The sequence below is a fragment of the Verrucomicrobiaceae bacterium genome (genome assembly GCA_016713035.1).
Classification (GTDB): domain Bacteria; phylum Verrucomicrobiota; class Verrucomicrobiia; order Verrucomicrobiales; family Verrucomicrobiaceae; genus Prosthecobacter.
This window is the reverse complement of sequence record JADJPW010000003.1, coordinates 288358-403700: the sequence shown is the minus strand read 5'-3', so window position 1 is coordinate 403700 and position 115343 is coordinate 288358. Positions and strand designations below refer to the sequence as shown.

The window sequence follows — 115343 nt, the reverse complement described above, 5'->3', positions numbered from 1 at the left end:
GAGCTGCGCAGCCGGATAAAGCGCTCCTCCATCTCTGCCTGTGGCCCAGCGGCAGTGATGAGCCTGCTCGCGCTGACTTTGTAGTCTTCGTATTTCCTTCTAGCCTCCTCCACCCGGTCAGAGCGCACGAGGTGTCCGACCTCATCGAAAAGGAACTCTACATACTCAGGCGAGTCGGCTCCATGCTTCTCCTTCAAACCAGCGAGCATGACCTGGAGTTCCTGCCACTCTTTTTCGGTGCTTTTTTTGAGATAGATGTCCGCATCCTCTTTATCCGCAGGTTGCGGCGCTGTGGCAGCAGTTGCCGTGGAGAAACAAAGGCCTCCAAAGACTAGGAGCAGAAGCGCGGAGATCCAAATCGGACGTGTCATAAGCTCTTTTTGTCTTCGACCGATGAATCATGCAAGGAGGAACGAAACACTGAATTTGAATAAGTAGCCATGTATAAAATTACATATGGGCACCTCTGGATAGGGGTTGTTTTTTTGAAGTCCGTTTTTGGGAGCGAAAAACGATTGTTCGACCTTCCTGTCTTGCTTTGCAGAGGGCTTGTTTCGCTTTGAGGCGCTAGGATTCGGCTGTTTGGAGGCTGTGCAGGTACTTTTTCTGGCTTTGATCACCCTTTACGGGTGCTTTAGCGAACCAAACAGGCATAGCGGTCCATGTTGTAGACCAGATTGCTGAGGTGGTTGTGCTGTGTGGCTCGTTTCAATCCGATGCTTCGACATAGATCGGCTCCCATTTGCGCCATCCGCGCGAAGATGTGCTCTACCCTCACACGCATCCGGCTGATCGTATGGTTGGCGCGCATTTCTTTCTCGCTCAACGGGTGGCCTCGCGTGGCTTTGCGCATCAGGAACTCCTGCGCGTTGATCTTGATGAGATGCGCCTCGTGCTCCTCGCTGTGATAGGCCGAGTCGGCGAGCACGGCCTGATCTTTGTCATCAAGCAGTCCTTCAAACACTTGGCTGTCGTGCACGCTGGCGGGCGTGGTGGTGGAGTTCAGGATGATCTTGGTTTTCAAGTCGGCCTTCACATGGTTCTTCCAGCCGTAGTGCGACTCGTTGTTCTTCTTCGTCCAGCGTGCTTCGCTGTCTTTCTGGCGGCCCACGGCGGGGTTCTCGTCGAACTCTTCAGGGCGTTCGCCCTGCTTGATGCGCTGGTTCGCCTCGCGGCTGTTGCGCTGGCGTGGGGCTTCCGTGAAGCTGGCGTCCACGATGCTGCCTTCTCGCGCGACGATGCCTTTGCTTTCGAGCATCTGGCCGAAGGTGTCGAAGAGTTTGCGACCGCCTTCGCGACCGTCCTCTTCGATGCGTTGCTTGAAGTCCCAGAGTGTTTTGGCGTCGGGGATGTCGTCGCCGATGCGCAGACCGAGGAAGGCTTTAAAACTGGTGCGGTCAAAGAATTGCTCCTCGGTGTCGTCGTCGCTGAGGCCGTGGAACTTCTGTAGCACAAGGACTTTGAACATCAGCACGGGGTCGAACGGGGGCTTGCCGCCCTTGGTCCAGTCGCGGGTGGCGTAGCCAGTGAGATCTTCGAGCAGCGGGCGGAAACTTTCCCAAGAGATAACGTCGCGCAGCTTGAGGATGCCGAGGGTTTTGGCGGCAACGGCCTGCTCATGTTCAATGGCGGAGAACAGTCCGCCGCCTCGTTCTGTCTTGCGGTAGCGCTTCATGGCCCCTTTTATGGCCTATGTTTGCTCTCAATCAATGAATTGCCTGGGGAAAGGAGGTTTCCAGAGGTGCCCTACACTAAGTCCGACACTGCTTACCGCCTCATTGTCGCAGGCAAGGTCCTCTCCGGCGCGGTGAGGATGAGCTGGTGGGGCGGCATTGACTTCGGCGGTTTCGAGGGTCTTTTCGGGGCTGCGGTAGGTGAGGGGCCAGGCGATGGATTTGCGGTTTTTCAACAACTTGTAGTCTCACCAGCCAAGAAAACTCTCGCGAATTAGCGCGAGTTGGTACGCTGCCTTTTGACGAACTAGGGCATCTTGCTCGCCGGAGCCCATTAGAGATTGGAGCATCATCCCCCGTTCGTACCAGGACAGACGTGTGGAGTTATTGCCGAGAGCCCCAATTGCCTCCAAACGTACTTCTGAAGGTGTTTCGGACGAGCGAGCCTGTTTGAGGAGCAGAGCGGTGATTGTATCATCAGGTTTGGCATGACGCCCAAGGGCTGAAACTGCTTCGGAACGGATAACGGAAGGCTCGCTCGGCGAATTGACGATTCTTATCAGCATACCCGATGCTTCCTGCGAACTCGGGTAGTTGCTGATGAATGTCCGAATGGCATCTCGTCTGGCTTGGGCAGAATCTTGGGGAGCAGCAGCGATCTTGAGCAAAGATTCGGCCACCCACGTCTCACTACGCCAGATTTGTGCAAGAATCCACATCGCCTTGCCGCGAACGGGCTCGTTTTCCTCCTCCTTGCCCGCAAGTTTAAGGAGGGTTTGCTTCAGCCATTCGTCACGGCATCCTGTTTGGTAAAGAGCCTCGATCGTGATCATGCGGAGCAGTCCCGGTTCGGCATCAGCGGTGCAGACTGAAGTGAAAAGCTTCGGAACCCAGGCTTCGTGCCAGATCTGGCCTATGCTCCACAAAGCCTCCCTTCGAATGGCGATGCTTTTTTCAAGCGGGCTGGCGAGAGGCATAAGCAGTTCTTTGACCCAAAGATTATTCTGGCGCTCCCAGACCAGCCCAGTGGATTGAAGAGCTGCCAAACGCACTTTTTCATCCTCCTCTCCTGATTGGATAATATGGATTAGCTTGGCTCTGAGTTCGGCGTCACCACGAACGAACTGGCCCAGCCCACGTGCAGCCTCGGCACGAATAGGAACTGGCTCCTGCTGATTTTGAGCCAGTAGAACATTCAAATCTTTCACTGTGGGGTCTCTGGTGAATTGCTGCGTTAGCAAACGCAGGGCATTTCGCCGCTGCACCCAATCGAGACGGGCATTGTTCACGAGTCTGGCCAAATGCTGGCGCAGCCAGTCGTCCTTTCCCTGGCGAGCCATGATTTCGAGCACTCTGAATTGCAGACCTGCATGCTTTTCGGGGTCTGCTGTGAACAAGGCGAGTTGTTCTCTCTGCGCCGGCTGTGTGTTCAGCTCCTTCGCGAGCAGCCAGAGTATGGACGAGGCCAGTCGTGATCCAGTCCGGTCCGAACTAATGATGCCAAAAAGCAATTCAGAAAACCATGCCTCACCTGCCCAGAATTTGGATAATTGGTAAATGGCAGATGATCTGACCTTGGAATGGTTTGTTTCGTTTTGCGCCAATGCTCTGAGCAGATCCCGCAGCTTTTCCTGGCTTTTCAGCAAGGCACCAAGTGCCGCAATGGCTGATGCTCGTACGCGCGGATGTTCCTTTTCACTCTTGGAAAGGGGTATGAACAAATCGTCGCTCCAGCGTTTATTCCCCCATTGTTGTTTCAAGGCAGCACGTTCCGGCCATGAGCCAAACAATTGTCTTCGCCGTAGAGTTTCAGGCCTATCTTGCATGTTTGGCGATGCCTCACGATCGCCTGCGGCTAACAAGGACGTCAGTTGGTCAAGCATGCATGATCTCATGTCTGGATGCACTGCTGAACTTTTAGCTTGCTCGCTCAACCAGCTTGTGTCCGCATCCGTTCCCTGCCAGAGCCTGAAAAGTGCCGCTATCGCACGGCAGCGAAGCTCGCTTTGGTTTCCTGAATCACGCTCGTGTGGTTGCCATGGCGACAGAGCCAGTTTTTTCAGCCGCTCCTCCAGGTTTTTAGCGAAGGTTGAATGCGCTTCCTTGTTGCGTGTGGCTTGAAAGCAGGATGCCGCGAAAAGAACGATCTCTTCCGGGAATGTGGCTTCCTGAATACTCAAGGTGGTGACCAGTAGTTCGTTAGCCTTATTGTTGGGCATCATACCAAATGCATCTGCGACCACAGTGCCCGTGTAAGGCCCCAGCCAGAACGGAGGCTGCCCGGCTGCCGCTGGCATCTGAATATGGCTGACAAAATCGTCAGCATTCATCTCAACGAGTTTTTTCTGAAGACCTGCCGCTTCACTATCAGAAAGAATGACAAAAGGCGGGGGCAGCGCAACACTTCCCCACGCAAGAGACATACCCAATAACAGCAACAATGAGAGCAAGCGCACCATATCCAGATTATACCAAGTTTCTCAGCATGGTGGCAAGTAATTGATACGCTCCATGGGAAGCTTATTTCTCTCCACTATCTCCGCACCGTCGCAGGCAGGGCTTTCTCCAGCGCGGCGAGGATGCGCTGGTGGGCGGCATCGACTTCGGCGGTTTCGAGGGTCTTTTCGGGGCTGCGGTAGGTGAGGGTCCAGGCGATGGATTTGCGATCCTTGGCGATCTTTTGGCCGGTGGGGTCGGTGAAGACGTCGAAGACTTCGCTGGCGATGAAGAGGGGCTCTTTCTGGCTGGCGAAGAAGGCGGCGACTTTGGCGTGCGGGAGGTCGGCCGGGACTTCCATGGCGACGTCGCGGGTCATGCCGGGGAAGCGCGGGAGTTCTTCAAACTTCGCGGGGCCGGTGCTGCCTTGGCGCAGGGCGCTGAGGAGCAGCTCGGCGACATAGACAGGATGACGGGCGCTGATGTCGCGGGCGCGGGAGGGATGCAGTTGGGCGATCCAGCCGAGGTTGCGATTGCCGGCGCGGAGTTCGCTGGTGAGCAGGAAGTTCGCGGGGGATTCTTTGACGGCTTTCGGCTCGATGCTGACGCGGCTGAGGCCGGGCAGGTTTTGAATGATGCCCATGAGCTCATGGATGTCGGCAGCCTGCGGGGTGCGGGCGTGCCAGCTCGATGGGCTGACGGGGCCGCTGATGAGGATGGCGAGGCGTTCTTCTTCGCGGCTGCCACCATTCGGGAGCTTCAGGAACACTCGGCCGAGTTCGAAGAAGCGCAGGCGGTCGGCGCCTTGGCGGATGTTCAGCGCGGCGGTGGCGATGAGGCCGGGGATGATGCTGGGGCGCAGCGTGGTGTGGTCTTCGCTGAGCGGATTTTTCACGGCGACGCCGGTGCCGCCGCCGAGGGTGTCGGCGAGTTGAGCGTCGGCGACGAGGCGCAGCGTTTGCGCTTCAAAGCAGCCGCGATTGACCAAGGCCTGACGGATGGTCATGGCGAAGTCGTAAGCGCGATCCGTGGCATCGCTGGGGACAGCGACGGCGGTCATTTTCGATGGAACGCGGTCGAGGCCGATGACGCGGGCGATTTCCTCGATGAGATCGACGGGGCGCTGGAGGTCGGCGCGGTAGCTGGGGACGGTCCAGCGGCCGTTTTCGAGCGTGAGGCCGAGTTTGGTCAGAATGGAGCGGATTTCGTCGCTGGAGAGATCGGGCGTGCCGAGGAGCTTGCGGGCGCGGTCATCGTCGAGCGTGATTTCGGAGGTCAAAACGGGTGTTTCGCCTGCGACGAGCAAAACATCCTCCGCGGTGCCTCCGGCGATTTCGAGGATGAGTTTGGTGGCGAGTTCGGAGGCACCTTGGACTTGTTGAGGGTCGATGCCGCGCTCGAAGCGGTAGCTGCTGTCGCTGCTGAGGCCGAGTCGGCGGGAGGTGCGGCGGATGTTGGAAGGCGTGAACCACGCGGCTTCGAGGAGCACGTTGGTGGTGGCTTCGGTGACGCCGGTTTCTTCACCGCCCATGACGCCGGCGATGGCGACGGCACGCTTTTGATCGGCGATGACGAGGTCGTCGGTTTGTAGCGTGTAGGTTTGCGAATCGAGGGCGAGGAATTTTTCACCGTCGGTGGCTTGGCGCACGACGATGGAGCCGCTGAGCTTGTCGAGGTCAAAGCAATGCAGCGACTGGCCCATCTCCATCATGACGTAGTTCGTGATGTCCACGATGCTGTTGATGGGACGTAGGCCGATGCTCTCGAGGCGACGGCGCAGCCATTCCGGGCTGGGGCCGACTTTGACGCCTTTGATGATTCGTGCGGTGTAAAGCGGGCAGGCGTCTTTGGCTTCGAGTTTGATGTCGGAGGCGGCTGCTTTCGTTTTTGTCGCGGTGTAATCGCGTTGGCCTTTGAGCGGGATGCCGGTGAGGGCGCAGAGGCTCGCGGGCGAGGCCGAGGTGGCTGAGGAGGTCGGGGCGGTTCGGCGTGATCTCGAGATCGAAGAGCACGTCGGCAGGATTGAGCTGGTTGAAGAGCGTGCCGATGGGCGAATCGGCGGCCATGATGAGCAAACCGGCGTGATCGTCGCCAAGGCCGAGTTCTTTGCCGCTGCACATCATGCCCAGGCTGGCCACATCGCGCAGTTTGCCTTCTTTGATGGTGAATCCGCCGGGCAAAACGGCTCCGGGGAGTGCGAGAGGAACTTTGTCGCCCGCTTTGAAGTTCTTCGCGCCGCAGACGATCTGACGAGCGGTGCCGCTGCCGTCGTTGACCTGGCAGACGCTGAGTTTGTCGGCATTTGGATGCTGCACAAAGGAGTCGATCTGCGCTACGACGACCTTGTCGGTGGTCACGCCGCGTTCTTCGATGCCTTCGACCTCAACACCGGCGAAGGTGAGCAGGTCAGAGAGCTGCGGAACGGTGTAGCTGCTGAGATCGAGATGAGTGCTGAGCCAGGAGAGGGAGACTTGCATGACGTGGAAAGAGGGCTGGTTTGGACAGGATTAACAGGATTTTCAGGATTATGCAGGATTAACGCGATGTGATTCGAGGACGAGGTGGCGAAAGGAAGTCATTGGGCTGGGTATTGAAGAGGTGACGTGCATTCAAAGGGCAGCGGAGAAATCCTGCATAATCCTGTAATCTTGTGAATCCTGTCAAAAAGAGCGTTCGAGTGTTCATGCCGTGCGTTTTTTGTAGAGGCGGTATTTGTGACGCCAATCGAGGCTTTTGGCTCCGAAATTGATGATGAGTCCGTCGTCGATGCCGGTGGCGGCTAGGTAGTTCACGGTTTGAGCATCAGGGGCTTTGGTGATGGCCTCGCAGGACTTGAGTTCGATAAGAAGCCGGATGTTTCCGACCGTGATGACCATGTCCGCCTCAAATTTGCCGACCAGTTTGGTTTTGTAGAAAACATTCAGCGGGATGTTTGACTCAAAGTGGATGCCTGCTGCTGCGAGTTCGATTTCAAGTGCTCGATGATAGACGGATTCCAGAAACCCGGCGCCAAGCTCGCGATGGATGTCCATCGACATGCCGATCACTTGATGGGTGAGTTCGTCGAGAGTCATGGGGGAGAGGATAGTGTTTGGACAGGATTAACAGGATTTTCAGGATTATGCAGGATTAACGCGGTGTTAATCGAAGGCGCGACGGGGAAAGAGGATCGTTTGTTGGCTGCGCAATCATGTCGGACTTTCAACGATCAAAAAGAAATCCTGTATAATCCTGCCATCCTGTTAATCCTGTCAAAAAGAGCCTCTTTATGCCGCAAACTGTCCAAGAAAGCGGACGTCGTTTTCGATGAGGTGACGGATGTCGGTGATGCTGTGAAGGATCATCGCGAGGCGGTCGAGGCCGAGGCCGAAGGCGAAGCCGGTGGTGGTCTCGGGATCGAAGAGATTGTCGCCGCGGCTCTTGTTCACGGCGGTGAAGACGGCGGGATCGACCATGCCGCAGCCGGCGATTTCGATCCAGCGGGCGTCTTTGCCCTTCGCTTCGAGTTTCACATCGATCTCGAAGCTCGGCTCGGTGAACGGGAAGAAGTGCGGGCGGAAGCGCACGGCGGTGTTGGGGCCGAAGATCTCGCGGAAGAAGGCTTCGAGCGTGCCTTTGAGGTCGGCGAGGCTCACGTCGTTGGAAACGTAGAGGCCTTCGAGTTGGTTGAAGACGCTCAGGTGCGTGGCGTCGATCTCATCGCGACGATAGGCGGCGCCGGGGGCGATGATGCGGATGGGGAGCGACTTCGCGGCTTCCATGGTGCGGATTTGCACGCTGGAGGTGTGCGTGCGGAGCAGGCGGCCATCGGGGAGGTAGAAGGTGTCTTTTTCATTCCGCGCCGGATGATCGGCAGGCGTGTTGAGAGCATCGAAACAGTGGAATTCGGTCTCGATCTCCGGTCCTTCGGCCAAAATGAAGCCGAGGCGACGCAGCGTGCGGATGGCGAGATCGCGGATCTGCGTGAGTGGGTGCAAAGCGCCGTTTCCAGTGCCTGGGCGACCGGGAAGCGTGATGTCGATGCCTTCGACTGCCTTTGCGTCCAGTGCGGCTTGGAGCGCGAGCTTCTTCGACTCGATACCGTCAGTGATGGCGGTGCGCACGTCGTTGAGTTTGGCACCGACTTCCTTCTTCTGATTGACGGGCACGTCTTTCATGCCCTGGCTGAGAGCGGTGACGCTGCCTTTTTTGCCGAGGAAGTTCACGCGCACGGCTTCGAGCGTGGTTTCATCCTGCGCGGCTTCGAGCGCGGCGAGGGCATCGGTTTTGAGGGAATCGAGTTGGGAAAGCATGGAACGGGGTGGTTTCCATGCCTGAACTCGGGCTCCTCTGCCAGTGGATTTATGGCTGCGTGACGCGGACGCGGCTGAATATCTTGTTCACTAAGGCGGGATCAGCGGGTTCTTCGATGAGGACGCGTTCCCAGCCGGGGGAAATGGGGGTCACTGTGGGCGTGGTAGTGATGGGCGACCAGATGTTCAGGTCATTGGATTTTTGCGGAAGATAGGTGATGCCGCCAGAGATGCGGCGGATGAATTCGATGCGGAAGACGGTACTAGCGCCGCTGCCAGTCCGTTCGACGGTGGGTAGTCCGCTCGTGCCTGTGGCGGGAGTGAGAATATGGAGGTCCACGGCAGTTGGATTGAGATCGAAGGCATATTTGAGGAGGTTAGAAATGCCATCGCCGAGGGGATTGGCGTTCGGTGCTCCGTTAACTGCACTTAGACCCGCACCGGTGGCCCAGGTTTGATAGGGGGCGCTTTCGACGACAAGGCCGATAAGGGGGAGATCGAAGGAGGATTCGTCTGCGTCGTTGCTGCCGAGGCTCAAGGTGCCGCTGAAGGTGCCTGCGCCGGCGGCATCGAGGCGGGTTTGGATGCTGTAACTGTCACTCGGGGCGAGTGTCGAGGCGGGCAGAGCGGTTTGCAGCGTGTAGCCTGCAGGCGGTGTGATGCTGGACAGCAGCAGATCGGCGGTGCCGGTATTTTGCACGGTGAAGCTGCGGGTGACGGGCGTGCTGGTCGTGGTGATGCCGAAGTCGATGGCGGTGCTTTGTCCGTCGGCGAGCTGTGGCGCGGCGGTGGTGGCACCGTCATGCACGACGATCTCGGGCGCGAGGGTATCCGGTGTGTAGCGGAGGAGGATGACCTGGCCGTCATTGCCGATGTAGCCCCAGCCACCGACGATGATGCTGCCATCGCTCTGGGTGGCGATGCCGTAGGCGTATTGATCGCGACCAGGGGCGGGATTGACGATGGAGACGCCGCTGGTGCCGAAGGTGGTGTCGAGCATGCCATTGGCGAGCAGGCGGATGGTGACGATGTCATTGTCGGTGCTGTTGCTGCGGTAGCCGGTGGCGAGGATGCGTCCGTCTGGCTGCAAGGCGAGGTCATAGATGACCTCTAAATAACTAGCGGAGGTCTGCACCATGGTTTTGCCGCTGGTGCCAAAGGTGGTGTCGAGCGAGCCGTTGGCGAGATAGCGGGCGATGGTGAGCTCGCCATCGGAGCCATTGGATGCCCAGCCGCCGAGGAGGATTTTGCCATCGGGGAGGAGCTGGATGGTGTAGGCGATGTCGTCGAGCGTGCTGAGGGAGCTGACGACCTTGCCGCCAGTGCCGAAGGTGGTGTCGAGCGTGCCGTTGCTGTTGTAGCGAGCGAGGGCGAAGTCATCGAGCGTGCCGGTGGAGGTCTGGCAGCCGAGGAGGATTTTGCCGTCTGGCTGGAGTGTCATGGACCAGCAGCGGTCGGTATCCACCCCGAAGGCCATGGTGACGATGCCTGTGGTGCCGAAGGTGGCGTCGAGCGTGCCGTTCGCGTTCAAGCGCACGAGGGCGATGTCGTCGTTGCTGCCGTTGTTCGTGTAACCGCCGACGAGGATTTTGCCGTCTGGCTGCAAGGCGATGGCACGGGCGATGTCCTCCCCACTACCGATGCCGAGGAAAAATTTGCCTCCGCTACCAAAGGTGCTGTCGAGCGTGCCGTCCGTATTCAAGCGAATGACGCTGATGTCGTTGTTTGTGGCTAATGAATAGCCTGCGAGGACTGTTTTGCCATCTGGCTGCACGGCGATGGCGTACGGTATGTCGGTGTTGGTGCCGACGGGGACGCGGGTGATGCCGTCCGGCGGCACGCTGGTATCAGCGGTGCCATCCGAGAGAAAGCGGGTGAGATGGAAGTCGCTGCTGGAGCCTGAATTGCTGTTTCCAGTGATGAATATGCGGTCGTCAGGCAACATGGCCATGGCGTAGCCAGCATCGAAGCTCACGGCGAAGTCATTGCTGAGGATTCCAGAGCCGCCGAAGGTGGTGTCGAGGGCTCCAGCGGCGGTGATGACGAGCAGGACTGCATCATCATCGCGTGAGGCGGCAGCGAACCCTGCAATGGCGATGCGCCCATCGGCGAGAGCTTTGATCGCACGTCCATAGTCGGAGCCAGTTCCGATGGGAAAGGTGGCCTTGCCATCGGAGTCGAGCGTGGTGTCCAATGCACCTGTCGTGGTGTGGCGTGCGAGGGCGATGTCGTAGTTCGTGCCGTTCCTGGTGATGCCGGTGGTGAGGATTTTGCCGTCGCTTTGAATATCCAAGCCGTAGGCCCAATCGGTGGAGGTGCCAAAGGTGGTGGTGACCTTGCCATCAGTATCGAAGCTGGTGTCGAGGCTGCCATCGCTGTTGTAGCGGGCGAGGGCGAAGTCGTCGCCCACACTGGGCATGTTGGCATAGCCTGCGGCGACGATTTTGCCGTCGTTCTGGAGTTGTATTTGTCGGATTGTGTCGGTGCTAGTGCCTATGGTTGTCGTGACCTTCCCGTCAGTGTCAAATGTGGTATCTAGTGAGCCATTGACGTTAAGACGAACAAGAGAGAAGTCATCGTTACTGCCGTTGTTGGACATCCCGGCCAGAATGATTTTCCCGTCTGTTTGAACGGTTGAGGAGTAACAAAAGTCCGTTGTGGAACTCACAGAGACGCTCAAGATGCCGTCAGAGTCAAAGGTCATATCGAGTTCTCCGGAAGACGTGAACCGCACGGCCACCATGTCGTAATTGAAGAGGGAACCCGACTGGAACAAGCCGTGTCCAGCAATGATGATCTTCCCATCTGCCTGGATAGAAGCTGTGTTGCAGGAGTCGAAGCTGGTGGTCGGGGCAACGATGACCTTGCCATCACCACTGAAACTGTTGTCCAACGCCCCGTTGGTCTGCAAGCGGACTGCAAACATGTCATCGTTTGTGCCATTGTTGGCGATGCCAGCGACGATGATTTTGCCATCCGGCTGCTCGAGCACGCTGTTGGCGGTGTCGCTATTGCCATTCACATCATAGATCACGGCTCCGCCGCTGCCAAAGGTGATGTCCGGTGTGCCATCGGTGTTCCAGCGGGTGACTAGCACATCGTAACTTATCCGTCCGCCAGTGTAGGTGCGGCCTGCGGCGATGATTTTGCCATCAGCCTGCTGGGCGACGCTGTAGTAGTGATCCTGGGCGGTGGCAATGCCGTGTGTCACCTGGCCTCCGGAGCCGAATCCGGTATCGAGCTGGCCTGGAGGCGGCAAAACGGCCTGCACACTGCCTGTGACGGGAATCTCGAAGGATGCCTCGTCGCTGTCATTGCTGGCGATGACGAGATTTCCGCTGAAAAGTCCTGCTGATGCCGCATCGAGGCGCAGTTGGAAAACAGCGCTGGAACTGCTGGCGATGCTTGTGGGTGCATTGAGCACCGTGAAGCCTGCTGGAGCCGTGATGGAGCTGATGGTGAGGCTGGAGAAGCCCGCATTGGAGATGGTGAAGCTGCGGATGACCGGGCTGCCGGTGAGTGTGGAGCGCAAATTCACTGGCGAGTTCTGCGCATCGGCCAAAGTGGCACCGTCGAGGCTCACCGCGATCTCTGGCGCATCCACGCTGCCGCGGACAGGGAAATCAAAGGTGGCCTCGTCTGCGTCATTGCTGGTGATGACGACGCTGCCGCTGAAAAAGCCGGTGCTGGAGGCATCCAGGCGGATTTGGAAGGTGGCGATGCCTCCCGCAGTCACGATGAACGGCACTCCGAGAACGCTGAAGCCAGCAGGAGCCGTGATGGAGTTGATCACGAGGTCTGCGCTGCCTGGATTGGTGAAGAGGAAGCCGCGTGTGACTGGCGATCCGGTTGGCACCGCTCCGAAGTCGAGTACAGCGGCTTGCCCGTCTGTCAGCGGCGTGGCTGGCAGGGTGATCTGGTCTGCGACGGTGATTTCTGGCACGAGGGAATCCGGCAGGAGGCGCAGCACGAGCATCTGGGTGTCGCTGCCTGGATTCACCGTGTAGCCGGTGATGACGATGGCACCGTCGTTTTGCACTGCGATAGCATAGCCATAGTCAGTGCCTGGGCCGTAGGGGATGACGAGCTTGCCATCGCCATCGAAGCTGCTGTCGAGCAGGCCGTTTTCGAGGAAGCGGAGCACGGCGATGTCGTAGTTGCTGCCGTTCCAGGTGCGGCCCGTGGCGACGATTTTGCCGTCTGGCTGGAGGGCGATGCCGTAGATCGTGTCCGTGCTGGCGAGGACAGGCACGATGGCCTTGCCGCCGGAGCCGAAAGAGGGGTCGTAGCTGCCATTGGGATTGAGGCGGACGATGGCGGCATCGACGTTGGCTTCACCAGCGGCGAGGATTTTGCCGTCGGGGAGCACTTGGAGCGCATACACATACTCGGAGTTGCTCGCTGGAGTCAAGGTGACGAGTCCGCCTGTGCCAAAGCTGGTGTCGAGCGTGCCATTCGCATTGTAGCGGGCGAGGCCAAAGTCGGTGCTCGTGTTGCCAGCGTTTCGCGTCTCGCCAGCGACGAGGATGCGCCCGCCTGAGTAGGCCGCGATGGCGTAGAGGCGATCTGTACCCACCGTGGCGGTGGTGGTGACTTTCCCTCCCGTGCCAAAGGTGCCATCGAGGCTGCCGTCTGCATTGTACCGGGCTAGGGCGTAGTCATCATTGCTGCCGTTGCTGGAATAGCCTGCCAGCACGATGCGTCCGTCGCCTTGCAGCAAAAGGGCGCGGCCCTGCTCGGTCCCGGTGCCGATGGTGGTGGTGGCGCTGCCATTGTTGCCAAAGCTGGTGTCCGGCGTGCCGTCCGCGTTCTGGCGCATGACCATGAAGTCGTCTGAGCTGCTGATGCTGGCATAGCCGCCGAAGACGATCTTACCATCCGGCTGCACGGCCACGCCATAGGCACGCTCCGCGCTGATGCCCACGCGGGTGAGGGTCTTCCCGGCGGTGCCGTAACTGGTGTCTAGCGTGCCGTCTGGGAGGAAACGGGCGGCGGTGACGTCGTCATTGTTCCCCTGATAGATGTAGCCAGCGGCGATGATTTTTTGATCCGGCTGGATCGCCATGGCGAAGCCGTAGTCGGCGCCTTGACCGAGATTGAGGAGAGCGACTCCAGACGAGCCAAAGGTGCTGCGGGTGCTGCCGTCTGCCTCCAGGCGGGTGACGGCCACGTCGGTGTCGTTGCCATTGGAGGCATAGCCTGCCAGCACGATGCTGCCATCGGCGTGCAGGGCCACGGCGCGGGCCACATCTATGTTGTTTCCCGCAGCGAGCGGCAGCACCCGCTTCCCGTCTGTGTCAAAGGAGGTGTCCAGCGCTCCGGTGGAAGTATAACGGGCGATGGCGAAGTCATCCGCCGTGCCGGTGGTGATGGAGTAGCCCGCTGCGACGATCTTGTCGTCACTCTGGAGCGCGATGCCGTAAATGCGATCCGTGCCCGTGCCGATAGGCGTGGTGACTTTGCCATCCGTGTCGAAGGTGGTGTCGAGGCTGCCATTTGCATTGTAGCGGGCGAGGGCGAAATCTGATCCCACCATGTAGCCGCCGACGAGGATTTTGCCGTCCGGTTGGATGAGCATGTCGTGGATGCGGTCCGTGCCCGTTCCGATGGTGGTGGTAACCTTGCCATCCGTGTCGAAGGTGGTGTCCAGGGTGCCGTCCGTGTTGTAGCGCACGAGGGCGAAGTCATCGTTCGTCATCGCGGTATAGCCAGCGAGGATGATCTTGCCGTCTCCCTGCAAGGCGGCGGTATAGGCGATCTCGGTGCCAGTGCCGATGGGGGTGATCACTTTCCCGCCCGTGCCAAAGGTGGTATCGAGCGTGCCGGCGCTGGTGTAACGGGCGAGTGCGAAGTCGATATTGCTGCCATTAAATGCCTGGCCGGCGAGGATGATTTTTCCGTCTCCCTGTACGAGTGCTTTCCAGCCATAGTCGTCGGATGCCCCGATCGAGGTGGTGACGATGCCATCGGTATCAAACGAGGAGTCGAGGCTGCCGTCCGCGAGATAGCGCACGAGGGCGAAATCGTAGTTGCTGCCGTTATAGGTGTAGCCCCCGGCGAGGATCTTGCCGTCTGGCTGGCGAGCGAGGCTGTAGATGCGGTCACTGCTCGTGCCCACGCGGGTGGTGACGATGCCCGCATTGCCGAAAGTGCGGTCCAGCGTGCCATCTACGTTCAGGCGGGCGAGGAAGAACTCGTAGTCCCCGCCCATGTAGGCACTGCCGCCGATGAGGGTCTTTCCATCGCTGAGGGCGAGAGTGGCATAGGCTTCATCATTAGCACCACCAAAGCCCGTGGGAGCGAAGCCATCCCCTCTGAAGGACGGGTCCGGCTGGCCGGAGGCGAGAGCTGTGGCTGTCACCACGCTCGCCACCGGCGCCTCGAAGCTGGCCTCGTCCGCGTCGTTGCTGGCGATGACCACGTTTCCGGCAAAACTGCCAGATGTTGCTGCGGTGAGGGTGACCTGGAAAACGGCGCTGGAGCTGGCGGGGATACTGGTGGGAGCATTTTGGACGGTGAAACCAGCGGGCGGAGTGATGGAGGTGATGCTCAGGGCTGCCAAACCCGTGTTTTCAATGACAAAACTCCGCGTCACGGGCGAACCCTGCGGCGTGGAGCGGAAGGAAACCGGCAAAGCCTGCCCGTCGGCCACACTTTGCCCATCGGCACTCAAAGCGATCTCCGGCACATCCACACCACCACGCACCGGAAACTCGAAACTGGCCTCATCCGCGTCGTTGCTGCTCAAGATCACGTTTCCGCTGAAAAAGCCCGCAGAGGCCGCAGTGAGCTGAATTTGGAAAGTGGCCTCTCCACCGGCGGAAACGAGCGAGGGCGCATTTTGCACGCTAAAACCCGCCGGAGCCGTGATGGAGGTCAAAACTAGGTCCGAGGTGCCGGGGTTCGAGATCGTGAAATCGTGTGTGATGGCCGATCCGGTGCCGGTGGAGCCGAAATCGACCGCGGTGGGCTGCCCGTCGGTCAAAACAGGTGCCAGCGAGGTGTCTCCGTCGAACAATGCGAGCTCCGGCTGGAGTGAGTCACCCACGAAACGCATCACAAGGAACTCGGGATTCGTGCCCTGGTAGGTGTAGCCGCCAACGACGATGCTGCCGTCACTTTGCAGCGCCACCGCATTGGCATAATCATCACCCGTGCCCGGTGCGGCGATGATTTTGCCGCCCGTGCCGAAGCTGGTGTCCCGCCTGCCATCCGCCGTGTAGCGCAGCACGGCGATGTCGTAGTTTGTGCCGTTGTAGGTGCGGCCCACTGCGATGATTTTGTCATCCGGCTGCACAGCGATGGCGTAGCAGGTGTCCGTGGCGGTGCCCACCGCCGTGATGGCGCGGCCGTTGACGCCGAAGGTGCTGTCGAGGCTGCCATTCGCATTCAGGCGAAGCAGGCCGAAGTCATTGCTGGCATCCCCGCCGAGGATGAGCTTGCCATTCCGCTGCTGCGTGATGCCGTAGGCCACATCCGTGCTGGTGCCCATGGTGAAGGTGGCCTTCCCGTCGGTGTCAAAGGTGGTGTCGAGGCTGCCATTGCTGTTGTAGCGGGCCACGGCGAAGTCCGTGCCAGAAACGACCGCCGAGCCAGCCACCACGATTTTGCCATCTGCTTGTCGTAGCGCAGAAAAAGCCTGATCCGTGCTGGTGTCGATGGCGCTCGTCACTTTGCCATCCGTGTCAAAGGTCGTATCGAGGCTGCCGTTGGTGTTGTAGCGCACGAGGGCGAAGTCATCATTCGTGCCATTGCTGCTGTAGCCTGCGGCGATGATTTTCCCATCCGGCTGCACGATGAGAGCACGGGCGATCTCCGAACCACTGCCGATGGTGGTGCTGACACGGCCATCCGTGTCGAAAGACGTGTCCAGCGTGCCATTGGTGTTCAAGCGTAGGAGCTGGAAGTCGTTGTTGGTGTTGGTGATGTAGCCACCCAGGATGATTTTGCCATCTGGCTGAGAGGCTGCCGCGTAGCTGCGCTCTGTTAAAACAGAACCCGTGAGCCACGCATTGCCCACCGTGCCAAAGGCAGTGCTTGCCGTGCCATCTGCCAGCCACTGGGCGGCAGAGAAATCATCCGACACGCCCGTGTAGGAGTATCCTGCGAGCGTGACCGTGCCATCGGGCTTCAAAGCCAGGCCAAAGCCAAAGTCGGCGGAACTGGCAAGCGGATTGAATACGACGGTGCCATCTTCAGCGAAAGAGGTGTCCGCCACCCCGCCTGCGTTCAGACGCGCGACCACCAGATCGTAACGCTGGTAGATGGTGTAGGAGTATCCCGCCAGCGTGGCGCTGCCGTCCGCATGCACGACCATGGCCTCGGACCAGTCGCTGTTGTTGTTGCTACTGGTGGCGGGTATCAGCGACATGCCGTTACCGGAGGGTCCGTAGGTAGTGTCCAGAGCGCCGTTTGCTTGGTAACAGACGATTGCGAAATCTATGCCGTTCGTGGAAGTGGCGTATCCATTGCCTCCAGCAAGCAGTTTTCCGTCCGGCAGCAGGGCGAGGCTCGTCGCTCCTCCGAAATTGCTGGTAGAGACAATGGTGGTCACTTTCCCATCCGTGTCGAAGCTGGTGTCCAGCGTGCCATCAGAATTATAGCGCACGAGGGTCATGCCGAGATTGAATGCACTGCCGGCGACGACGATCTTCCCGTCCGGCTGGATGACAACGGCCCTGCCTTGGTCTGTGCTGGTGCCGATGGCGGTGAGAAACTTGCCCGTGGCGGTGAAGGTGGTATCTAGCGCACCTGCGGAGGTGAGCCGTGCCATGGCGAAGTCGTCGTTCGTGCCATTATTGCCGTAACCGGCGAGGATGATTTTACCGTCTGCCTGGAGCGCCACGCCCTCGGCATACTCGCTTCCGGTGGCGACGGCCACGGTGGCCTTTCCATCGGTGTCAAAGCTCGTGTCGAGGGTGTAGTCTGTGTTGAAGCGCACGGCCGCGAAGTCGTAGTTCGTGCCGTTGTATGCAGCGCCGATGGCAAGGAGCTTCCCATCCGGCTGAAACATCATGTCACGGATATAGTCAGTGCTTGCGAGCACGGGAGTGACCAGGATGCCATCCCCGTCAAAGGTGGTGTCCAGGGTGCCGTCGCTGTTGTAGCGCACCAGAGCAAAATCCCCGCTGCCTTCGCCGCCGACGAGGAGCTTTCCGTCAGGCAGCACGAGAATTTTGTGAGCCTCGTCAGTTCCAGTGCCCACAGGAGTGATGACATGGCCTCCCGCTCCGAAACTGGAGTCGAGACTGCCATCGGTGTTGAATCTCACGACAATGAAGTCGTTGTTCGAGCCGTTGTAGGCTCTGCCCGCAGCCACCGTCTTGCCATCCGGCTGCACTGCTAACGCGTAGGCGTAGAGTGAACTTACTCCGAGACCCGCCGTCGCCCTGCCCGTGCCTGCGAACGTGGTATCCACCGCCCCTGGCTGCACCGCACCAGTGATGACGGTGCCGCGCACGGGGAAGTCAAAGCTGGCCTCGTCCGGGTCATCGCTGGCGATGACGACGCTGCCGTTGAAAATGCCCGCTGTCGCTGCATTCAGTCGGATTTGGAAGGTGGCTGCATTTCCTGCGGCCACACTGGCAGGGGCACCCAGCACCGTGTAGCCGGAGGGCGCGGTGATGGAGCTGATGCTGAGCACGTTCACACCGAGATTCGCGATGGTGAAGCTGCGGGTAACGCCGCTGCCCTGAGTGGTGGCCAGGTAGTCCACGATTTGGGACTGCCCGTCGGTGATGGGGCTACCATTGAGATCCAAGGCGATCTCCGGCTGGTCCACAGCGGCCTTTACCGGGAAATCAAAACTACTCTCATCCGCGTCATTGCTGGTGATGATCACGCTGCTCTCGATGACGCCTGGCAGATTCGCATCAAAGCGGACCTGGAAGGTGCTGCTGGCTCCGGCGGCCACGCTGGCGGGCGCACCGAGCACGGTGAAGCCCGCCGGGGCGGTGATGGAACTCACGGTAAGCCCCAGAGTGCCTGTATTGGCGATGGTGAAGCTGCGGGTGACGGGTGTGCCTGCCGCCGTGAAGCCGAAATCAACAACCTCCGCCTGCTCATCCGTGATCTGCGGCGCGGTGGTGCTCGCCCCGTCATGCACGACGATCTCCGGCCGGGGCGGGATGGTGTCGCCGAGCAAAACGATGTCGTCGAGGTTCCAGCCCGCGTAGGTGACGCTGCCGTCCGTGGGGCCGATCACCCAGCGCACAAAGACCGTGGGCTGGTCATCGGCTACGGCAGAGATGTCATATTCAAAGTAGGTCCAGGACGTGTCCGTGAAACTGCTCCCGCTGTGACTCCAGACGGTGGTCCAGCTCGTGCCGTCCTTGCTCACCTGCACGCTCGCTTGGTCGAAGCTGGAGGATTCCATGCCCAGCCAGCGCCAAAAGCCGAGGCTGATGTTTTCTTTACCTGTGCAGTTCAGCGCTGTCGTGGTGAGAGAGTAGGCAGGCATAGAGTCGGTGTAAGCGCCCGCCAGATTGTAACCATAAACATTCGTGCCGGTCTTCGCCGCCGCAGGATCGCCCCCGGTGCCGCCTGGAGTGCCAAAGGCCCACTGACCGGTGGTCGTCCAGCCTGGGTTCGTGTCCAAATTGAAGCTCAGGAAATTTCGCCCAGCGCTGAGCACAGCTCCCCGCGTGCTGATGGAGCCGCTGGTGGTGTTCGTGAAGGTGAGTGTAGCGTTGTGATTGCCACCCGGCAGGCTGTTGGCTGCACTAGTGATGCTAGCGGTCACGGCGATGCTTTCGCCCACATTCAGTGTGCCGCTGGCGGTGGAAAGACTAAGCCAAGTCTGGTTGGCGGTCGCCGTCCAGTTCAACGAGTTGCCGCCGAGATTCGAGAGCGTGTACTCCTTGCTCGCAGGCGTGAACGGACCACCTGCTGGACCTGTGGCGAGGAATGAATCCCCCGGCGAGACACCGAGCGAGTCGGTACTCTGGCCAGAGATGATCAGCGAGTAATTCTGCGCTCCGCCAGTGAGCGATCCCGCGTGATTGACCGTGACCGTGTAAAGACCTGTGGCGGGCGGCGTGGTCACGAGCACCTGCTCCACATTGTCCACCGTGTTCACACCCGTCGTGGCGTTGGCGGAGAGCTTCGCATTCGTCCAGTCGCCGACATACGGCATGACGAAAGGAAGGTGCGTACTGCCAGCGGGTCCAGCGACGCTCAAATTCAGATCATTGATGAGGTCTTTGGCCCGATCGTCGTGTGCATTGACCGGGGTTCCTGCCGGATCCGTCCAGCAAAGGGTCACGCGGATGGGGTCACTGCCATTCCAGGTGAAGGAGTAGGTGTCCGATGGCTCCGCCGTGGTCAAAGAAGCCTCGATCATGCCATTGTAGCCCGCGTTATCCGCCTGGCGCTTGATGTGATCGGCTGCCGCTTTCGTGTTCATGAGGCCCCAGCCGTAAAAGTAGTCCGGGCCGGGGTTTCCAATGTCATCCGCCGTGTGGATGATCAGCGCCTTCAGCGTGCTCGCACGCATGAACTGGCCTGGGAAGCGGTCGCCGTAGTAATCCACCAGTAGCATCGCCGAGCCCGCTGCATTCGGGCTTGACATGCTGGTGCCGCTCATGCTCACGGTGGCGGTGTCACTGGTATAACTGGCGGAAAGCAAGCTAGCTCCATTGGCCACCACATCCGGTTTGATGCGCCCGTCATCGGTCGGGCCGGTGGAGCTGAAGCTGGTAATCGTGCCCGCCGCAGTGCTGCGCACCCCACCGCTCACCGCATCATTCACCGCGCCGATGGACATGATGTTTTTGCAGGTCTTCGTGTAGTCTAGGTTGTCGTAGCCCAACTTATACACGCCATCGCCCGCCGGATGCTGCGCTGGATCGTAGGTGTAGCTAAGGCCTGTGACGCTGTGCGTCCAGGCAGCTCCCGTGGCTGGTGGGCCGTCGTTGCGCTGGTTTCCAGCGGAGTAGAAAGGCAGGTAGTACGGCAGGTTCACCAGCATCGCGTCCAAGGTCACGCTGCTGGAGTTGTAGCGGCCGAAGTAGGATTCGATGTCATCCGCCGCGTTCCCATTGTCAGAGAAAAGGCCGTCCCATACCCCATCATCCCAGCCGATGTCGTAGCCGTAGGAGTGGTTCGAGACATAAATCTTCCCCGGCTCTCCGCCGTAGGCCGCGCCTGCGGAGGTCATCTCCGATATCTCGCTGCCAGAGGAATAGGCGTCGATCAACAAACCAGGTGCCATGCCTTTGAGCGAGGGATTCACACCCAATGCCGCGAGCGTGCCTCCCACATGCGTCGCGTGGTCGGAGACAATCGTATAGCCGTCTCGCACGGTGACTTTTGTCGGTGAGCCAAACTCCTGATGGGTCACCCGCGGGATGCCCCCGGCCTCCCATAGTCCCATTTTCCACCCATTGCCGTCCACGTTGTAGGGCGCGGTGGAGCGTACCAAATTGGCCGCAGTGCTGATCGCGGCGTTCACATTTCCTGTCTCATGATAAAGCGGCCTATCACCATCGAAGCCCACCAGTGCAAAACGCCCGCCGCCTGGCTTGTCACCTTCGATGGGCAGCCCCAATTGCCGGGCTTTGGCGTATGCGGAGGCCAATTCCGCATCCTCGATTGCTTTGAGCTGCCTCACTAGCTCCTCACGCTGCCTCGGATCGCTCAAATCGCGTTTTTGGCTCAGTAGCGCCGCCTTCATTGCCTCGGGCGGCAGCGTGCTAAAGTTTGACGACGCCATGTTGGCAGCAGTGTTGGCTGGAGCAGGTGGTGGAGTGCTCACCTGGACGTTTGGGGCGTTTGAAATCACACTCGCTCCCGTCGGGCTTGAGGCCGCTGGTGTGCCGGATGCCTGAGAGACAGGTTTTGAAGGCTGCACGACGTAGCTCGCCACTGTTTCTCTGCCCCTTGATTTAGGTGTAGAGGCGGCGGTGCCATGATTTTCACCACCAAAGCGGCCTACCAACATCCAGGCGGCAAAGGTGACCAAACCTAAGGTGAACCAGAGGGCTCGTGAGCGGTGCATAGGGGGAAGTGGGTTAGGTGTTCATCGTATTGCAGCAGAAACCCACTTTTCGGGCAACCATTTTCGAGGGGGACAAAAAAAGACCGGAGCCTGATAGGCTCCGGTCCGGGGGGATCGAATCTTGGCTGAGGATCGCTTACGCTTTCGGGGCAGCGGCGGCCTTTTGTTCCAGTGCAGACTTGGCCTGCTGGACGAGGGCTTCGATGGCAGCGGCGTCCTTGATAGCGAGGTCGGAGAGGACTTTGCGATCGAGGGTGATGCCGGCGGCTTTGAGGCCCTCCATAAATCGGGAGTAGCTTAGGCCGAGGGGGCGGGTGGCTGCATTGATGCGCTGGACCCAGAGGTTGCGGAAGCTGCGCTTCTTGGCCTTGCGGTCGCGGGTGGCGTAGGTTTCGGCCTTGCGGACGGCGTCCTTGGCATAGCGGAAGTGCGTGCTGCGAAATCCGCGGAATCCTTTGGCTTTTGCCAGCACGCGCTTACGGCGCTTTCTGCTGGCGGGGGCGTTGGTGGCTCTTGGCATGTGTCGTTGTCTATGATCAGGCTGTTGTGTTTTGGGGTGCGATGGTCTGCCTCACCTGGTCGAAGATCCCACCGGGGCGGGATCAGGCATTCACATCGTGGTTTCGACTGCGAAACCGTGTGGTCGTCTTAGCGGTGAGAGAACGGCATGTTCGCTTTGATGGCTTTGACGTCCACTTCTGCCACGAGGGCTACTTTACCGAGATTGCGCTTCCGTTTACGGCTCTTGTTCTGCAGGATATGGCGCTTGCCTTGTTTGCGGCGAAGCACCTTACCCGTTGCAGTTATTTTGAACCGCTTGGAATAAGCTTTTCTCGTCTTGGCGATACCGGCGTTTTTGGACATAGGGGCGCGGATGCTAGATGAGAAGTCCGATGTGGCAAGGTGAATTGTGCGAATGATGCGAGTCGAGGCATTGGGGCCGATTTTTATCGCTGGGATTTTGCTGAAGTGGGTCGTTTTCGTTGGTTGGGGGAGCAAAGGGTAGAGTGTCTTCCATTTATCATAATTGAGAGTCAAAAAGAAGGTTTATCCGAAAATTTAAATTTACTTAACTATTCGGAATGGCTAAACAGGGGCGAATTTCGCGGATATTCCCATGATTACTTCTCCCGTCCAAGAAACCTCTCATCAGTCAACGTCTGTTCTCGCCAACTCGGCGCTGGAGCAGGCTTTGGAGCAGATCAAATCGGCCAATTTCTTCCTGCGCACCTCGCTGGATCAGATTCCAGAAGGCGTGATGATCGTGGATACGGCTGTGACGGACCCGAAAATCGGTCCGCAGATCATTTATAGCAATTCCCCTGCGATCATCCTTGCTCGTGCCAGTCATGAGACGGGGCTACGTGGCATGGGGCTGGCGGAGATCGCCGCGAGTGATGCGGATGCTGCTCGCGTGATGGCGACGCTGAATCTGGCGGTGGCCAATGCGGGCTGTGCGGAGTGTCAGGCTGCGGTGCAGTCTCTCGGTGGCAATACAGACGCGACGCTGTGCACTTGGCGGATTCGTGCGGTGTTTACAGATATGGGGCGGTTGCTGAAGTTCATCGTGATGCTTTCTCCGGTGCCTACCACGGCTTCTGCATCGGCGGTGCCTGCGGCAGCGACAGCATCTGCGGTGGATGATTTGGATGCTCAGTCTCTCTCCCTGCGGAAGGAGAATCTCGCGGCGCTGGCCCAGGGCATCACGCATGATGTGAATAATCTGCTCGGTCCGGCGATTGTGCGGCTTTCCGCGTTGTTGCCGCAGTTGGACGGTGGATCGCCGCTCGGGCAGGAGTTGCAGCTTATTTTTGCGGGTTTGAAGCGTGCCAAGCAGTTCACCAGCCAAGTCGTGACGGCGTGTAAGGCTCGTCCGCGCCAAAATGAGCCCACAGACATCGCGGCACTGGTGCAGGATACGGTGGAATTCGCAGGTGCGGGCTCGAATGTGCGTGTGCGGGTGAATGCAGAGGAGACGCTGCGCCCTGCGGTGGCAGATCCCGTCAAGCTCAGTCAGGTGCTGCAAAACCTCGTCATGAATGGCATCCAGGCGATGCCGCATGGTGGTTATATGGATGTGGATGCTCGGAATATCATCGTGCCTGCACAGGGGGATGGGCGTCTGCGTGGCGGCATGCATGTGGAGATCACGGTGCGTGATCGTGGCTGCGGCATCACGCCGGAGAATTTGCAGAAACTCTTCCGTGAATCCTTCACCACGAAAGCGGATGGCAACGGGATCGGCCTCACGACGTGCAAGCGCTTCATCGACGAGATGGGTGGCGACATCCGTGTGAATTCCACGCCGAATGTGGGCACGGAATTCTGTGTTATTTTACCGGCGGCGGCAGAGGGTGGTGAGAAGTCCTCCACCCCCACGAGCAATGCTCCGGTGCCGCTGAAACATGGCAAAGGCACCGTCCTCATCGTCGATGATGAAGATGACCTCCGCCGTGTGGCGCAGATGATCCTGAAGCGCTGCGGTTACGAGTGCGTGGAGTGTGACAACGGCCAGGATGCCGTGAAAATCTACCAGAGCCTCTTCCGCACCGGTACACCGCCCGATGTGGTGCTGATGGACCTCACTCTACGTGGCGGTATGAATGGCACCGAGACGGCGACTGAGATCCTCGCACTCGATCGCGATGCACGCATCGTGTGCACGAGCGGGAGCGTGACGGAGGATGTGCAGATGGTCTTCCTCGAGCGTGGCTTCGTGGGGGTGCTGCCAAAGCCGTATGAGGCAGGCGAGCTGACACAGACGGTGCACCGCGTGGCTACGGCGATGCGTCGGGCGTGAGTTTTTGAGGCTTACTTCTCCACGGGGAGTCCGGCTTTGCTCCAGCCTGCGAATCCACCATCGAGGTGGGTGACGTCCTTGAAGCCGAGTTGCTCAAAAGTCTCCAAAGACCGCGTGCTGCGACCTCCGGACTGACAATGCACCAGCACGGGCTTGGTTTTATCCAGCTTGCCGAGTTGAGCAGCGAAATCGTCTGCGAAGATGTCGATGTTTTTGGCTCCTTTGATGTGTCCTTCGCCGAATTCATCGGCGGTGCGCACATCGAGTACGGTGATTTTGCCATCGGAGATGAGTTTAGCGGCTTCCGCAGCTTGGACGTGCTTCACAGGCTCTGCAGCGAGTGCGAAAGCGGTGGCGAGCAGGAGGATGAGCGAGATGAGGTGTTTCATAGCGAGATTCTAAAAGGAAAATTCAGGTGGCGGCGGTGCTGGGGTAGCGCACCTCGACATGCATGATGGCGAGGCGCCTGTAAAGTCGCCGCGAAGCGATCAGCGGCCACCAGCAGTAGAGATAGATGTCCAGCGGCTTCCACATGGCCACCCAGCCGAGGATGGTGAGTCCCTCACGAGCCATCCATTGCCAGCCCCCTGTGGCGGCCGGTAGCATGGTCGCCATGAGCTGGCAGGTGATGAGGAAAGTGAGGCCGACGAGCAGCGCCGTCCGCCCCTCACGCAGGAGGCGCTTCAGGCTGTGGAGCGTCATGTCCGCACGGTAGTTGAAGTAATGAGCGAGCGATTCACTGACGAGCCGCTGTGGGTCTGGCGTGCTGCTGGGTGCCCTCGCTAGATGGATGATGAGTCGTAGCTCATGCTGACGTGGGTGCTCCTGTGCCCAGCTCACGATGAATTCCTCCGCGTCCTGATCGAGATCACGCTCGTGGAAAGGAGATGGGTCCATGGAGTTGAACAACTGGTTCAACTCCATGAGCCGCATTTCGATCAAACCGGCGCTGGAGGCACTGGCTGGCATCACATCAGGCTTTTGCGGCCTCGTAGCCACGGGCGACCTCTGCCCAGTTCACCACGTTCCACCATGCGGTGATGTAATCGGGGCGCTTGTTCTGGTATTTGAGGTAGTAGGCATGTTCCCACACATCCAGGCCCAGGATCGGGGTGCCGAGCATTTCGGGCTCGAAGATGCCTTTCATGAGCGGATTGTCCTGATTGGGCGTGGAGGTGACTTTGAGCTTGCCGTCCTTGCCGACGATGAGCCAGGCCCAGCCTGAGCCGAAGCGCTTTGCGCCAGCCTCTGCAAAGAGCTTCTTAAATGCGTCGATGCTGGTGAAGGTGCTCTGAATCGCCTCACCCAGCTTGCCCTCGGGGCCGTTCGGGCCGCTCCCGGCTGGTGCCATCCATTTCCAGAACCACGTGTGGTTCACATGGCCGCCGCCGTTGTTGCGGATGAGCATGCGCTGCGCCTCGGGCACGGCGGAGAGGTCCGAGATGAGCTTCACGGCATCCGTTTCGGTGCTGTTGGCCGCTTTGAGGGCATCACCGAGGTTTTTGACATAAGCCGCGTGGTGTTTGCCGTGATGGATGCCCATCGTGGCGGCGTCGATATGCGGTTCCAGCGCCTCTAGGGCATACGGCAGGGGCTCCTGCGTCAAGCCGATGCCGGCGGCCTGTGTAGCAGACGTGTGGAGCAGGGTGGAGGCGGCGGCGACGGTGGTCGTCGCGAGGAAGGAGCGGCGGTTTAGAGCATTCATAATGGTATGGGATGGAGGATTTGAGCGATGTGCAGGCATTAGAACGTCGCAGCGTGTGAATGCCATTCAGCGGAATCCAGTCACAGAAAGCCGTAACTTTGAACTTTGAACCGAAAGCGGGCGTGATACTCTCCGCCGCGCCTCAGCCCCTCCTCAATTCATGTCCGCCGTGACCCACAGCTCCGAATGGAATCCCAGCTCCCGTGCGGCTTATCGTGCCCGCGATGATTGGAGCCTGAAATGGTGGGCCATGTTCGCCATCATTCTCAGTGTGCTCTTTCACATGCTGTTGGTGGTGGGTTTTGATACCCTGGGCTTCGCGGCACTCGATAAGAATGCGCCACCGAAAATGCCCGAGCGCATCCGCATCAATGAAAACCTCCTGCGTGATCAAAAAGCCATCCAGGAGCTCCCAGAGACCGTCACACAGACCGGACCCGTCAGCACGCCGGATGTGAAGGCCTTCGAGCCCAAGCTCGATGTCAATGACATGATCCAGGACCTGCCCAAAGATCAGGAAATCGACCTCACACCCAGCGTGAAGGAGATCACCAACTTCATCCGCCGCAATGATCCCGGCGATGGTGCCCCTGGAGCCCAGCAGAGCTCCGAATTGGCCAAAATGCTCGCCGCGCCCGAATCCATGGCGGAGGCCACGGCAAACCTCGCGGCGGAAATGGCCAGCGTGCGCCGTGAGGTGCTCATGAAGCCCGTTTCGGAAAAACAGATGCTCCTCGATGCTGGAGCCCTGGAGCCCGGACTCGGTGGCGAGATCGACACCGGGCTGCTCGATGCCGTGAAGAGCCAGAGCACCGCCACCGCCGCCAATGCGCGAGTGAAAGGCTTCAGCAACCTCGATGACATCCTCAGTGGCAATGGCGGCCGCGTCGGTGGCAACATGGCCCCCATCCTCATGCCGACCGATTTGCTCTTTGAATACGGCAGCGATCAGCTCGCAGAGACGGCACGCCTCAGCCTCATGAAGCTAGGCATCCTCATCCAGAAGAATCCAGACTCCATCTTCATCATCGAAGGCCACACCGACAGCTTCGGGGGAGAGGACTACAATCTCCAACTCAGCATCCGCCGTGCAGAGGCCGTGGTGAGCTGGTTGCGCGAGTCCCTGGGCCTCGATGACCACGTGCAAGCCGTCGGCATGGGAAAAAGCCGCCTCATCATCCCCGGTGGCACGGTCGAGGAGCAGGGCATCAATCGCCGCGTCGAGATCAAAGTGCGTCCGCGGCGTTGAGCTCCGTGGAGTTTCATTCAGGTCTGCGTGAGGATTTTGCCAGCCCGCAGCGTTTATGGCTGGCACTCACGCCACCTTATTCCAGATGAAGACGATCGTTCTCTCTTTCCTCCTCCTCGGCTCACTGCATGCCCAGGAAGCACTGAAATCAGCCCTCGCGTTTCACGCCTCGTTCGACAGTGGGCTGGATGCCGACTACAGCCGTGGGAGCAAGAGCTGCGTGGTCAAAAAAGGCAAAGAACTCGTCCCTGCTGCCTTCAATGAGGAACTGAAGCACGATGCAGCCGGCGGGAAATTTGGCGCATGCCTGCATTTCCCGAAAAAAGGTGCCACCCGGCCGCAATTCAGCGGCGTGGACATCCTCGGCTACAACGCAGCGAGCTGGAGCACCACCGTCTCCATCTGGCTGCGCCTCACGCCGGATCAGGACTTGGAGCCCGGTTATTGCGATCCACTGCAAATCGTCGGGGATGATGGCAAAAAGGGCTTCATTTTCATGGAGTGGTCGAAGGACGAGACACCACGCTTCTTCCGCTATGCCATCCGCCCCTTATTTCACATCTGGAATCCCACCAACATCCAGTGGGCCGATATTCCCTTTGAGAAGCGCCCCATGGTGCAGGTCGCCAAGGCTCCCTTCAGCCGCGATGCCTGGACGCATGCCGTGATCACCATCGAAAACGCCAACAACAAGGCCGCGAAGCCGCGTGGCAGCCTCTTCCTCAATGGCAAGCTCCAGGGCCGCATCGAAGGCTGGGATCTCAGCATCGCGTGGGACCCTGCGCAAGTAGCCCTGGTGCTCGGAGCCTCCTATGTGGGCCACATGGACGACTTGGCCGTGTTTGATCGTGCCCTCAGCGATGCCGAGGTGGAGCAGCTCTTTGGGCTGGAGAAAGGCGTCAGCTCCCTGCGCTAAAAACGGCGCTTTTTCCTGGTGGGGAAAAGTTTGGGATGAGTTCGGCCTCATTGTGCTATGATATGCCTTTCTGCCCATCCGTGAACAATACCGACACCAGCCCGCCCGCCCCCTGCCACACGCCCCACGCAGCGTTTCGAAGACCTGCGCGGCATCTTGCGCTACGTGCCGCAGTTCCGTCAGCGTGTGTTCGTGATCGCCTTTGATGGTGCGCTCATGGGCCAGTCGGTCTTCACCAGCCTGCTGCAGGATGTGGCCGTGCTCCAGTCGCTCAATATCGAGGTCGTCCTCGTCTTTGGCGCACGGGCACAGATCCGCGCCCTCGCCGCACGGCGCGGCGTCACGCTCACCAGTGATGATGGCATGGGCCGCACCGATGCCGCAGGCCTGGAGATCGCCACAGAGGCCATCATGCGCCAGTGCAGTGAACTCGCCGCAGATCTCACCGCGCTGGAGATGCCCGTGGCCATTACCAATGCCCTCGCCGTGCATCCCGCAGGCGTCATCGACGGCGTCGATCTGGAAAACACCGGCCGCATCGAGCGTGTGGATGAAGAGACCCTGCGTGCGCTGCTCAAAGCGGACATCATCCCCATTTTGCCCCCCTTGGGCTATGACGGCAAAGGGGCCACCCTTCGGCTCAATAGCGATGCCGTCGCCGTCGAGGTCGCCATCGCACTCCAGGCCGCGAAAGTCATCTTTGTGGCCGAGAGCGGTCTCAGCCATGCAGATGGCACCAGGTTGGAGCAACTCTCCGTCGCCGATGCACGCGACATGTATCGGAAAAAAGATCCCCAGCACGACATCAGCCTCCTATCAAAGCTGCGCTACGCCGCGCTCGCCTGCCAGGAGGGCGTGCCCCGCGTGCACATCGTCGATGGCACCCAGGATGAGGCCCTGCTCGCAGAGCTTTTCAGCAATGAAGGCGTGGGCACCATGATCCATGGAGATGAATACCAGCAGATCCGCAAAGCCCGCGCCGCCGATGTGCCCGAGTTGCTCTCCATGATGCAGCAGAGCGTGGATGAGGCCGCACTCGTGCCCCGCACGCGGGATCAGATCCAGTCACGCATCAAAGACTTCTTCGTCCTCGAGCTCGATGGCCACCCCATCGGCAGCGTCGCCGTGCACAGTTATGAAGAAGAAGGCCGCAAAATCGCCGAGCTCGCCTGCCTCTTCGTGCGCCGCAGTCACAAAAACAAAAACCACGGCCGCAAGCTCGTCGCCTTTGCAGAGGAGACCGCCCGGCAGCGCGGCAGTGACGTCATCGTGGCCCTCAGCACCCAGGCCTTCCGCTTTTTCGAGGAGAAAATGGGCTACACCGTGGCCGATCCAGCCGCCCTGCCACCCAGCCGCCGCGAAAAATACGACAAAAGCGGCCGCAACTCCAAGGTGCTCGTCAAAGCCCTCAAGTAACGCCTCTGGCCGCCAACAGGGCGAAGTGAACCTGGAGCCTATCAAACAGATGACAGGATTTAACCTGGGTAACTCAGTGGGTGCACGACGCTTTCAAAGCTCAGCGCTTTCCAATGCTAAGCCGCCATCAAGTTTCAGGCCGTTAATCCTGCATAATCCTGAAAATCCTGTGAATCCTGTCCTCAGGTCCGCGCCGTTCGATGGACCTCATTTTAGTGCCGCACTGGCCACCCAAAGGGCGCAGCGCAGCCATTGACAATCCGCTGGGCCGCTCCTATCGCCCCAGCCTCCATTTTATGCGCATCCGCACCTTCCAAGGACTCGTCCCCGCTCCCTCACACGCCTCCGAAGTCGCCGCCGTCCCCTACGACGTCGTCAACCGCGAGGAAGCCGCCGCCCTCGCCGCTGGCAAGCCCCACTCCCTCCTCCACGTCGATCGCGCCGAGATCGACCTCGACCCCGAGATCGACCCCTACTCCGCCGAGGTCTATGCCAAGGCCCGCGAGAACTTCCTGAAGCTGCAACAAGACGGCATCCTCCTCCGCGAAAGCGCCCCCTGCATGTACCTCTACCGTCAGGAGATCGGCGGCCACGCCCAGACCGGCCTCGTCACCGTCTGCCACACCGAGGACTACGAGCACGACATCATCAAGAAGCACGAAAAAACCCGCCAGGACAAAGAAGACGACCGCACCCGCCTCGTGGACACCCTCGATGCCAATACCGGCCCCATCTTCCTCACCTACCGCCAGCGCCCGGCCATCTCCGCCCTCACCCGCGACATCCAGGCCACTGACAAGCCCCTCTACGACCTCACCGCCCCCGATGGCGTGCGCCACACCGTCTGGCGTGTCGGCGCCGGAGCCTGCGTCTCCTTGACCAGCATCTTTGAAAGCCAAGTCCCCTGCGCCTACGTCGCCGATGGCCACCACCGCGCCGCCAGCGCCTTCCGCGTCAGCAAACTGCGCCGCCAGGCCAATGCCGCGCACAACGGCAGCGAAAACTACAACTGGTTCCTCAGCGTCCTCTTCCCCGGCGACGAGCTGAAAATCCTCCCCTACAACCGCGCCGTCAAAGACCTCAACTGCCTCACGCAGGACGAGTTCATGGCCAACGTGAGCAGCATCTTCAGCGTGCAGCCCACCACCGAGAAAAGCCCCGCCCATCCCGGCCAGTGCTGCATGTACCTCAAAGGCCAGTGGCACCTCCTGGAGTGGAAACCGGCGGAAAACGCCAGCCCCATCGACCAGCTCGACGTCAGCATCTTGCAGGACCGCCTCTTAAAACCCGTCCTCGGCATCGACGACCCACGCACCAGCAAGCGCATCGACTTCATCGGCGGCATCCGCGGCACCGCCGAGCTAGAGATGCTCGTCGATACCCGCCAGCACACCGTCGCCTTCAGCATGTATCCCACCACCGTCGATCAGCTCATGGCCATCAGCGACGTGAACTCCATCATGCCCCCCAAGAGCACCTGGTTCGAGCCCAAGCTCCGCTCCGGCCTCTTCATCCACACGCTGGAAGGCTGAAGCTGACCGCCCCTCGTGGGGGCAGGGCTTACGCATGAAATCGAGAACTGGATCTAGAGGTTCTTCATTTTCCAGCAGATTCAGGGAGGCCAGCAGATTGGCTTCAGAAGGAATCTGTTGGCCTCCCTGAATCTGCTGGAGATCATCTGTTCTCGGTCTTGAGATGGAGCGTCGAGTTTGGGTACCTAAGCCCTGTCGTGGGGGATAAAACGCATGCGGCCCGGCAGCGGCATCCAAGACCGCTCGAACGATTCTTAACCGCGAATAAGACGCTGATTGGACGCTAATGAATGAAACTGGATGAGCGTCTCATGAGCGCCATGTCAGCGGTGAAAAGAGTCTGCCAACTGCTGACAACACGGAGTAAATGCAGGACTTACGCATCCAAATTCAAAGGGAACTTGGCAGTCGTTTGGTCACTTTTTGGACAGGATGAACAAGATTCACAGGATTAAGCAGGATTGATCTGCCGTCACTCGGCTCAACAAAGGCAAAAGAGAATGCAAACCAGTTCCGATAAGCGATGGCCGCTCCGCAGAGTCAGCCGAGAAATCCTGTATAATCCTGCAATCTTGTTAATCCTGTCAAAAAGGCCGTCTTCATGCTCTCCCGCTCATTTCATGCGCATGCCCTGGAGTAAAAGAGTGCCTTCGTGCTCTGTCGAGCCTATGCTCTGCCACGCACCCATTCCTCCACCCCGTGATTCAGGGAACTCTCATCGACCAGCTCTCACTCCGGCTCAGCACGCTCTCCACGCATCTGAAAAGTTGCGGACATGATGCCACAGTGCTCGAAGGCGTGTGCATGAGGCTGTTTGAGCCGCTGTTTGGCTGGACGCTGAGAAACCTGAATCAAGAGCAGGGAAACTTCCCCGGCGTGGACCTCGGGGATGAACGGAACCGCATCGCCATCCAGATCACCGTGCAGAAAAAACCCGGCAAAGCCGCGCACACGCTGAAGAAAATCAAGACCGCGAAACTGAGGGATCGTTTCGACCTCTTCCTCTGCTTCTTCTTACTCGAGGACGCTCCCGGTAGCGCCAAGAAGGATCCCGCCGACTTCCGCCGCCTCGGCATCGGCGATCTCATCCGGGGCATCTTGAAGCCGTTACGCGTGCCCGAGTGGCTGGAGCCACGCGTGCCATCCACGCATCATGTCATCACCTCAGAACGTCTCGAAGCCGCGTTGAAGGTTTTGGAGGAAACCTTGGCCCACATCCCGCCGGAGGCTCCGCGACCGGTGAACCTGCCGTTTCGCCTCAACAAACACTTCGGCCAGCGGGATGCGGAGATGCAGGCCTTGGAGACCGCGCTGGCGCACAGTGGCGGCATCGCCGCCATCACGCAGCCGCAGGTCGTGCATGGTCTCGGGGGCGTGGGGAAGACCCAGCTCGCCGTCGAGTATGCCTGGCGGCATGCGCAGGACTTCACCGCGCTGCTTTGGCTCCCGGCGGATTCGCCCTCCAGCCTCACCACCGGTCTCAGTCGGCTTTGTGACACGCTCGAGCTGCCGCAGCGTGATCTGCGTGAGGACGCTCCGCGTGCCGAGGCCACGCTGGACTGGCTGGCGCGGAACCAGGGCTGGCTGCTCATCGCCGACAATGCCGACACGCCCGAGGCGCAGACCGCCTTGATGGAAACGCTGCGTCCGCTGCACACGGGCCGTGTCTTGATCACCTCACGGCTGGAGGATTGGGGCCAGCAGCTCGCCACCATCCCGCTGCGCACCTGGACGCCTGCCCAGGGCGCGGCATGGCTGACCACGCGGCTGGAGGGTTTGCCCATCGCCTGCCCGCTGGCAGATGCCACTGCGCTCGCCCAGGAGCTCGGTGGCCTGCCGCTGGCCTTGGAGCAGGCCGCTGCCTACATGGCGGAGAAGCGCCTCGGCCCTGCCGAATACCTGCGGCGCTACCGGGCGAATGAAGACGCCGCCCAGCGCCTGCTCGCGACCCCGATGAAATACGGCGGCGGCACCGGCTACGAGGCCACTGTCGCCCGCACCTGGCTCGTCACGCTCGATCAGCTCACGCCGCTGGCCCGTGCCGTGATGAAACTGATCGCCTGGCTCGGCCCGGATGAGATTCCCCGCTTCCTCTTCACCCGCGCCCCGCAGCATGTGCTGGACGCCGCTGCCGAATGCCCCAGCCCGGAGAAGAGTCTCCCGCAGATGCACGGAAGCCCACAGGTGATTTCAGAAGGGCTCCCTGAACCCCAAAAGAAATCTGCTGGCCTCCCTGAATCTGCTGGAAATCCTCTGCCTTCGTCAGCCTCGGCAACACCGGAGGAGCAAACCGAAGCCATCGAGGACGCCCTCGCCCTGCTCGCCCGCTACGCCCTCATCGAGCTCCACGAGGACTACCTCACCTGCCACCGTCTCGTCCAGACCACCCAGCGCTGGGACGAACCAAAGCCCTGGCTCATGCGCGTGATCTGCTGGGTCAATGCAAGCTCTCCAAATGATCCACCGCCGCAGGATGTTCGTTCTTGGCCTCTCACTTGGATTCCTCTGCAAAAGCCATTGGAGGCCCTACTTGGACACGAAGCCTCGGACGCACACCACCTTTCGGACGCGGAAGCAGCAGAAACTGGCTTTCCGCGCCTGCTGAATGTGTTTGGCCTGTTTTATCAAACGAAAGCGGACTTCTCCACTGCTGAACCCCTCCACCGCCGCGCCCTGCACATCGACGAGGCCAGCTACGGCCCGGATCATCCCGAAGTCGCCACGGCGCTCAACAACCTTGCCACGTTGCTCCAAGTCACGAACCGGCTGGCGGGGGCGGAGCCGTTGTATCGCCGCGCTCTGCGCATAACCGAGGCCAGCTACGGCCCGGATCATCCCAGCGTCGCCACCCGCCTCAACAACCTCGCCGCGTTGCTCCAGGACACGAACCGGCTGGCGGAGGCGGAGGAGCCGCAGCGCCGCGCCCTGCGCATCGATGAGACCAGCTTCGGCCCGGATCATCCCAAAGTCGCCATCGACCTCAACAACCTCGCGCAGTTGCTCCAGGCCACGAACCGGCTGGCGGAGGCGGAGGAGCCGATGCGCCGCGCCCTGCGCATCGACGAGGCCAGCTTCGGCCCGGATCATCCCAATGTCGCCATTGACCTCAACAACCTCGCTAGGTTGCTCCAGGCCACGAACCGGCTGGCGGAGGCGGAACCGCTGTATCGCCGCGCTTTGCGTATCGACGAGGCCAGCTACGGCCCGGATCATCCCAATGTCGCCATCGGCCTCAACAACCTCGCGCAGTTGCTCCAGGCCACGAACCGGCTGGCGGAGGCGGTGCCGCTGCAGCGCCGGGCGGTGGAGATTTGCACCCGGAGCCTCGGCGCGGAGCATCCGAGAACGCGGATGGCGCGGGAGAACCTCGAAGGCCTCCTCGCGGCTTCTCAGCGATCCCAAGGGTAGCTCGGGGAGGGGCCAAAACGAGGCCGGAGGCCGGAAAACACCCTCAATAGCCACTCAGCGACGCTCGCTGAGTCGGTGCCGAAGCGCGGTGAGGTGAAAAATGCTCTCCGCCGAGGCAGCAGGAGGCTCGGGGAGAACAAAACGACCGTCGGTGAGTGGGCATCGAATCCCGGCTCGGTCGGAAAAGGAGCCGTTTCGTGCCGCCGGAGGCTCAGGGGCTCCTCAGCGACGGTCGTTGAGGCGGAAGGGAGGCTCGGCCAGGGGAGCCGCAGAAGCGTTTGCAGGCCGGGAAGGCGGCGGAGGGTCTGGCGGGAAGGTTTTTCGCGTCCACCGAGTCTCGGGACCTCCTCAGCGACGCTCGGTGAGTGGAGCTTGAAAGGGCGGAGGGAAGGGAGTAGAGTGGTTTGGAGCTGCCGGAGGTCCTTGATGCCCAAACAGGTCCTTTATTGCCTCTTCCCATGACTCCAGGGCGGCGCATGGCAATCCTCCTCTTCCTCTTACTCCTCCTCTTCCTCCCGTTCGGGCGGCGCTGCACCCGGGAGGAGGAGGCGGAGTAGGAGTAAGAGGAAGATTTTTTATCCCCCAAGCCCTTATGGCAGCAAACCCTACACCCACAAACCCCTCCGAACTTCTGGCGGCTCTGATGGACATGGCGCGGGCCTTTGCGGCGCATCGCAATCCTCCTCCTCCTCTTACTCCTCCTCTTCCTCCCGTTCGGGAGGCGCTGCAGCCGGGAGGAGGAGTAGGAGGAAGAGTAAGAGGAAGATGACCAAACCCAAGACGACCCATGGCCGCAAACCCGACCCCAACAAACCCCTCCGAGCTCCTGGCGGCTCTGATGGACATGGCGCGGGCTTGCGCGGCGCATGGCGATGCCATGGGCCTCAAGATCAACACGGGTCCGGTGATGGAGGCAGCCGTGAAACAGGCCCAGGACACCCAGGCGGAGGCGGGCCGCTGGAAGGCGGAGCGTGGGGCGGCGCGGCGGACCTTTCTGGAAGCCGATGCGGAGTCCAAACGCACGCTGGGGCGCTGCCGCCTGCGGCTGGTGATGTTTTACGGCCCCACCTTCAACGTGAATTGGGACGCGGCGGGTTTCCCCGACAGCAGCACGCAGGTGCCGGAGAGCCAGGACAAGCGGGCCGGGCTGCTCACTCGACTGGCGGGCTGGTTCGGCGCGAAGCCAGAGCTGGAAAGCGCGGACATGCAGGCCACCGCTGCCGCCTGCGCCGCCGCCCATGAGGCGCTGCGTGCCGCCCGCCGGGAGGTGCTCCGCACCGAGATCGGTCTGGCTGCCGCCGTGCAGGCGAAGGACGAGGCGCTGGAGCACCTGCGCACCCGCTATCGCAGCGTGATCAGCGAGCTGCATGTGCTGCTGGCCGAGGATGATGCACGCTGGCGACTCTTTGGCCTGAACGAGCCCGCAAAGCTCACCGCGCCCGATCCCGTACCCGCCGCGAAGGCCGAAAACTGCCCACCGGAGCCTGGCTGCTCACCTGGGAACGCGCCCGCCATGCCCGCCGCTACCGCGTGCAGATGCGGCGACCGGGTGCCGACTCCTGGGAGCATCTGCAAACCGTTCACAGCCTGGAGATCCTCTTGCAGGACCTCCCCCCCGACCTTCCCGCCCCAGCATTCCAAATCACCGCCGCCAACGACGCCGGCGAGGCCGCCCCCTGCGCGGTCACGCTGGTCTGAGTGCGGCTTTGCCTCAATGCCGCTGTAGCGCTTACGCACCCAAACTCGACGCTCCATCTCAAGACAGAGAACAGATGATCTCCAGCAGATTCAGGGAGGCCAACAGATTGGTTTCAAAAGGAATCTGCTGGCCTCCCTGAACCGGCTGGAAAATGAAGAGCCTCTAGATGCAGTTCCCGATTGCATGCGTAAGCCCTGCCGCCGCTGACCGACGCCGTCCGCGACCTCCACAACCTCGCACCGCAGTTGCTCCAGGCCACGAACCGGCGAAGCAAAGTAGCCCTCTCGCTCCGCGAGAGGAGCTCGCAGCGTCCGCGAGCAAGAGAGAGGCACGCATGACGGACAGGGTGGGAGATATGCCTCGCGTCCTAAGGTTTGGTGATTTTTTAACCGCTCATTTGACGCTGACCCGACGCTAATCCCAAACCAAATATCAGCGTTCAATGAGCGTCATATAAGCGGTTTAAATCCCCCATCTTCGTCTCATGAATTCACAAATCATGACGAAGCGAAGCCTAGCGAGAGCCTCGGGCTCCTCTTGCGGAGCAAGATGGCGACCCTGCTGGCGCAGTTTGGGCTGCCAGGAGGGTTTTCATTCGCTGGCCAGCGGCTCAGGGAGCGGTCGGAAAGATGAAGGCGCTCCCTCACCGCCGCTGCCCCACTCGCAGTGGCATGGAGAGGTGATCGAGCATGCTGCTGCCGCCGCCCAGCTTTGCCATCATCTCAATCATGCGCAGATCCGTGCTGGAGATGCCCTTCTGGGTGCTCATCCAGGCTCTCGCGGCGGCCTCATCCGTGCGCAGCCAGACCACCGCGATGTTGCTGAGAGCAGAGCTGCGCAGAGTCGTGTCGGGGATCGCGTTGACCTCAGCGATCGCTGCCGAAGGATCACTGCGAGCCAGCATGCGTGCATAGCCGACGATGCCCAGATCACGATCCGTCGAGTCTGGGAGCTTACTCAGCCACTCTTTCACCGCCGCAGGATCGTTCTTCGCCCATTCAGCACTCAGTTTGGACACACTCCGATCTCGACCAGTAGAATCTGGAAGCACCTCCAGCAGATCAATCGCCGCCGCGTAGTTGCCCTTGCGGATCAGACTATCGCTCATGGTATCCATTACCTTCGTTTTGAAGGTCCCCTCCGGCAGCTTCGCTAGCACCTGACCACGCTCCTCGGCGGTGTAGCCATCCGTGTTGAAAGAGAAATCGAACCTCACTTCTTCCAGCATCTTTTCATCCTTGATGCCATTCAAGTGATCCGCCGCAGCCAGTGGATCGTATTTGAACCAATCCGACCATGCGGCCTTGAAGGACTGCTGACGCACATCGTTGTCTGGAATGCTCTGCACATACTCCAGCGCTGCTTTTGGGTCCGTCTTGGACCAGGCGCCGACTGCTGCCGCCACGGCCTCCTGCCTCAGCTTGGGGTTCGTCTGCTCCAGCGCCCAATCAAAGGCAGCCTTTGCATCACGCTCGATCCAGCCATCCATCAGCGGACCGAGCAGACTGGTGCGGCGAGATCCGTCCGCGAACCGCATGGCCAGAGCCGCCGCCCGGACAGGCTCCTTCTGCGCCAACTTCGACAAGTCCGTCGCGAACGAGAACGAGGTAGATGAGTAATACCCCAGTATCTCCGGGTGCTGCAACGCATACTCAATCGCCTCCACCACGTCTTTTTTGCTCCAGGCAGACATTACCGCACTCTGCGCACCAGACCGCCGCCCACCGATCCCCATCGTCTGCACGAGTTCGAGTGCCGCTTTGGGATTCGTCTTCGCCAAAACACCCGCCACCGCCCCGGTGAGCGTCCCGCGAGTATCCAGCGGGTCCGCCAGCGCCGCCTTCCATGCCGCCTGCATGTCCTTCTGCGCCCACGCCTGATACAATATCGCACGCAGCGAGTCGCGTGTGCTGCTGCGCGGCTTTGTCACTAGCAAAGAGAGAGCCGACTTCAGCTCCTCCTCGCTCATGTTAGCCGCCTCCTTCTGAGCAGCCCTCGAATCATAATCCTCCAGAAAATCACTCACCCAATCCCCCAACTGCGCCACTGACCTCCTCGGAGCTGCCATACTCGATGCGGAAGCACCCACCTTCGCACGCTCAGTGGAGGATTCAGTCTTCTTCGCTACCGTCTCCGCTGTAGCAGACTCCGCCTGATTCGTGCGCAGCCCATAGCCCGCACCGAGACCGATCAACAGACACACCAATGGAATAAGGATGTTTTTCATGACGGCCCGGACGCTACCAAATCGCCCGGCGCGGCGTCAATCACGATTCCGCCGCCGCCTTGCCGTTTGACAACTGGGAACCGCGAACCGAGAACCGCGAACTCTTTCCCCCCTTTGCTCGACACCCACGGCCATCACATCAGCTACTTACGCGTCTCTGTCACCGACCGGTGCAATGAGAGATGCCGCTACTGCATGCCGGAGGAGGAACAGGCCTGGTTCCCGAAGGACGAGGTGCTCTCTTATGAAGAACTGCTCCGCGTGATCCGCGTCGGGGCCACGCTCGGCATTCATAAAATCCGCGTCACGGGTGGGGAGCCGCTCACACGGCCTGGGATCGAGGCGTTTTGTGCCGAAGTCGCCCGCGTGCCCGGCATCGGTGATCTCGGCATCTCGACGAACGGCACGCTGCTCGCCAAGAGCGATGCCGTAGGCTCCATGGCCGAAAAACTCGTCCGCGCCGGTGTGCGCAGCGCGAACATCTCGCTCGACTCACTCGATGCCGCCAGCTACCGCCGCAGCACGGGTCGCGATTTGCTCAGCAACGTGCTCGCGGGCATCGACGCGGCTTTGGACGCCGGGTTTGCCAGCATCCGACTGAACTGCGTGCTCATCAAAAACCAGACCGAGGCCGAGCTGCCCGCGCTGATCGACTTCGCCGCGCAAAAGGGCGTTTTGCTGCGCTTCATCGAGCTCATGCCCGTGAGCACCCAGGACATGCTCAGCGACGAAAACTTCCTCGCTACCGGCACGGCGCTGAAGCTCGTGGAAAAGCACTACGGCGCTCTCAAGGCGCTGCCCGACTTCAAAACGAACGGCCCCGCCACCTATTATGAAGTGCCTGGTCGCGATCAGCGCATCGGTTTCATCGGCGCGATGACGAACCTGCACTTCTGCGAGAGCTGCAACAAGCTCCGCCTCACCAGCGATGGCAAGCTACGCCCCTGCCTGGGCAGCTACCTGGAATTCGACCTGCGCACCGCGCTCCGTGCGCATTGCAGCGATGCCGAGCTCACCGCGCTCTTTGAAAACGTCGTCGCCCGCAAACCGAAGGAGCACGACTTCCGCCATAATTACCAGCCGAACCGCCGCATGATCGCCATCGGAGGGTGAGGGGAGGCAGAAGTGAGAAGTGAGAAGTGAGAAGTTAGAAGTGAGAAGTTAGAGGTGAGAAGTTAGAGGGAAGAGGATAGAGGAGAGAGGAGAGAGAACCACGGATGTGACGGATGAAGGCAATTGAGCCAACAGCTCGGCTACAGTCCGGTGCATCGGTGGAATCCGACTTATCCGTCCTATCCGTGGTTGCCTCTCCGTTCCCGCCCAACTGCGAACAGGGAACTGGGTGCGGGTTCAGGACATAGGTAACACAAATGGTTCAGGACATGGGTAACGCTCTGTCCCTTGGGGCAGCAGGCTAATGGATGCCTTGGCACACCACCGACATCATGAACCAGAGAACTCAATTCGCGCTTCGTGCGCTTCAGACAGACAACTTTCGCTGCCTCTGCCGCGAGTTCGGCATCAGCGCGAAAACCGGCTACAAATGGAAAAAGAACTTCCTGGCGGAAGGCCGGGCCGGACTCAGCGACGCCAGCCGGCGGCCACAAAGCAGTCCCAAGGCGCTGGATGAGGAGGAGATATTCCGCATCGTGAGCCTGCACAACGCGCACCGCTTCTGGGGTGCGCGCAAGCTGCGCGACATCTACGAGCGCAGTTGGGGCAGCGCACCCAGCGAGAGCAGCTTCAAGCGGGTGCTGCGCCGCTGCGGCCTGAGTCACGAGCGGCTCAAAAGACCCTCGAAGATGCCAGGCGGGCGCATTGCCCACGGACGCCGTGCCAGCGCCTGCAACGAAGTGTGGAGCGTGGACTTCAAAGGCTGGTGGAATGACGGTGCGGGGCGCAGCAATCCGCTCACCGTGCGCGACGAGTTTAGCCGTTTTGTGCTCGAATTGCGCCACCTGCCCAATGGGCGCACCGAGACGGTGCGGGACATCTTTGCCGAGCTCTTTGCCAACTATGGAATGCCACAAGCCATTCGCAGCGACAACGGCCCACCTTTTGCCAGCGCCAACGGCCTGTTGGGACTCTCAAGGCTCTCGGCATGGTGGCTGGCGCTGGGCATCGAGCTGGAGCGCTCACGTCCTGGCTGTCCGCAGGACAACGGAGCACACGAGCGGCTGCACAAGGACATCGCACGCGAGATCCAAGAGCTCTCCAGCAGCCGGGCTGTGAGCGATCCGGCACAGAGGCAGGCCATTTTTGACGTGTGGCGCGAGGAGTTCAACACGCAGCGTCCGCACGAAGCGCTGGGCCTGAAACGCCCCGCCGAGGTCTATGAGAAATCCGCCCGCAAGTGGGAGCAACCCGAGCCAGAGATCGAATATGAAGGCATGGAGACACGCAAAGTGGCCAGCACCGGGAAAATCAAATACGGCATGGTGAGCTACCTGGTGAGCATGGCCCTGAGAGAGCGGTATGTGGGACTCAAAACGCGCAGCGACGGAAGGCTCGAAGTGTACTACGCCAAAGTGCTGCTGGGGCACATGGACGAGCGCACAGAGAGCTTCCAAGCCATTGAGCAGCCCAGCGAGCAGAAAACCGAGAAGACCGGCGCACAAGCAGCGCGGGCCAGTCAACCGAGCGTATCGCAGACTCAGGGGGGGACGTTCCTGGGTGAGGCGTAGCCGAACCAAGGAACGTCCCCCCCTGAGTCTGCGATTACCCAACAAGCAGCGTAATCCCCCTATTGCTCACCCCTTACCCCTGAACTAAAACCGTAACCCTCCAGCTCCATGTGTTACCCATGTCCTGACCGCGCCACCGCGCCACCGCGCCACCGCGCCACCGCGCCCTGCGAACGGCGAACGGCGAACGGCGAACGGCGAACGGCGAACCGACAAATTACCCTTCCTCGCCTAGGCGGCGAGTTTGAATTCGGTGGCTTGGAGTTCGCCTTTGTCGTTGAATTCGAGGTCTTTTTCGATGCGGAGGTTGTCCACGATGTACACTTGGCGTTCGGGGGTGTTTTTGCCCATGTAGAAGGTGAGCATCTCTTTGACGGTCTTGTGCTCGCTGGGGATGGGGTTGCCCTGCTCATCGAGGGCGTGGTCGCGGATGGTGACGGGCTCCAGACGCATGTGGGGGCCGATGAAGTGCTTGAACTCGTCGGGGCTGATCTCTCCGAGGCCTTTGAAGCGGGTGATTTCGGCGTTTTTGCCGCAGAGGTGGATGGCGCGTTGGCGCTCCTCGTCGCTGTAGCAGTAGAAGGTGTCTTTTTTGTTCCGCACGCGGAAGAGCGGCGTCTGAAGGATGTAGAGGTGGCCTTTGCGGACGAGCTCGGGGAAGAACTGCAAAAAGAAGGTGATCATCAGCAGGCGGATGTGCATGCCGTCCACGTCGGCATCGGTGGCGAGCACGATGCGGTTGTAGCGGAGCTCTTCGAGGTCCTCCTCAATCTGGAGGGCATTGGCGAGGAGGTAGAACTCCTCGTTCTCATACACGACTTTGCGTGTGAGGCCGTAGCAGTTGAGGGGCTTGCCACGGAGGGAGAAGACGCCCTGCGTTTCGACGTCGCGGCTTTTGGTGATGCTGCCGGAGGCGCTATCACCCTCGGTGATGAAGAGGGTGCTGTCGTCACGGCGCTTGTCTTTGGTGTCAAAGTGGACGCGGCAGTCGCGGAGCTTCTTGTTGCAGACCTTGGCCTTGCGGGCGTTTTCGCGGGCGGCTTTCTGGATGCCGCTGATTTCTTTGCGCTCCTTTTCGTTGGCGTTGATCTTTTCCTGGAGTGCTTTGGCGACGTCGGCGTGTTTGTGGAGGAAGTTATCGAGCTGGGTGACGACGGTGTTGAGGATGTGGGTGCGGAGGTTGCGCCCATTGGGCTCCATGTGGGTGGAGCCGAGCTTGGTCTTGGTCTGGGACTCAAAGACGGGCTCCTGCACCTTCACGCTGATGGCGGCGACGATGCTGCCGCGCACATCGGCGGGCTCGAACTGCTTTTTGAAGAACTCGCGGCACTCCTGGACGATGGCTTCACGGAAGGCGGCGATGTGGGTGCCGCCCTGGGTGGTGTTTTGGCCATTGACGAAGCTGTAGTACTCCTCGCCGTAGCCGGTGCCGTGGGTGAAGGCGATTTCGACGTCTTTGCCGGCGATGTGGATGATGGGATACTGCGGCTGCTCAGTCAGCTTCGTGCGGATGAGGTCCATGAGGCCGTCCTTGGACTTGAACTTCTCTTCTCCGGCATGGGTGCGCAGGACGAGGGTGAGGCCGGGATTGAGCCATGCGTAGAAGCGGAGCATCTCACGGACGAAATCGACGCGGTAGTGGGTGTCCTCGGCAAAGGTCTCTGCATCGGCGCGGAAGGAGATGCGGGTGCCATTGGGCTCGGTGCAGGGCTTGGGCTTGCCCATGTCGTATTGGACGAGTCCCTGGCTGAATTCGATGCTGCGGGTCTGGTTTTCGCGCACGGCCTGGATTTCAAAGAACTCGGAGAGGGCATTGACGGCTTTGATACCGACGCCGTTGAGGCCGACGGAGCGCTTGAAGGCCTCGCTATCATATTTGGCACCGGTGTTGATCTGCGCGGCGCATTCGAGCAGCTTGCCCAGGGGGATGCCGCGTCCGTAGTCACGCACGGTGACGAGCTGGTCCTCGGCGATCTCGATATCGATGGTGTTGCCGAAGCCCATGACGTGCTCGTCGATGCAGTTGTCGATGACTTCTTTGAGCAGGACGTAGATGCCATCCTCGGGCAGGGAGCCATCCCCGAGCTTGCCGATGTACATGCCGGGGCGGAGGCGGATGTGCTCACGCCAGTCGAGGGATTTGATGCTGTCTTCCGTGTAGTTATGAGCGGGGGCAGGGGCGGCCATGGAGTGATTTCAGCGGTTGGAATTCTGCGAAGTGATGGTGGAAAGGCGGAGATGGCAGATGGGGCAGGGGGAGTCAAGCAGCGGACGGGCGTGAACAGTATCATGGATGCGCGGAGGGAGTGCGTTTTGCCCCAGTGCGGAGAAATGCCAGATCGGGGGAGGGGTGGGCGTTTCCTGGAGGCATGCGCTTTTTATTGCTCTCTCTTTTTGTCGCCTCGGTGGCTGCTGCGAAGTCGCCCTATCCTGAAAAAACACCGGAAACGCCGGGGAATAAGCTGCTGGACCGCTATTTCGCGGGAGAGGCACGCACATTGGCCGAAAGTGGTGGCCTGAGCGCGATCCAGAGTGCGGAGGACTGGAAGGCGAAGGCTCCTGAGTATCGCCGCCAATTGGCCGAGATGCTGGGGCTCGATCCGATGCCGGAAAAGACGGAACTGAAGGCCGTGAAGACTGGTGAGCTGAAAGGCGAGGGCTTTGTGGTGGAAAAGATGCACTTTCAGTCGATGCCGGGGCTGTATGTGACAGCGAATCTCTATCTGTCGGCCAAGGTGGAGAAGCCGCTGCCGACGATCCTCTATGTCTGTGGCCATGCGAACGTGATGGAGAACGGCATCAGCCTGGGGAACAAGACGGGCTACGAGCATCATGGCGTGTGGTTCGCGAAGCATGGCTACGCCTGCCTGATCATCGACACGGTGCAGCTCGGTGAGATCCGTGGTGAGCATCACGGCACCTATAGCAAGGGCCGCTGGTGGTGGTATTCACGCGGATACACGCCTGCGGGGCTGGAGGCCTGGAGCTGCATCCGTGCACTGGATTATCTAGAGACTCGCCCAGAGGTGGACAAGACCCGCTTTGGCGTGACGGGCCGCAGCGGCGGCGGTGCCTATTCATGGTGGATCACCGCGCTGGATGAGCGGATCAAGGCGAGTGCGCCGACGGCCGGCGTGACCGATTTGCAGAATCAAGTCATCGACGGCTGTGTGGAGGGGCACTGCGACTGCATGTTCTTCGTGAACACGTATCGCTGGGATTTCTCACGTCTCGTGGCTCTGGCGGCTCCGCGGGCATTGCTGGTCGTGAATACGGATAAGGATACGATTTTTCCGATCGATGGCGTGTTCCGCATCTTCAGCGATGTGCGCCGTGTGTATGAGCTGCTGGGTGCAGAGGCCAAGCTGGGCCTGCAAGTGGGCGAAGGACCGCATAAAGATTACCAGACGATCAATATGGGGGCTTTTCACTGGTTCGAGCGTCATCTCAAAGGGGCAGATCCGATGCAGATCCTCGATGGAGCCCCGAAATCGCTCACGAAGGCCGATTTACGCGTTTTGACCGAGATCCCGAAGGATGAGAAAAACACGACGGCGGACGAGATTTTCGTCCCGATGGCCAAAACGCCCGATATGCCGACGAATGAGGCGGATTTCACCAAACTGAGCGATGGCTGGAAAAAGGCGCTGAGTGAAAAAGTCTTCGGCGGATGGCCCAAAGAGATCGCCAGCGTGAATCCGCAGAAGGAAGGCAGTGTCGAGCGGGATGGCATCCGCATGAGCGTTTTCGACTTCGAGAGTCAGTCGCCTTATCGACTGCGGATCTACCTCACGCATCGTGAGGGGCTGCGGTTGGAGGATTTGGAGCTCGTAGCACTCAATGTGCTGGATGAGGAAGGCTGGGAGAGCTTTACCCGCACCTACAATTCCCGCTTTGCGAAGATGATTGAGACCTTCCCCGGCACGCCGGTGGATGAAAAGGCCTTCGAGAGTGAGAAAAAGATGTTTGATACCTTCAAATGGGGCATGGCCTACGTCTGCCCACGTGGAGTGGGTGCCACGGCTTGGACTGGCAGTGAAAAGGCGCAGACGCAGCGCCTGCGCCGCTTTTACCTCCTGGGCCAGACGGTGGATGGCATGCGTAGCTGGGACATCCGCCGTGCCATCCAGAGCCTGCGGGCGTTGGGCGGACTCAGTGAGACGAAGCTGTGGGTGCAGGCGCATCGCGATATGGCTGTGGATGCACTGTATGCTTCCCTCTTTGAAGAAAACATCACCCGCCTGGATCTGCATGATCTGCCGGTGACGCATCAGGGCAGTGTCAAAGATAGCCAGAGTGCTGCCCCCCGCGATGCTGAACGTGCTGAAGTATCTGGACCTGCCTCAGGCGGTGGCCCTGGCGGCGCAGAAGAGCAAAGTCGTCATCTACGCGAACGATAAAGCCGCCTGGGACTGGCCCGCGACGACGCTGAAGAACCTAGGCAAAGAAAAGCAGCTCCAAATCAGAGAGCCGGTGAAGGAGTAGTTGCAGTGGCAGCACCGCAATGCTGGCAAATAATGGCGATGGAGAGCCGTTCATGCTTCTGCATGATTCGATCACTCCTTTTCTTCCTTGGCATGTCTCTCTCTGCAATCGCTCAAAATTGGCCATCCCAGGTCGTGCAGGTCGGTATCCCGGCCAGTGATGGTGCGACGCAGCAGGCGATGTGGTTCGCACCGGATGTGGCAGAGAAAAAGCCGCTGCTCGTCGGTCTGCACACCTGGAGCAGTGATTTCAAATCTGCGGGTGGAGATGCGGTGTATGCGGAGTGGGCGATCTCGCAGGGATGGGCGTTCGTGCATCCAGATTTCCGTGGGCCGAACTGGACGCCTGCGGCGCTAGGCAGTGATCGAGCGGTGCAGGATGTGGTAGAGGCCGTGGCGTGGGCAAAAAAGCAGACAGCAGTGGATGATGCACGCATCTACCTCATCGGTGTGAGTGGTGGTGGTCACATGGCGATGCAGATGGCGGGCCGTCATCCTGAGATATGGGCCGGAGTCAGTGCATGGTGCGGCATCGGAGATGTGGGGCGGTGGTTTCATGAGCATACCAAGGCGGGAAAGAGCGACCGGTATGCGCAAAACATCATCGCAGCTCTGGGCAAGGCCCCCGCGATGGATGATGCGGAGGCCTGGCGTCGCTCACCGGAGAGCTGCCTAGCGAAAGCGGCCACAGTGCCGCTAGACATCGCGCATGGTATTCACGATGGCCGCATAGGCAGTGTGCCGTTCGAGCATTCACTGCGGGCATTCAATGCGGTGGCGCAGCCCGCGCTGCGGCTGGATGCGGGGAGTATCGCGAGCTACTATGCCACGCAGACACGCCCTGCTGAGTGGGCGGCACCTGCTCCAGAGGCGGTCTATGGGCTCAAAACACCGCTTTTCCGTGCGATGAGCGGCCATGCGCGTGTGACGATCTTTGAGGGCGGGCATGAGATCGTGCATCAAGCCGCGCTGAACTGGCTCGCAAAGCAGCGCAAGGGACAGCCTGCCATCTGGGAGGTGAAGGAATTCATCCCCATCGGCACTGAGCGCAGTGCGAGTGGGAAGTGATGTAATGTGATGTGATGCGGAGCGCTGGCGGTGATCACACCAGCTTCACCAGAATGTCCTGCAAACTAGAGCCTGCGGCGGAGACACGATCTGCGGCATTGGAGAGGTGGCGGTAGATTTCGCGGCGCTTGAACATGTTGAGATAGTCGGTGCCTTGGAAAAGGACCGAGAGGGCGCGGCGGTAGGATTTTTCAGTGCGGCGCTCGGCTTTGCGAGCGAGGTCTGCATCTGGGCCCGCGCTGAGGGGCTGGTGGGCGAGCTTGGCAAAACCCGCTGCGAGTGCCTGTGCTCCCTCGTGGATGTGCATGGCGGCCTCCAGCGTGTGCTGATCGGGTGTGACGCCGAGTATCTCCATCTCGCGGATGGTGGTCTTGCAGTAGTTCGTCACATCATCGAGCGCGAGGAGAGCGCGGTAGATATCCTCTCTGTCCATGGGCGTGGCGAAGGCTTCATTGAGGATGATGAGGTTTTGCACTTTCAGATCATCTTGATCATGCTCGTCTTGGACGATGCGGGCGGCGATGCTGGGTGCATTCGTCTCCATAAAGTCCACCAGCAGACCCGTGGTGGCCGCGACGAGGCGGCTCTGCTCCGTGAGGATGGCATAGAAATCTGGCATCTTCGGGAACAGGCGGGCTCGCAGGCGCTGGAAGATGGAGGGGTAGGGAGTTTCCATGACGTTGGTGAGAGTGCGTGAGGTTTAGAATAATCAATGAAACAGGCCGATGGCGGCGTGGAAGACGGCTCCGATGCTCACCGCCATGATGCCAGCACCAGGGATGGTGATGAGCCATGTGAAGGCGATCTCGATGGCCTTATTCCAGCGCACGGCACGGGGCCTCTCGGCTGCGCCGATGCCCATGATGGAGGTCGTGACGACGTGGGTGGTGGATACAGGTGCTCCGATGAGGGATGCACCCAGAATGACCACGGCGGAGGTGAGCTGTGAATCTAGTGCATGCAGTGGGCGCACACGGTAGATGGCAAAGCCCAGTGTGCGCACGATGCGCCAGCCACCACTGAGCACGCCCACGGTCAGAGCGAGCGAGCAGGCCAGTGCGACCCAGAAAGGCACGACGAAGGCATTTTGAAAGCCTGCCAGCACGAGGATGAGGGTGATGATGCCCATGCTCTTCTGCGCATCATTGGCACCGTGAGAGAAAGCGAGTGCGATGGATGTCAGATACTGTGAGCGGCGCAGATGGCGATTCGCACGCGGCGTGGCCCGGGAGAGGAGCCTGAGCATGAGCTTCTGAATCAAATAACCGATGAGGAATCCGACGATGGGGGAGAGCAGTAGGGCGAGTAGCACCTTCATCACGCCATGCACACGTCCGTGCATCATTTCTCCAAAGCCCCAAACCACATGACTGCCACCTACGGAGGCCGCGACGGCTCCGATGAGCCCACCAACGAGTGCGTGGGAGGACGAGGAGGGGAGCCCCTTCCACCAAGTGACCAGATTCCAGCACAGAGCACCTGTGACGCCGGAAAGGACGATTTTCACCGCCTGGAGAGGATCGACCGCAGAGAGATCAATGAAGGAGCCAATGGTGTTTGCCACGGCGGTGCCGCCGAGGATGGGACCGAGGAACTCAAAGACACCGACGATGATCACGGCAGAGACGGGCGTCATCGCTCGGGAGGCGATGACGGTCGCGATGATGTTGGCCGCATCGTGGAAGCCGTTCGAGCAGTCAAAGACAAGCACGAGCAAGATCGCCAGAGTCGCGAAAAGCGTGAGTGTGTCCACGATGGAGGGAAATCAATCCAGCGTGCTGGTAGCACGGTGGAAGCGAGTGATCACATTGGGGTCTGGTGTGAGATTGACCTGCGGCGTGGTTTCTTTCGCGTAATAGGGCAGCGAATTGAGCACATGGCGGATGCTTTCGAGGCGGGCCTTCTTTTTATTGTTCGCACGCACGATGACCCAGGGACTGAAGGAGGTGTGCGTTTTGCTGAACATCTGCTCTTTGAAATGGGTGTAGCGGTCCCATTGCTCCTGGGCCTTCATGTCGATGGGGCTGAGCTTCCACTGCTTCAGCGGATTATGCCTGCGGGACTCAAAGCGGCGTAGCTGCTCTTCTTTGGAAATGGAGAACCAGAATTTAATGATCGTGACGCCGTCCTCATAGAGCATGTGCTCAAACTCTGGCACCTGCTGGAGGAAGCGGTCATAATCCCGATCTGAGCAGAATCCGTTCACCGGCTCGACGACGGAACGATTGTACCAACTACGGTCGAAAAAGACGATCTCGCCCGCATTTGGGAGCTGCCGCACGTAACGCTGGAAATACCACTGGCCGCGCTCCTGATCGGTGGGCTTTGGTAGGGCGACGACACGCATGGCGCGGGGATTGAGATGCTCGGTGAAGCGGCGGATGGAGCCGCCTTTGCCTGCCGCGTCACGGCCCTCGAAGAGGCTGGCGATGCGTTTGCCTTTCTCTTGCACCCAGCGCTGGAGGCGGACGAGCTCCACCTGGAGACGCTCTAGTTCCTCTTCATAGCGCAGTGTCTCCACGACGGAGCTGGTCTTGATCTTGTTGTTCTTGAGGAGCTGGATGATGCCGTCGCGGGTGTTGATGCGGCGCATGTCCTCATTTGAGATTTGGAAGTCCGTTTCGCCGAGGCGTTTCTTTTCCTCTGCTACAGGGGCTGGCCTTGGTGGGGGAGTGGGCGCTGCCGGAGGATGGGTGCCATTAGCAGCTCGCACGGCGGCAGGCTGAGAGGGTTGGCGACGTGGGGAGGTAAGAGAGGTGCGTTTGACGGCCATAGGCAGCAGGGTGGTTGAATGAAACAGAAGAGTAACATTTCTTCCTGATAGAGCCAGTTGCCCCTGCATGCGGGTATTGGCGGGCACTGTGCGCGGATTGCCCCTGCTGGTGACGGCAACATTCAGTCCACATTTCCCAAGCACGGCGCGGCTGCTTGCCGCGAGAGATGTCATGCTGCTAGTCTATGAAACAGATCGAGATTACGTTACTGTCCCAGCAAGACATCATCAGCCTAAATCTTCAGCTGGAGGATGTGTTAGGAGTGGTCGAGCAGGCGATGAAGGAGCACTCTGCTGGCTCCTATGAAATGCATCCCAAAATCGGCGTCCACCCCACCGGCACGGATCCAGATAATTTCATTCACGCCATGCCCGCGTACCTCAAGCAGCTCGGGGCCTGTGGATTGAAATGGGTCGGCGGTTTTGCCAAAAATCCACCTCTAGGCCTGCCAAACGTCACCGGCATTCAGATCTGCAACGACGTGGATACCGGCATCCCGCTGGCTGTGATGGATTGCGCCTATCTCACAGGTTTGCGCACGGCGGCGGTGAGCACCGTCATCGCTCGTCGCTGTGCCCGTAAGGACAGCACCGAGCTGGCTCTCCTGGGCTGCGGATTCCAGGGCGGTATGCATTTGAGATTCCTCCTCCAGGCCTTGCCGAGCATCCGCCGCGTGCGTCTCTATGATGTGCGTGCAGGTGCCGCTGCAGAGCTGGCCGCTCGGACACGTCAGAGCACTAATTTTGCAGGAGAGATCGTCCCCTGTGAGTCTGCGCAGGCCGCACTGGAGGGGGCTGACGTCATTTCCACCTGTACCAATGGTGATGAGCAGATCATCCGCCCAGAGTGGTTCAAGGCGGGAGCATTCGGCGTCGGTATCGAAGGCGGCTGCGCTTACACGGCTGAGGCACTGCATCAGGCGGACAAATTCATCGTCGATGATGTGCCCCTGGTGGAGTACTTCCAAAAAATCTCTCTAGGGCGGAAAAATGACCGAGGGGAGGAGAATCCAGAATTCCCCGGCGGCATCCCACCAGTGTACTCCACGATCGGCGACATCGTGGCGGGCAAAAAGGGTGGTCGTGACCATGCACAGGAGCGGATCATCGCCATCCCCATCGGCATGGCGATCTGTGACATCGCTCTGGGGCATCTCACCCTGACTCGTGCACGCGAAAAAGGCGTGGGTCAGTCCTTCAAGTTGAGTTAAAAGATGCTCCTTCTGTCGCGATCGACTCTCCCCATCAACTCATCAGCCCTCGGATGTCGATGAGGTGGAGCTGGCGGCCTTTGTCGCCGTCTGGAGCGTCGATGCAGACGAGTTTTTCATCACGGCTGCTACGTGGGTGGCAGTCCACACGCCATTCGCCTTTGTAATCTGGTGGCTGTGGGAAGTGGCCGAGGTCGATGCGCTTGTTCGTCGCGATGTGATAAAGATGCGGCGTCTGGATGCGGCGGATGCCTTTGGGGTAGGTGTCGTTGAGGATCCACTCGTTGTTCTTCAGATAGGTGAGGTGGCCGCCGCCATCGAGTACGCCGTGGCCGATCTCGGCGACGATGCCGCTGTCGCGGTCCTCAAACAGGAAATCGCCCCATTCCTGATTCCCGAGCCAGCCTTTCCCCTGCGAGAGGATGTGGTTGGCATCACGCCAGATGAAGTGGGAGGCATAGCCGTTCGGGATCACGATGCGTAGGTCGCTGCCATCCATGTTCGCGGTGATGAGGCGTGTGAGATGGCCGCCTTTGGGCTGTGTCCAGCGGTGCAGCATGATGAAGCGCTTCCCATCCGGCCCGACGAGCAAGTGGTAGGCGTGGTGCTTCGAGGTCGGGTGGTTTTCAATGACGACACCGGTTTTGGAGAGTAGCTCGTGGCTGACGATGAGCTTCTCCGCACCGGTCTCGATATTGACATGCGTGACACCACTGCCTGTGGGAGCCATTTCATCGAAAAATCGGTCCCGGATGCCCGCGTAGCCATATCCTGGCCTACAATCCGCCACGCGTGAAAAATCACAGCTTACGGCTTCGTTGCCATTCGGGCTCAAAGCATAGATGGGGGCCGGAATGGTGTGTTTTTCGCCCGTTTTGACATCCAGGATGTGACTGACGAAGCGGTCCTTTTCGCGGTCATTCCAGATCACTTTGCTTTCCGTGCCAGGGATCCACTGGAGCATGCAGCCCTGCTGCCAATTCCATGCGTTGGATTTGCCCAGTGGGATCCAGCGGTCCTTTTCATGCAGATCGACCATACCCACCTCGATCACATCCTCTGCCGTGGGTGAGCGGTGCTCGAAATGGACTCGATTGCTCAGGACAAAGCGGTTGTCTGGTGAGAACTGGAGCTTGTCATAATACGCGAACCAATGGAAGCCCGGTCCACGCGTGATGACCCGCGTGGGCGGGAAGGAGGGCGTTTCCTGCCCACAGGCGGCAAAGGGTGTCAGTGTGAGCGAGGAAAGGATTTGGCGGCGAGTGGGCATGACGATGAGTGATTTCAAAACGACCGCAGTGATCGCTTCTCGCAGGATGCGACTTTCCGTAGTTGCTCGATACGGCGAGTTCCGCCACTCTCCGCGCCACATGTCTTCTCCAGCTTTTGTATCTGATGTCGGTAAGGTTTTGATCGACTTCGACTTCCTCCCCGCCGCACGGCGCTTGGCCGAAAAGTGCCCGCATCCAGCGGAGACCGTGCTGCGCTGCTTTGATGACATCAAAGGGCCGTATGAGGACGGGCGGATGTCGGATGCGGAGTTTGTGCGGGATGGCATGCGGCTGACCGGCTTCACCGGCACGGCGGAGGAGTTTGTGAGCATCTGGTGCGAGATTTTCACCGAAAACACGCCGATGCGGCCAGTGCTGGCATCGCTAGCTGGTAAGGTGCCGATGTACCTGCTCTCCAATACGAGCGGGCTGCATGTGGACTACTTCTGGAAGACGTATGACCTGTTTCAGCACTTCGATGGCGGAGTGTACTCGCATGAGGCGCGGTGCTCGAAGCCGGGGGAGGAGATTTTTCGCCACACGATCGAAAAATACGATCTCGACCCGGCGCGGACCTTCTATGTGGACGATCTGCTGCCGAATATCGAGACAGCGGCCAGGATGGGTTTTGAGGTGTTTCATTACAGCTTTGCGAAGCATGCAGAATTCGAGGCTGCCGTGGCAGCGTGGCGGGTAGCGCAGGGCATCGGTTGACGTGTCCGGTTTGCTGTCATAACCAGTACCTCATGCTCAAAAAGTGTGACGTATGCGAAGCCGAGGCCAGTGTTTTCCTCACCCAAATCATCAACGGTCAGATGACCACAGTAAACCTGTGCGAAAACTGCTCGAAAGAGAAGGGCGTGACCAATGAGGCCGGATTCGGTCTGGCGGAGGCTTTTGTGAGCCAATCCACACGTGCGGCAGACCCCGTTGCCGACATCGCATGCCCAGCCTGCGGCTTCACAGCTGGGCAGTTCCGCAAGATCGGCCGTATGGGCTGCCCAGAGTGCTACATCGCCTTTCAGGATGGGCTCGATAGCATGCTGCGCGGTATGCATAAAGGCATACACCACCTGGGAAAGCGTCCGAGCTCCATCCCAGCCCTGCCTACACCGTCAAAACCCCGCCGCAGTAGCGTGCCCATCACTGCGCCCAAGCCCCAGCCAGAGCCGATCATCAGCACGGCGACATCGGTGGAGCTGCCCGTCGCACCTGCGCCGCTCCCCGCGCCACCACCTGCTCCTGAAAGTGATTTGAAAAAACTCCGCGCTGAGCTCGATCTCGCGGTCAAAGAGGAGCGCTACGAGGACGCGGGCGTCATCAAGCTGAAGATCGACGAGCTCGTGAAATCCGGCGCCAAGTAGAGTGCTCCTGCACCGCGCTCGTCCTCTATCCGATCCGTGTCCCACACCCTTTTCCCATTTCACATCCTATGATGCGCTTTGCTACCCTGATCAAAAACCCTGCCGATTGGATGAAAGGCAGCGGCCCGCACTCGGACATCGTGATGACCTCACGCGTGCGACTAGCGCGGAATGTGCGCGGGTTCCCCTTTCCCGGCTTCAGCCAGGAGCACCAGCGGGTGGAGCTGCTGGAGCATACGCGTCCCGTCGTCGAGGCGCTGCCAGAGATGCGGGATGGATACAGCGTCGATTACGTGGAGCTGAGCAAAATCCGCAAGCAAGTGCTCGTGGAGCGTCACCTCGTGAGTCGTGAGCATGCTGCACGCACCACTGGCTGCGCCGTGGTGATCGATCGCCGCCAGAGTGTCTCCATCATGATCAATGAGGAGGACCATTTCCGCCTCCAGGGCATCCGGCCAGGCCTGAATCTGCGCGGTGCGTATGAACTGGTGGACCGTGTGGACAGTGAGATCGAGGCCGCTTTGCCTTATGCCTTTAATCAGCATCTGGGCTACCTCACCGCATGTCCGACGAATCTGGGCACTGGCATGCGTGCCAGCGTGATGCTGCATCTGCCCGGACTCGTGCTGCTGGATCAGATCAATCAAGTCATCAAAGCGGTGAGCAAGATCGGCCTAGCTGTGCGCGGTCTCTATGGTGAGGGCACAGAGGCGCTGGGGAATCTCTTCCAGATCAGCAATCAGCACACACTGGGCGAGGCAGAGCCGGACATCATCACCCAGATCGAAAAAAGTCATCGAAGGCGTCATCCGCAGTGAGCAGACAGCCCGCGCCAAGCTGGTCGAGGACCACGCGGTGATGCTGCATGACCAGATCGGTCGTGCCTTTGCCATCCTGCGCTATGCGCATGTGCTCACCAGCAAGGAATCGCTCAATCTGCTCTCCATGCTGCGTCTGGGGGCCGATCTAGACATCATCACCAACTGCGACCGCAGCCTGCTGGATCTGCTACTGCTCGAAATCCAGCCTGCACACCTCCAGCTCGGAGCTGCACGCGAGCTGAACCCAGAGGAGCGAGATGTCGCCCGTGCTGCCATCACCCGCTCACGCCTCCAGGTCATCACGGGGCCGCAAAATGCCAGTGCGGAGTAATGGCGGAGCTGAATTGAGCAGAGGGATCAGTCGTGAAAGGCTCTAGCGTGTCTGCTTGAGCCCTGCGGCTTTGTCGATGAGCTGGATGAACTCGCCACGGTAGCCGAGCTTGTCGCTGCCTTTGCCCTTCAGGGCGAGCTTGCGCACATCTTCCCAGGTGAGGCGGCCCACGTAGCCGGAATCACGCAGTAACATGCCAAAACCCGCCACGGCGGCGCTGAAGCTCATCTCTGGGCTAGCGGGCAGGATTTTCTCAGGATCGCAGGACACGGGGACTTCGATTTTTGCGCTCACATCGCCCTCGGGCTGTTTGTAGCGCAGTTTGACGGTCATGGCTTCATTTTGGAAAGCGGAGGCCGCAGTGGAGATGGCGGGCTTTTTCTCATTGGGCTCGTTTTTGGCCGGTGAAGTGAGGGTTTGATACTTCAGGGTGTCCACCAGGTGATCTGGCTCCACCTCTGCGGGTAGATTGGCGGGCACCAGCTCATACAGGGCCACGACGCTGTGCCCGGCACCGATCTCGCCGGCGTCCTTTTTGTCGTTGTTGAAGTCCTCTTTGGCCAGGAGGCGGTTTTCATAGCCGATGAGGCGGTAGGAGCGCACCTGCGCAGGATTGAACTCGACTTGGATTTTCACATCCTTGGCGATGGTGGCTAGGGTGCCCTGCATCTGCTCCACCAGCACTTTGCGTGCTTCACTGAGGCTGTCGATGTAGGCGTAGTTGCCGTTTCCTTTGTCCGCCAGGATTTCCATGGTGCGATCCTGTAGGTTGCCGCTGCCGTAGCCTAGCACGCTGAGAAAGACACCACTGCGGGCCTTTTCGGTGATGAAGCGATGCAGTTCCGCTGGCTGGCTGATGCCGACATTGAAGTCGCCATCGGTGCAGAGAATGACGCGGTTGATGCCGTTTGGGATGAAGCCTGCCACGGCCTGTTGGTAGGCGAGTTGGAGGCCGCCTGCGCCATTGGTGCTGCCATTGGCGCGGAGTTGATCGATGGCGGCGATGATTTGCTGATTTTTTTGGCCTCCGGTGGGCTGCAAAACGACCTGTGTGCCACTGGCATAGGTGACGAGCGAGACGTGATCATTTTCACCGAGCTGCTGGGCGAGCATGCGTAGGCTCTGCTGCACCAGTGGGAGCTTCTGGGGCTCATTCATGGAGCCAGAGACATCGACGAGGAAGACGAGGTTGCTGGCTTTGCTGCCTTTTTCGATTTCACGGCCTTTCACGGCGATGCGGGCCAGTTGATGGCGTGGCTGCCAGGGACAGGCGGCGACTTCGACCTTCACGGCAAAGGGGAGCTGTGAATCGGCGGCCGGTGCGGCGTCCTGGGTGGGGAAATAATTGATGAGCTCTTCGATCCGCACGGCATTGAGCGGTGGGAGCATGTTTTGATTCAAAAAGCGCCGCACATTGGCATAGGAGGCGGTGTCCACGTCGATCGAGAAGGTGGACAAAGGCTGCCGGATCACGTCTTGAAGCGTGTTTTCGCGGATGTGGGCGTAAGTCTCCGAATCGGGGGCTTTTTGCTCGCGAAGGAAAGAGTAACTAGATGGAGCATCGGATCTTTGTACCAAGGTGCCTGGAATGGCACCCGCTTGCGTGATGAAGCCCGACTGTGAATCACTGGGGAGTGCCATTTTCTGCGTGATCGGCAGGGCGGGCTCTGCTTGGCGAATGACTTCGGCCAGCTTGTCACCAGCTTCAGAGCTGGGAGGAACTGCTGGCATGGCTGGCAGGGAGCCCGGAAGGCCACTGAGCATGGCAGGGGGCGCTGACTCGTGCGTTGCGAGCGACATGCGGTACTCGGGCTCGAGCTTGCGGGTGTCCACGGCGGCGACTTGGGGCTTTGCGGGAGCTGTGAGGTGCTGGTAGGCCAAAAAGCCGCCGATGGCTGCGCATGCCGCGACCGCCGCCCAAGGTGCGAAATGCGAGCTGGAACGCCAATTCACGGGTTTGGCCGTGAAAGTAGGCGTGAGGGCCTTGTACATGATTTCGGAGTTTTGCAGGTCCTGGCGCTGCTGGGGGGTGAGTTCGAGTGAATCGTCTCGCAGCTCGCTCTGGAGCATTTCGCAGAAGGTTTTTGTCTCGCTGGCTTCTTGGAGTGCCTGTGGGCTCTCTCGCAGTGCGGCCTCGATGTGTTCACGCTCTTGGCTGCTCAGTTCATTGAGCGCCCAGGCGGTGATGTCTTCGTGTTTCATGGTATTAAAAATCAAAAAGGGGTTCTGGATGGGCTCAGGCGGCAGCTAGCTCGCGGTGGGGGGCGGTTTCGCCTTCTTCGAGTGCGAGCCATTTGATGCGTAGGGCGGCCACGCCGTGGTGGATGAGGTAGCCGACGTTGCCGATGCTCGTTTTCATGGCCTCGCTGATCTGCTTGTAATCGAGTCCGGCGATGAATTTCAGCCGTACGGCCTCCTGCTGGCGTGAGGGGAGTGTGTCGATGAGCTGCCGGAGGGCGGCGGCAGTCTCCTGGCGCTGCATGGAGTCGCCAGGGGCGTCCTCAGAGGAGGCTTCGAGATCGAGGGATTCGTTTTCCATAAGCACGATGCGGCGGTGTTTGCGCTGGTGGTCCAGGGCACGGTTGCGGCACACGGTGAAGAGCCAGGGGGCCAGCCGCTCATGATCGAGGGAGGGGAGGCTCTGACTGAGCTTCACAAACACGTCCTGCACGATGTCTCGCGCCTCCTCCAAGTCCCCAGTGTAGCCATGAGCATAGCGAATGAGTGGTCGCTCATAACGCTGCAAGGTTTCGAGGAATAGAGTCTGCGTGGGATCAGCCATGAAGGGCGTGTTCGCCGTGCATGACGAACCTCCGCCGACTATCTTGGGGTGTGTTTGGACTTTTTCATCCTCAAGGATCGGCCGTGGATGCGCTGGATCGGCTTTTTCCGCTGGGATCACTTGATCTGCACCCAGACGGGGCTGCTCCAGGCCATGTTGCCATCGTTTTGCTCGATGCGGAGGTAGTAGCGGTTCTCGCCGGGCAGGGGAGATTCATCCGTGTAGGTCTGGGAGAATGTCTTGGCACCGGGCTCCCACTGCTGGTGGTTCTTTTCGTTGCGGACCAAAGTGATGCGCTTGAGCGGGGCGGTGCCTTCGATGGCGAATTTTAGCACCGGTTTGCCGCTGAGGGCGATCTCGGTGCCGAGGAGTTTGTCGTTGCAGGTGAACTCGATGAAAATCTTGTCCGTCGCGGCGATGGTGCGGCGGGCATTGAGCCCTTCGATGATGCCTTCTCGGGTGAATTCCTTCACATAGACGCCGCCGTAGCTGGTGTGGGTGCTGATGTGGTCGCTGTTGGCCCAGACGCCGAGTTTGTGGCCGATTTCGAGCGCATGCTGATACACGCCGTTGTTCTTCTCGGTGAAGCTGCGGATGGGCTCACCGACGACTGGCACGCCGACGACGGTGGAGGAGTGGTTGTATTTTTCGCCTTCACGCAGGCCGACGGTGGGCTGAGGTGCATTGAGCCCCTCGTAGCTGACGCGGGCACCTTGGAAGATTTCGATGACGTTTTCCACGCGGTGGTCGATGGGCGGGATCTGATCCCAATCGGTGCCCATGCCGGTGGCACCGGTGTGGGAGATGGCGGTAACGGGCTTCCCGTAACGAGTGAGGACATCCCAGAGCTCGGTGGGGTGGAGCTCGGGCGTGCCATCGGTTTTGACGGGGAAAAGCTTCTGCCAGGGTGAGCCGAGGTAGTTTTTCCGCTGGATGTACACGATGGGGCCACCGCGCTGGGCGAAGACCATGTTCCGATGGCCGAAGGGCCACTTCTGTTCACGCTCGTAGGCGTACATGCTGGTGAAGAAGCCGGGTGCGTAGAAGACATCGACCATTTTTTGGTTCAGCCACCACTCGTAGGGGTGATAAATCTTGGCGATGTCGGTGTGGTCGCTGGTGCCGAGGGTGTCGAGCTTGCCCATGTCGATGGCGTAACGGAACTGCTCCAGCACGCAGCCGTCATTGGCGGTGATGCAGTTGGAGATGTCGGTATGGCGGTGGTAGTCGCCCCAGTAGAGCTTGTAGGTCACGCCATCATGCGTCCAGGTGTGGCGCTCACTGCGGTCACGCTCGGGGGTGGTGGGATTGATGTAGGGCGGGAAAGGTTCACGCGGGGCGGGTGCCGCAGCGGTGACGAGTGGGAGGTCCAAATCGGTGGCGATTTTGGCCAGGTGGATGCCGCTGGTTTGGTGGAGCTTGGAGCTGCGCAAATCACTGGGCCAGGTGATCCAGAGGCTGCCATCGCTTGCTAGCGAATGCTGAGTCTGCCGATCCTGCGAATACACGCTGCCTGGTATCGCGTAGGGCTTTGTCCACTGCTTTGTAACGCTGTCGTAACGCAAAATGGCGATGCGCCAGCAGTAGGCTTTGAAGTAACGCACAGTGAGCCAGGGGCGGCCGGCGGCATCGAGCATGACATGGGGCAGATTGAGCGCTGCGATCTCATTGGGGCCGGCGCGGCCTGATTCTTTGTCTTTAGCGGCGCGGGCTTTTGCCTGCTGCTCGGCCTTGGCTTTCGCTTTGGGGTTGTTGCCGCGTGGCGCGGCAGCTTTGAGTGGCTGTGGGCCGGGCAGATCTGCTAGCAGCGAGTCCGGCGGAGTGATTTCCTCCACCTTTCCACTGCCGAGATCGAGATAGGCGAAGACGGTGTTTTTGCGGCCATTGAGGCCCTGGGGATGGCCGTGGGCACGCATATCGAGCCCCCACTGCTGATTGCCGCGCTCGCAGGTGATCCAGAGGCCTTTGCCGTCCTTGGAGCCGATGGCGCTAACGCGGCCTTCGTAACGTTCGGTGGTGATGAGGGGCTTCGTTTCACCGACTTGGAGATCTGCCCGGATGGAGGCGGCGTAGATGTTGAATTCATTGCCGCGTGATGAATCAAAGAGAATCCAGGCTGTTTCACCCGCAAAGGCCACGCAGGGCTCCCAATCACCTGCGGCATCCTGGGTGACTCGGATCTCAGAGGACCAAGTTTTCTTCTTTGCCCCAAAAACACGGCAGAAGATGTCTGCGGTGCCTCCGCGCATGCCTTGATAGACGCACCAGACATCGCCAGCGGGGCTGGTGGCCGCTTTGGCAAAAGCGTGGCCGCCAGTGGCTGCGGCGGCGAGTGTGGTGATTTCGCCTTGGAGACGCCCATCGGTGATTTGGGCCGCGCGGAGCTCCATGAGGTCTTTTTCATTCACTTGAGACCAGATGACGTGCAGCACGCCATTTCCATCCGTAGCGATGGCGGGCTGGTGAATGATGCCGGGCTGTCCGATGGTCAAAACATCGCTCAAAACTCCATCGGCGAGCTTTGCGAGGTGCAGGGTGTCTTTTTCACCATCCCACTGCACGTAGGCGATGTGCGGTGTGCCATCTGCCGCCGCCGTGAGAGCAGGGAAGTCGGACTGGAGGCCCTGAGGACGCAAAACATGCGTCTGAGTCAGAATTTCCTGCGAGAATAAGGGCGCGGCGACAAGGATGAGGGCGAGGAGCGGCTTCATGACAACGCATGGAACAGAGGCGGGAGCCTCACCTTTCATCTGACAAGGCTCTTGCGGGGGGCCTGCGGGCAGCTAAAGCATGGATCGCCCCTGCTGCCATTAATTGACATGAATCGCCTGTTTTTTTCCGCTCTCGCTGCTCTCACCCTCCTTGTGACGAGTGCATCTGCCATTGCACAATCCTCTGTGATCGTGGTGGATGCCTTTAACCGCAAAGTCCACGTCGCAGGCAATGCGAACGCGAAGCGCCCTGTCGGTGGCCTCGCCAAGATCGCCACATGCATGGTGGCGCTGGATTGGGCAGAGGCCTCCAAAGTGGGTGTGGGGGTGCTGGCGACGGTGCCCGCCTATGCAGAGATGATCGCAGGTAGTGGCTCGCCACTGGGACTCCAGGCGGGTGATAGCATGACGCTGCGTGACCTGATCTACGCGACGATGATGGGCAGTGATAATCACGCGGCGATCACGCTGGGGCACTTCATCGGCCAAGACCATCTGGCGCGGCTGCGCCGCAATGGACAGCCAGTGGATGAATTCGTGCGGCAGATGAATCAGCTCGCGACCCGCGAAGGCTGCACCGGCACCCACTTCACCAATCCACATGGTGTGGAGAACTCCCGCCCTACGCCCTATTCCACCGCAGCGGACATGGCGCGGCTAGCGGTGTATGCCGTGTCTCGGCCTGCGATGCGCTTTTATACGAACCAGGCCACGCGTAGCGTCACCATCTACCGCGCTGGGCAGCAGATCAGCGTGACCGTGCAGAATACGAATCAGCTCCTCGGGATCGACCGCATCGACGGGGTGAAAACGGCCAACACCGCTGCTAGTGGCGGCTGCTGCGTCATTTCCGCAGAAAAATCCCCCAGCGTGACCGTGCAGGCGGACAATACGAGTCTGATCTACCGCCACCGCATGATCGTCGTCGTGCTGGGGAGTGGAAATCCTTTCGGAGAGGCACGCGGCCTGCTTCATCAGGGCTGGGCTGCCTATGACCGCTGGTTGGCCGCCGGGCGTCCGATCACGGACAAACGGCAAATGCTGGCGGATTTCTAGACAGGCCCGCGTAGCTGAAAATCGTGAACCTCGAATCAATCAAACAAAAAATCACATGCGAATCGGTATCTTAAATAGCGGCGGCGATTGCCCCGGTCTCAATGCAGTCATCCATGGCGTCGTCGGTGCGGCGAGCACACTCGGCTGGGAGGTCGTGGGCTTCCGCGATGGATTCGAGGGGCTGCTGCCTCCGGGTGACTACATGATGCTCGAGCCCGAGCGCACCGTAGGCATCATGAAGCTCGGTGGGACGATCCTCGGCACGACAAACAAAGGCCATTTCGTGGCCAAAGTGGGTGAGGGCAATGTCGCAATGGTGCCACAAGAGATCATCGACAAGGCCAAGACGACACTGAAGCACCTCGAAATCGGTGCGCTCATCATCGTGGGTGGTGACGGCAGTCTCACCACCGCCCTCCAGCTCTATGGAGCAGGAGTTCCAGTGATCGGTGTGCCGAAGACGATCGACAATGACCTCAGCGCCACGGCTTACACCTTTGGTTTTGACAGTGCTTACTCATCGGTGGTCGATGCCCTCGATCGCCTGCGCACGACGGCAGAGAGCCATAAGCGAGCCATCGTCCTAGAGGTCATGGGCCGCCATGCAGGCTGGATCGCCCTCTACGGCGGCATCGCTGGTGGTGCGGATGTCATTCTGATTCCAGAGATCCCATTCCAGATGGAGCAGGTCGCAAAGGCGATCCGCAGGCGTGACGCAGCGGGGGATCACAGCACGCTCGTCGTCGTGGCAGAGGGAGCACGCATGGAAAGTGGTGCACTTCTGACCAAAGGCGGTGGTGAGACCGGTGAGGTCCGCCTCGGTGGCATCGGTGATCACGTCGCCCGTGAGATCGAGCGGCTCACGAGCAAAGAGACGCGTGCTTGCACACTCGGTCATCTCCAGCGTGGTGGTTCCCCCACTGCTCTAGACCGTATCTTAGGCCTGCGCTTTGGCGTGAGGGCTGTGCATTTGATCAAAGAAGGCCAGTTTGGCCGCATGGTGAGCTACCAGCAGTATCATGTGGGAGATGTCGCCATCGAGGAGGCCGTGAATAAGCTCCGGCTCGTCTGCAAAGATGAGGAAGTCGTCCAAGCTGCCCGTGCAGTCGGCGTGAGCTTCGGGGACTGCTAATTTTAAGACGTGCACCATTGCTCCCGTGCCCACTCGCCGATGTGCTGAGCGGAAGCGGGCGTGATGCTGCGTGAGTCGGTGCATTGCGCAGGACTCAAAGCGTGGCGTGGGGCGATGCTGCCCGCTTTCCACACTTGAGCGCTGCTCGGGTAGGGGCCGACGCGGCGTGGATCACTCCAGGTATGCAGGCCTAGCACACGCTCATTGACCGCTGCGGCGATGTGCATGGGGCCGCTATCGACGCTGATGCAGCCCCGCGCCTGGCGCATGATCCACACCAGCTCCCCGAGGCTCGTCTGGTGACTCAGATCCGTCACATGGGCAGCCTGGGGCACCACAGCTCCCTCATGCATGCCGACGAGGATCACCGGATGCGGAGCGAGTGCGCTGCAAAGCGCAGCGAGTGCGTCGTCTGAGAGCGATTTCCCCTCTCCACGCGACCAGGGATGCACCACGATGCTGTTTTGCCAATCCAACGACGCCTTCGTCGGCGCAGTGCCCGCAGCCAGCTCAAAGGAGATGTCTTCCGGCTCCACGCGGATGCCGAGAGCACGCGGCAGCTCTAAATAACGGTCCACCGCATGTGCCGCAGCATCGACAGGGACGCAGTGCGTGTAAAAGCGGTCCGCCCCCTCACGTGCATCGGAAAGGCCGATCACGCAGGCCGATCCACGCCAGCGACTGATCAGCCCGCTGCGCAGCAGGCCCTGGAAATCGAGCACCACCTCCGGCTGCTCACGCGGAAGACTGCGGCATGTGTGCCGCCATTTCCAGAAGCGCAGCAGGCCCCCGAGCCCGCGAAATTGCTTTCGGGGGAAGGGGATCACCTCGTCGATGAGTGGTGAGCCCTCCAGCAGCGGCGTCCACTCCGTATTGGCGAGCCAGCGCAGCCGCAGATGCGGAAAAGCACGCCGGATGACACGCACTGCCGGCAGCGTGTGTACGATGTCACCGAGCGAGCTGGGCTTCACGATGAGGGCACTGCGGAAGTCGCGAAGAGAGGGGAGCGAGGGGCGCATGTCGTCGTGAGTCAGGCTCGTCGTGCGACCAGCTCATTTCCCCAGTGCTAACCGCTCTGCCAGGAGCGTCGGCAGTCCTGCGGCGATGATTTTGCGCTGGGCAGTCTCGATATCGTATTCGAGGCGGCGGATGGTCACCGTCTGTGCCTGCGCATCATAGATGGCATAAGAGGCCCGCCAGTCCCCATCACGCGGTTGGCCCACGCTGCCCACATTGACGAAATACTTCGTGCCGCGTGCGAGGCTGACCTCTGTGCCCCGAGAGGCACGCACGGAGTCATCCTTTTCAAAGATGCGTGGCACATGGGTATGTCCATAGAAGCACAACTGCGTGAACTGGTAGCTGAAGCTCGCCATCGCATCGAAGCGGTTCGTCACGTAGCCCCAGTTCCCCGGTGAATCGAGTGTGGCATGTACCACGGTGAAGTCCCGCACCTGACGCACCAGCTTGAGATCGCGCAGCCACTGGCGCTGCTCTTCGGTGAGCTGCTCCCGCGTCCACATGAGTGCCGTGTAGGCCAGGGGATTGAGCTCATCGAGGCTGCTATTGCCGCTGGCACCTTCGTCATGATTGCCACGCACGGTCGGGCAGTTTAGCTCGCGCACGATCTCTAGGCACTCCGAGGGATTGGCTGCATAACCGACGATGTCGCCGAGGCAGACATAGTTCGAGCAGCCCATTTCCTGGGAATCATAGAGCACGGTCTGGAGAGCTTCCAGATTGGCATGGATGTCGCCGAAGATGGCAAATTTCATCGGTTGGGGAAACGCTTGAGGGGCAGTGACGGATGCTCACCTTCGGGACGCAGGGCGGGAAATCAAGCGTTTCGGCGTCAGAACCTCTTCATACCGCTGCCACCAGCGGCAGATTGGGGTCCACCTCTGCCTCGAAAGTCGAGGTGTAGCCGCGGCGGAAACGCTGCGCCGCCGTGAAAGCGATCATGCCCGCATTGTCCGTGCAGAGCGTTGGCTCGGCCAGCAAAAGCTCCAGCCCGGCCTCTTCGCAGCGAGTCTTTAGCTGCGTGCGTAGGCCGCGATTACAGCTCACACCACCGCTGACGGCGACGAGTCGGTTTTTCGTATTCTTGGCTGCTAGGAGGAGCTTTTCCACCAGCACCTCGACGATGGCGGCCTGCACACTGGCGCAGACATCCGCCAGCGTTTGCTCGTTTTTCAGATCCACTCGCGGGAGTTCGTAAAGCACCGCCGTTTTCAGCCCGCTAAAGCTGAACTCTAGGCTGCGCCCATCCAAAAAACTGCGCGGGAACGCAAAGGCCTGCGGATCACCGCGTGCGGCCAGTTTATCGATCTCTGGTCCGCCAGGGTAGGGGAGGCCGATCATCTTCGCGACTTTATCAAATGCCTCACCCGCCGCGTCATCGCGTGTGCGGCCTAGTAGCTCGTAGTCACCGACATCACGCACTCGCACCAGCATGGTATGGCCGCCACTGACGATGAGTCCCACGCAGGGACGCACCGGCCCCTGGCCACCCATGAATGGAGAGAGCAAATGCCCCTCCATGTGATTGATCGCTAAAAAAGGCCTCTCCTCCGCCACGGCCAGCGCCTTGGCCATGGAGGTGCCGATGAGCAGTGAGCTGACCAGTCCTGGCCCACAGGTGGCCGCAAAAGCTGCCACATCATCCAGGCGGATGCCTGCATCTGCCAGCACCGCCTCCACCAGTGGCCGCACATGTAGAATATGGTTCCGAGAGGCCACCTCTGGCACCACACCGCCATATTGGCGATGGATCTCGATCTGCGATGCGATGCGACTCGCTTTCAGATTCCCATCCAGATCACAGATCGCCGCTGCCGTCTCGTCGCAGGAGCTTTCGAGGGCCAAAAGGTAATTCTCAGTTCGCAGTTCTCGGTTCACAGTTTTCCAAAAGATGCTCCTACACGGCAAACTGGGAGCCGGAAACTGAGAACTGCGAACGGAGAACCGAGAACGGTACAAAAAAACCGCCGCATCTCCTCTCGGAAAAGCGGCGGTGTGAATCCTATTCCAGGTTCCTATTAGTGCTTGTGACCAGCTTTGCAGCAGGCTTTGCCGTCTTTCGAGCAGCAGGCACTCTTTGCTTTCGCATCACAGCTAGAGCAGGAGGAAGCAGACTTGTCGCAAGTCTTGCAGGCGCAGGACGCCAAGAAGAGTGCGGACACAGCTGTCAGAATGGTAGTAAGGCGAATCATTGGGTTCTGGTCGTGTGTTAATGGTTAAACTCACTCAGATCGCCGCTTCAAGCGGCGGCCGCATTACTTGCCGGACTGGATTGGAGGAGGAGGGGGAGCCGTAGGAGCAACTTGCTGCTGCTGGCAGGAGGAAAGAACGGCAGAGGCCGCCACGAGGGTAAGGATAGCGAGTTTCATTTATTGTATGTGTGTGGGTGTTAACCGTGTTTGGGTTCCCATCCACCAGACTCCTGGCAGCGGGACGCGATTCTTTATTAGCGGCATGTTCTCGTTTTGCAAACACCGAAAACAATACTTCGCAAAATTGATAATTATCTGCACAACAACCGCCTAGCCCCAAGGCCCATTTTCTCCCAAGCCATAAGCCTGTCCCACCACCTCGCCATCCTCTTCATCAAAGGCGATTCGCATGGGCCGACAACACACCTCACAATCATAGTCCACGTCACATGGCAGCTCTCCCGGATGCGGTGCCGCCACCTCGAATTCCTCAAAGCAACTCGGGCAAATCACGCTCACGCCTGACATGCTCGTGTCCCTTTCCATCGCAGCAGGATGGTCACCAAACAGATCGCCAGCATCGCTAGGGCGAAAACATCGCCATAACGGGCATAAAAAGTGATCTCGGAGAAATGTGCGTCCATTTCACCAGGCAAGACGCCTTCGATAAAGGTGTCGCCCGTCTCTGGATCATGCAGGCGGGAGCTTTCCCGGCCATACGCGTCGATGAAGCAAGTCACGCCGATGTTCGAGCACCGCGCCATCGGCCTGCGCAGCTCCACCGCGCGGAATTTCGCATTCGCCAGATGCAGCTCCGTCTCGATGCTGTCGATGAACCAGCCGTCATTGCTGATCGCGACGATGATCTGCGGCTCCGCACGCACGAATTTCCGCGCCACACGGCCCACTGTGTCCTCAAAGCAGATCAGCGGGATAAGGCTCATTTTTTCATCCAATCGCAGCGGCTCCGTTTTCGGCCCGAAAGCGAAATCACCTGGGAAAAGAGGCCTCAGCATCGAAAACGGCCAATACTCACGCAACGGCAAAAATTCACCAAAAGGCACCAAATGCACTTTGTGATGCTCTTGGCGGTTTTGCAGGCTCCCACGCATCAAAATGGCCGAATTATAGTCCGGCTGGCCTGGCTGGCGGATTTCTGTGCCCGTCAGCAGTGCGAAAGGCTCCGTGCCGAGCGTGTCTTTGAAAAACATCTCATGCATTGCCAAATCATAATGCAGATGCGCCGGCAGCGCACTCTCCGGCCAGATGACCAGATCACTGCTCTTCGCATAAAGCCGTGTGAAGTCCCGCAGCCGCTCATAGGTCCGCGGTGCCACCGCACCCGTCATCGCATCGACCTGGGCCACATTTGGCTGCACCATCGTCACGCGTAGTTTGGGCCTGCTCTTGTGGATTTCATTCACCCGCAGCATGCCATAGGCCACACTCAGCAGCACCAGCACCATCGCTACGGTGAAATCCACTCGTGTGCGGCTCGTGCCATCGCCGCGATGCACCGCCACGAACCGCGTGATCACATTCCAGCCTGTGCAGGCCACGAAGATCGGTAAAAACGACAGTCCCATCACACCCACCAAGTCCGCAGGCTGCATCAGCGCCGCGTTTTGATGAAAAGCCACGCCCAGCCCATTCCAGCCGAATCCGGTGAATACCGTCGTGCTCCGCAGCCACTCACAGACCACCCAAGCACCCGCCGCGAGGCCAGCGCAGCGCAGTGAATGCAGCGTGCTCGCCCACCAGGCATCCCGCGTCAGCGTCGTCGCATTCGGCCGGGCAAATCGCGCCACAAACCAAGCCCACAGCCCGAAATACACTGCGCAATAAGCCGATAGGCCGATCCAGGCCCCCAAACCGAGCAACTCTGGTCCCCAGCCCGCCCACGCCCCATCCCGCGCACCGCCCATCATCACTCGCGACGAGTGCCGAATCCAAAACAGGTTCGGTAAAAAGAACGCGAGGCCCGCGAGGTAGCCGGATTTGAAATTTGAGCTTTGAAATTTCAAATACCCGAAGGGCCACAGCACCGCCAGCAGCGGGAGCACCCACACCCACACGGCGAGTTGCCAGTTCCAGCCTGGAAAGGCGAACACGAGCATCCCGCCGCTCATCAGCGGGAGGAGCCAGCGCATCCGGCGGTCGTTTTTCATTTCAGCGCAGCTTTGACCTGGGCCAGGAAGGCGGATTCCTCCACCGTCACGCCATCGCTGGCCAGCACGCTCGCCAGCAGGCACAGCGTCTCCGTCTTGGTCCACACGCCCGAGAGGACGTTGCCACGCTCGGCGATATAGGCCGCTGTCGCAGCGGGTGTCTCACAGGCATTGCGTGCCCGGTTCATCGAGTTGCAGAAGAAAATCTCACGCGGCTTCAGCGCTTCCCAGCCGATCTTATCCAGAGCCGCTTGCAGCGAAGCGTCTTCTTTGATGCTCACATGCGCATCGACAAAAATAGCGAGGATAATCAGATCGAGAGCGGCTTCACGTTGGGGCTGGGTCATGGTGGTGGGTGGAAAAGGTGCGTTATTCTTAACTCAAAGCGCCACAAGTGTGCAACCCTGCATTCCGTGTTCTCTGAAATCTGTTGTAGTGGGGCTATCGCCGCACGCCACACTGGCGCTGGAAGCGCATCGGCGTGATGCCCATGTGTTTTTGGAATTGGTGGGTGAAGACGCTTTGATCGTAGAAGCCCAGCTCCCGTGCTGTTTCGGCGATCTGTCGCCCTGCTTGTAGGGCATCGCAGGCGGCCTGGACTCGCAGTTTCATCACAAAGGCCTGCGGACTTAGCCCAAAGGCATCAATGAACTTCCGGTGCAATTGCCGGGTCGAGAGATGCGCCAGGGTCGCTAGCTCCTCCACCCGGATACGCTGCCGGAAGTGCTCACGGATGAATTCGACCGCAGGACCGATCAGCGCATACGGCTGCATCATCTCCCGTCGCTCTTCGTAGCGCTGCGTGGTGCCCATGATGCCGATTACCTGTCCGTTTTTGCCCAAGACAGGCAGCTTATTGGTGATGAACCAGTCTGGGATGCCCTGGCGATTGAAAAACAGCTCCACGATCCCCAAATGCGGCTGTGCCGAGGTCATCACCTTTTCATCATCCTGCCGGAAATGCTCGGCCAATCGCGGCGGTAGGATGTCAAAGTCGGTCTTGCCCACGATTTCCGCTTCTTCTTTGAAGCCAAAGCGCTCGATGAAATGCTGATTCGCACAGACGATGCGAAACTGCCTGTCTTTGGCAAAAAACGATATGCCAGGCAGATGATCGAAGAGTCGATAAAAAGCGCTCTCACTGGCGATTTGGCGGAGAAAGGCACGGCGGATGGGGGGCTCCGTTTGGAGGGGCATGGCGGATTGTTACAAAAAGTTGTCGGCGAAATCGAGTGGGAAGATGAGTTTGTTCGTCCTCACGATGAAATCGCTTTTGTTTCTCCTCGCCACTCTCTCCGCTGCCGCCAGCCCCATCCGCGTGCTGTATGTGGACTCACCTGGTTCCGATACGGCTCCGCTCCACGCCGCCATGCGTGACCTCGGCCGTGATGCGATCTATTTTGATTACGCGAAGGACAAAGTGGATGCGAATTTCGACCTCGTCGTGAAACCGAGTGACGATCTCAGCCGCGACGCCATCCTCTCCAAGCTCTCCGCCGAGCGCAAAGCCGCCTACGAGGCCTTTTTGGCCCAAAGAGAGCCTGAGCAGCGTGAAAAGCATCCGCAGGTCGCGAACTACGAGAAGCGCCCGGAGCCGCTCACCTTCCAGAAGCCGTTTTCGCCCAAAGGCAGCATGGAGCGCACACAGGTGCCTGCGGATTGCGAGCTGAAGCTCTTCGCCAGCGAGCCAGACATCGCGAAACCCATCGCCTTCGCGTGGGATGAGCGTGGTCGTTGCTGGGTCGTCGAAACTCGCGACTACCCGCACGGCGTCAGCGAGAACCACGAAGGCCAGGACAGCGTGAAAATCTGCGAAGACACCGATGGCGATGGCAAAGCGGACAAATTCACCGTCTTCGCCGACAAGCTCAATCTGCCCACCGGCATCGTTTTCGCCCGCAAAGGCATCATCGTGGCCGCACCGCCGCAGTTCATCTACCTCGAAGACACGGATGGCGATGACAAAGCCGACAAACGCGAGGTCATCATCGACTGCTGGGGCATCCGCGACACGCATGCACAGGCGAGCAGCCTGCATTACGGCTTCGACAACTGGATCTACGGCTGCGTCGGCTACAGCGGCATCGAAGGCTACGTCGGCGGGAAGCAGCATCAGTTCGCCATGGGAACGTATCGCTTTAAGCCGGACGGCAGCGCCATCGAGTTCCTGCACCAGTTCACGAACAACGCGTGGGGCCACAGCTACAATGATGCGGGCGATCAATTCGGCGGCACCGCGAATGGTGCGCCCATCTTCTTCGGCGGCATCCCCGCCACCGCCTACGCGGAAGGCTCACGCGGCATGACCGCGAAGAAGATCAACGTCGACGATACCTGCCACACCATCACGCCAAACTTCCGCCAAGTGGACGTCTTCGGCGGCTACACCGCCGCCGCAGGCTCGAACTTCATCTACAGCGATGCTTTGCCAAAGCGCTTCCAAGGCATGGCCATGGTCTGCGAGCCCACGATGAAGGTCGTGGCCCTCATGGACGTGCAGCCAGACGGTGCCGGCTACAAGGCGCTCGATGCCTTCAACATCTACGCCAGCAGCGACGAATGGAACAGCCCCGTGCATGCCGAGGTCGGCCCCGATGGTGCGGTGTGGGTGGCCGATTTCGAAAACTTCATCATCCAGCACAACCCCACGCCCAGCAAAGAACGCGGCGGCTTCGTGGCGACGACCGGCGTCGGTGGTGCGCATGAAAATGAGCTGCGGGATCACAGCCGTGGGCGCATCTATCGGATCGTTGCAAAAGACGCACCAAGGTATGTTGGCGGCCCCATGCCTGCTCCCAAGACCACCAGCAAAAACTGGGTTTCAGCGCTAAACCAAAACACTCAGCATGGTCGTCTTTTGGTTCAGAAGGTTCTTGTAGAAAAACAGGCATTCATCCATTCAGGAAAAGACGAATTGGTTCCAGATCTCAAAGCTGCTGTTTCAGCAACCGAAGGTAAGATTGGCTCGATTCATTCGCTATGGACACTTCACGGCCTCGAAAAACTCGACGCCAAAACCCACCAAGCCGCCCTCATCTCCAAAGACGCCAAACTCCGCCGCAACGCCATCCGCGCCCTCGGCGCCGACAAGGCCGCGCAGGACCTCTTCTTCGGCTCCGGCGTCATCTCTGATCCTGATTTGAACACACGCCTCGCTGCGTTCGTGAAGCTCTCCGACTTCGCCACGACGCCTGAGATCCAAACACTCGTCAAAAAGCTCGCCAGCGATCCTGTCGTGAAAAACGACGAATGGCTCGCCGAGGCCGCGAAGATGCTCGGGAAGAAGCACAAGGCCCTAAACTACAAAGAAGGCCCCAACCTGCTCCCCAACCCCGGCTTTGAAGAACCCATCGCCAAAACGTGGCAACAGCGCGACTACGGCAACCGCCCCGGCAACAAAGACGCGCAGTGGGGCTTCGTCACCGATCCCAAGATGGTCCACAGCGGCAAACGCGCCATGCGCTGCATCACCCGCGATGACGCCGACACCAGCTCCTTCGCCGATGTGGCACTCAAACCGAACACCGAATACCGCCTCAGTGCCTGGATCAAAACGCATGCCTTCCGCGGCAAAGCCAGCCTCAACGACCACATCGGCCGCGCCGAGACCTCGCCGAAAATCAGCCGCAACCAGGACTGGACCGAGGTGGAAGTCGTCTTCAACAGCAAGGACCGCCCGAAAGCCAGCATCAACCTCCTCCACGTCGGCAAAGGCGACATCTACTTCGACGACGTGAAGCTCTGCGAGCTCATCCTCGAAAACGAAGACGATGCGAGCAAGCTCGTCGGCGATGCCAAACGCGGCGAAAAGATCTTCTGGGAGCATCCCGTGGCCGCTTGCAAGAACTGCCACATGCTCAAAGGCCAGGGCAGCGCCGTAGGCCCCGCCCTCGACGGCATCGCCAGCCGCAAAGACGCCGCCTACATCCAGGAAAGCCTCATCAACCCGAACGCCAAGCTCGCCGAAGGCTACACCGCCACGCCGATCTCGCCGATGCCGCCGATGAATCTTATTTTGAAGCCACAGGAGTTTGCGGATGTGAAGGCGTTCATCCTGAGCCTTAAGTGAGCGATCCATCGACTGGGTCTTTGCACCGCTAGCCTCATTCTCGTCCAGCGTTCATGACTCGCAGTACATGGCGTCCGCCGAGACCTTCGGCGTTTTTTGCGGCGAGTCGGCTGGCGTATTCGGCGCAGCGCTGGAGGGGCCATTTTTGCAGGTGCCCGTGGAGAAAAGCTCCGTGGTACACGTCTCCACATCCGGTGGTGTCCACTAGCGGTGTCGCGGGGATGGCGGCTTGATGGAAAGGTGGGCCATCCGCTGTCCAGATATGACTGCCATGCACGCCATCGGTGATGACGAGCAGCCGCGCAGGCGGCTGAAGCAGGCGACTGGCGATTTCGGCCAGATCGGTGCTGCCAGCGGCTTTTTCCGCGAAGTCACGCGAGAGGATGCGCAGGTGGCTCGCCATGAGCAAATCGCGAATCGACTCCCGGTATCGGCCTGCGCCGCCATCGAAGGAAATTTCGGTGTTTTGTCGCTGGGCGGTCTCGATGGCGGCTCGGCAGGCTTTTTCATGCCGACCATTGAGATGGAGCAAAGCCACACCATCGAGCATCTGGGGCTGGAAGAGCGGCTCAGGGGCCGTGGAGGGCATGAAGATGATCTGCCGCGCACCATCACGCTGCCGCACCAGGATGGTGGCACGGGCCGGCTGCTCTGCATCGAGCAGATGGCATGCATGGCCATGGGCCTGGAGCACGGCCAGCGCTGTCGCTACCGGACCGCCTGCGTCCTCATCGCATCGGAGGGCCTGTGAGACATGCTCCTCGGCATGGAAGTCTGACACCAGATAAAAGACATCTCGTGTCGCCGCGCCGATGCCGAGGATGCTGGGGGAGGACATGGTGAGGAGTGTGCAGACTCGGTCACTATTCGTAGGCGAGTCGGACGTTTTCTCGGGAGAGGGCCTGGGCGACGGGGCCGTAGGCGACCTGTGTTTTGCGGATGAGGAGCACGTCGTCGAAGATGGCGGGTGCGGTTTGTAGATCGTGATGGCTGGCGATGAGGAGGCGGCCTTCGCGGGTGAGCTCGCGCATGAGGCGGGCGAGGTTGTCCTGGGCGGGCTTATCCAGGCCGGTGAAGGGCTCATCGAGTAGGAGCACATGGGCCTCCTGGGCTAGGGCGCGGGCGATGAAGGCACGCTGCTGCTGGCCTCCGGAGAGGGCGCGGATCTGGCGATGCTGGAGGTCCTCGAGCTGCATGGCTTTCAAAGCGCGGGCGACGATGTCAGCGTCATGCGGGGAGAAGTTTTTCCACCAGCCGAGATTGGGGTAGCGGCCCATTTCCACCAGGCCACGCACGGTGATGGGGAAATTCCAGTCCACATCGCCGCGCTGGGGTAGGTAGGCGATCTCGCGACTGCTGCGGGTGAGCGGCTGGCCGCGCCAGAGGATGCTGCCACTGTCTGCGGGGATGAGTCCTGCCAGGGATTTCAGCAGAGTGCTTTTACCAGCGCCATTCGGGCCGATGAGGGCGATGCTGCGACCGCATTCAGCACTGAGGTGGATGCCATCTAGGGCGAGGACGTCGCGGTAGCTGACGCGTAGGTCATCAATGATGAGGCGGTGATGGTGGCTGCGGGCATCTCCGCCGCCACCCCAGCAGACATGATCGCCGTGATCATGGTCGTGGGTGCAATGCGTGTGGTCGTCTGCGGTCACCATGAGAATACGAGGATGTCCTCCAGGCTGGCGTCCTCGGTCCAGCGCAGGAGTGAGCGTGAGTCGTGGCCATCAGGCTCGATTTCGATGCTGAGGGCGGTTTTGGGCGTGCCAGTGGGCCATTTGGCGCTGATTTGGAGCTCGATGCCTTTTTTGAGGTCTGGTAGCTCGATTTTGAACTCGGCGCTTTCGCTGGCCAAATCGGCCTTGGAGGCCAAATCGCGGTCTTCATGCAGGATTTGGAGTTTTTCGAGCTTTCCGGCCCACTCGATGCGCAGGCGTGCTTTGACGCGGGTGACGGGTGCGGTGCTTTTGACAGCAGATTTCGCCACAGGCGACTCTGCACGGGTAAGCCGCGACAGCACGATGCCCGCGAGCCCGAAGGCCAGCAGGAGCAGGAAGAGCTGAATCGGAGGTGAGCCGCGCATGGGTTGGTGGGGAAGGGGAATGAATCCCGCTCCACTGCTATGTGGAGCAACTCAGGCCACCAGCAACCGCCTTTTGTCGCGAAAGCTGGGCTTGTGATCTCAAATATAGAGACTGGTGCGCATGCGAGCGGCGGCGACCAGTGCATCAAAGCGTGCTCCGTCCGCCTCGCGGCTGCCACTGACGAGCACATGGCTGTATTCACGCCAATGGGTCATTTCCTCTGCCGCATTGCGCATGCGCAGCTCAAAGGCCGCCGCGTCCTCCGTCGCACGACCGCTGAGTCTGGCTCGCAGCTCATCAAGGCCGGGTGGCATGACGAAAATGTCCAGCAGGCAGCGTCGCACATGCTCGTCATCGCAATTGCGCACCTGGGTCGCGCCTTGCACGTCGATGTCGAGGATCACATCCACTCCGCGTTTCAAATTTTCGACCACATAGCTCTTCAGCGTGCCGTAGCGCCGTCCATGCACGTTCGCGTGCTCGAAAAACTCTCCCTGGGAGATTTTTTCCACGAAATCGGCTTCTTGGAGGAAGAAGTAATCTTTGCCATCCACTTCGCCAGGGCGTGGAGCACGCGTGGTGCAGCTCACAGAAAAAACTGCTTCGCCACGGTCACAGATACGGTGTGCCAGCGTCGTCTTCCCCGTGCCCGAAGGGCCGGAGAGCACGATGAGGAGGCCGAGTCGCTGCTGAGGAGAGTCCATGTGCCTGCGTTAGCGTGAGCCGCCGCCAGCGCCAACGGAAAAAACTCACTGCGCCGTGTCAAAGAGCTGCCCAGTTTTCAGAGTTTTCAAATTTTATGACACCTCGCACCACGTATGTCGTGCCTGGGCATTTGACGAATCCACTGCGTTCGCCGAAGGAGAAGCCAGTCCACTCCCAATGACCGCCGCACCCGCCATCCGCGCCAGCAGCCCCGTGTTTCCCTTCCATCTCGTCAAGAAGGATCTCGAACACGTCGAAGCAGCTATCCTGGAACAGGCGCGGGCTTTTGATCCTGGTGTGGAGGGCTACGTCAGCTACGTCTGCAAAACCAGTGGCAAGCGCATCCGTCCCGCATTGGTGGTGCTCGCTGGTGGAGCCACCGGGGGAGTCCATGAGGGCCATACCCGCCTCTCCGTCATTCTGGAGCTCGTCCACATCGCCTCGCTCGTGCATGATGACATCATGGACGGTGCCGACATCCGCCGCGCCCAGCCGACCGCCGTGGCGAAATGGGGCAGCAGCCTCAGTGTCCTGCTCGGTGACAGCCTCTTCGCCTATGCCCTGGAGCTGGCGACGGAGTTTGATGACACGCATGTCTGCCGCGTGATCGCACGTTCCTCACGCGATGTCTGCACGGGCGAGATTTTGCAGACGCAGCGCCGCTTTGATCTGAATCTCTCCGTCCCCGATTATCTGAAGATGATCGAAATGAAGACCGCCGCTCTCTTTGCCGCTGCTTGCGAGCTCGGAGCACGGCTCAATCAGCAAACGGAAGCCACGCAGACAGCCCTGCGTGATTATGGCCTGAAGCTTGGCACGGCTTACCAGATCTATGATGACTGCCTCGATCTCGTCGGGGATGAAAAAACGGTCGGCAAGACTCTGCGCACCGATCTAGCCCGTGGGAAGCTCACGCTCCCCATCCTTTATCTCCTGATGCATGCCACCGATGCGCAGAAGCAGAAGCTCAACCGCATGCTGCTCAAAGGTGAGCCCATGGATACCAGCATCCTCGCTGGGATCGCCGATTACGAAGGCGCGGTGGATCGCGCGGTGAAATTCGCCCAAAATCTGCTCGTGGAGGCGAGTGCTGGGCTCATCGGACTCGCCGCGACGTCGCACAAGCAGGCGCTCGAAGACATCACGGGCTATCTCCATGGCCTGCTCGATCAGTGTCGTGCCATTCGCTGATCTTGCGCAGCTTTCACTCCTCTGTGGGAAGGAAATCAGCCTCCCGCGCCGTCATGTCCTGTGTCACCTGCTGCTGCCATGCCAGACTCTGTCCTGCTCATCATCCCCTGTTACCGGGAGAGTGGGCGCATCGGCCCCTTTCTCGATGAGTTGGCCACGGAGATGGCCCGCGTCGGCCGAGTGAGCATCCGCGTCGTCGAGGACGGCTCCGGTGCACAGGAGCAGCAGGCCATGAGCGGATTACTGGCCCCCTATTTGCAAAAACACGCCTTCATCCGCCCCCCGCTCATGCTCGCAGAGAATCACGGCAAAGGCGGTGCCATCTACTCCGCCTGGCGTGAGGAAAAAGAGGCCGCTTGGCTGGCCTTTGTCGATGCAGATGGCTCCTGCTCTGCGGCAGAGGTCGCTCGTCTCATCGGCATCGCACGCAGCTCCCCGCCACGCACAGCCGTCATCGCCTCCCGCGTGAAAATGCTCGGTCGCCATGTCGAACGTGATTGGCGCAGGCATGTGCTGGGCCGCATCTATGCCACCGTCGTCTCCATCCTGCTCGATCTGCCTGTCTATGATAGCCAGTGCGGGCTAAAACTGGTCCCCAGGGCCGATTTCGAGCGCATTGCCTCGCTGCTGCACATCCACGGCTTCGCCTTTGACGTCGAGCTACTGACCACCCTGCTCGACAGCGGCTGCACCGTCCGTGAAGAGCCCATCTCATGGCATGAAATCCCCGGCGGTAAGGTCCGCTTCCTGCGTGATCCTCTCCTCATGGCCCGAGATGTCTGGCACGTGCGACAAAGGCGCGGGCAGTGATGGAGCTCGGTCTGCGCGAAGCTGCTAGTGCTTAGTGTTCAGTGCTTAGTGCTTAGTGCTTAGTTTCCAGTGGCGTGGGCGAAGTATGGTCATCCGCGAGTGCAAACAACGGAGCACGAAGAACTGAGCACTTGGGTAAGAGTGCCCCGAAAACAGACCGAGTCACATCCACTCAGAGAGCGCTCCATGCGGGCCGGAGGCGTGCAAAATCCATGCGCGGCGCTTGAAACTCCATCCAGTGACGACGTTGAAGGGGGGATGAAACAATTCCTGCCTGCTCTCTCACTCCTTTTTCCGGCTGCTTTACCTGCGGTGGATTTTGTGAAGGACATTCAGCCGATTTTTGCGCGGAGTTGCTACTCCTGCCATGGGCCGCATCGGTCGGAGGCGGCGTTTCGGCTGGATCATAAGCCGACGGCGCTGAAGGGCGGCGATCTGGGGCCTGCGATCATCCCTGGCAAGGCGGCGGAGAGTCTGCTCGTCCACGCGGTGAGCGGCAAAGACCCGAAAATGAAGATGCCGCGCAAAGGTGCGCCGCTGAGTGCGGCCGAGATCGAAAAAATCACCGCTTGGATCAATGCGGGCGCGGTGTGGCCAGATAGCGCGAGTGCGCGGATCGAGCTCAAGACGGATCACTGGGCTTTTCAGCCACCAGTGAGACCTGCGGTGCCGAAAACAGCTCCGCACCCCATTGATGCCTTCATCCGGGCAAAGCTGGCAGAGCAGGGGATGCAGCCTTCCCCGAAAGCCGCTCCAGAGACACTCATTCGCAGGCTCTATCTGGATCTGATCGGCCTACCGCCCACGCCGGAGGAAATTCAGTCCGCCATTCATCATCCTGAGTCCGTGGTGGATAAGCTCCTGCGCAGCCCCCATTACGGCGAGCGCTGGGGCCGCCACTGGCTGGATGCGGCGCACTACGCGGACTCGAATGGGTATGAAAAGGACCCCCTGCGGCATATCTGGTTTTATCGTGATTGGGTGATCAGCGCCTTCAATCGTGATTTGCCGTATGATCAGTTCATCATTGAGCAATTAGCGGGGGATCAGCTCCCTGGTGCCACGCAGGACCAGATCGTGGCCACGGGTTTTTTGCGCAACAGCATGATCAATGAGGAAGGTGGCGTCGATCCAGAGCAGTTCCGCATGGAGGCGATGTTTGATCGCATGGATGTGATCGGGAAAAGCATCCTCGGTCTGACGATCGGCTGCACGCAATGCCATGATCACAAGTACGATCCGATCACGCAGGAGGAGTATTACCGGATGTTTGCCTTTCTGAACAACGACAACGAGCCCTGGCGGGTCGTGTACACACCTGCGGAGCTGCAAGCTCGCTCCCAAGTGCTCACAGAGGTCAAATCGCTGGAAGAGAAGCTGAAGCACGAGAACTCAGATTGGCAGAAGCGGCAGCAAGGCTGGCTCGCCACCCTGCCGCAGGTGAAATGGAGCACGCTGAAGTTTGAAGATGATCCCGCTGGTGGTGAAAAAGCACTGCGGCAGCCGGATGGCAGCATTTTGGCCCAGGGTTATGCCCCGACGCGGAGTGAGGTGAAGTTCGCCGTGAAGCTGGATCAGCCACGCATGATCCGCGCCTTCCGTATCGAGCTGATGAATGACCCCAACTTGCCTGCCTATGGCCCCGGTCGCTCACAGAAGGGCACCGCAGCCCTCACGGAGTTCAATGCCACGCTGAAGGGCAGTGCATTGAAATTCGTGAAGGCGACAGCGGACTTCGGTGAGCCGGAAAAGACGCCGCTGGTGGCTTTTGCGCGGGATCAGGATGCGGCAAAGGATCAACGCGTGACCGGGCCGGTGAGCTACGCCATCGACGGTGACGACAAAACGGCCTGGGGCATCGACGCGGGTCCTGGCAGGCGCAATGTGCCGCGCAATGCCGTTTTCACGCTGGAGAAGCCCATCGAGGTCAAACCGGGCGAGGAGCTCACCATCGGCCTCAGCATGAAACACGGCGGCTGGAACAGCGATGATCTGCAAACGATGAATCTGGGCCGCTACCGTGTGAGTAGCACGGATGCGGCGGATGCCGTGGCTGATCCGCTTTTTGGAGTGAAGGATGCCTTTGCGGCTTTTCGCACGACCGTGCCGGAATGGAAGCCCGCGAATGATCTGATCGAGGCAGCTTGGAAAAAGCACCCTGAGGGCACCACGAGCCTGGTGCTGGATGCACGCGATGCTCCACGCATGACGACGATGCTGAAGCGCGGTGATTTCACCAAGCCAGGGGCAAGGGTGAGTGCCGGAGTGCCGGCGATGCTGCATGCGCTGCCGCAGGGGGCAGATGGATCACGCCTGACCTTTGCGAGGTGGCTGGCGGCGCGGAATTCACCCACCACGGCCCGTGCGGTGGTGAATCGGGTGTGGCAGTCCTACTTTGGCACCGGCTTGATCAATACGCCCGAAGACCTCGGCACACAGGGAGAGGTGCCGCAGCACCGGGCGCTGCTGGATTGGCTCGCGGTGGAGTTCATGGACAGTGGTTGGAGCCTCAAAAAGCTGCATCGCCTCATCGTCACGAGTGAGACCTATCAGCAGAGCTCTGCGATCACGGATGCCAATCGGAAGTCCTTTGAGCTCGATCCCTACAATCGACTCCTCGGCCGTGGATCACGCCTGCGGGTGGAGGGCGAGGTGGTGCGGGACATTCAGCTCGCCGTGAGTGGGCTACTTCATGCGCAGGTAGGTGGTAGGCCTGTGATGCCGCCTGCTCCGGCCTTTTTGTTTGAGAAGCCCGCCAGCTATGCGCCATTCCCCTGGCGGGTGGAGGCTGATTCGCAGCAGTATCGACGTGCGGTGTATGTCTTCCGTCGCCGGAGCACACCGTATCCGTTTTTGAGCACCTTTGATGTGCCCAATGGCGAGGCATCCTGCATCCGCCGTGCCCGCAGCAATACCCCGCTGCAGGCGCTGATGACGCTGAATGAGACGATGAGCCTGGAGGCCGCAGCAGCACTGGCCAAGCGCATGCAAGCCGCCGGTGAGTCCGCGCAGAAGCGCATCGAGACAGGCTTCCAACTCTGCACCTCACGCCTCCCGACGCCGAAAGAATCCCAAGCCCTGCTGGATCTTCTGAGCCGCCAAAAGCACCGCGCGTCCGGAAACACCCAAGCCGCAGACGCCTGGACAGTCGTTGCCCGTGTGCTGCTGAACCTCGATGAGACGATCACGCGGGAGTGAGGGGATTTGGTCGAGTTCCGCACTCGCTGGATAGAAGCAGATCAGTTTGTTTTAGGGGGCTTCCAAGCAAAGTGCTCAGTTGGATCTTTTGCCTCGTAAAGCAAGACACTGAGCACTGAGGAATGAGCAGATGTGAGTGCAAAAAGTCGGTTCATCCAGGAAGTGGGTGCGGAGAGTGCCCTCGACGCTCGGATGAGTTTTTCAGACTGGCTGGGGGGTGACATGGACTGCGGCAGCCTGCTGCCGCTTTCGGGAGGCCAGCCTGCTGGCCGTCGGGCATGGGATGGGATGCTGAGCTGAAGCGCTTTCTCAATGGGTGCTAGAGGTCAGTGTTCATCGTCCATCAGGAGTCTCCGGCGGCAGCAGGCTGCCTCGGAAAAGCGGCAGCAGGCTGCTGCAGTCCACATGGCCGTGCATGATGGAGGCGGTGCTCGATCAACACCTACAGTGAACGCACCAACTTCCCTGATGAACCAAAATGTCAGTGTGAACCTCTTGGATTGACGATTGATGAGCACCCGATTGTTGATTTTATTAATCCGGCAGCAAGATAGGCCGTCAAGCGGCATAGTTTGTTGAGGTGGATTTGAAGAAGGCACGGATTTGTTCGGGCTGTTTCTGGCACGAGCGCATCTGACCGATGATCTGCTTTTGCAACTCCCGCTCATTCCGCGCGGCGGGAAGCTGTCCCAGTTTGCTTTTCAGCGCACGGTTGAGCCTCTCGTCGGGATTGAGTTCTGGACTGTAACTGGGCAGGTGATGCACCGCGATCTGCTCCTGATGCTGCTCCAGCCACTCCTTCACCGACCTGCTGTGATGCACCCGCAGGTTGTCGAGGATGAGATACACTTTGCGCCCCTGCATCGAGCGAACCAACCGCTCCAAAAAGCGGATGAGAAGCCGCGCGTCCAGCGCCCCTTTGTAAACCATCCACCGCGAACTTCCCCGGTTGCTCACCGCGCTCATCATCGAGTTGCCAAAGCGTTTGGACATCTGTTTGATCTCGGGCGTCTCTCCGCGTGGTGCGTAGCCTCTCACGGCATTGGGCTGGTTGTTGACGCCGGTCTGGTCTCCCCAATAAACCTCGGCCCCTTCGGCCTTGGCCTGCGCTGCGATTTGCGGATACTTCTGCTCCAGCCAGGCTTTGACTTCCTTGGGGCGCTGCTCGTAGGCCTTCTTCAATGGCTTCTGAGGGGTGAACCCCCAGCGCTTCAAATACAGCCCCATGGTGCGCACTGGCAGCTTGAGTCCGAAGCGATTGTCCAGCAGTTGGGCGACAGCTTTGCGGGTCCACAGAGCAAAGGGTAGCTTCAACTGCTCGGGCAGGTTGCCTCGCTACGCTCGCCCTTCGGGCAGCCTGTGGCTGGCTGTCTCACTTCGTTCGGCTGTCAGTGATGCGCCTGCGCACTTCCTTCTCCTGTGCAGCTTCATGCGGACGCCCCTTTAGCACAGCCTCATAAAGCGTGCTATCTATTTACCGGATTAATAGATTGAACTCACAGCCATCCCATAGCCTTCGGAAAATGAAGGGCAAGCTGGTGGTTTGAACAGGCAGTGTGGATAAAAATCGCTGGGGGTCGAGTTGAGGTTTTGTGTCTTACGGCGTGACTTCGTGGGTGAAATCACGCGGGTGCTGTCCCATGAGATCGTGTGCCTGCAGGCTCAAACCCTGGCAACCACGAGGTATGCGGGCTGCCGAGCATCTTGAAACTGCCACCTGCTGTCCCATAGCTTTGTAAAACGCCAAGCAGATCGAGCCGTTCCCACATCGCCGCGCGTACCACCACGAAGAGCCGCGTGAAGCTGTGGCCCCACAGGCTCATGTGCGCGGCGAAGCGCAGCAGCACATACACCAGCAGCGCCGTCCACACCTGCCAGCGAATCGCGTTGGCGTTGTGACCCAAAAAGTCGCCGAGCTTGAGCGTCTGCTTCACCTGCTTGAAGAACACCTTGATGTCCCAGCGGGCGCGGTAGAACCGAGCAGCCCGGCGGGCTGCGAGATAGACGGCGAGGAACGAGCAGCCCGCAGGAGCCGTGAGGCGGCGACTGAGTCAAGTCGCAGACGCTGCGAGGACTCCAGTTGGTGTTGTTGTTGCTGATGAAGACCATCAGGCGCTTCTCACCCTCTACCTCCACCCAGGCCTCGACCCGCCGCACGCTCAATCCGGAGAACGGCTTCCACTTTGTCGCGGTGAGCTTGACGATCTGATCCTTCACAATGCCGCAGCCATTGATCACTGGCAGGTTGCGCAGGACGCGGTAGTAAAAAGTTGTCCTTGGCGCGGGTGACCCACTGCACGCCGCGCAAATCGAGATCATGCAGGTGGGCGAAATCCACGTAAGCCTTGTCAAAGACGACCACCTCGCCCTCCAACAGACCAGCGCATAGCTCGCGGGCGCGCTTGTTGTCGTGCTCGCCGGCGCTGCCCACGATGGCGAAGGTGAGCAGGAAGCTGTTCAAGCTCAAGCTCAAGCTCAGGTGCATCTTGGCGGCGGCCTTGCTGCGGCGGTGTCTGGCCCAACCCATGCAGTTGGCCACCAGCTCCATCACGGTGGAATCGACGGCATGTATCCTCACTTTGAAACGGTGAAGCGGAGCGCGTGAACCGCCGCCTGGCCGCTGGGAGCCAAAGCTCGCATCGCAATGGTGCAGATGTTCCAGCGTGCGCCAGAAGACCAGCTCGGTGAAGAGTGCGTCGCGCTCCTTGTTGGCGTAGGAGAGGTTGTTGCGCGAGGGCGGGGTGAGGCCGAAGGCGGCGATGGCGCGGGTCTTGAGCCGCAACCAGTCGCAGATGTCGTTGCGGCTCAGAGCGTGGACGAGCTGGGCGAAGATCATCGTGCCGAGGAGGCTCAGGGCACTGAAGGTTCGCGCCTTGGCATCCACGCCGGTCTCCTGGCGGCGGTGCTGATGATACTGCGCGGTATGAGCTTGAGTATCTGGCCGAGAACGTTGATGTGGTGGCTGGGTGGCATGGGTGGCATGTGTGTGTTTTGGTTTTGACATCGCACTCCAAATCAAACCGCTGATCGCTCTCAGTCAGCATACTTCACACCCTTCTGCACGACCACCCTATGGGATGGCTGTGAATCTTAATAGAAGCACAGCACTTGAAGTCCTCCATGACTGGGTCAAAAGCCCAGGTCTAATCAACCACTGCCCCGCCGTTGAGGCTGTAATGCGCCACATCGCTTCCCAACACGGCGACAACGAAGATTCCTTCGGAATCGCTGGCTTGCTCCACGATGCCGACTGGGAGGCTGCACCCAAGACGCACCCGCAGCAAATCGTGCAATGGGTGCGCGACCATCGAGAGCCGAAAATTGCCGATGCCATAGCCGCTCATTCCACTGAGTGGCGTCGGCCTTACAACACGCTCATGGACAAGGCTTTGGTCGCCTCTGACGAAACTGACCGGTCTGGTCTGCTCCTGTGCAAAATCCGGCCAATTGTATGAGCCGGGCGATGCGGTTGTTGCCGTGGCGCAGGCCCTTGGCGCGCAAGGCGTGCATGAGGCGTGGCGATCCGTAGGTGCTGCGGCTGGCGCTGAAGGCGGCGCAGACCTCGGTAGCGAGCAGCGAGTCCTAGCGGCGGCGTGGGCACTGGTGCTTGCGCAGGTGGGCATGGTAGCCGCTGCGGCTGACGCCGAGGGCTTGGCAGGCTTTGGCGAGGATCATGCGCGGTTGCTCGTGGTGGAGGGTTTGGATGAGGACGAAACGGTGCCTTCTGGTTGGGCTACTATGGCCAGATTTTTTAAAATGTAATTCTGAGCGCGGATGGATTCGAGTTCGCGGCGCAGGGCTGCGATCTCCAGTGCCGTAGCGTTCCTTCCAAGGCGCGCAGGTTCCAAGGAGAGATGCCCAGTTCCCGGGCAAGCTGGGCGGCCTTGCGACCGCTATCGAGCAGTGCGACTGCATCGCGTTTGAACTGCTCGTCATGGGCGCGTTTTTTCGTTCCCGTCGTGTTCATGCTGCTTTGGGTAGTTACCCCACTTTTGCTGTCCACGAAAACGAAGAAGGCTCAGAACGAAGTTTGAGGTGCAGACCAAGCCATAGGTGTCTGAGAACTGCAACGTCATCGTGCACCAGTCCTGAAATAGTAAGCGTTGGCGTAGATCATGACGCCCACTTCATTCCGGCGGAACTCCTGAATGAAACCGAGCTTGAAGCCACCCTGCTCCAAAAAGGCATGCGTTTCACAAAACACCGCGCCGTCTTGGTAAAGCGATGTGAAGTTCACCTCAATGTAGATGGCCTGAATGCGCTCCAGTAGTGCGCCGAAGCCGCGTAACACTTTCAGCTCGGCACCTTGCACGTCTATCTTAGCCAAGTCATAGTGCGGCACGTCTGCTATACCGGGGATTTCATCCAAACGGCGCATTTCGATGGGCGTTTGCTTCACCTCGCGGAATTCGCGGTGCAAAACAGCACCCGCATCCGCCGCGGGATCGAGCAGCGAACTGGAATCCGCGTGATTGAGCACATGCAGCGCCGTGGAGCCGCTCGTATCGGAAAGCGCGAAGGGATGCACCGTGCATCGTGGCTCGTTTTGATATCGCGTCTTCAAAAGCGAGATCGAGTCCGGGAATGGCTCGAAGAGGTGTACTCTCTCCACCGGGTAGTGCCGCAATACGCGGTCGGTGAACTCCCCGTGATACGCACCGATGTCGAGGAAGGTACGTAGCGGATTATGCGGGAACTGGCGAAAGAAACGAAAGTCACGGCGGCTGTCTTTGTTAAGACAAAGCAGCGCACGGCGCAGTTTGGAGGCGTTGAATTGAGGGGCGGTCATCTGGAGGTGCTTTTAGCCAGTTCACGCATGTAAACAGCCAATTTGTGCGCTGTAGCCTCGGCGGTGAAGTGGGCCTCAAATCGCTCGCGAGCCTGTTGGCCCATTTTTTGGCGCAGCGCGGCATCGCGGGCGAGTTGCAGCAGATTGTGCGTCCACTCGGCCTCGTTCGCGGCATGGAGAGCGCCGCCGTTTTGCTCACCGATCATCTCCACCGTGCCCGCGAGGGCTGATGCGACGCATGGAATACCCGCCGCCATGTATTGCAGGGCTTTGATAGGCGATTTGCCGTGATTGAAAGCCGTGTCCGGCAGTGGCAGCAGGCCGATGCTAAAGCTGTGCAGCACCTCCGTCTGCTTTTTCAGATCAAAAGGCACAAATTCGATCGCCGTGCGCATCTCAGGCCGCACGCCGCTGAAAATGCACACGGTCACCTCCGGCATTGCTGCCTTCACCTGCGCAAGGGCGGCATCGATGCTGCGGAGTTGAAAATGATTCCCCGGCGCTCCCGCCCAGCCGAGCACCACGGGTCCGCTTTTCTCCGCCATAGGTGGCCAATCCGCCAGCGGCATCGTCATCGGTAGTACCTCGACTCGCGGATGATCTTTTCGCAGATGCGCCGCGAGGTATTCGTTCGCCGGAAGCGCAAGCTGAGACAGTTTCAGCGATGCCGTGAGCCTGCGCTGCGTGCGCCAGCGAGTGAGGAAGTGATGTTCTTTCTCCAGCGGATGCCAGGTAGCGTCATCAATGTCAAAAATGACCGGCAAACCACTCTGCGCGATGCGGCGACGATTCGACCACGAGAGAAGCTTCTTTTGAAGAAAGATGCCATCGTACTCCGCGAAGCCCGAAATGGCCGAAAGCTCTTCTGCGGGCCTACACACCAGTTCGATGCCCAAATCCCGCAACAGCGACACATACTGTTCTACGCGGTAAAGCGTGCTAGCCCCCCCAAAAGTCAACGCGAGCCATTTCACGCCCCGCCCCCCCTCTTCGCGAGCATCCGATCACAGGCCGCGATCACATCCGCAGCGAGGATGTCCTCCATTTTGCGTTTCTCAGCGTCATAAATGAAGTCGGGGTAATTGTAGTGCAGTAAGCCGCCTGGGCTGACAATCTCATGTGGAGTCTTCCAGGGACTCCAGTGATGCTCAATCGATGGGCCAAATAAAGCAACGATAGGGCACTGGCAGGCTGCGGCTAGGTGCATTGCCGCTGTGTCGAGACCAACGAAAAGGCGGGCGCCCCGCATAAGCCGCGCCAGTTCACCCCATGATCGCTGTCCACGTGTAGAAACGGCTTTATCGCCCAGTGCTTGGGTTATTTCATCAGCGAGTCCAATCTCATACTCATCAGGACCTGAGCTAATGATGCAGCGGTAGCCGAGTGAGATTAGGTATCTACCAACTTTAACCCAAGATTCAGTGGGCCAAGATTTACGTCTCCAACGCGTGACGGGGTGAATGATGATGTAACTCTGTTCCTCTGTAACAAGAGGATCATACCCAGACGGAGGATCAAAGGCGAGAGGAGAAATTTGTTCCGGGAGTGGTAGGAATTCACTGACAAGACGGTAGTCCTTTTCGACGCGATGCATCATGTGCCAGTTCGTTGTGCTAAAATCAGTAAAACCATGTTTGAAATACCAGGGGACGGGCCGCCCGTAAGCACTAGCAACGCGGCAATTAGCTTTGCTAAACATCGCTATCCAGCGACCTCGATCATTATCCGTAAGCTCGAAGACGAAGTCATACTGTTGAGCACGAATGTGTCTGAGAGTTTTCAAGTCTCCGAGCAGAGCCTGGGATCGTTTTTGTTTTTCAGGTGACGCGGAGAGCAACACCTCGTCGAGTTCTGGACAGCCAAGAAGGATGGATTCTGTGCCGCTGCGCACCAGCACCGCTATATGAGCGTGTGGATACCTTTGTTTGATGCCTAGAATTGTTGGGGTGAGTAACAATGTGTCCCCGATGTTCTTGAGCTTGATGAGTAATACCTTCATGCAGAAGCCCCTCGAGTTGGCGGTGCTTCCAGCAGCAGCTCGTGTGCCTCTAAGAAATCCTTGCCCAGCCGGAGGCTCCAGGCCCAGGGATAGGCGCTGGCTATGTCAGCTAGGCGCTTTTGCCGCAGTTCATCATCCTGATTAACCAGTGAAGTACCTTGCACTTTTTGAAGCATCTGTGTGACCGCAGCTTGGATTTCTTCAGGGGTGTTATCCTGGAGAGCAAGTCCGCGTCGTTTGAGCGATTTCAGATGAAAGGAGAGCCAAAGCGGCATTTGAATCATCTCTGCAAAAGTAAGATGACGATGCTCAGATTCATTCCAGTAAAGTTTAGGGATCAACAAGTTGCCAGCGATAAAAGGACACAAGCTAAATGGAAACCAATTGGTATAAAGGCAGGGTACTCCAAACAGCGGTGGTACAAATGCTGGGCCAGAATTGGTGCCAATAAAGAACCGGCACTGACTCATCAGAAATACGTCCATCCATGGGCTCTTGTGAGCGGAGTGAGGGTAATCCACCAGCCCAGGACAAGCGGGCAGCGGCTTCATGCCAACATCGCCAATTCGTACGACCCAGCCACCTTGCTCATGAATCATACGGACGGACGGTAGGTAGGTCAGGATGTCAGCGCAGCGCCCTGGATCACAGCCTTTGCCATAAAACCCCTGATCGCGCACGTGCATGGTGACAAACCACGCTTCCTTTGGAACTCCCAATTGTTCCAAGCACTCCCGACCGCGTGATAGATGTTCCGCTCTGGTCTGCAAAATGGGCGGGAGGCCGTGCTGCGCCCAAAGCTGTTCCGCCAGAGGGGCAGCTTCCTCATATAACAAAAGCGAGCGCCCGTCAGTCAACTTCAGGTAATTGCAAACTTGCACCATTGGTTCGAGCGCGTTCGCGGATGGTTGCGCTAGGGGGGGCGAAGTAAACAGGTCGCTCCAATACTCCAACATCGCCATGTTTGCCGCTGGCCCAGACGCTACTGGAGGCAGCAGCGGGCTATGGTCCTGCAACAAACCCAATCGCCCGAATTTTGCGATGACGCCCATAAATGCGAGCTGACCGATATTTGAAATCCACTCCGGGTCGAGTTGAAGCCGATGGCTGCCACGTTCATCTGCAATTTGCATCCGCCATTGATGGATTGCTTCTTGGACAGTGCGGACACCATCTCGATCATTGTCATAACTCCACGACCTTGTGAATACCTCCAGGGTTCGGACCACGGCGCCGATCTCTATGCCACGAGGGATTTGTTCGTGGCACCCGCTGGCGGGGTGAAGCCTCGGTTGGGGAAATGCTGTTGTGAGTTTTTTTCGCCAGACAGCATCGTGTCCGATTGGTACAACTGGCAATTTCCCCTGACTTACATCGAGCAGTCGCTCGCAATGTGCTGGATCGGACAACAACAGTGCAGCCAGATAGCTGTGATGAAGACGAATGTCTTCAGGCGAGCGACGAAGCCCCTCTACAAACCACATGACAGCTTCATCTGGCTGCCGCAAACGCACCGCGAGTTCACCCAGTTGTCGGCAGGGATCAGCCCAACTGCGCACGATCTCTGAGGCCTTTAGAAAACCTTCTACAGCCAATGCCCAATCGCCGCATTCAAGACTTGCCTGAGCACGCTCGTATAATGCTTGTGCATTCAGAATAAACGGCGGCTTTGAAACCAACCGAGTGCGCGTGATCCATCGTCCCAGTTTCATGCGGAGTGATTTAAGGTGTAATGCTTCAGCTAACGATCGAGCCGCTAAAGGAGTATGCCAAATCTCTACAGACATCGTTAGCGTATTGAAGGCTGGCCTCGGTGCCAATGTCAATGACGGTTTCGTCATTGTGCCAGGTGTTGATTTTGCCGAGGAGCTTGGGGATCAACTCGGTGCTGATGTCGGTCATTGGCGGATTGCTTGCCAGCAGGAGTTCCATGACCGCTGGCTCGATGAGATAGATGGCAGCATTGGCAAGATTGTCCGGCGGGAGAGAGGGTTTTTCAAAAAAACGTTCGACCACTCGACGTGAATCAAGCTGGACGATGCCGCAACTCTGCGGCGTGGGCGTGCGAAAGGTCATCATGCTCATCACAGTGCCAGCAGGCCTATGGGCATGTGCGTGGAGGAACTGACTCCAGTCGCACATGCAGAAATTGTCCGCGTGGGCGATCAATGTCGTGCCCTGCATGCAAAAATCTTTATTTGCGGCCAGTGTGCCTGCCGTGCCGAGCAGTTCGGTCTCGAATACCGTCTCCACTGACGCATGCAGTGGATGACGGGCAAGATATGCCTCAACAATCTTGGAGAGATGATGGGTGTTGATCAGGAAGCGCGTGAAGCCCGCCTGCCAAAGGCCTGCCAGCCAAATGTCCATGAGGGGCAGGCCGCCGACTGTCACGAGGCATTTGGGCGTGTGTTCGGTAAGTGGGCGAAGGCGGGTGCCTTTGCCTGCGGCGAGGAGAAGAGCATTCATGAATGCAGGGCGTGCAGGAGTTCGGCGGTGGAAAGTGGCGTGTTACCGATGCGGGAGACCTGACATGCAGCGGCAAGAGATCCAAGGAAAGCAGCCTGCCAGATGCCACCGCCGAGCGCGATGGTCAGCGCGGCGGCGGCCAGCAACGAGTCACCCGCACCAGCGGTATCTTTGGGCAGATGGTTGAAGGCGGGGAGTTGGTCGGTGTGCCAAGCATCACCCTTGCCGGTGGCGTGGATGAGAACACCCTCGCCTGCGAGTTTCAGAAGGATGTTTTTGGCTCCTGCTTGCTGGCGCAGTCGTTCCGCCAACACCACGAGGCCGGCCTCATGATCGCGGGTGCTTACCCGCGCCTCCATTTCCGTCGGTGTGAGGAGGTCCACGTCTTTAAAGCGCGAGACGTCACCTATCTGCGAGGAGCATTGGCTGTCTGCCATGAGCAACACGTCGCGTTTGCGAGCTTCAGTGGTAATCTCGTCCACCAACACTTGTGGCAGGCAGCCATAGTTGAAGTCGGAAAACACCAGCACGTCGAGATTGTCGAGCACCGGGATGAGCTGCGTCAGCAACTGCTGTTGGAGATCCCGGCGGATGCCGTGCTGGCGCAGGTGATTGACACGCAGGAGTGTCTTGCCGGAGGCCCTGAAACGCTGTTTTAGTGTCGTCGGGCGCGTATCATCCTTGATTAGGTGGCTGGCCACCTTGTAGGCCGCCAGTTTGCTTTCGACGAACTCATGCAAGGCGTCGTCGCCGGTGATGGAGAAATAGGACACTTGTGCACCGAGGCCGGCACAGTGCGCGGCGACGATGGCCGACCCGCCCAGAAATCGGTCTGATCCCACCGGTGTGACGACGATGGTAGGATCCTCCTGCGACATGCCGAGCGGGTCGCAGGTGATGTATTCGTCAATGATGACATCCCCGATCACGCCGATGCGGACCTTGCCCGCGCCGCGCAGAATGGACTCCAGCGAGTTGAGTGTAAAGCCGTGACGCTCAGGAAACGCGTGTGGTAGTACCAGTGGCAGTGCATCGACCTGGGACAACTCCTGAAGTAGCAATGTGGAGGCGGAAAAAACCGTCTCACCAGAACCAAACTGCAATTTGCCACCGTAGGCCGCCAGAACCTCCACCTCAGCATTGTAGCGGCTCTCATGTTCTTTGCCTTTGACCACGACATCAGGCTTCAGTACAGCGACGAAATCCGCCGGTGGCACATCGAGAAGGAAAGCATGTCCCACCCAGTTATTCGCCTTCACAGCTTCCAGGCGGTGCCCCTCATCCAGCAGCGCTGCACTGGCAGCCATGCGGTTCGTATGCACGCCGACGACCAGGAAATCACCGCACTCACGGGCAAACTGGAGCAGCCGGAGATGGCCCGGATGCAGGATATTGAAGTTACCGTGGACAAAGACCACCGTGGCACCTGAGGGGGCCTGGCTCTGGATTTCTGCTGTGATTGCTTCGAGACTCATGAAGGAGAGGAAAGGGACGCTTGCGGGACACGGCTTTGCACGGCCTGCCATGCAAGCAAAGCGGTAATCGTCATACTGTCCATGATTCTGCGGTTGAATACCATGTCGAGACATTCCTGGAATGGCAGCCAGGCCTGGCCTTCGATCTCGTGTGGGTCCCCGTGAGCACCGCCAGCCGTGGCGGCCTCGAAATCATCACACCAGAAGGCGTGTGTGGGATTGTCACAGGTATCTAGGCCTGGAATGAAGAATACCAGCGGATGCAGCACGCGTCCACGGAGCCCAGTTTCCTCCAAAGCCTCCCGCATCGCCCCAGCTTCGGGAGCCTCGTGCGCATCAATGCGACCTCCTGGGATCTCCCATGCCATGTCACGCGGTAGCAGACGGTATTGACTCACCATGAGCACCTCGTTTCCACGCACAAATAATACTCCGGCACGGATACCATGGTCATTGACGAAGATTTCCTTCTCAAAGCTGCCGAAATTCACCCGCACGGCCGTCACCGTTTGGTACTTGTTTTCGTACACGACACGGCTCGGCCCGATCTGTGGGCTTGTGGGCGATGGAGGTGCTCCCGTCATGGATCAGATCACAATCCGGGCACCACCAGGGAGAAACGCGGGTTGGAAAGCCGTGCGTGCACAGAAGCCGCCACCGCAGGTGCCAGCGGGACAAACACCGTCGCTCCATCTGGAATCTGGTCAGGGGTGATGATCGGCTTCCCGCAGTGCTTCAGGCCCTTGCGGCCCGGATCTTCATCCACAAAGAAATCCACCGCATCAGCACCGATGACGCCGAGAAGCCAGTTGGCGGCGATGGAGGTGCCAAAGATGGAAAACGGCTTCTTCGCCATGAGCTTCCGAGCCTCGGTGGAGACCATTTCGAGCCATTGCAGGCGTTGGCGCACAAAAGAGGCCGTTTCCTCGATTTCCGCCTCCGAGGGCTTTTCTCGCTCGGGCGTGCCACACTTGGAGGCCACGAGGCTGAGTTCCTTCGGCAGCCAGCCCTGTTCCTCATGCTTGGCATGGCTGCCCGCCGCACGGATCACTCGTAGGAGCTGCCTGCCGGAAAAGTGCGCAGAGTGATCCGCCACGACGAGTTCGAAAGGGTTCTCCTCATAAGATGGCACCTGGATGAAGAAAACACCGTCCTCAACGAGCTGACGGCTGAGTGTGGCGAGGTTTTTGGCAGGCGCTGGGATATGCTCCAGCACATGAATCATCGTCATGAGGGCGTATTCACCCGTCAGCTTGTCCAAAGACACCGGCTGAAAGTCCACCACACCGGGCAAGGAACGGATTTTCTCCTCGTACTTGGCCGCCTGCTCCAGGCCGACGAGTTCCCAGCCGGGCAAATGCTGGCCGCAGGCCGCGAGGAAGGCACCGCTGCCACAGCCCACATCCACCAGTCGGCGGGCAGGCGGGAGCAGCATGCGTTCGACGAGCGTGCCCAGCAGCTTGTCGGAGCGTTTGATGGGCTGGCCGCTCTTCGGATCGTAAACGGCCTGATCCACACCGCCGGACTGATAGTGGCAGTCATACTCCGCATAGATGCGGGTGATTTCGTCGATCCAGAAGGGATTCACACCGGATTGCAGCAGTCCGCAGGAACGGCAGAGCTGGAGGGAACCGCCAGCCGGCCAGGGCTTGCAGTCCGAGGTCACACGGGTAAGGCGCTCGTATTCTTCGAAAACGATGACGTCTTCGCTCTGGCAGTCATGGCAGGGACATTTCTGGGTCATGGGATGGATGAGGAGGAAAGGATAAGATGCGAGGCCACGGCGGCTGTACTCAGCGGTTCGAGGCCCATCAGCGCCGTGGTGCGGCGCATGCCCAACGCGCTGTAGCTCGGGCGGAAGCGCAAGAAAACTCCTTTAGTGACGGAATTGGTGCGAATCACCGTCTCCGCCGGCTGGCCGAGCTGGCGGGCGATCTCGCAGGCCAAATCGTAGTAGCTCACGTCCGTGCCCGAGAGATGAAAAAGACCGTCTTCAGCGCTCAGGGCGATTTTCAGCAGCCCCGCTGTGACGAAAGGCAGCGTCATCGGGGCAAAAATGAAGTCATCAAACGCCTCGATGGTAGCCCCTTCACACAAGCTCCGCAGCCAGCCATCGAACGGCGGCAACTCGGCACAGATGGTGCGGGTGATCCGCACGATCGCGTGGGACGAGGCACCCAGAAGCTCTTGAATGCGCTGCTCCGCCTTATGCTTTTGGCGAGAATAGGCGATGAGTGGAGCCACTGGCTCATCCTCGTTACAAAGAGGACGCTCGCCGCCGAAAATGGAATTCGTGGAAAGGAAAACTGGCCGGCAGCCGTCTTCGGACAAGCTGGCGAGCAATGCGGGAATGCGGCTGGCATTGATCTCATGGCTCGCGGGATCTGCCTCGCATTGATCGAGCTTGCTGATGGCAAAAAACGCGATCGCTGCGTCCGCCTTTGCCGCTCGCAAACCGGCCCAGGAGGCTTCATCCATCAAATCGAGGTGGAGGACTTTTCCTTCTGCCTTCTCAGCACGGCGCGTCGTGCCTATGCAATCATAGCCAGCCGATGTCAGGGCATGAAAAACGTGCGAACCAATGAAGCTGTCCACTCCGAGGACAGCGATCCGTTTTGAACTGCGAGGAAGGTCATCCATGCTTCCTGGAACCATAAAACTCGTCGATCCGACGAGCTAGGTCATCGAGATAAGCCGTAACGGCTGCTGCATCATCCTCCGGTGGCGTCCAGGGAGCGAACTCGGTGCGCTCCCGTGAGAAAGGCCCGGTGGACACTTCATGAAACACAAACGGCCCGCCGCGAACCACGAGGCAATGAAACACGGGCTCTCGGATGCGGTAGAAAAAGCGTAGCCCGGACTCGTAGGTGCCCATGGGCCAAACATCGGTGATGGTGCCTTGTTCATCGAAGAACACGGCATCCGCTGCTCCGCTCAGGCCCAGACCCGATTCGGCACGGCCAAAGTGACGGTGAGGGCGGATGTAAGTCTGCGGCTCCAGGCAGATGATCATCTCCTGCGGGCAGTCTTGCAGCCCTTGATGGCAAAGAACCCGCGAACGAAGCTTCGCCGCACCCACGGCGTCATCGGCCACCACTTGCATCCCGGTGCGGTCCAAGCTGCCAAACGGGAGGGATGATTGATAGGAGTGCGGGCTTTTGTTGAGGAGCTGGCTCATGAAAAAAGGTGGGTCAAAGTTTAAGCACGCTGCGCGAGCTTTGAGGGAATATGGAACTAAACACAGCGGATGGATTTTGCTGCCGCCAGCGTTCGATCGCCCGCTCCTCGACAGCAGGATTGACCGCCATGAGTAGGAGCAGGCCTTCCACTCCCGCCAATGTAGCTCCGCTACGAATGGGAAGCTGGCTTCCCGGGAGCAAGAGGCCGCTTTTCCGGCCATCGTCATCGGCAGCGCAATCGAGGAAGCGCCCCAGATCATGCAAATTCAGGAAAAGATTCCCGATGTGCCCCGCCCCGAGCATGGCAATCACCGGATGCTTCGCTCTCAAAGCAGCCAACTTCACGCGAAGTGCTTCGCGATTCGGCGCAAAATGGGCCACATAGGCCTTCAAAGCGGCTTCACTGACGTCTTCCGCCTTTCCAGCAATGGAAACATCTGCCTGACCTACGGAGCAGACCACCACGAGAATAGGCGGGCCGCCCGGGGTGAATTGACGATGCAACTCAATCTTGAGTCCACCGGCCTCCAAGGTGCGCAGGAAGGTAGCTGGGGTGAAGTAATTGGCGTGGCTCTCCCAAAGCATTAGAGGATTGCATGCCTCAATGTCGGCAATCGAACTCGGAACCTCAAAAACGACCAAACCGCGGCTGGAGAGGCTGGAACGAATGAATTGCAAAAAGGCCGCCGTATCACGTGTGTGATCAAAAACATGCCGGGCGAGCAAAAGATCCACTTTTTGCCCTTCCTTGCCCCAGTGACCACTTTGCACACCGGCGAGCATTTGCTCGATGCTGCATCGTTCAGCCACATCCGCGCCATTGAAAACATCAAGCCCACTTTGAGACTCCCAGCCAGCTTTTTTCAGCCGGTCCTGAAGTGATTGATCAATGTACGTCAGTCCAGCAATCGAACGGCTAGTGTCACCCTGCATCAAGTCCGCGAGGAGAGTCGCCACCTCATCGAGATGCGCTTCGGGCTCGTTGTAACGCACCCAAGTGGGCACGGCAGCGGCCAGTTCAGCCTCCGAAAACGTGTCTGGAAGCTGGAGCAGCCCGCAGGCCGGGCAACGGGCGAGCGTCAGAGGCTTGCGCAAGGCGTTTCCACCCTCGCGTATGTAACCATTGGAGACTGGATGCTCTCCGGTCTCCAAAAGGGTCTGGAGCGCTCCTCCACAGTGCGGAACTCGGCAGGCTGGCGAACTCATACGGGATTGATTTGCAGCTCAGGAACGCAGGTGACCCATTGGCCGCCTCCTTCCGTGTAGGCCGGATTGGAGGCCATGATCTTCTTCGCGAAAACCCAGGCAAGAATGATGATGAAATCAGGCTTCCGGGTGGCGATCTCCGAGGTCTTGTAAACCGGGATGCCAAAGCCAGCGCTGTACTTGCCCGCTTTGTCCGGATGGTCGTCAAAGATGCAGTCGATCACATCACCAATCTCAAGCTGGGCGATCAAGGTGGTACCACTGCGAGCGGCACCGAAACCGGCGATGGTTTTGCCCTCCTTCTTTACACGGCGGACGAATTCAATGGTCTGCTCCTCCAGCTTGCGCAGTTTTTCAGCAAAGCCTTCCAGCGCGGAGCGGCTGTTCAGCCCGGTGCTTTCCTCCATCGCCAGGATCTCGGTGAGCGAGGCATCCGTGGTATGCGGCGCGGTGGCTGCACGAGCGCTCATGACGATGGAACCGCCCTGAATGGTGTTTCGCTCGACGTGGAAAAGCTCCATGCCATATCGGCGCAGGAAGGTCTGCATAGGCTTGACGGCATGGTACGAGAAGTGCTCGTGGAAAATCGTCCCCAGCAGGCAGTGATCGAGCACATCTTTCACATAGCTGACCTCAAACATGAACACGCCGTCCTCGGCAAGGAGCTGCGAGATACCATAGGCGATGCTTTGCAGGTCGTCGGCATGTGCGAAGACATTGTTGGCCACCACGAGCTTGGCGTTACCATGCTTGGCCTTGATCTGCACCGCCACCTCAGGAGTGAAGAAGCCGGTGATCGTCTCGACGCCCCGTGAGATCGCTTCCTGGGCGATCGTGCAGGCCGGATCGACGCCGATGACACGTGCGCCGCGTGCTTTGAATTCGGAAAGCAGTGTTCCGTCGTTGCTACCGACCTCGGCGACGAGATCCCCAGCCTTTAATCCAAGACGGTTCCAAGCGTCTCCTGCATACTTCTGGAAGTGCTCGATGATGCCCCTTGTCTGGCCAGAGCGGTAGGTGTAGTCCGCATCGAAAAGGAAGCTGGAATCCACTAGGTCCAGGAGCTGCACATGACCGCAGGATGTGCAGCGGTACATGTCGAGGGACACAGATGGAATCTGCTGGGCATCCTCAAGTGTGGCGCGGTACTTTTCGGCAATGGGTGTGGGCTTGAGCGGGCAGACAAGTTCGACAGCGGGTGAGTCACAGAGTCTGCAGACGGTTCTTTTTCGGATGTTCATGGGAAGAGCCAATGGGCTTAGAGAGCAATGTTGATTTACAGGGTCCGGCCCAGCACACACCGGAAACCTCGGTTCCAGGCTGCCTGATCTGGATAATCTATGCGAATGGGTCCCCGAAGGCGCTCCACAAAGCCCCCGGGGGCATATTGTTCGACAGAAGGTTTGTGATGTGGCTCCAGTTCGGCGGAGTTGTTTTCAAAGCCCCCCCCCGCCGCCATCTTGAACAGTTTCCTTTTGTCTCCCCAATCATCAGTCCATTCCCAGACATTCCCGATTAGATCGCAGAGTCCCAGGGCATTCGGAGCACGAGAACCAGCGGCCTCCGGCTGCCAGTAGATCGTTTTGTCGGCTAGAACGGCCTGAGAGGCATCCGTGCCTGCGGACAGCTTTTCGAACTCGGCCAAAGTGGGCAGACGGTAGGTCATTCCGTCCGGCAGTCTGCCCGCTCGTGCTTCCGCTTCCGATAGAAGGCGGCAGAACTTCACCGCGTCATCCCAGGTGACGCGTTCAACGGGCAACGAGGGGGCTTTGAAAAAACTGGGATTTGCCCCCATGAGCTGCTCAAACTCAGCTTGCCTCGTTTCCGTCCGCGCCGCCCAGCCGAGGCCGGGCACCGGCATCATGCGCATGCCGACGGAATTCGTGAAGACGGCTCCTGCCATGACTGGCGCTGGCGAAGTCGATTCACGAGACGCAAGCGGCAGATTTTTCATCGTAGTGGCCGGGCGCATCAGCCGCGTTTCAAGCCGCGTCAGACTGGAGAGAAACATATCCATGTCCTGTGCGCTGCCAAACAATCTCCACTTTAGATAATTCATTGCGAGCGACCAGTCCCCGGCGCAATCGCGCAGGCTCGTGACCTTTAGATGAATCTGCTTGCCTGCCGGATTGATGTTGTTGAAACTGTTGGGTAGCAACGTCGTGCATTGAATCAAGTAGGCGATTTCTGAGGGCGTGAACTCCTTTTTATTGGCCGGCATCACCCAGGTCACCAACCGGTCGCGTGAGCCAAAAGCAGTCCCGAAGGCGTAAGTGCCATACACGATCTGGGCAGAGAGCGGCGAATCAGGCATCATTATGATGGAGCTTTTCTTGATCTCATCGTTGTGCAGCGCGTTGTGCAGGATGGAGCGGCTCATGATCCAAACGGCGCGCTCTTTGAGATAAACGCGTGAAATCTGAATGCCCAGGATGATCGATACTGCGGCACACACGGGGCCTAACCAGCGCGCACCGGTCTCCGGCTTGCGATACAAGGCGTGCCTCAGCGCGCCAAAGATCAATATGGACACAGGCAGGCCGAGAAGGATCGCATACCGGCTAGGATCACCCACAGGCCGCGAGGCAAAGGCCTTCCCAGTCGCAGCGAACGGAAAGATGGCCAGGAAGAGCAGCAGTGCGCCATATTGCATTAGAGGGCGCGTTTTCACCTGGCTGCAAGTCATCCGCCAAGCGTCTGTTCCACGCCGCGCTATCCATCGGACAAGCAGAACCAAAGGGATGCAAAAGCCCAGATTCAGAAATATCCAAATCGTCACGTTCTTAATGTGAAAAGGTATCAACTTTTTGAAGAAGGATATGAACGAGGGCAGGATAGTCGCGAAATTTTCCAGCGGGTTGTTGTAGTGCTCATACCAGCCGTGCTGTGGTGCCAGCTTTTGACGCAGCCACCAGGCTAGCGGAGGCAGGATGAAATAGACGGCATACCGCAAGACAAATCGCAAGGCGTCACGCCCGATCTCACCGGCCCTGCCACGACGCCACTGGACGAAGAGGAGGACGAAAAAGCCGCCGTAAAACACCAGCAAAGCGGCGTTCAAGAAGCTCGCCATGAAGGCCGCGACAGCAAATGCGTGTAACGGCCAGCGCCTCCAACCAGCCTCATCCGTTGCCCACGCAGCAACCAAGCAGGCCAGCAAAAAAAAGGAATGAGTGATGACAAAATAAAGCATTACCAACTCCTGAGCTGCCGTAAACAACGGCATGGTGGCGTACAGTAACGCGAGGCAAAACGCCTCGCCCGAGTTCATTCCCCCCATGCGCCGGGCCAGCGCATAGACACAGGGAGGCTGAATCATCAAGCAGGCCAAGGTGACGACCATAAACGCACCAGTAATGTCCCCCGCATAGGCAAAGAGATGGTTCAGCCAAGCGTAGGCAGGCAGTCCGACGGAGGCGAAGAAATCATACATCTCCCGCCAGTACTTCTCGAGCAACCAAGCACGGACATACCAACCGTCCCACGTCACTCCATCATTGGTGAGCAACAGTCCGTGGCAGAACAAGCCCGCCAGCAACAGCCAGATGATGCAATGCAGGCCGCCTTCCGCCGCAAATGGTGATGCCGAAGCAGTCCGCCGATCGTCCGCTGCACCTAGGGGAGCAGCCTTCCCTAGGCTGGAGGAGGAAGTCCCGCCAACAGCAGAGCTTCTTTCATCGCCAACAGGGGCATTTTCCTCAGGACCGGATATGCTCTCCGCTGGCACGTACATGTAGTTGTACATGATCTTGGAATGCAGCTTGTAGCCGATGCTTTCCATGTACTGCGTGTACTCGGGGCTGTGGAACAGGTTTTCCAGTACGATGAGTCTCACGCCATACTTGGCTGGCGAAAAGCCCTTCATGACTTCCAGTTCATATCCTTCCACATCCACGCTCAATATGTCCACACGGGACACCTCCGCACAATGCAGGGCTAGTATGTTATCGAGCTTTCTCACCTGAACTTTGATCGGTGTGAGAGCGTAATTTTTCACTACGCCGTTTTTGTAACCCATGAATTCAGGTTTGATCTTGAGCGATGAAAAGGAGTGCGCCGAGAGATCGGTGTCCGAATACTCGGCATTCGACTGCGCCACGGTGAATTCGACATCGTCCGCTTCGAAATCTGAGGCAGCATACTCGAGAATCTCATTGCCCCGCGCCTTGTGCAGACTGACGAACTGGGGATTGGGTTCCACGCCTATGCAACGCCAGCCAGTCTCTCGAAAGTGCTGGCTCATGCTCAGCAACTCAGGTGTGGCACAACCCACCTCGACCATGCAGCCGTGATAAGTGAAGTCCGGGAAAAAGTTTTTTCGGATGTATTTGTCGGTGAAGAACTCCGCATGGAAGCGTTTCCGTGGATCGGATTTTCCTAAGAAAAAATTTCTAATCCGAATGCCGGCCAGCAGCAGCGAATGCACTCTTTTGCTGAAGGCGTAAGCGATGTTTCCGAAATTCATGATTGGGGAGGGTATGTTAAAAAAGGGGAGGAAACTTGTATGCTTCCCAGCGTGTCATCAGCGCCTATTTCATGCCGACAACGATTGCCTGAACGAAGAAATCCTGCATTCCAAAAGAGTAATCAACCAGTTTGAACCCGGCGTTGGACAAGATACCTTCCGCGTGTTGCCTGGAATGCATGTGAGAAATCTCCGGCGGGTGAAGCTGCTTGTCACTCTTGAGTGCGGATTTCATGAACACATGGCATATTCGAAGCACCAGGACGCTAGTGGCTTTCGCGTGTGGCCAGAAGAGCAGCACTTTGCCACCCGGTTTAAGCACACGGTGAAACTCGGTCAGGATAGCCTGAATCTCTTCCGAGGTGAAGTGCTCCATCACGCCGAGATTGTAAACACCGTCAAAAGTGGCTTCCGCAAACGGAAGCTGAAAAATGGTGCCATGTTGGATGGCCGCAGCGTGGTGATTGTTGCGTGCGTAAAGAGCGAGCGCACCCGTGGAAATATCCACTGCGGTAAGTTCCATTACCCGTTGAAGTACCACATCCACCTGGCCACTGCCACAGCCGGCATGCAGCAAGCTGGAGCCCTCTTTGAAGTGGCGGTGCACGGCGCTTTCGAGGTTTCGTTTGATCACTGCCCGCCTGTATATCCCGGCGATGATTTCATACACAGGATTGCCAGTCTCGCCGGAATGATTCCAATAGGAGTCCCAATCCTGCGGGTCCTGCAAACCAGAATCAATGCGCAGATGACGGCTGGGCAGCAGAAACTGCTCCGGCCTGCGGATGTTTTGGAGCGCAATACTGAAGATGTGACAGGCGCTTCGAAACGCATCACCCAATGCCATTTTAGAGTGCCCGTAAGTTCTCGCAGGCAATGTGATTGGCACCTCGCCGATCTCAAAGCCATTCCTGCTGATGATGTAGAGACTTTCAAAGAAGAATGCATAGTTCCTCGACTTGGCTAGCTGGATGACCTCGGGAGGCAGGCGGTCGAGTCGGTAGGCCCGAAATGCGCCACTGGCATCTTGCGTGATACCCAGAACGGATTTTGTCAGGAAATGTCCCAAGCGAGTCATGATCCGGCGAAAAAAGTTCCAACCTGGTAGGCTGTCTTTCCTCGCCCAGCGTGATCCGACGGCCAAATCACAGCTTTGTGCTTTCTCCAGCATGGCGGGAATGTCCGATGGAGAGTGTGTAAAGTCACAATCCATCGTGACGAGTATCTCGTAACTCTGCGCAAAAGCCCAGGAGATCGCTTTGGCATGGGCGCTACCTATCCCCAGCTTACCACTGCGGTGATGGACGACTAGACGCGGAATTTCCGGTTTGAGGGATTCGAGCATCTCTCCTGTGCCGTCTGGAGAACTGTCGTCAACAAAGAGAATATCCGCATCAAGCCTTAGCTCCGATAACTGCTGCGCCATCAGCGGAGCATTTTCGCGCTCATTGTAAGTCGGGACGAAAATCAGGATCTTAGGCATTGCGGGCGGTCTCTACCAGATGGATGAGCATTTCTTTGAAACCAATCGTAGGGCTCCACCCCGTCTCGCGTCGCAGTTTGGCGGCGTTTCCACACAGAACCGTCCGTTTCCTCACCAATATCTGCGGCGCCTCCTCGACATGCTTGCGCCAGTCCAGCCCTAGGTGAGTAAAGACGATTTCCACGGCATCCTGAACACTGTGAGTCACCCCGGTGGCGATGACAAAGTCATCAGGGGCGGGCAGTCTTAAAATGGCGATCATTGCCCGTACGTAATCGGCTGCATAGCCCCAGTCAACCCGCGATGACAAGGTTCCCAATTTCAGCGTTTTTTGAGTGCCGGACGCTATCGCGAGGGCTGCATGGATGATTTTTGGGATGACGAACTTTTGACTCCTGATCGAAGACTCATGATTGAAAAGAATGCCGCCGGCAGCAAAAACGCCGTGATTGTCACGGTAGTATCGACAAAGACGCAGCCCAGTGGATTTGGTGATCCCGTAAATGCATCGCGGGTCAAACGGCGTTTGCTCGTCCTGCATATCCTGCCCAGCCGCGCCAAAGACTAGCGATGATCCGGCGTAGAACAAACGGGTAGCGGGCGAGTGGTGGAGAATGGCCTCCAGAAAATGCATGAGTCCGTTCATGTTCACGGACACACTGCTGAGGTATAGGCTCAGATAGCCGGAATCCACAATTTCCTCAGAAGAATGATGATGCGCCGCAAGATAATAGATTTCTTGAAACCCTTGCTTAACCAACCGCCGGACCGCGACAGAATCCTCCAACAATAGATCTCCGCGCCCCAACGCCGTGACCTCACTACCCTCCTCGGCCAGACGGGCTTGAAGCAGCCTGCCATCCTGGCCGTTGCAGCCGATGATTAATGAGCGGTTCATTAAAAAGATTTTTGAATTAATGCTTCTGGTGTCTGCCGGAAGAGATTCGGCGGATGTTGTGCCATTTGCCCTAGCGCATCAGTATCTGGTTTATGGCGAGCGGCATCTCCTGAGCTCATCGCCCAGTGAGTAGGGGAACAACACGAAATCGTATATTGCTGGATAGGTTTTTTCATGGAGCCTGTGTTCCAGGAAGCATCACTCAAAATAGATGAACTCATAGTCTCCTATGTAGCCGAAGTGCTGGTAGAGCCAGATCCATTCCTCGACATCAAAGAAGGATTCGCAGGTCAGCGCCCAGCACTGGAGATTGAACTGCTCCAACTCGTTTCGATAGCTCTCGACGAGAAGGTAGCCCTGCTTACCGACGCGGCTGATCTCCGAAAGTGCCGTTTGTAGCTCAAATAGACGAAGGTTGTGCAACGTATTGATCGAAAGAACGAGGTCGAAATGTTTGTCTGGCCAAGGGAAGGTATCTTGGGCTCGTTGCTTCACAAAGGTTGCTTTCAACTCGGGATGCACGTTGGCGAGGCCGTGGTCGGAGACGTCCATGCCGTAGATTTCCAGGCCAGGCTCGATGAGTTTCATTTCATACAGGAGAAAACCCTTGCCGCAGCCGACGTCCAAGACGCGGGAGCCAGCTTTGAGGCCGTAGGTTTCAATGAGGGCCTTTGCGACAGGCACCCAGCGGCCAGCGAGATATTTGTAGCCGCCGTAGCCGAAGCGGCGGTCGCCGTCCCAGTAGTCGAATTCGTATTCCTTGGCCTTCACCATGCAGGCGACCTTGTCGTCGCACATGCGCTCGATGTATTTGCGGGCGGTGGCCTTGTGAAGAGGGGTGACGAAATTGCGGAGCTGGGACATGGTCAAAGGTGGGAAAGACTTTTCTGGAGCATGCGACGGGATTTTTCGAGCTGCGCATCGCGGCGGTCCTGTAGGCCGGCGAACTTGCGGCGGTCGGCATCGGTTTTCAGGAACTCATTGAGAAGGATGCAGGCCCACTTGGCGGCGTGGAGCGGCAGGAGCTGGTGAAAACGATCTCCGAGACCGGATTCGCCTGTGGCAAGAGAGACGGCACGGATGAATCGGTCTGCGTGTTCGATGCCCACGGGCACTTGCGGCTGGCAAAAGTAGTCGCAGAGCAACTTCGCAGCGTCATCCCAGCCGGCGTATTCGAAGTCTAAGAACCAAAGAAGGCCTTCCGCATCCTTCAGCGCATTGTGAAAGCCGAAATCCGAAGGCGAGAGCACCTGCGGCGGCGTGCTACTGGTTGAATCAATGGAAGCGATGACTTCTGCGCAGTGCGGGGCGAGTTCATCAGTCACAAAGGCTCGAAATGCTGCGTGATCGCTTTCGGTATTCAGAAGTCGCTCCACACGACGCTGGAGCAGGGAGATGTGGTCCTGCATGGTCGGACAGCCGTCTGCGGCCAGTGCGATGTTTTGGGCGGCGGGATGCTCGCGGCGGCTTTGCAGTTCGCAGATCCATTCGATGAATTGATCGACATCGGCGGCAGTGACCTCCTCGGTTGCCAGTTTGTGGCCATGAATCACGCTGAAGGCTCCGAGCCGGTTTCCAGCATCCCAGGTGAGCGGTTTGGCAGTCTGCGGGAGATCGAGCTGGTAAAACCGCTGCTCGGCAGCAAAACGATCGCGCAGGTCCACCGAGCTATGGTGATAGGCTTTGATCATCACCTCGCCAGAGGTGCCGCGGGCGTGATGAATGCGATTGTTGGCTCCTCCGGTGATAGGAGCGAGCTTCAATGGAGCCTCGCCGAGCACCTGATGCGCCAGAGCGACAACAGCGGGACTGGCGAGCAATTCGGTGGTGATTTGTTTCCAACTTCCGGCGGAGCGAAGACCATTTTCGGGCTTGGCGGTGAGGCAGGGATCGAAGTGAATCCGCTCCACGCCCGTAGGGAAACCGGGATCGAGCAAAAACTCGGGCAAATCGTCGATAAAGTGTGTGCAGCCCGCGGTGCCGATGCGCTGATGCTTGGACTCTTTGGTGAGTTCGAGAAAGACCTGATCACGGCGGATACCGATGCGGGCCGGATCGAAGAAGCCATTCGCCTCCAGCCAGCCCCAAGCTGCGGCGTGCAGATCATGTTTCTCCCCGAGAAAGGGATGCTTGGTCTTGTGACTGATGATGCGAACTTCGATACCTTGTTGAACAGCAGCACGGAAGAAATCGAGCACGCCAGGATAGGCCTGGGCGTCGATCAGACGCGGGCCATAGACGTAACCCTGCATCTCAGTCCAGTCCGTCTCGCGGCCGATCTGGCGAAGATGGTTTCTCACCGTGGTTTTATCCTGCGGAAGGTCGGCGGGGATCAGCCCGCGCTCCAACGCCACGCGGTGGAAGATGCCGTCGTAGCAGACGATCGTGTTGTCAAAATCAACGCCGATGATCATGCCGGGCGCAGAAGTGACTCGATTTGTCCAGCGATGCCTTGAGCAGTGAGGCCGTAGTGCTCGCGGGCTTCTTCTTGCTCGCAGGTGAGGTGCAAAAACTCGTCCGGTGTGCCGAGACGCACGAGGCGTCCATTCAATTCAGGATGATCGGCCTTCCACTCAGCCACGGAGCCGCCGAGACCACCGAGAATGCTATGCTCCTCCAGTGTGGCGACGACTTTGAACATCGAAAAGACCTCCTGGAGGCATTTTGCATCCAAAGGCTTCAAAGTGGGAAAACTGACCACTCGGGTCGTAATGCCCTTCGCAGCAAGTTTTTCGGCCGCAGCCACTGCTTCTGGCAAAACAGTGCCGAGGCTCAAAATACAGGCTTCCGTGCCTTCGCGGAGCGTGATGGACTTTCCGAACGTCAGCGCAGGCACATCGGCATGCATCTGCGGCTCGCCTTTCTTGCCGATGCGGAGATAGACGGGGCCGTTTTGATTCAAACTGTCCCGCAAGAGCGCCCGCAGTTCAGGCGCATCCGCCGGGCCGCCGACGGTGAGGCCGGGCAGCAACCGAAGCATGCCCATCTCCTCGCAGGAGTGGTGAGTGCCGCCGAGCGAGGCGTAGGAGAGGCCCGAACCAGTGCCCACGACCGTGACGGGGAGATGATGGTAGCAAAGATCCACGCGGATCTGCTCCATGCAGCGGTAGGTGATGAAGGGCGTAATGGTATAGCAGAAGGGGCGCAGGCCGCTCTGGGCCATGCCGGCGGCCACGCCGATCATGTTCGCTTCGGCCACGCCGCAGTTGTAGAAGCGGTCAGGGAACTCCGCTTTGAGCTTGTCAAAGAGGCGGTTGCCGATGTCGGCGGAGAGCAGCACCACACGCGGGTCTTTCCGCGCCAGGGCGAGTATCTCGTCTGCAAATGCGTTTCTCATAGAAGTCCGAGTTCTTTCTTGGCGGCCTCCACCTCGGCGGCTTTCGGGACGCGGTAGTGCCAGTTGTTGTCATCCTCCATGAAGGACACGCCCTTGCCCTTCACGGTGTTGGCAATGATTGCGGTCGGCTTGCCAGGTTCTTGTTTGGAGCGGTCCAGCGCATCGACGAGCGCCGCAATGTCATGCCCGTCGATCTCGACGGCCTTCCAGCCAAAGGCGGCCCACTTTTCACGCAGCGGGCTGAGCTGCATGACCTCGTTCGAGCGGCCGGTGGCTTGCCATTTGTTGTAATCGACGACGACGGTGAGGTTTTGCAGTTGGCGTGCGGCGGCAAACATCGCTGCCTCCCATACGGTGCCCTCATTGCACTCGCCATCGCTCACACAGACGAGCACCTGATAATCGTGCTTTTGAATCTGTGCCGCCAGGGCATGTCCGGCACCGACAGGCAGCCCGTGACCGAGAGAGCCAGTGGCAAGCTCCACGCCGGGAGCGCAACCAGGAGCAGGTTGCTCGGCCAGTGGTGCACCATGCGTGGCGAAAGTTTCGAGCCAGTCTTTGCTAAAGAAGCCACGCTCGGCGAGCACGGCATACAGGGCGCTGGCGGCGTGGCCTTTGCTCAAGATGAAACGGTCACGCAGCGGATCGGCGGCCTTCGAGGCATCGAGCCTCAAAATGCGCCAGTAAGCGGCCACGAGGATGTCGATGCATGACATCGCGGAGGCGAGATGCGCCGCGCCGGAGGCGGCGACCATCTCGATGACCTTGCCACGCATCTGTGCGGCGATTTTTTGGAGTTCAACGATGTCGGTTTCGGCCATGAGAGCGGATCAGAAGTGGATGATGCTGTGAATCGTCTCGCCACTGCGCATGCGGGCGATGCCGTCGTTGACCTCTTCGAGCTTCAGACGATGCGAAATCATGCCCTTCGGGTCGAAGAGGCCGTTTTCGATCATGCGGAGCTGACGTGGGATGTCGATGGCGGGCTGGCTACTGCCGCCCTCGGAGCCGGTGAGCTCTTTGCCGAAGTGGAATTGCAGCGTGTTGATCGAGATCGTCTTGTCCCAAGGCATGACGCCGATGCCGACGCAGCGGCCTTTTGGCGCGGTGAGGGCCAGTGCCTCCTGGAGCACGGCGGGATTGCCGGTGCCGTCGATGACGACATCCGCTTTGCCTTTGAGAATCTCCTCTGCGGCGGCGCGGAAGTCAGGCGTGGTCTTCGAGTTGATGGTGTGCGTGGCGCCAAACTCCTTCGCTTTCGCCAGCTTATGATCGAAAAGATCAACCGCGATGACCGGGCAGGCACCGGAGAGCGAAGCACCAAGCACCGCACCCAGGCCAATGCCGCCGACACCGATGATGACGACCGATTCGCCAAGACGGACACGGGCATCATTCGTGACCGTGCCGAAGCCGGTAGTCAGCGTGTCGGCAAACAGGCAGCAAAGCTCAAAATCCGTGTCTTTCGGCACCACCGTGAGGCGGTTCTCCGCGACGATGCTGAGCCGCTGGAAGGTGGTGATGGCTCCGGCGTTGGTCTTTTTGCCGTTCCAGTCATAGACCGGAGGTTTTGGCTGGAGACCAAGACCGGGACGCCAGTGCATGACGACGCGATCACCGGGCTTCACATGCGTGACCTCGGGGCCCACTTCGAGCACGGTGCCGCCGCCTTCATGCCCGAGAAGATGCGGCAGCCAGCGGTCAGGCCCTTTGACGCCATCGATTTCGCCGATCTGCGATCCGCAGATGCGCGTGGCGGCGATTTCGACGAGCACCTGGCCGAATCGAAGCGGTGGAATTTCGACCTCGTCGATCACGAGAGGCTTTTTTTGCTCTACCAGGATGGCTGCGGGTGTTTTCATCGAAAAAGCGAACGAGGGAGATTAGACGAGGTCGCCGGTCTGAATGAGTTTCATCATCCATTTCACGGTGTGGGACTTCTCATTGTCCTTGAGCACACCCTGCTGGTAGAGTTCGATCATCTCGCGGATGGCCTGGCCCACGCTACGCTTGGGCTTGAAGCCGGTGGCGAGCAGCTTGCTGGAGTCGAGACGGTAGCTGCGGGGATCGTTGGACTCGCTGACGATGACCTCTGCGGGGATGATTTCCGTCACGCGGTTGGCGATCTCGAGAATGGAGATGTTTTCAAAGCCGGCGTTGTAGCAGCCTGAGGCGACCTGCGGATTGGCGAGCAGGTGCATGTACACATCAATGAGGTCGAGGATGTGGATGTTCGGGCGGGTCTGATCGCCGCCGAAGACCGTGATGCGCTTGTTTTGCAGGGCCTGGAAGGTCAGCATGTTCACAGCGACATCGAGACGCATGCGCGGCGAGAAGCCACAGACAGTGGCGGGACGCACGCAATGGACCTGCATCTTGTCCGCATAGCTGAGCAGCACGCGCTCGGCGACCATCTTGGTCTTATTATAGACGGAGATTGGCACCAGTTCGAGATCCTCGGTGACGCGATCCTCGGATTTCAGGCCGTAAACGCTGCCGGAGGAGGCGAAGACGAAATGCTTCACGCCTTTGCGCACGCATTGATCGGCCATCTGCATGGCGGCGAGCACGTTCACCTCCCAGGAGAGAGTCGGCTCGAGATCGACGGCGGGATCATTCGCGATGTTCGCGAGGTGAAAGACGGTATCCATGCCATCTAGCGGAATGGATTCCAGATTGCGGATGTTGCCTTTGACGACAGTCAGAGAAGGATGGGCCTCAAGGTGATTACCAAACCACTGGGTGTCGAAAACGGTGACTTTGTGGCCAGCTTCGAGAAGGGCGCGAGTTAGGAGTGTGCCCGTGTAGCCGCAGCCGCCGGTGACGAGGATGTTTTTCATGCGTGAGGTTGTATGGATGGGTTGGAAAAGAGATCAGGCTTTGTGGATGTAGTTGAGCGGCAGTTTTTTGAGCGCATCAAAGTGCTCCTTCGCCCACGCGACGGTCTGGTCGATGCCTTGCTCAAGGGAAACGCGGTCATGCCAGCCAAACTCGGCGCGGACCTTCGCGGCATCGAGCAGGTAGGCGGCATCCTTACCATCACGCTCGGGGGCTTCCTCAGTGTGCTTGGCGAAGTCCTCCCCCATGCGCTCGCACACGAGCGTCACGAGATCGCGGATGCTGACGAAGCGGTCCGTGCTGATGTGGTAGATGCTGCCTGGCGCGGCCTTCTGCGCGATGTCCCAGGTGGCGGAGGCGACATCGTCAATGTGAATGAAACTGCGGACGGAATGGCCGCTGCCGTGAAGCTGGAGCTTTTTGCCGGTGAGGATGGCCATCACCATGCGCGGAATGACGCGGTAGAGCTGCTGGCCGGGACCATAGACATTCGCGGCGCGGGTCCAGACGACCGGGAAACGGTAGTTTTCTAGGAAGTTGTGCAGGCTCAGGTCGCAAGCGGCTCGAGAGGTGGCGTAGGGCGTGCTGGGATTGTAGCTGCGGGTCTCCTTGAGCAGGCCGTCCGTGCTGCCGTAAACCTCGGGGGTAGAGATGTGGACGTATTTTTGCAGCGACGGCAGCTTCCGAAGCTGGTCGTGCAGCATGATGTTCGCCACGGTATTGGTCATATACCAGTCCTCAGGCTTCAGCCAGCTCTCCGCGACCATGCCTTGCGCGGCAAAGTTGATGACTTGGGTCACTTCCAGATCCGCGGCGAGCTTCACCAACGCATCTAGGTCTTTCCTCAAATCGAGCTGATGAAAACGGTAGGTGGAACCGCTGGCGGCCGAATCCCATGAGTAAGGGCGAAAGGGCAGCTCAGGCTCCGCAGAGCGGCTGGCACCGACAACCTCCAAACCGGGTTGTTTGAGCAAATAACGGACGAAACTGGCTCCTGAGAAGGAATTGCTACCGATGACGAGAATGCGCTGGGACATGAAGGGAGACTTAGATTAGCATTTGGTGCCGTTGAGGGCGGAGATGTGACGCATGATCATGTGCCCGACGACGATTTGGAGGTCCTCGACGATCTGCATGTCGTTGAGGGCGAAGTGAATCACATGATCGGCCTTGTGCAGCGCCTTTCCACCGTCGAAACCGAGTATGGCGACGGAGGTGACGCCTTGCGCCTTGGCCTCATCGAGCACGGCGAGGATGTTGGGCGAGTTCCCGCTGCCGGAGAGCACGATGAGCAGATCACCCGGCTCGGCGAGTACGCGGAGCTGCTGGGAGAAGATCACCTCATAGGACAGGTCGTTGCCGATGCAGGTCAGCACGCCCACGTTGGCCGGCAGAGCGTTCGCCAGGATGGCATTGCGAGTGCCCTTGAACATGGCGGCGGTGAAGTCATTGGCGATGTGCAGGGCATTCGCCGCGCTGCCTCCATTGCCGCAGATGAAAACCTGTTTCCGCTGCTTGCGAGCGTCTTCAACGAGGTTGGCGAGCTTTTCCACGCCACTCCAGTCCATGCTGGAGGTGAATTGGGAGAGCTTTGCCGCGTAGTCAGCGAAGGTATTCATGGTGGGAGTGATTCTTTAGCTTAATCCGGCCACACGGCAAACATTGTCCACGATATGCTGGCCGATGGCGAGGCTGGCGGTGGCACCTGGGCTGGGGGCATTGATGACATGCAAGGCGTGCTCGCGCTCGATGAAATCGAAATCTTGGACAAGCCTGCCATCGGGAGACATGGCCTGGGCACGCACGCCAGTTCCGCCGTCCATCAGATCGCTGTCCTGCACCTCGGGAGTGAGTTTTTGCAGCTCGCGGCAGAAGCGGCTCTTACTGAGTGAGGTGTGCAGCTCGCGGGCGCACATGCCGGGATGGGCGGCCAGGAAGCGCCAGAGGCCTGGAAAGCTCAACGCCTCGCCGAGGTCACGGAGGTTTACATCGGTGGCTTTGTAGCCTTCACGGGCGAGGGCAAGCACGGCGTTCGGCCCGGCCTCCACGCCGCCGTGGATGAGGCGGGTGAGATGCACCCCGAGGAAGGGGAAGGTGGGATCTGGCACCGGATAGATGAGCTTTTTGAGCCTGGCGGCCATTTCGGGGCGGAGCTGGAAGTACTCGCCGCGGAAGGGCACGATCCGTGTGGAGGGATTTTCCCCCGCCATGCGGGCCACGCGGTCGCTGTGGAGGCCGGCGCAGTTCACGAGGAAATCGCATTGGTCTTCACGCTCCTCGCCGACGAGCGTCCACTCCCCGGCGCGAAAGACAAGCTGCCGTACCATGCAGGAGAGCCGCAGCGATCCGCCGAGGCCCTCCAGGACCTTTCTCATGGCCTCGACGACTTGCTTGTAATCCACGATGCCTTCTTCCGGGACATGCACGGCGGCGATGCCAGCGGCCATGGGTTCCATTTCCTTGAGCTGCTCCGGCCCGAGCCTCTCCATGCCGCTGAGACCGTTTGCCGAGCCACGCTCGATGAGCGTCTTCAGGCGGTATTCCTCGACCTCGCTGGTGGCCACGACCACTTTCCCGCAGATGTCATGGCTGATGCCATGCTCGTGGCAGAATGCAGTCATCTCCCGGATGCCCTGGACGGCCAGCCGGGCCTTGAGCGAGCCGGGTTTGTAGTAGAGGCCCGCGTGCAGCACGCCGCTGTTATGCGTGGACTGGTGCTGGCCGGGAGAGGATTCCTTTTCCCACACAAAAATCTCCGCAGCAGGTAGCCGGTTTTGTAATTTAATCGCCGTAGCCAGCCCGATGAGGCCTCCACCGATGATCCCGAATCGTCGTCTGCCCATTTTCATGAATTTAGACCGGTTCTCAAAAAGAATGTCATATTGAGGCTGTACTTTTTAGAATTGCGGTAATTAATAGGCGGCGGTGGCCCGCCCGTGCATCACACTCAATCTCGAAAACGCGACCTTGGAAGAGGTCGGCGTGGCGATGGATTGCTCACCCACGAAGAAGGGCTTTCGTCGGCTTCAAGCGCTGCGCTGGCTTTATGAAGGCAAGAGCCGCGAGCAAGTCGCTGACCTCTCAGGCTTCAGCCTGCGGCAGGTTTTGCGCTTCATCCAAGCCTTCAATCTCGCCGGCCTTGATGGTCTCATTCCTGGACGCAGCAGCGGGCGTCGCCGCATCCTGCCCAAGGAACAGGTGAGCGATAAAATCCTACCTCTCATCGAAGATCCCTCACTGGCCGGACAAAGCCACTGGACCGCGGTGAAATTGCACGGCTGGATCAAGCAGAACCTGCAAACCCAGCTCGGCTACAGCACCACCGTGCGCTATCTCCACGAGCACGACTACCGCATCAAGGTTCCCGCGCCCTTGGCCGCTCAATCAGGATGAGGACAAGCGCCAAGCCTTCTGCGAAAAGCTCCAGAACTGGGGGCCGATCCGAACGTCGACCTGTGGTTCAGCGACGAAAGCGGCTTTGAAGGCGATCCGCGCCCGCGCCGCACCTGGACCAAGATCGGCAAGGTGCGCCACTCCCCCTATCTCGGTGAGCACATCCGCTACAATGTGTTTGGTGCCGTGCGGCCCAAAGATGGAAGGCTCGGCGCACTGCTCTTCAACCTATGCGACAGCGTCACTTTTCAGGTGTTCCTCGACACTCTGGCCGAAGAGAATCCGCGCGTAGAAGGACGCCGCGCTATCCTGGTGCTCGACAACGCCTCATGGCACAAGACCAAGAGCCTCAACTGGCATCACTTCGAGCCGGAGTATCTGCCGCCACGCTCGCCAGACCTCAACGCTATTGAGCGGTTGTGGCTGCGCATGAAAGCCGACTGGTTCAACGGCTGGATCGCCAAGACTTCCGAGCAACTTCAGGACCGTATCATCGAGTCCCTACGCTCTTTGTTCGACCAGCCCTCCATCCTTCAGTCCCAGTGCCGCCCAAAGACGCGTTTATGACATTCTTTTTGAGAACCGGTCTAGACAAGCTGCCGCCCTCGGTGCGTGCACCGGTAGCTGAAGTTGATAATTGAGCGTGCTGCTCACAAAAAGTGTGCGCTGCAGTTAATGCCCTATGACATTTGATATTCCTTTTTCTGCGCCTGGATGTAGTCGATTGCACTGGCGTATCGCCATTCAGGTCGGCGCAGCACCCATTTCTTCCACACGCCTTTGATGAAACATTCTGTTTTTTTTATTGCCTGGCTCATTCTACCTTTCAAATGCGCAAGTTTAATTTGAGACATGACTTCACTCCGTGTGCTAGGAGACTCGGCGTTCAAAGCTGTTTGCCATGCTTCCAATTCACGGTTCATCGCTACACCTTCTTTAAAAGCGTTGGAAATATAAGCGTGAACAGATTGATAAAATCTAGGCATATCCAGTTCGTGAGGTGCAAGCCTTCCTCCGAGTCGTTCGCGTATATGAAGGTAGTCATTGTAAATGGCCCCAGGAACTGTCATTGCCTTCACCGGAATTCGGTCATAGCGATCACTGTCACTAATCTTTAACTCTCGGAGAAAATCCTCATAGAGCCCCTGTTTGAGAAGGGCTGCCCGCCCGTTGCTATGCTGCTTCGTACCATAAACCACGAGCGCCTCCGCCAGGCACACAATTTTTTCACCATGCGCCAACCACTGAAATGCGGAGGTATAGTCTGGGGATACGGGTAGAAATTGCCGCCCCGTTATGGACAGTTCCACCTTCTTTGCTAGTGCTCGACGCACGGCACTGAGATGTGCGATAGGCAAAAAATGGCTCCATTCACTGGAGCGCCCTTTTAAAAACTTATCGAGCACCTCATCACTGTTGAAAACAGCGGTTTGTCTTGATGCAGGGGGCGACCAGACACGTTTGAAAAGCCCCACGTCATCAAACGAATCACTGCTCCAAGTGACAACATCCACACTGGAATCTGCAAATCGTTTCGCTATCGTTTCGAGTGCGTGATATTTTAAAAACTGTTTATCCTCAAGCATGGTGAAGACCTCTCCAGAAGTCTGTTGGAAGGCAAATTCCCAATTGTCCGGCATGGAGAGTCCGCCCGTCTTAAAATATTTAATGCGAGGGTCATTGAAGCCGGCGACAACCTGCTGGGTAGCCGCAGAGTCATCATTATCAGCAATCACCAATTCAAAATTTGAATAGGATTGATCAAGCGCACACCGAATGCAGTCTCCAAGCAAAAAAGCTCGGTTCTTAGTTGGCACAGCTATAGAAACGAATGGCGCACACATGTGTATATATTTGTAATTAAGTTTTACGCCGCAACCATGCACCAGGCCAATAGGTAACGTTTGTTCGAAGCACTGGACTTTCGTTGAAAAGCCACGGGGCTGGATCTGCTCGAATTGGTTGTTGCTGGCTAAAAACTCGAGCACGGCCTGCTGTGGATTGTTAAGTCCCCAATCAGCTTGAGAGCGCGGAGCCCCGACCAATTCTTGCATGATCCCATCTGTGGCGACGATATAAGATCCCGGCGTTACGAGCGGGGAATACGCTTGTAGCTCTGCCAGCACATGTTCTTTGGAATGGTTAGAATCAAGCATGACAAGCACTTTTTCGCCATCACTCACGAGCTTGGACGCTTCGGCAACGATTTCTGGCGACGTGGAGCTACCCTCAATCAAACTTATCAGTGGATGGAGGCAATGCTCTTCAATTGCTTTTCGGTTGTGAGGCCGAATTTCAATATCAATACCGATCACACGTCCTCGGCCAAGGGCTTTAAACAGACTGGCGTAGAAAATAAGTGATCCACCATGCGCTACACCGGTTTCGATGAGCAAGTCAGGCTGCAACTGAAATATGACTTCCTGTGTTCTAACCATATCCTCAGGCAACTGTATGATTGGTCGCCCGAACCAAGTGAAGGTATAAACATGTTTAGTGTCCCAACCACAGCGAAGCCAGGCCTTGGAGACTGCTTCAAAGGCTTCTGCCGTGTTCATGGGCAAGGTCACTCGCTCACAATTGCTATCAATATGAACGAGTGCGTTGGCTTCATCAATGGTGATCATAACATAGAATGGTTAGGGGGGCGGTGTTGATGGAACGTCAAGAAGGTTCATATGAACCAACTGAGGTTCAGAAAGGCAAACATGGTCATTGTCAATTTGCCATACAACATCTCCGTTGCGTTCTGTGCGCTGTAAATGCTCTCGACGAGTCTCCATGAAACCAAATTTACGATAGAATTCCAGGGCCGGATTATCGGAACGCACACGTACTGATATTTTCTGTAGTCCGAGTGGTCCACGTGCCCAATTCAAGAGGCTACGCAGACAATCAGTCATGAGACCACGGGGGGCATCTCTGCCACGCACTACGGCATCCGCTTCCCCTTCATGCGTAGTCCAGTCGATGAAGGCTAAACCCATATAACCAACAACTTCTCCTCGCGGAGATTCAACCATGAAAAGCACGCGCGTGTTATCAGGACCTACTATCTTTGTGAGCCATAATGCCGTCCGTTCAGGAGTTGCAGTGAATTCCGTCAAAAAAGACGAACAATGTCGGTTGCGCCATTGCGTCAGTAGGTAAATGTCTGAAAAATCAAGTCGTTCTCTGCTAGTAGCAACAGGCCTTAGCACTGCCTGCACTGGCGAGCCAACTTCAAGACAGAATTGTTGAGATGTTCCCGCGTTTACCTTGATCGACTGGAGCAGAGATTGAGGAATCATGAACATCTCCGCTATTGTTGCCGAAAAAATGATTCAATGGACCCCACAACAGCTTCTTGATCCGATGAGGACATTTTTGAATGAAGGGGTAATGACATAACTTCATTGCCAGCCTTTTCTGTAACGGATAGATCACCGCGAGGGCAGTTTTTAAAAAGCTCAAACCAGTGGCCTGGCTGCCACTGGATTCCGGTATCGATACCGCGCTTAGACATCCAATTACGCAGCGAATCTCGGAGATCCGCTGGCACTCGGATGTAGTAGAGAAATGGAGTGATGTCGTCAAAATTGGTGTCTGGAACGCGTACTTGTGGGATAGCGCTGAGACGTTGATTGTAGGTGCGGCAAGCAGCGCGCCGAGTTTCGGAAATCACTGGCATTTTGGCGAGCTGAACTAGGCCCATTGCAGCGTGTAAGTTCGCCATGTGATAGCGAAAGCCTAATGATTTTACATCATAGGTCCATGCACGTTGGTTTTGATACATGACTGTAGCAGGTTGGCTCATGCCGATCAACCGCATTTCATGTAAACACTGGCGCTCCTCTGCGGAGCGGACAACGAGAACTCCTCCATCTATGCATGTAATCGTTTTTACAGGATCAAAGCTGAACATGCATATATCAGAAAAGCTACCTATCCTACGCCCTCGACTTCTAGAGCCAAACGAATGAGCTGCATCATGGATGACACGCAAGGCGTGCTTCTCAGCAAATAGCGCCACCCGATCATGGTCACACAAAATGCAATCATAATCCATGACGATTATCGCCTTGGTACGAGAGGTTACCAGCCCCTCGGCTTTTTCTAGATCGATACAAAGCGTGCGGTCATCTATATCGCAGAATACGGGGATCGCTCCAACGGCAAGGATGGCCTGAAAGTCAGCGATATTATTAAACGAAGGTGTGATAACATGATCCCCCTGCCCCACGCCAGCTAATAAGAGGCCCAAATGTAGCGCCGCGTGCCCAGTGTTTAATGCAACAACCTCACGGTCGGTAGTTTCTAGAAAATCCTTGATTCCATTTTCAAATTGCCCGACGTAG

At 58.9% G+C, this 115343-nt stretch carries 90 protein-coding genes and 2 pseudogenes (2 of these 92 only partly in view); 24 read left to right on the top strand and 68 right to left on the bottom strand.

Going from position 1 to position 115343, the window contains the following annotated elements:
• The 11 genes from IPK32_12615 to rpmI form a co-directional block, all read right to left on the bottom strand.
• A protein-coding gene (locus IPK32_12615) for a hypothetical protein (GenBank protein ID MBK8092793.1) crosses the window boundary here: on the bottom strand, positions 1-371 show its 5' portion. The gene continues 166 nt to the left of window position 1, outside the view; the window shows 371 of its 537 coding nt (coding positions 1-371); the start codon lies at positions 369-371; the stop codon falls past the left edge of the window.
• Positions 372-634: 263 nt separating this feature from the next.
• Positions 635-1675, bottom strand: a complete 1041-nt coding sequence (locus IPK32_12610) for an IS5 family transposase (protein MBK8092792.1) — start codon at positions 1673-1675, stop codon at positions 635-637.
• A gap of 27 nt (positions 1676-1702) precedes the next feature.
• Complete coding sequence (locus IPK32_12605) at positions 1703-1909, bottom strand: hypothetical protein (protein ID MBK8092791.1); 207 nt, start codon at positions 1907-1909, stop codon at positions 1703-1705.
• A 12-nt stretch (positions 1910-1921) separates the two neighbouring features.
• Positions 1922-4132 (bottom strand): hypothetical protein, encoded by a 2211-nt coding sequence (locus tag IPK32_12600; protein ID MBK8092790.1) that lies wholly within the window; start codon positions 4130-4132, stop codon positions 1922-1924.
• 74 nt (positions 4133-4206) lie between these two features.
• Positions 4207-5841 carry a phenylalanine--tRNA ligase subunit beta gene (gene pheT / locus IPK32_12595; GenBank protein ID MBK8092789.1) on the bottom strand — a complete coding sequence of 545 codons (1635 nt, stop codon included), beginning with the start codon at positions 5839-5841 and terminating at the stop codon, positions 4207-4209.
• Positions 5786-6586, bottom strand: coding sequence for a hypothetical protein (locus IPK32_12590; protein ID MBK8092788.1), 801 nt, complete (start codon positions 6584-6586; stop codon positions 5786-5788). Before IPK32_12590 ends, pheT begins: the two co-directional genes overlap by 56 nt.
• A 204-nt stretch (positions 6587-6790) precedes the next feature.
• Positions 6791-7183 carry a GxxExxY protein gene (locus tag IPK32_12585; GenBank protein MBK8092787.1) on the bottom strand — a complete coding sequence of 131 codons (393 nt, stop codon included), beginning with the start codon at positions 7181-7183 and terminating at the stop codon, positions 6791-6793.
• 192 nt (positions 7184-7375) lie between these two features.
• Positions 7376-8401, bottom strand: coding sequence for a phenylalanine--tRNA ligase subunit alpha (pheS, locus tag IPK32_12580; protein ID MBK8092786.1), 1026 nt, complete (start codon positions 8399-8401; stop codon positions 7376-7378).
• Positions 8402-8450: 49 nt separating this feature from the next.
• Positions 8451-21398, bottom strand: coding sequence for a choice-of-anchor D domain-containing protein (locus tag IPK32_12575; protein MBK8092785.1), 12948 nt, complete (start codon positions 21396-21398; stop codon positions 8451-8453).
• A 136-nt stretch (positions 21399-21534) separates the two neighbouring features.
• Positions 21535-21918 (bottom strand): 50S ribosomal protein L20, encoded by a 384-nt coding sequence (rplT, locus tag IPK32_12570; GenBank protein ID MBK8092784.1) that lies wholly within the window; start codon positions 21916-21918, stop codon positions 21535-21537.
• 128 nt (positions 21919-22046) lie between these two features.
• A complete protein-coding gene (rpmI, locus tag IPK32_12565; GenBank protein MBK8092783.1) occupies positions 22047-22262 on the bottom strand; it encodes a 50S ribosomal protein L35 in 216 nt (71 codons plus the stop codon).
• 253 nt (positions 22263-22515) lie between these two features.
• On the opposite strand from rpmI, the gene IPK32_12560 reads away from it, so the two are divergent.
• Positions 22516-24198 carry a response regulator gene (locus IPK32_12560; protein ID MBK8092782.1) on the top strand — a complete coding sequence of 561 codons (1683 nt, stop codon included), beginning with the start codon at positions 22516-22518 and terminating at the stop codon, positions 24196-24198.
• Positions 24199-24209: 11 nt separating this feature from the next.
• Here the strand turns inward: IPK32_12560 and IPK32_12555 are convergent, their stop codons facing one another.
• The 3 genes from IPK32_12555 to IPK32_12545 are packed head-to-tail and all read right to left on the bottom strand — an operon-like array spanning position 24210 to position 25810.
• Positions 24210-24587 (bottom strand): rhodanese-like domain-containing protein, encoded by a 378-nt coding sequence (locus tag IPK32_12555; protein MBK8092781.1) that lies wholly within the window; start codon positions 24585-24587, stop codon positions 24210-24212.
• A gap of 22 nt (positions 24588-24609) precedes the next feature.
• On the bottom strand, positions 24610-25167 hold the full coding sequence (locus IPK32_12550; protein MBK8092780.1) for a hypothetical protein: 558 nt from the start codon (positions 25165-25167) through the stop codon (positions 24610-24612).
• Positions 25168-25171: 4 nt separating this feature from the next.
• Positions 25172-25810: a superoxide dismutase gene (locus IPK32_12545; protein ID MBK8092779.1), complete on the bottom strand. Its 639-nt coding sequence runs from the start codon at positions 25808-25810 to the stop codon at positions 25172-25174.
• 253 nt (positions 25811-26063) lie between these two features.
• On the opposite strand from IPK32_12545, the gene IPK32_12540 reads away from it, so the two are divergent.
• The 6 genes from IPK32_12540 to IPK32_12515 all read left to right on the top strand — a co-directional run bounded on the left by IPK32_12540 (position 26064) and on the right by IPK32_12515 (position 36150).
• Positions 26064-27152, top strand: coding sequence for an OmpA family protein (locus IPK32_12540; GenBank protein ID MBK8092778.1), 1089 nt, complete (start codon positions 26064-26066; stop codon positions 27150-27152).
• An 85-nt stretch (positions 27153-27237) separates the two neighbouring features.
• Positions 27238-28068, top strand: coding sequence for a LamG domain-containing protein (locus IPK32_12535; protein ID MBK8092777.1), 831 nt, complete (start codon positions 27238-27240; stop codon positions 28066-28068).
• 156 nt (positions 28069-28224) lie between these two features.
• Entirely contained in the window at positions 28225-29484 is a 1260-nt protein-coding gene (gene argA, locus IPK32_12530; GenBank protein ID MBK8092776.1) for an amino-acid N-acetyltransferase, read from the top strand.
• A gap of 296 nt (positions 29485-29780) precedes the next feature.
• Positions 29781-31016 carry a DUF1015 domain-containing protein gene (locus tag IPK32_12525; GenBank protein MBK8092775.1) on the top strand — a complete coding sequence of 412 codons (1236 nt, stop codon included), beginning with the start codon at positions 29781-29783 and terminating at the stop codon, positions 31014-31016.
• A 699-nt stretch (positions 31017-31715) separates the two neighbouring features.
• A complete protein-coding gene (locus tag IPK32_12520; protein MBK8092774.1) occupies positions 31716-34424 on the top strand; it encodes a tetratricopeptide repeat protein in 2709 nt (902 codons plus the stop codon).
• Between the two features lie 787 nt (positions 34425-35211).
• Positions 35212-36150, top strand: coding sequence for a hypothetical protein (locus tag IPK32_12515; protein MBK8092773.1), 939 nt, complete (start codon positions 35212-35214; stop codon positions 36148-36150).
• Positions 36151-36766: 616 nt separating this feature from the next.
• On the opposite strand, the gene IPK32_12510 is transcribed toward IPK32_12515, so the two are convergent.
• On the bottom strand, positions 36767-38350 hold the full coding sequence (locus IPK32_12510; GenBank protein MBK8092772.1) for a hypothetical protein: 1584 nt from the start codon (positions 38348-38350) through the stop codon (positions 36767-36769).
• A gap of 114 nt (positions 38351-38464) precedes the next feature.
• On the opposite strand from IPK32_12510, the gene moaA reads away from it, so the two are divergent.
• Entirely contained in the window at positions 38465-39463 is a 999-nt protein-coding gene (moaA, locus tag IPK32_12505; GenBank protein MBK8092771.1) for a GTP 3',8-cyclase MoaA, read from the top strand.
• Positions 39464-39795: 332 nt separating this feature from the next.
• Positions 39796-41034 (top strand): transposase, encoded by a 1239-nt coding sequence (locus IPK32_12500; GenBank protein ID MBK8092770.1) that lies wholly within the window; start codon positions 39796-39798, stop codon positions 41032-41034.
• A 231-nt stretch (positions 41035-41265) separates the two neighbouring features.
• On the opposite strand, the gene IPK32_12495 is transcribed toward IPK32_12500, so the two are convergent.
• Positions 41266-43221: a type IIA DNA topoisomerase subunit B gene (locus IPK32_12495; protein ID MBK8092769.1), complete on the bottom strand. Its 1956-nt coding sequence runs from the start codon at positions 43219-43221 to the stop codon at positions 41266-41268.
• Between the two features lie 182 nt (positions 43222-43403).
• Here IPK32_12495 and IPK32_12490 point away from each other — a divergent pair, with 182 nt between their 5' ends.
• Together IPK32_12490 and IPK32_12485 are read left to right on the top strand one after the other, a co-directional pair.
• Positions 43404-45434, top strand: a complete 2031-nt coding sequence (locus IPK32_12490; GenBank protein MBK8092768.1) for an acetylxylan esterase — start codon at positions 43404-43406, stop codon at positions 45432-45434.
• Positions 45435-45611: 177 nt separating this feature from the next.
• The gene (locus IPK32_12485; GenBank protein ID MBK8092767.1) at positions 45612-46586 is read left to right on the top strand and encodes a prolyl oligopeptidase family serine peptidase; all 975 of its coding nucleotides are present in this window, start codon (positions 45612-45614) and stop codon (positions 46584-46586) included.
• Between the two features lie 34 nt (positions 46587-46620).
• Here the strand turns inward: IPK32_12485 and IPK32_12480 are convergent, their stop codons facing one another.
• The 3 genes from IPK32_12480 to ppk2 are packed head-to-tail and all read right to left on the bottom strand — an operon-like array spanning position 46621 to position 49179.
• Positions 46621-47262, bottom strand: a complete 642-nt coding sequence (locus IPK32_12480) for a DUF47 family protein (GenBank protein MBK8092766.1) — start codon at positions 47260-47262, stop codon at positions 46621-46623.
• Between the two features lie 33 nt (positions 47263-47295).
• Positions 47296-48339 (bottom strand): inorganic phosphate transporter, encoded by a 1044-nt coding sequence (locus IPK32_12475; GenBank protein ID MBK8092765.1) that lies wholly within the window; start codon positions 48337-48339, stop codon positions 47296-47298.
• A gap of 12 nt (positions 48340-48351) precedes the next feature.
• Entirely contained in the window at positions 48352-49179 is an 828-nt protein-coding gene (gene ppk2, locus IPK32_12470; GenBank protein ID MBK8092764.1) for a polyphosphate kinase 2, read from the bottom strand.
• 365 nt (positions 49180-49544) lie between these two features.
• On the opposite strand from ppk2, the gene IPK32_12465 reads away from it, so the two are divergent.
• Positions 49545-50570 (top strand): ornithine cyclodeaminase family protein, encoded by a 1026-nt coding sequence (locus IPK32_12465; GenBank protein ID MBK8092763.1) that lies wholly within the window; start codon positions 49545-49547, stop codon positions 50568-50570.
• A gap of 34 nt (positions 50571-50604) precedes the next feature.
• On the opposite strand, the gene IPK32_12460 is transcribed toward IPK32_12465, so the two are convergent.
• On the bottom strand, positions 50605-51840 hold the full coding sequence (locus tag IPK32_12460; GenBank protein ID MBK8092762.1) for a hypothetical protein: 1236 nt from the start codon (positions 51838-51840) through the stop codon (positions 50605-50607).
• 100 nt (positions 51841-51940) lie between these two features.
• Here IPK32_12460 and IPK32_12455 point away from each other — a divergent pair, with 100 nt between their 5' ends.
• The 3 genes and pseudogenes from IPK32_12455 to IPK32_12445 all read left to right on the top strand — a co-directional run bounded on the left by IPK32_12455 (position 51941) and on the right by IPK32_12445 (position 54357).
• Positions 51941-52555: an HAD-IA family hydrolase gene (locus tag IPK32_12455; protein MBK8092761.1), complete on the top strand. Its 615-nt coding sequence runs from the start codon at positions 51941-51943 to the stop codon at positions 52553-52555.
• A gap of 32 nt (positions 52556-52587) precedes the next feature.
• Positions 52588-53205, top strand: a complete 618-nt coding sequence (locus IPK32_12450; GenBank protein MBK8092760.1) for a hypothetical protein — start codon at positions 52588-52590, stop codon at positions 53203-53205.
• Between the two features lie 71 nt (positions 53206-53276).
• Positions 53277-54357: pseudogene (locus tag IPK32_12445) on the top strand (protein arginine kinase).
• 42 nt (positions 54358-54399) lie between these two features.
• On the opposite strand, the gene IPK32_12440 reads toward IPK32_12445, so the two are convergent.
• The 3 genes from IPK32_12440 to IPK32_12430 form a co-directional block, all read right to left on the bottom strand.
• Positions 54400-56559 carry a VWA domain-containing protein gene (locus tag IPK32_12440; GenBank protein ID MBK8092759.1) on the bottom strand — a complete coding sequence of 720 codons (2160 nt, stop codon included), beginning with the start codon at positions 56557-56559 and terminating at the stop codon, positions 54400-54402.
• A gap of 34 nt (positions 56560-56593) precedes the next feature.
• Positions 56594-57139, bottom strand: coding sequence for a sigma-70 family RNA polymerase sigma factor (locus IPK32_12435; protein ID MBK8092758.1), 546 nt, complete (start codon positions 57137-57139; stop codon positions 56594-56596).
• A gap of 116 nt (positions 57140-57255) precedes the next feature.
• A complete protein-coding gene (locus IPK32_12430; GenBank protein MBK8092757.1) occupies positions 57256-59850 on the bottom strand; it encodes a hypothetical protein in 2595 nt (864 codons plus the stop codon).
• A 108-nt stretch (positions 59851-59958) separates the two neighbouring features.
• On the opposite strand from IPK32_12430, the gene IPK32_12425 reads away from it, so the two are divergent.
• Positions 59959-60906: a D-alanyl-D-alanine carboxypeptidase gene (locus tag IPK32_12425; GenBank protein MBK8092756.1), complete on the top strand. Its 948-nt coding sequence runs from the start codon at positions 59959-59961 to the stop codon at positions 60904-60906.
• Between the two features lie 55 nt (positions 60907-60961).
• Positions 60962-62038: a 6-phosphofructokinase gene (locus IPK32_12420; protein MBK8092755.1), complete on the top strand. Its 1077-nt coding sequence runs from the start codon at positions 60962-60964 to the stop codon at positions 62036-62038.
• Positions 62039-62040: 2 nt separating this feature from the next.
• On the opposite strand, the gene IPK32_12415 is transcribed toward IPK32_12420, so the two are convergent.
• The 7 genes from IPK32_12415 to IPK32_12385 form a co-directional block, all read right to left on the bottom strand.
• A complete protein-coding gene (locus tag IPK32_12415; GenBank protein ID MBK8092754.1) occupies positions 62041-63057 on the bottom strand; it encodes a glycosyltransferase family 9 protein in 1017 nt (338 codons plus the stop codon).
• A gap of 33 nt (positions 63058-63090) precedes the next feature.
• Complete coding sequence (locus tag IPK32_12410) at positions 63091-63813, bottom strand: metallophosphoesterase family protein (protein ID MBK8092753.1); 723 nt, start codon at positions 63811-63813, stop codon at positions 63091-63093.
• An 88-nt stretch (positions 63814-63901) separates the two neighbouring features.
• A complete protein-coding gene (tsaD, locus tag IPK32_12405; GenBank protein MBK8092752.1) occupies positions 63902-64924 on the bottom strand; it encodes a tRNA (adenosine(37)-N6)-threonylcarbamoyltransferase complex transferase subunit TsaD in 1023 nt (340 codons plus the stop codon).
• 656 nt (positions 64925-65580) lie between these two features.
• Complete coding sequence (locus IPK32_12400; GenBank protein ID MBK8092751.1) at positions 65581-65796, bottom strand: CPXCG motif-containing cysteine-rich protein; 216 nt, start codon at positions 65794-65796, stop codon at positions 65581-65583.
• The gene (lnt, locus tag IPK32_12395; GenBank protein ID MBK8092750.1) at positions 65766-67418 is read right to left on the bottom strand and encodes an apolipoprotein N-acyltransferase; all 1653 of its coding nucleotides are present in this window, start codon (positions 67416-67418) and stop codon (positions 65766-65768) included. The genes IPK32_12400 and lnt overlap by 31 nt, the downstream gene beginning before the upstream one ends.
• Positions 67415-67765, bottom strand: a complete 351-nt coding sequence (locus tag IPK32_12390; protein ID MBK8092749.1) for a hypothetical protein — start codon at positions 67763-67765, stop codon at positions 67415-67417. The genes lnt and IPK32_12390 overlap by 4 nt, the downstream gene beginning before the upstream one ends.
• Before the next feature lie 94 nt (positions 67766-67859).
• Positions 67860-68615 carry an AraC family transcriptional regulator gene (locus IPK32_12385; GenBank protein ID MBK8092748.1) on the bottom strand — a complete coding sequence of 252 codons (756 nt, stop codon included), beginning with the start codon at positions 68613-68615 and terminating at the stop codon, positions 67860-67862.
• Between IPK32_12385 and IPK32_12380 the strand changes: the two genes are divergently transcribed.
• The gene (locus IPK32_12380) at positions 68614-71487 is read left to right on the top strand and encodes a c-type cytochrome (protein ID MBK8092747.1); all 2874 of its coding nucleotides are present in this window, start codon (positions 68614-68616) and stop codon (positions 71485-71487) included. The genes IPK32_12385 and IPK32_12380 overlap by 2 nt on opposite strands.
• A gap of 34 nt (positions 71488-71521) precedes the next feature.
• Here IPK32_12380 and IPK32_12375 read toward each other — a convergent pair whose 3' ends face one another.
• From IPK32_12375 to gmk, 4 genes are all read right to left on the bottom strand, one after another.
• Complete coding sequence (locus tag IPK32_12375; GenBank protein ID MBK8092746.1) at positions 71522-72325, bottom strand: hypothetical protein; 804 nt, start codon at positions 72323-72325, stop codon at positions 71522-71524.
• Positions 72326-72350: 25 nt separating this feature from the next.
• Entirely contained in the window at positions 72351-73145 is a 795-nt protein-coding gene (locus tag IPK32_12370) for a metal ABC transporter ATP-binding protein (protein MBK8092745.1), read from the bottom strand.
• The gene (locus tag IPK32_12365) at positions 73139-73570 is read right to left on the bottom strand and encodes a hypothetical protein (GenBank protein MBK8092744.1); all 432 of its coding nucleotides are present in this window, start codon (positions 73568-73570) and stop codon (positions 73139-73141) included. The genes IPK32_12370 and IPK32_12365 overlap by 7 nt, the downstream gene beginning before the upstream one ends.
• Before the next feature lie 99 nt (positions 73571-73669).
• Complete coding sequence (gene gmk, locus IPK32_12360) at positions 73670-74275, bottom strand: guanylate kinase (protein MBK8092743.1); 606 nt, start codon at positions 74273-74275, stop codon at positions 73670-73672.
• Between the two features lie 178 nt (positions 74276-74453).
• Here gmk and IPK32_12355 point away from each other — a divergent pair, with 178 nt between their 5' ends.
• From IPK32_12355 to IPK32_12345, 3 genes are all read left to right on the top strand, one after another.
• Positions 74454-75467 carry a polyprenyl synthetase family protein gene (locus tag IPK32_12355; GenBank protein ID MBK8092742.1) on the top strand — a complete coding sequence of 338 codons (1014 nt, stop codon included), beginning with the start codon at positions 74454-74456 and terminating at the stop codon, positions 75465-75467.
• A 78-nt stretch (positions 75468-75545) separates the two neighbouring features.
• Entirely contained in the window at positions 75546-76277 is a 732-nt protein-coding gene (locus IPK32_12350) for a glycosyltransferase (protein MBK8092741.1), read from the top strand.
• Between the two features lie 258 nt (positions 76278-76535).
• The gene (locus tag IPK32_12345; GenBank protein MBK8092740.1) at positions 76536-79475 is read left to right on the top strand and encodes a PSD1 domain-containing protein; all 2940 of its coding nucleotides are present in this window, start codon (positions 76536-76538) and stop codon (positions 79473-79475) included.
• Between the two features lie 558 nt (positions 79476-80033).
• Here IPK32_12345 and IPK32_12340 read toward each other — a convergent pair.
• The 3 genes from IPK32_12340 to IPK32_12330 all read right to left on the bottom strand — a co-directional run bounded on the left by IPK32_12340 (position 80034) and on the right by IPK32_12330 (position 82479).
• A complete protein-coding gene (locus tag IPK32_12340; protein ID MBK8092739.1) occupies positions 80034-80789 on the bottom strand; it encodes an IS630 family transposase in 756 nt (251 codons plus the stop codon).
• A gap of 308 nt (positions 80790-81097) precedes the next feature.
• The gene (locus IPK32_12335; GenBank protein MBK8092738.1) at positions 81098-81409 is read right to left on the bottom strand and encodes a hypothetical protein; all 312 of its coding nucleotides are present in this window, start codon (positions 81407-81409) and stop codon (positions 81098-81100) included.
• A gap of 185 nt (positions 81410-81594) precedes the next feature.
• Positions 81595-82479, bottom strand: a complete 885-nt coding sequence (locus tag IPK32_12330; GenBank protein ID MBK8092737.1) for a transposase — start codon at positions 82477-82479, stop codon at positions 81595-81597.
• A gap of 172 nt (positions 82480-82651) precedes the next feature.
• Between IPK32_12330 and IPK32_12325 the strand changes: the two genes are divergently transcribed.
• Complete coding sequence (locus IPK32_12325; protein MBK8092736.1) at positions 82652-82930, top strand: hypothetical protein; 279 nt, start codon at positions 82652-82654, stop codon at positions 82928-82930.
• Here IPK32_12325 and IPK32_12320 read toward each other — a convergent pair.
• The 27 genes from IPK32_12320 to lhgO all read right to left on the bottom strand — a co-directional run bounded on the left by IPK32_12320 (position 82851) and on the right by lhgO (position 110456).
• Positions 82851-83051 (bottom strand): transposase, encoded by a 201-nt coding sequence (locus IPK32_12320; protein ID MBK8092735.1) that lies wholly within the window; start codon positions 83049-83051, stop codon positions 82851-82853. The genes IPK32_12325 and IPK32_12320 overlap by 80 nt on opposite strands.
• A 175-nt stretch (positions 83052-83226) precedes the next feature.
• Entirely contained in the window at positions 83227-83442 is a 216-nt protein-coding gene (locus IPK32_12315; protein MBK8092734.1) for a transposase, read from the bottom strand.
• Positions 83443-83547: 105 nt separating this feature from the next.
• Positions 83548-84264 (bottom strand): FkbM family methyltransferase, encoded by a 717-nt coding sequence (locus IPK32_12310; protein ID MBK8092733.1) that lies wholly within the window; start codon positions 84262-84264, stop codon positions 83548-83550.
• Positions 84261-85238 carry a glycosyltransferase family 4 protein gene (locus IPK32_12305; protein ID MBK8092732.1) on the bottom strand — a complete coding sequence of 326 codons (978 nt, stop codon included), beginning with the start codon at positions 85236-85238 and terminating at the stop codon, positions 84261-84263. Before IPK32_12305 ends, IPK32_12310 begins: the two co-directional genes overlap by 4 nt.
• Complete coding sequence (gene rfaQ, locus IPK32_12300) at positions 85235-86263, bottom strand: putative lipopolysaccharide heptosyltransferase III (protein MBK8092731.1); 1029 nt, start codon at positions 86261-86263, stop codon at positions 85235-85237. Before rfaQ ends, IPK32_12305 begins: the two co-directional genes overlap by 4 nt.
• The gene (locus IPK32_12295) at positions 86260-87975 is read right to left on the bottom strand and encodes a TIGR04372 family glycosyltransferase (protein ID MBK8092730.1); all 1716 of its coding nucleotides are present in this window, start codon (positions 87973-87975) and stop codon (positions 86260-86262) included. Before IPK32_12295 ends, rfaQ begins: the two co-directional genes overlap by 4 nt.
• 25 nt (positions 87976-88000) lie before the next feature.
• Positions 88001-88732: a nucleotidyltransferase family protein gene (locus IPK32_12290; GenBank protein ID MBK8092729.1), complete on the bottom strand. Its 732-nt coding sequence runs from the start codon at positions 88730-88732 to the stop codon at positions 88001-88003.
• The gene (locus IPK32_12285; protein ID MBK8092728.1) at positions 88729-90207 is read right to left on the bottom strand and encodes an adenylyltransferase/cytidyltransferase family protein; all 1479 of its coding nucleotides are present in this window, start codon (positions 90205-90207) and stop codon (positions 88729-88731) included. The genes IPK32_12290 and IPK32_12285 overlap by 4 nt, the downstream gene beginning before the upstream one ends.
• Positions 90204-90791, bottom strand: coding sequence for an NUDIX hydrolase (locus IPK32_12280; GenBank protein MBK8092727.1), 588 nt, complete (start codon positions 90789-90791; stop codon positions 90204-90206). Before IPK32_12280 ends, IPK32_12285 begins: the two co-directional genes overlap by 4 nt.
• A gap of 8 nt (positions 90792-90799) precedes the next feature.
• On the bottom strand, positions 90800-91951 hold the full coding sequence (locus IPK32_12275; GenBank protein MBK8092726.1) for a class I SAM-dependent methyltransferase: 1152 nt from the start codon (positions 91949-91951) through the stop codon (positions 90800-90802).
• Positions 91948-92847 (bottom strand): sugar nucleotide-binding protein, encoded by a 900-nt coding sequence (locus IPK32_12270; protein MBK8092725.1) that lies wholly within the window; start codon positions 92845-92847, stop codon positions 91948-91950. Before IPK32_12270 ends, IPK32_12275 begins: the two co-directional genes overlap by 4 nt.
• The gene (locus IPK32_12265; GenBank protein MBK8092724.1) at positions 92840-93385 is read right to left on the bottom strand and encodes a cupin fold metalloprotein, WbuC family; all 546 of its coding nucleotides are present in this window, start codon (positions 93383-93385) and stop codon (positions 92840-92842) included. The genes IPK32_12270 and IPK32_12265 overlap by 8 nt, the downstream gene beginning before the upstream one ends.
• 13 nt (positions 93386-93398) lie before the next feature.
• The gene (locus IPK32_12260) at positions 93399-94592 is read right to left on the bottom strand and encodes a hypothetical protein (GenBank protein MBK8092723.1); all 1194 of its coding nucleotides are present in this window, start codon (positions 94590-94592) and stop codon (positions 93399-93401) included.
• Positions 94589-95833: a methyltransferase domain-containing protein gene (locus IPK32_12255; protein ID MBK8092722.1), complete on the bottom strand. Its 1245-nt coding sequence runs from the start codon at positions 95831-95833 to the stop codon at positions 94589-94591. The genes IPK32_12260 and IPK32_12255 overlap by 4 nt, the downstream gene beginning before the upstream one ends.
• 35 nt (positions 95834-95868) lie before the next feature.
• Positions 95869-99057, bottom strand: a complete 3189-nt coding sequence (locus IPK32_12250; protein MBK8092721.1) for an FkbM family methyltransferase — start codon at positions 99055-99057, stop codon at positions 95869-95871.
• Positions 99058-99121: 64 nt separating this feature from the next.
• Entirely contained in the window at positions 99122-100540 is a 1419-nt protein-coding gene (locus tag IPK32_12245; protein MBK8092720.1) for a glycosyltransferase, read from the bottom strand.
• Complete coding sequence (locus IPK32_12240; GenBank protein ID MBK8092719.1) at positions 100533-101438, bottom strand: GDP-mannose 4,6-dehydratase; 906 nt, start codon at positions 101436-101438, stop codon at positions 100533-100535. The genes IPK32_12245 and IPK32_12240 overlap by 8 nt, the downstream gene beginning before the upstream one ends.
• The gene (locus IPK32_12235; GenBank protein ID MBK8092718.1) at positions 101438-101614 is read right to left on the bottom strand and encodes a hypothetical protein; all 177 of its coding nucleotides are present in this window, start codon (positions 101612-101614) and stop codon (positions 101438-101440) included. The genes IPK32_12240 and IPK32_12235 overlap by 1 nt, the downstream gene beginning before the upstream one ends.
• Positions 101615-101636: 22 nt before the next feature.
• Positions 101637-102302: a class I SAM-dependent methyltransferase gene (locus IPK32_12230; GenBank protein MBK8092717.1), complete on the bottom strand. Its 666-nt coding sequence runs from the start codon at positions 102300-102302 to the stop codon at positions 101637-101639.
• Positions 102303-102304: 2 nt separating this feature from the next.
• Complete coding sequence (locus IPK32_12225; protein ID MBK8092716.1) at positions 102305-103852, bottom strand: hypothetical protein; 1548 nt, start codon at positions 103850-103852, stop codon at positions 102305-102307.
• Entirely contained in the window at positions 103849-104775 is a 927-nt protein-coding gene (locus IPK32_12220) for a transketolase (GenBank protein ID MBK8092715.1), read from the bottom strand. Before IPK32_12220 ends, IPK32_12225 begins: the two co-directional genes overlap by 4 nt.
• Positions 104772-105596: a transketolase gene (locus IPK32_12215; GenBank protein MBK8092714.1), complete on the bottom strand. Its 825-nt coding sequence runs from the start codon at positions 105594-105596 to the stop codon at positions 104772-104774. Before IPK32_12215 ends, IPK32_12220 begins: the two co-directional genes overlap by 4 nt.
• A gap of 9 nt (positions 105597-105605) precedes the next feature.
• On the bottom strand, positions 105606-106637 hold the full coding sequence (locus tag IPK32_12210) for a zinc-binding dehydrogenase (GenBank protein ID MBK8092713.1): 1032 nt from the start codon (positions 106635-106637) through the stop codon (positions 105606-105608).
• 21 nt (positions 106638-106658) lie between these two features.
• Positions 106659-107615 (bottom strand): SDR family oxidoreductase, encoded by a 957-nt coding sequence (locus IPK32_12205; GenBank protein ID MBK8092712.1) that lies wholly within the window; start codon positions 107613-107615, stop codon positions 106659-106661.
• A gap of 33 nt (positions 107616-107648) precedes the next feature.
• Complete coding sequence (locus tag IPK32_12200) at positions 107649-108650, bottom strand: GDP-mannose 4,6-dehydratase (protein MBK8092711.1); 1002 nt, start codon at positions 108648-108650, stop codon at positions 107649-107651.
• 15 nt (positions 108651-108665) lie between these two features.
• On the bottom strand, positions 108666-109232 hold the full coding sequence (locus IPK32_12195) for an SIS domain-containing protein (GenBank protein ID MBK8092710.1): 567 nt from the start codon (positions 109230-109232) through the stop codon (positions 108666-108668).
• A gap of 15 nt (positions 109233-109247) precedes the next feature.
• Positions 109248-110456, bottom strand: coding sequence for an L-2-hydroxyglutarate oxidase (gene lhgO, locus IPK32_12190; GenBank protein ID MBK8092709.1), 1209 nt, complete (start codon positions 110454-110456; stop codon positions 109248-109250).
• 82 nt (positions 110457-110538) lie between these two features.
• On the opposite strand from lhgO, the gene IPK32_12185 reads away from it, so the two are divergent.
• Both IPK32_12185 and IPK32_12180 read left to right on the top strand, forming a co-directional pair.
• A complete protein-coding gene (locus IPK32_12185) occupies positions 110539-111006 on the top strand; it encodes a helix-turn-helix domain-containing protein (protein MBK8092708.1) in 468 nt (155 codons plus the stop codon).
• Positions 111007-111024: 18 nt separating this feature from the next.
• A complete protein-coding gene (locus tag IPK32_12180) occupies positions 111025-111573 on the top strand; it encodes an IS630 family transposase (protein ID MBK8092707.1) in 549 nt (182 codons plus the stop codon).
• 113 nt (positions 111574-111686) lie between these two features.
• Here the strand turns inward: IPK32_12180 and IPK32_12175 are convergent, their stop codons facing one another.
• From IPK32_12175 to IPK32_12160, 4 genes and pseudogenes are all read right to left on the bottom strand, one after another.
• Complete coding sequence (locus IPK32_12175; protein ID MBK8092706.1) at positions 111687-112850, bottom strand: glycosyltransferase family 2 protein; 1164 nt, start codon at positions 112848-112850, stop codon at positions 111687-111689.
• Between the two features lie 16 nt (positions 112851-112866).
• Positions 112867-113633: pseudogene (locus IPK32_12170) on the bottom strand (cephalosporin hydroxylase family protein).
• 12 nt (positions 113634-113645) lie between these two features.
• Positions 113646-114296 (bottom strand): GNAT family N-acetyltransferase, encoded by a 651-nt coding sequence (locus IPK32_12165; protein ID MBK8092705.1) that lies wholly within the window; start codon positions 114294-114296, stop codon positions 113646-113648.
• Positions 114297-114307: 11 nt separating this feature from the next.
• On the bottom strand, positions 114308-115343 hold the 3' portion of the coding sequence (locus IPK32_12160) for a DegT/DnrJ/EryC1/StrS family aminotransferase (protein MBK8092704.1). Its footprint extends 95 nt past the window's final position; only the last 1036 of its 1131 coding nucleotides appear in the window; its start codon lies beyond the right edge, outside the window; the stop codon is at positions 114308-114310.

Coding starts and splice junctions, on each gene's coding strand:
- IPK32_12495 (MBK8092769.1), bottom strand. CDS start 43,221: ATGGCCGCCCCTGCCCCCGCTCATAACTACACGGAAGACAGCATCAAA.
- IPK32_12230 (MBK8092717.1), bottom strand. CDS start 102,302: ATGTCCCAGCTCCGCAATTTCGTCACCCCTCTTCACAAGGCCACCGCC.
- IPK32_12420 (MBK8092755.1), top strand. CDS start 60,962: ATGCGAATCGGTATCTTAAATAGCGGCGGCGATTGCCCCGGTCTCAAT.
- IPK32_12275 (MBK8092726.1), bottom strand. CDS start 91,951: ATGACCCAGAAATGTCCCTGCCATGACTGCCAGAGCGAAGACGTCATC.
- lnt (MBK8092750.1), bottom strand. CDS start 67,418: ATGAAAAACGACCGCCGGATGCGCTGGCTCCTCCCGCTGATGAGCGGC.
- IPK32_12270 (MBK8092725.1), bottom strand. CDS start 92,847: ATGGATGACCTTCCTCGCAGTTCAAAACGGATCGCTGTCCTCGGAGTG.
- IPK32_12195 (MBK8092710.1), bottom strand. CDS start 109,232: ATGAATACCTTCGCTGACTACGCGGCAAAGCTCTCCCAATTCACCTCC.
- IPK32_12610 (MBK8092792.1), bottom strand. CDS start 1,675: ATGAAGCGCTACCGCAAGACAGAACGAGGCGGCGGACTGTTCTCCGCC.
- IPK32_12245 (MBK8092720.1), bottom strand. CDS start 100,540: ATGCCTAAGATCCTGATTTTCGTCCCGACTTACAATGAGCGCGAAAAT.
- IPK32_12585 (MBK8092787.1), bottom strand. CDS start 7,183: ATGACTCTCGACGAACTCACCCATCAAGTGATCGGCATGTCGATGGAC.
- rpmI (MBK8092783.1), bottom strand. CDS start 22,262: ATGTCCAAAAACGCCGGTATCGCCAAGACGAGAAAAGCTTATTCCAAG.
- IPK32_12285 (MBK8092728.1), bottom strand. CDS start 90,207: ATGAGTCTCGAAGCAATCACAGCAGAAATCCAGAGCCAGGCCCCCTCA.
- IPK32_12380 (MBK8092747.1), top strand. CDS start 68,614: ATGGCGGATTGTTACAAAAAGTTGTCGGCGAAATCGAGTGGGAAGATG.
- IPK32_12315 (MBK8092734.1), bottom strand. CDS start 83,442: ATGAACACGACGGGAACGAAAAAACGCGCCCATGACGAGCAGTTCAAA.
- IPK32_12550 (MBK8092780.1), bottom strand. CDS start 25,167: ATGCCAGCCAGTGCCTCCAGCGCCGGTTTGATCGAAATGCGGCTCATG.
- IPK32_12465 (MBK8092763.1), top strand. CDS start 49,545: ATGAAACAGATCGAGATTACGTTACTGTCCCAGCAAGACATCATCAGC.
- IPK32_12210 (MBK8092713.1), bottom strand. CDS start 106,637: ATGAAAACACCCGCAGCCATCCTGGTAGAGCAAAAAAAGCCTCTCGTG.
- IPK32_12600 (MBK8092790.1), bottom strand. CDS start 4,132: ATGGTGCGCTTGCTCTCATTGTTGCTGTTATTGGGTATGTCTCTTGCG.
- IPK32_12370 (MBK8092745.1), bottom strand. CDS start 73,145: ATGGTGACCGCAGACGACCACACGCATTGCACCCACGACCATGATCAC.
- IPK32_12345 (MBK8092740.1), top strand. CDS start 76,536: ATGAAACAATTCCTGCCTGCTCTCTCACTCCTTTTTCCGGCTGCTTTA.
- IPK32_12480 (MBK8092766.1), bottom strand. CDS start 47,262: ATGGAAACTCCCTACCCCTCCATCTTCCAGCGCCTGCGAGCCCGCCTG.
- IPK32_12490 (MBK8092768.1), top strand. CDS start 43,404: ATGCGCTTTTTATTGCTCTCTCTTTTTGTCGCCTCGGTGGCTGCTGCG.
- IPK32_12265 (MBK8092724.1), bottom strand. CDS start 93,385: ATGAGCCAGCTCCTCAACAAAAGCCCGCACTCCTATCAATCATCCCTC.
- IPK32_12555 (MBK8092781.1), bottom strand. CDS start 24,587: ATGAAACACCTCATCTCGCTCATCCTCCTGCTCGCCACCGCTTTCGCA.
- IPK32_12440 (MBK8092759.1), bottom strand. CDS start 56,559: ATGAAACACGAAGACATCACCGCCTGGGCGCTCAATGAACTGAGCAGC.
- IPK32_12205 (MBK8092712.1), bottom strand. CDS start 107,615: ATGAAAAACATCCTCGTCACCGGCGGCTGCGGCTACACGGGCACACTC.
- IPK32_12435 (MBK8092758.1), bottom strand. CDS start 57,139: ATGGCTGATCCCACGCAGACTCTATTCCTCGAAACCTTGCAGCGTTAT.
- pheS (MBK8092786.1), bottom strand. CDS start 8,401: ATGCTTTCCCAACTCGATTCCCTCAAAACCGATGCCCTCGCCGCGCTC.
- IPK32_12560 (MBK8092782.1), top strand. CDS start 22,516: ATGATTACTTCTCCCGTCCAAGAAACCTCTCATCAGTCAACGTCTGTT.
- IPK32_12235 (MBK8092718.1), bottom strand. CDS start 101,614: ATGAAAAAACCTATCCAGCAATATACGATTTCGTGTTGTTCCCCTACT.
- IPK32_12280 (MBK8092727.1), bottom strand. CDS start 90,791: ATGACGGGAGCACCTCCATCGCCCACAAGCCCACAGATCGGGCCGAGC.
- IPK32_12510 (MBK8092772.1), bottom strand. CDS start 38,350: ATGAAAAACATCCTTATTCCATTGGTGTGTCTGTTGATCGGTCTCGGT.
- IPK32_12425 (MBK8092756.1), top strand. CDS start 59,959: ATGAATCGCCTGTTTTTTTCCGCTCTCGCTGCTCTCACCCTCCTTGTG.
- IPK32_12325 (MBK8092736.1), top strand. CDS start 82,652: ATGCGCCACATCGCTTCCCAACACGGCGACAACGAAGATTCCTTCGGA.
- IPK32_12485 (MBK8092767.1), top strand. CDS start 45,612: ATGTCTCTCTCTGCAATCGCTCAAAATTGGCCATCCCAGGTCGTGCAG.
- IPK32_12250 (MBK8092721.1), bottom strand. CDS start 99,057: ATGAATTTCGGAAACATCGCTTACGCCTTCAGCAAAAGAGTGCATTCG.
- IPK32_12430 (MBK8092757.1), bottom strand. CDS start 59,850: ATGAAGCCGCTCCTCGCCCTCATCCTTGTCGCCGCGCCCTTATTCTCG.
- IPK32_12575 (MBK8092785.1), bottom strand. CDS start 21,398: ATGCACCGCTCACGAGCCCTCTGGTTCACCTTAGGTTTGGTCACCTTT.
- rplT (MBK8092784.1), bottom strand. CDS start 21,918: ATGCCAAGAGCCACCAACGCCCCCGCCAGCAGAAAGCGCCGTAAGCGC.
- IPK32_12215 (MBK8092714.1), bottom strand. CDS start 105,596: ATGGCCGAAACCGACATCGTTGAACTCCAAAAAATCGCCGCACAGATG.
- IPK32_12225 (MBK8092716.1), bottom strand. CDS start 103,852: ATGATCATCGGCGTTGATTTTGACAACACGATCGTCTGCTACGACGGC.
- IPK32_12375 (MBK8092746.1), bottom strand. CDS start 72,325: ATGTCCTCCCCCAGCATCCTCGGCATCGGCGCGGCGACACGAGATGTC.
- IPK32_12385 (MBK8092748.1), bottom strand. CDS start 68,615: ATGCCCCTCCAAACGGAGCCCCCCATCCGCCGTGCCTTTCTCCGCCAA.
- IPK32_12290 (MBK8092729.1), bottom strand. CDS start 88,732: ATGAATGCTCTTCTCCTCGCCGCAGGCAAAGGCACCCGCCTTCGCCCA.
- IPK32_12400 (MBK8092751.1), bottom strand. CDS start 65,796: ATGGAAAGGGACACGAGCATGTCAGGCGTGAGCGTGATTTGCCCGAGT.
- IPK32_12240 (MBK8092719.1), bottom strand. CDS start 101,438: ATGAACCGCTCATTAATCATCGGCTGCAACGGCCAGGATGGCAGGCTG.
- IPK32_12255 (MBK8092722.1), bottom strand. CDS start 95,833: ATGAACATCCGAAAAAGAACCGTCTGCAGACTCTGTGACTCACCCGCT.
- IPK32_12390 (MBK8092749.1), bottom strand. CDS start 67,765: ATGACCCAGCCCCAACGTGAAGCCGCTCTCGATCTGATTATCCTCGCT.
- IPK32_12200 (MBK8092711.1), bottom strand. CDS start 108,650: ATGTCCCAGCGCATTCTCGTCATCGGTAGCAATTCCTTCTCAGGAGCC.
- IPK32_12415 (MBK8092754.1), bottom strand. CDS start 63,057: ATGCGCCCCTCGCTCCCCTCTCTTCGCGACTTCCGCAGTGCCCTCATC.
- IPK32_12500 (MBK8092770.1), top strand. CDS start 39,796: ATGAACCAGAGAACTCAATTCGCGCTTCGTGCGCTTCAGACAGACAAC.
- lhgO (MBK8092709.1), bottom strand. CDS start 110,456: ATGGGCAGACGACGATTCGGGATCATCGGTGGAGGCCTCATCGGGCTG.
- IPK32_12455 (MBK8092761.1), top strand. CDS start 51,941: ATGTCTTCTCCAGCTTTTGTATCTGATGTCGGTAAGGTTTTGATCGAC.
- IPK32_12165 (MBK8092705.1), bottom strand. CDS start 114,296: ATGATTCCTCAATCTCTGCTCCAGTCGATCAAGGTAAACGCGGGAACA.
- gmk (MBK8092743.1), bottom strand. CDS start 74,275: ATGGACTCTCCTCAGCAGCGACTCGGCCTCCTCATCGTGCTCTCCGGC.
- IPK32_12220 (MBK8092715.1), bottom strand. CDS start 104,775: ATGAGAAACGCATTTGCAGACGAGATACTCGCCCTGGCGCGGAAAGAC.
- IPK32_12260 (MBK8092723.1), bottom strand. CDS start 94,592: ATGAGTTCGCCAGCCTGCCGAGTTCCGCACTGTGGAGGAGCGCTCCAG.
- rfaQ (MBK8092731.1), bottom strand. CDS start 86,263: ATGAAGGTATTACTCATCAAGCTCAAGAACATCGGGGACACATTGTTA.
- IPK32_12310 (MBK8092733.1), bottom strand. CDS start 84,264: ATGACCGCCCCTCAATTCAACGCCTCCAAACTGCGCCGTGCGCTGCTT.
- IPK32_12330 (MBK8092737.1), bottom strand. CDS start 82,479: ATGTCAAAACCAAAACACACACATGCCACCCATGCCACCCAGCCACCA.
- IPK32_12535 (MBK8092777.1), top strand. CDS start 27,238: ATGAAGACGATCGTTCTCTCTTTCCTCCTCCTCGGCTCACTGCATGCC.
- IPK32_12525 (MBK8092775.1), top strand. CDS start 29,781: ATGCGCATCCGCACCTTCCAAGGACTCGTCCCCGCTCCCTCACACGCC.
- IPK32_12295 (MBK8092730.1), bottom strand. CDS start 87,975: ATGAAACTGGGACGATGGATCACGCGCACTCGGTTGGTTTCAAAGCCG.
- ppk2 (MBK8092764.1), bottom strand. CDS start 49,179: ATGCGCCGCATCAACACCCGCGACGGCATCATCCAGCTCCTCAAGAAC.
- IPK32_12450 (MBK8092760.1), top strand. CDS start 52,588: ATGCTCAAAAAGTGTGACGTATGCGAAGCCGAGGCCAGTGTTTTCCTC.
- IPK32_12515 (MBK8092773.1), top strand. CDS start 35,212: ATGGCCGCAAACCCGACCCCAACAAACCCCTCCGAGCTCCTGGCGGCT.
- IPK32_12355 (MBK8092742.1), top strand. CDS start 74,454: ATGACCGCCGCACCCGCCATCCGCGCCAGCAGCCCCGTGTTTCCCTTC.
- IPK32_12590 (MBK8092788.1), bottom strand. CDS start 6,586: ATGCAAGTCTCCCTCTCCTGGCTCAGCACTCATCTCGATCTCAGCAGC.
- IPK32_12365 (MBK8092744.1), bottom strand. CDS start 73,570: ATGCGCGGCTCACCTCCGATTCAGCTCTTCCTGCTCCTGCTGGCCTTC.
- IPK32_12540 (MBK8092778.1), top strand. CDS start 26,064: ATGTCCGCCGTGACCCACAGCTCCGAATGGAATCCCAGCTCCCGTGCG.
- IPK32_12460 (MBK8092762.1), bottom strand. CDS start 51,840: ATGCCCACTCGCCGCCAAATCCTTTCCTCGCTCACACTGACACCCTTT.
- IPK32_12350 (MBK8092741.1), top strand. CDS start 75,546: ATGCCAGACTCTGTCCTGCTCATCATCCCCTGTTACCGGGAGAGTGGG.
- IPK32_12175 (MBK8092706.1), bottom strand. CDS start 112,850: ATGTGTGCGCCATTCGTTTCTATAGCTGTGCCAACTAAGAACCGAGCT.
- IPK32_12410 (MBK8092753.1), bottom strand. CDS start 63,813: ATGAAATTTGCCATCTTCGGCGACATCCATGCCAATCTGGAAGCTCTC.